A 115,343-nucleotide genomic window follows, 5' to 3' on the forward strand; every position below is an offset into this window, starting at 1 on the left:
AGTAAAAAATGGACCATGCCCATTCGAAACTGGCGTACTGCGATGAGCCGATTTATTATTGAGTTCGAAGACAGAATTGTGAAGCATATTAACTAAATTGCAGTTACACAGAATCTGTTACACCCTCTGAAAGTCATGAACAAAGTGATAGCTTGTCCCCACTGCGGGCACCATCAAGATATCAGTATCGATGCCAGCTGCGGAGATCAAGATTATTACGATGATTGCCGAATTTGTTGTAATCCCATTCACTTACGCTTACATATCGACGAATTGAGACGTACCGTTGAGCTGTATATCGACTCAGACGACGAGCAAATTTATTAAATGAAATTGCACTAAAGGCTGCGATGTCACGAAACTAACGGGCTTGTTCGTTAAAACGCCTAGCCAGCACACGCTCGACTGTGTCGACGATAACTTGCGTTTGGCTGTCGATCTCAATATTGAGTTCATCACCCACTTTATACTGACTTAAATTGGTCAGCTTTAGGGTTTCAGGAATTAAGTGCAACTTAAAGCCGGAGTCACTCACCTCGCCTACCGTTAAGCTGCAGCCGTTAACGCCAACAAAACCTTTATAGAAAATGTAATCCATCCATTTAGGCTCAATGCCCAGTGTCAGATCATAATGCTGTTCTGTATGGCTAATATCGACGACATTAGCCTTGGTATGAATATGGCCAGAGAGAATGTGACCACCAATCTCACTACCGAAAGTTAACGAACGCTCAACATTAACGCTTTGACCTATAGATACATTAGCCAGATTCGTCAGTCGCAAGGTCTCTTCCACTACGTCGAAAAATACCCTATCATCAACGACCTGAGTCACAGTAAGACATACCCCGTTATTTGCCACACTTGCACCAATCGCAAGTCCCTCATGCAAATCAGGTTCGAACGCTACCTCAAGGGTATTTAGGCCATCTTTCTTATGTATTGCAACCACCTCGCAGGTGGCTTGTACTATACCTGTAAACATTTTTTTGCTCGCTTAATCGTTAAAGGCTGTATTTATGAATCATTCAGGCTATCAAGCCAAACGTTTAATCCAACTGGCACTCCCAGTGCTAATAGCTCAAGTCACTCAGACTATGATGGGCTTTATTGATACCGTGATGGCGGGCCGTGTAAGTGCAGTGGATATGGCCGCAGTGGCAGTCGGCACTAGCCTGTGGTTGCCCGCTATTTTGTTTGTCCAAGGTTTGCTGATGGCTTTTACACCTTTATTTGCCCACTATAATGGGGCGAATAATCAAAAAGCGATTCAACCGCTGGCCTTTCAAGGTGCTTATCTTGCCATCATCGGCGGTATTGGTGTGATGATTTTTCTCGCATCTGCGCCCTTTGTGCTTGGACACATGGACTTAGAACCTGAATTATACCGTTTAACCATAGGATATCTCGACGGTATTTTATGGGGCGCCCCCGCTTTTGTGCTCTATCAAGTGCTGCGTGGCTGTAGTGAAGGGATTTCTTATACCTTACCCACCATGGTAATAGGTTTTGTCGGCTTAGCCGTAAACATTCCCGCTAACTATATTTTTATTTATGGCCACTTTGGCGTACCTGCTATGGGCGGTGCGGGTTGTGGCATTGCCACCGCCTTAGTTTTTTGGGCGATGCTGATTACCATGATCATTTATATGCAGTTACATAAGAAGTTTGCCGCTTTAGCTCCTTTCAGTAAATTTCATCGTCCTGATTTCAAAACGATGAAAAAAATGACTAAACTCGGCATGCCAATCGCTATGGCGCTATTTTTTGAAGTAAGTTTATTTGCCATCATTGCACTATTTCTTGCGCCATTAGGCGCAACAGTCGTCGCAAGTCACCAAATAGCACTGAATTTTTCTTCAATCGTATTTATGGTGCCGTTATCCATTGGCATCGCAGTATCGATTCGAATTGGTTATTACTTAGGCCAAGATCGCGCTGATATTTCAGCAGTAGTGGCAAAAGTAGGCTTGATACTTGCTCTGTTACTCGCGCTGACAACGGCTATTTTAACGGTGATATTCAGGTTTCAAATTGCCGAACTTTATAATGGCGATGCCGAAGTTGTCGCTTTAGCTGGCAGCTTAATGCTTATGGCAGCACTGTATCAATTATCGGACTCTGTACAAGTTGTCGCAGCCGGTGCCCTTCGTGGTTATAAGGATACGCGCAGTGCCTTTTATATCACCCTGTTCTCTTATTGGGCTATTGGTATGACACTCGGTTATACCTTGGCATATACAAATCATATCGTACCCGCTATGGGCGCTCACGGATTCTGGACGGGACTTATTGCAGGCTTAACCTCGGCTGCCCTCTTATTTTTTATTCGCTTACGTTATATTCAAAAACATAGCGTGCATTTAAGCCTTATCGAAGGTGATACAACGCACCATTGATGAAGATATTGATTTAATAGGCGACAAGATTTTAGCTTTGTCGCCTATTTGATGAATAAAATAGACGACGCAACATAGCTAAACCGCTAAGGCCAGAAAGATAAACTACGGTTTTATCAGTAAATTTGTAGAAAGACTGGACAAGTTGCACAGCAATTCACCATTTGACGATAAATTTACTTTTTTTGCTTGCCAGCCCAGTCCTATCCCCCTAATATAGCGCTCGTTCCAACGCGCAATGCTTTGGAATAAAGATGAAATGTAACGATACACCCGTAGCTCAGTTGGTTAGAGCACTACCTTGACATGGTAGGGGTCGGTGGTTCGAGTCCACTCGGGTGTACCACTCTCTTCACAGAGTCTAAAACGTGAGAATAATACAATACACCCGTAGCTCAGTTGGTTAGAGCACTACCTTGACATGGTAGGGGTCGGTGGTTCGAGTCCACTCGGGTGTACCATTTCTGCAATATTCCTGTATAAAATCTAAATTCCCATATAAAAAAATCTTTAAATTTAAATATCTATGACAAATTTCTTATAGCGATTCAGTTCCTTAATGTTGGCACAAGACTAATTTTTATATCTGAACGCGAAATCTAATCAGCTTAAGCTGGGTTATTAGAGAATTGATTTAGCAATAAAAAAACCAGCCGAAGCTGGTTTTTTATATTAGAAGCTGTGTTAATGACCAAGTTTACGCTATGACGATAAAGCCGATAAATGCCAGTAGAGCAGCGATGAGCGCATACGGTAATTGAGTCACAGCATGACTCACTAAATTGCAACCTGAGCCTTGGGCGGCCAATACGGTTGAATCAGAGTAGAAACATGCTTGGCTACCAAATGATGACGCTGACAATAAAGCCCCAATCACTAATGGGATATCCGCCCCAACCGATTGCGCTAATGGCATCACAATGGGAATGGTCACCGCAAATATACCCCAGCTAGAACCAGTGGCAAATGCCAGAATAGCCATCGATAAAAATACTACCGCTGGCAGTAATTTAGGCGTCATAAACGGACTAAGCGATTCAATTACGTATTGCGGCAGTAATAGCTGATCGCACACATCCTTAAACACAAACGCCGCAATAACGGTACTAATGGCCGGTAACATGCTTTTAAAACCATCAATCATCTGATCCATCATCTCGGATAACGGCATCAAACGCTGCACCGCATAATAAGGGATGGTAATGACCAGTGTTGCAAGAAGCCCTTTCCACACGTCGATATCAAAGTACACGGTAAAAGCCACTAACAAACCAATCGGCACTAAAAAGTTATGCAGCTTGCCATGGTTATCGGCGTGCTTAAATTCCTCTTCGATAGCTTTAACCGCATATTCATCCGAGGTTTGTACTTGGTCGAAATCCACTTGAGCTTCTGCTGGCTCGCCTTGTGCGGCGCGCAGCTGCGCAGTTTTCATCGGGCCAATGGCAGGCACTATGCCGAGTACAACAAGCAACACCATCGCCACTGCTAGCCAAGCGTACAGCATATAAGGAATCGCTTGCATATAAACTGCAATGCCTTGACCTTCGGCGGCAACACCGTTGTCTACCAATAATCCACCGAAAAATACCGCCCAAGTCGATAACGGTACTAATACGCACACGGGTGCGGCAGTAGAATCAACCACGTAGGCAAGCATTTCACGGGATACTTTAAACTTATCGGTCACACGCTTCATGGTTTCACCCACGGTGAGCGCATTGAGATAGTCATCGATAAAAATCACAATCCCGAGAATAAACGTCATCAACAGAGATGATTTAGGTCCCTTGGCAAATTTAAGTGCATTACGACCAAACGCTAATGCGCCGCCAGTTCGTACTAAAAGTGCAATGAGCGCACCAAAACCGCCACACACCAGAATCAACCAACCTATGGTTTCATCGGTCATGACCTGTAATGACACTTTGGCAAAATTGTTTAATACTTGACTGGGATCGAGTAACAGAAAACCGGTTACCGCACCTATGATCAGAGATAAAATGGGACGGCGTAACCAAATAGCTAACACCAATACCACCAAAGGTGGGATGAGACTTAACGCTGTCGGTTCTGACATGCACTTAGGTCCTCTAAATAAATCGCCAAAAAGGCAAATGGTTTTAGAATAACGCTCAGAATCAACACGATTCAAAACGCTAACATAGCTGCTTCATGTTGACTAACCCTGCAGATAAAACCCGCTAATTGCTTGCTATCTAAGGTGCCTTGCCAAAAACATCGCGCAGAAAATAAAGCGCATCGAATACTGAGTCAACTATAAATTTAATTTAGTCGAAAATAAATTTATAGTTCATGACGAAAAACACGTTACTCAATTGATTTTAAATGGTTTTAACTCAAACGTAACTTAAGTGTTTATGTTCAATTTAATTTAATAAGCATTCAGTAAATATGCCTATTTATCACTAGGAAGTATTTAATGCATACAAGGTTACAGAAGTGTAACTTATCAAAAATGTGTGGTTGAAAATCAACCATTAAGAATTTGCTAAAATACACTTTTATAGATATCCAACACCACCACACTATGATGGATAAAAAATGATGGATAAAAATCTAAGTTCTTACATTTAACGTTTCACCTCAGCTATAAAAATAAAGAGTGATGCATCAAGCTAACAATCACATTAGGTTCATCGGATCATTCACTATTTGACTTCGTTAAGCCCTTAAATGCCTGCAGCTTATTTATTTCGCCGCACTCAATAGCTGATTAAACCTAAATAAACAATAAAATCAGAGGATAAAACTTGTTCTTATTTCATTAACTGACTGTTAAAGCATATTTAACTAACAGACTTTTATAAATAAAGTCTGATTCTGTGCATATCTCCTCTTTCATCTAAACTGAAATTTCGTTATGGTGCGCTAACTTAAGCTAATTTTTTTGCATGTTCCGAGGTGTAAATGCGCCCTATCATTAAATCCAACAAGCTGGATAGCGTTTGCTATGACATACGCGGCCCAGTGCACAAGGAAGCCAGACGTTTAGAAGACGAAGGCCACAGAATACTCAAGCTCAACATTGGTAATCCCGCGCCTTTTGGTTTCGAAGCGCCTGAAGAAATTGTCCGTGATGTAATACTTAATTTGCCCAGTGCCCAAGGCTACTGTGAGTCAAAAGGATTATTCTCTGCCCGTAAGGCCATAGTGCAACATTATCAAGCACAAGGAATTTTTGGGGTCGATATTGAAGATATCTATATCGGTAATGGCGTCTCTGAACTCATTATGATGGCGATGCAAGGTCTGCTTAACACCGATGATGAAATTTTAATCCCTTCACCAGACTACCCATTGTGGACGGCTGCGGCCAATCTCGCTGGCGGCAAAGCAGTACATTACCGTTGCGATGAAGAAGCAGACTGGTTTCCCGATCTCAATGACATAAAAAGCAAAATTTCATCACGTACCCGCGGTATTGTATTAATTAACCCCAATAATCCAACTGGGGCGGTTTACAGCAAAGAATTACTGCTGCAAGTCGTCGAGCTTTGCCGTGAACACAGCCTGATTTTATTTGCCGATGAAATTTACGATAAAATTTTATATGACGAAGCTAAGCATGTTCCTGCGGCTGGCCTGTCTGACGATATTTTGACAGTGACCTTTAATGGCCTATCAAAGGCTTACCGCGCGGCAGGCTTTCGGGTAGGTTGGATGATGTTGTCAGGTAATCTTAAGGCAGCGAAGAGCTATATAGAAGGCTTAGAGATGCTTTCCTCAATGCGCCTGTGCGCAAACGTACCCAATCAGCATGCCATTCAAACGGCGCTCGGTGGCTATCAAAGCATTAATGAACTGATTTTACCTAATGGCCGCTTAACCGTGCAGCGTGATGCTTGTTATGAGCTATTAAACCAAATTCCCGGTGTCAGCGTGAAAAAGCCTAAAGGCGCGTTGTATGCTTTTCCAAAATTGGATATGAAAAAATTTAATCTACGGGATGATGAACGCTTAGTGCTGGATTTACTTAGAGAGAAAAAAATCCTACTGGTGCATGGCACAGCCTTTAATTGGCCAGAGCCAGATCATTTGCGAGTGGTTTTTTTACCCTACAAAGAAGATCTAAAGAAAGCATTTACCGAGTTTGGCACTTTTCTTGAGACCTATCGACAATAGATAGACTCGGTATTAATACTGAACAATCATGAGTCTCATAAAGCGATCCTACGGATCGCTTTATTTTTTAACCCTTTTCATTAAATCCTGTGCCTATCCGCTCACTTGTCATCCAAGGCTGTGATAATCTAATCATTCACTTGGGTACACCTGCCATTTTATGTGAACTGTTTTCAATTGAAGGTCACTGCCCCACTTTACTCATTAGAAGGAAAACTATGAGTCACTTATTTGCCCATTTAGCTCGAATGAAACTTATCCAACGCTGGCCTTTGATGTACAACGTCCGCACCGAAAACGTCCAAGAACACTCGCTACAAGTTGCCATGGTGGCCCATGCGTTAGTTATTATCAGTAATAAAAAATTTGGCACCGCGCTCGACCCACATCAAGCGACAAGTCTGGCAATTTTCCACGATGCCAGTGAAATCCTCACAGGTGACTTACCGACGCCAGTCAAATACTTCAATAAAGAAATCGAAGCCGAGTATAAAAAGATTGAGGCGATTGCCGAGCAGCGCATGTTAGATATGGTACCTGAGGAATTTAAAGAAGATTATCGCAGTCTGTTCATCAGCGATTACGCCGATCCCGTTTACAAGACCATAGTGAAATCCGCCGATACTCTGTGCGCCTATCTTAAATGCCTTGAAGAAAACCGTGCAGGCAATAGTGAATTCAATACCGCCCGCAAGCGACTTGAAGACATGCTGGCGACGAATCCCGATCCTGCGGTACAGTATTTTATGAACTGCTTTGTACCCAGTTTCACTTTGAATTTAGACGAAATTAACAAGATGCTTTGATTTTCCACTCTCGCTAGGAATGCATATGACTTCAAGTGTTTGGCAAGAACGCCGCCATGGTGAAGATAAACAAAGGCGCTTTGATCACCGCAGCCCCTACCAAAGAGACAGGGCACGTATTCTCCACTCGGCCGCCTTTCGCCGCCTGCAGGCCAAAACGCAAGTGCTCGGCGTTGGCATGAATGACTTCTATCGAACCCGATTAACCCACTCCCTTGAAGTCTCACAAATTGGTACGGGTATCGCCGCCCAGCTCAGACGTAAATATCCACAGCATAAACAACTACTGTGCTCGATGAGCTTATTAGAGTCGCTGTGCTTGGCCCACGATATTGGTCATCCGCCTTTTGGTCACGGCGGCGAAGTGGCGTTGAATTACATGATGCGCGACCACGGCGGCTTTGAGGGCAATGGCCAAACCTTTCGCATTTTATCGAAACTTGAGCCCTACACCTTAGATTTTGGGATGAACTTATGTCGGCGTACCATGCTCGGGATTTTGAAATACCCCGCGCCGCACTCGCAGCTGTTTGTAGCGGGTGAATATAATGACATCACCAACCATAGACAGCTCAAGCCGTCACAATGGCCGCCGGTTAAGGGCATTTTCGACGATGATAACGACATCTTCGCATGGGTGCTTGAGCCTTTGTCTGAGGCAGATAGCCGTCGTTTTACATCTACTCAGCAAGGTTCACACCCCGCCCTGCACCACTATCCGCATCTGCGAACCCAGTTTAAATCCTTCGATTGCTCAATTATGGAACTGGCAGATGATATCGCCTATGCGGTGCACGATCTTGAAGATGCGATTGTGATGGGCATAGTCACAGCGTCCCAGTGGCATCAAGATGTGGCGCCGACACTCACAAACAGCGGCGATGCGTGGATAAAACAAGAGCTGGCAGATATTGGCAATAAGCTGTTTTCCCATGAACATCACCTTCGTAAAGATGCCATAGGCACACTCGTTAATGGCTTTGTCACCGCTATTGTTATCTCAGAAGATGACGTGTTCGAAGAGCCATTATTACGCTTTAATGCGACCTTAGAGCCGGAATTTGCCATTGCGCTCAATGTGCTCAAGCAACTGGTTTATAAATACGTGATCCGTAAACCTGAGATCCAAATGCTCGAATATAAGGGCCAGCAGATTGTGATGGGATTATTCGAAGCCTTCGCCTCCGATCCCGAGCGTTTACTGCCACTGAACACTCAAGAGCGCTGGCGCGAAAGTGAGCAACAGGGTTTAAACAGTCACAGAGTGTTGGCGGACTATATTTCGGGGATGACAGATGAGTTTGCAGGAAGACTGTATCAGCAATTATTTAGCCCAAGAGCAGGCTCGAATGTTGAGCTAAGCAAGGAAATGTAAGCCAATATTTGTACTAATGGACTTTATCTATTACTGCAGAAATGCTTTAAAAAAGCATAATCATAAAATTAAATGCAAAAGATGAAACAAAAAACCACCTTGCGGTGGTTTTTTATTTTTGTCGCTATTTCAAGCTCGACTTATAAAGCGCCGATGGCGTCTTTACAAAGTTGAGTGATACGATCCCAATCGCCGTGTTCCATTGCATCCGTTGGCGCAATCCAGCTGCCACCAATACAATCGACGTTTTTCAGCGCTAAATAATCTTTATAGCTGCTTGGCGTAATGCCACCTGTTGGGCAGAAGCGAATATCCGCTAGCGGACCCGAAAAGGCTTTCAGTGCATCCACACCACCCGAAGCTTCGGCTGGGAAAAATTTAAAGTGGGTGTAACCAAGCGCCATACCCGTCATCACTTCTGAAATGCTCGCAACGCCTGGAATTAAAGGGATTGGACCATGCATACCGGCTTTGAGCAGTTCAACCGTCGCGCCTGGGGTAATAATAAACTGCGCACCCGCGGCAATCGCAAGCTCAAGCTGAGCTTCGTTTAAGATAGTCCCTGCGCCCACTAAGGCCTCTGGCACTTCTTTGGCGATTTTAGTGATAGCTTCGAGTGCACAAGGCGTACGCAAAGTCACTTCTAACACGCTAATGCCGCCTGCAACCAGTGCTCGCGCTAATGGCACCGCATGTTCAATCTTGTTAATCACCATAACAGGAACAATAGGGCTGCGTTTAAAAATATCTTGTGGCTGTAGTGACCAGTTATTCTCAAGCATTGCGTTATTCTTCCTTTGTATTAATAAAGTTCATCGATGGCATTAGTACAACGCGCACCAGTTTCTGGACTACTTAGATTTGAACGTAGCGCACTAAATAACTCGCGGCCCATGCCATAACGTGAGCGATGTAAATCGACGATTCCCGCGGCTCTGGTGGCAAGTTCAGCTTCAGATACAAGCAGGCTCAGTTCGCCTGTTAACGCATCGACACGGATCAAGTCGCCATCTTGGACTTTGGCAATTAAACCGCCATCTAAGGCTTCTGGCGTCAAGTGAATGGCCGCAGGGACTTTACCCGACGCGCCAGACATACGACCGTCGGTCAGCAGCGCGACTTTAAAGCCTTTATCCTGAAGCGTGCCCAATAATGGGGTTAACTTGTGCAGTTCTGGCATACCGTTAGCTTTCGGGCCTTGACCTTTAACCACCACAACACAATCTCTATCCAAAGCACCGGCTTGGAACAAGGCATCGAGTTTATTTTGATCGTCAATCACCACAGCGGGCGCTTCAACGACACGATGTTGTTCTTGTACTGCTGACACTTTGATCACAGCGCGGCCTAAGTTACCTTTGAGTAATTTTAAGCCACCGTTGCCTTGGAAAGGTGATGCGACTGACGTTAACACTTCAGTATCTAAGCTAGTCGTTGGACCATCGACCCAGCGCAGTTCACCGTCGAGCAGTTTTGGTTCTTGGGTATAACGGCGTAAACCAAAGCCCGCAACGGTATTCACATCTTCATGCAATAGACCCGCATCGAGCAATTCTTTGATTAAGTACGCCATGCCACCGGCAGCGTGGAAATGATTAATATCGGCATGACCGTTTGGATACACGCGCGCCACTAATGGTACAGCATCGGATAATTCAGAAAAATCATCCCAGTTCACAATAATACCGGCAGCACGAGCTGCGGCGACAATGTGCATCGTCAAGTTAGTAGAACCGCCAGTAGCCAAAAGTGCCACAATGCCGTTAACCACAGACTTTTCGCTGACCACTTCACCGATTGGGGTATATTGGGTACCCATTTCAGTTAAACGGCACACTTGCTTAGCCGCCATCTTATTTAACGCTTCGCGCAGTGGATCATCAGGATTCACAAAAGATGATCCCGGTAACTGTAGACCCATCACTTCAAGCATCAACTGATTCGAGTTTGCCGTGCCGTAGAAGGTACAGGTTCCTGCACTGTGGTAAGACTGGGCTTCGGCTTCAAGCAGTTGCGCGCGGTCCACTTTACCTTGGGCAAATTGTTGACGAATACGGGCTTTTTCTTTGTTCGGGATACCTGATTTCATCGGCCCAGCAGGCACGAATAACATAGGTAAGTGACCAAAGCTTAAGGCGCCGATAAGTAAACCTGGAACGATTTTATCGCAAATGCCGAGCAGTAAAGCACCATCAAACATGTTGTGAGACAAGCCCACAGCCGTTGCCATGGCAATCACTTCACGACTCAGTAAGCTCAATTCCATACCGGGTTGACCTTGAGTCACGCCATCGCACATTGCTGGCACACCGGCCGCAACTTGAGCAACACTACCGACTTCCTGACACGCTTTTTTCAGTAATTCAGGATAATGCTCATAGGGTTGATGTGCTGATAACATATCGTTGAAAGCGGTAACAATTCCGATATTGGCTTTGGTCAGTTGGCGTAAGGCATTTTTGTCGTCTGGATTACAGGCGGCAAAACCATGGGCTAAATTGCCACAGCTCAATGAGCTACGGTGTACGCCATTATTGCGGGCATCATGTAATGCGGCTAAATAACCTTCACGTGATGCTTTGCTACGGGCAATAATTCTGTCGGTAACAGCTTGAACTACTGAGTGTATTCCTACTGAATGCATAGTCGCTCCTTAAGCGCTCCAGAACACATCAACGGGCGTTTTGCGCTGCGCTAATATGGCTCTAATGGGCATAGCATGGACATCGTCACTTTCTAATGCTTGACGATATACGGATAGTTTCTGTTCGCCGACCAAGTGCAGATAAATTTGTCTGCTGTTCAAAATCGCGCTCTTAGAAAGCGTGATCCTGCCATGGGGCGCTGTAGTCGGGTTAGTCGCCACGCACAGAGCTTGGGTAGTGAGCGCATTATCAAGCTCGGTGCTACAGGGGAACCACGAACAAGTATGACCATCGTTACCCATGCCCAACACCACCACATCAAAAGGACGTGGGAAATTAGACAAAGATTCAGCAGCCATATCGGCGCCGGCTTCTGCGGTCGAGAACATATTTTTCAAGCCGCGAAATTTGGCATTCGCCGCTCGGTTTTGTAATAAATGCTCACGCACCAAACGTTCATTAGAAGCATCGGCGTCGACGTCAACCCAGCGCTCATCGGCGAGCGTGATATAAACATCACTCCAATCGATGGACTTCATACTCAATAGTTGAAATAAATTAAGCGGTGTTGAACCACCGGAAACCACTAAGCTCGCTTTTCCGCGGGCATCGACGGCTTCCTGCAACTGGCTCGCAATTCTATTCGCAAGCTGTTGTTCTAACGCACTTGGCGTATCGAAAGATTTGAATACGGTTTCTTTAATCATCAAAGTCTCCTACTCGTCCCACGAACGGCCATCTTTGGTGATCAAAGCAACTGACGCAACCGGACCCCAAGTACCCGCAGGATAAGGTTTTGGTTTTTCGTTACTTTGTTCCCACGATTGGATAATGCCATCCACCCAAGTCCATGCCTGCTCGACTTCATCGCGGCGCACGAACAGCGCTTGATTACCCAGCATAGCTTCGAGTAATAGACGCTCGTAGGCATCGGCGATACGTTCATTTTTGAAGGTATCGGAGAAGCTCAAATCGAGTTTAGTGGTTTGTAAACGTTGTTTCTGCTCCAAACCTGGCACTTTGTTCATCATTTGGATTTCAACCCCTTCATGGGGCTGCAGACGAATAGTCAGCTTGTTGGGTGGCAGATTACGGTAGCTTGAGCGATACAAGTTATGTGGTGGGTTTTTGAAATACACCACAATTTCAGAGCTCTTAAACGGCATACGTTTACCGCTACGCAAATAGAAAGGCACGCCAGCCCAACGCCAGTTGTCGATATCAACACGAATTGCCACAAAGGTTTCAGTGTTCGACTGAACGTTAGCCCCTTCTTCTTCGAGATAACCCGGTACCGGGCTGCCCTTTAAAAAGCCAGCACTGTACTGACCGCGCACGGTATTTTCATACACATTGTCAGAATTAATCGGCCGCAGTGATTTAAGCACTTTGACTTTTTCATCACGGATACTGTCGGCATCTAAGTTAACGGGCGGATCCATGGCAACCAGTGTCAGCACTTGCAGCAAATGGTTTTGGATCATATCGCGCATCTGACCCGCTTTATCAAAATATCCCCAACGGCCTTCGATACCCACTTCTTCTGCTACTGTGATCTGGACGTGGTCAATCGTGCGGTTGTCCCACTTAGAGGCAAATAAAGAGTTAGCAAAACGCAGTGCAATCAAGTTCTGTACGGTTTCTTTACCTAAGTAATGGTCAATACGGTAAACCTGACGTTCTTTGAAGTAAGCGGAAACTTGATCATTGATGACGCGAGAAGAGTCTAAATCGGAGCCGATGGGCTTTTCGAGCACTACGCGAGAATCTGGATGGATAAGATCTTGTTCATGTAAACAACGGCAGATGTCACCAAATATCGATGGCGGCGTAGCAAAGTAGCTGACCATGACGCGCTCTTCTGGTTTGAGCAAATCATGAAACGCACTGTAGCCAGCAGAATCAGTAAAATTGGTGCCGATATAATGGCAGCGAGAGAGGAAACGTTGCAGAGTCTCGTCACACAAAGGCTCTTTCACGAAGGTGTTTAATGCAAGCGTGACTAATTCGATAAACTCATCTTGAGTAAACTCATCTTTTGCGACACCGATCACTTTCGTATCTTTATCGAGAAGTTCAGCTTTATCTAGCTGGTATAAAGAAGGTAACAACTTGCGTCGTGCCAAATCGCCTTTAGTACCAAAGAGTACGAAGTCACAAGCTTTGGCGCCTGATGTTGTTTTGCCCATTGCGTTACGATCTCCTTTGTATGCCGTGTTCCTTCATGTCGATGAAGAAATCCACACTTTTGTTGTAATATAACAACAGAATTTGTTAAATGCATCAAATTTTATAAATATTAACATTCTAGCTAACTAGGCACTTAGCCTATAAATCTGATATGATTTTTGTGCTTAAATTACTGAAGGTAATAAAGTCTTATTGTAAAATTGTAATAAAAATTACTACATAAAACTAATCAGTGGGGTTTTCACGTTTGATCTGCCCTACTAAACAAAAAAATAAAATTACATTCTCCATTTAGCGGACATACGCGTATGAATACCCTAGAAAAGGTTCAAAAAAGCCTCACCCATTTTAGTAAATCAGAACGCAAGGTTGCAGAGGTGATCTTAGCATCGCCACAAACAGCTATACACTCTAGCATTGCCACATTGGCTAAGATGGCAGATGTCAGTGAACCTACTGTGAATCGTTTCTGCCGCCGTTTAGATACTAAAGGCTTCCCTGATTTTAAGTTACATCTAGCACAAAGTCTTGCAAACGGTACACCTTATGTGAGCCGCCATGTTGAAGAGGATGATTCGACAGAGTCATATACAACAAAAATATTCGAATCATCAATGGCTTCACTCGATACCGCCCGCCAAAGTTTAGATATTTCAGCTATCAATAAAGCGGTTGATATTCTCACTCAAGCTAAGACAATTTCCTTTTTTGGCCTAGGAGCCTCCGCTTCTGTCGCCCATGATGCACAAAATAAATTCTTCCGTTTTAATGTGCCTGTCATCTGTTTTGACGATGTTCTAATGCAACGCATGAGCTGCATCAACAGTAATGAAGGCGATGTCGTGGTATTAATCTCACACACTGGCCGTACTAAGTCATTGATTGAAATAGCGCGTTTAGCGAGAGAAAACGGCGCAGCTGTGATTGGTATCACCGCACGCAACTCACCTTTGTCGATGGAATGTACGCTGCCTGTAACGATGGAAGTACCAGAAGATACCGACATGTATTTACCTATGGCCTCGCGTTTAGCCCAATTGGTGACTATAGATGTATTGGCTACGGGCTTTACCTTACGTCGAGGCCCACGGTTCCGCGATAATTTGAAACGTGTGAAGGAAGTGTTAAAAGAGTCTCGCATCAATAAAGATCCGATACTGTAATTCTCTTTCCTTTCTAAATCTGGCTAGTGTTACCCGTTAACCTAGCCATTAATCGTGCAAATATCGGCGATACCTCACAATTTTCATACATAACTTTAGATCAATTTGATTGTAACTTTACTACAAAATCTGCAATTGCATGGTAATATAGCCCCAAGATTTTTTAACTTTAACGGAGTATCTTATGTTCCGCAGAACCAAAATCGTCACCACTCTAGGTCCCGCCACAGATCGTGATGATAATCTACGTCGCATTATCGCGGCAGGCGCAAACGTTGTACGTCTTAACTTTTCCCACGGCTCCCCAGAAGATCATCTAAAACGAGCAACTCAAGCACGCGAAATCGCAAAAGAGTTGGGCGTTCATGTCGCTATTCTTGGTGATTTACAAGGTCCTAAAATTCGCGTTTCTACTTTCAAAGATAATAAGAAAGTACAACTCGTATTAGGGCAAGCCTACGTACTTGATGCAGAGCTTGCAAAAGGCGAAGGCGACGAAACACAAGTGGGTATCGATTACAAGCAGTTACCTGACGATGTTAAAATCGGCGATATCTTGATGCTAGATGACGGCCGTGTTCAATTACGCGTTGAGCGTGTTGAAGGCCGTAAAGTGCATACCACAGTCACAGTGGCGGGTCCTTTATCTAACAACAAAGGTATTAACAAGCAAGGCGGTGGACTTTCTGCTGCGGCGCTGACCGAAAAAGACAAAGCAGACATTCTGACTGCTGCACTGATTCAAGTGGATTACCTAGCAGTGTCTTTCCCGCGCAGTGGTGCTGATTTAGATTACGCCCGTGATTTAGCTCGCCAAGCCGGTTGTAATGCGTTAATTGTCGCTAAAGTTGAGCGTGCAGAAGCCGTTGCAACCGATGCAGCCATGGATGATGTAATTTTAGCCTCTGATGTTGTCATGGTTGCCCGTGGTGACTTAGGTGTTGAGATTGGTGATGCCGCGCTCGTTGCTGTACAAAAGAAACTCATCGCCCGCTCACGCCAGCTGAATAAAGTCGTCATCACTGCAACGCAGATGATGGAATCAATGATTTCAAGCCCAATGCCAACCCGCGCCGAAGTGATGGACGTGGCAAACGCAGTACTTGATGGCACCGATGCGGTGATGTTATCTGCCGAAACTGCAGCCGGTGACTTCCCAGAAGAAACCGTTAAAGCGATGGCAAGTGTTTGTATTGGTGCTGAAGCTCACCCAAGTGTGATTGTGTCTAAGCATAGACTTGATGTGCGTTTCACTTCAGTTGAAGAAACCATTGCATTATCAACTATGTATGCGGCTAACCATCTTGAAGGCGTTAAGGCGATTATTGCTCTGACTGAATCTGGGGCAACGCCACAGTTAATGTCACGCATTAGTTCTGCACTGCCTATTCTTGGTTTATCACGTCACGCAACAACACTGGCTAAAATGGCGTTGTATCGCGGCGTATTACCTATCTATTTCGATTCAACTATCTACCCAGCTGATGAGCTAGCGCAAAAAGCGTTAGAAGCATTAACTGCTGCAGGTTATTTGAATAGTGGTGATATGGTACTGATGACCAAAGGCGACTCTATGGAAACGATTGGCGGCACTAACACCAGTAAAGTGTTGATCGTTGCTTAGTTGCATGAACCGCTTACCTTGTTTCTAACGACTAAAGCTCGTTAGAAACCCAAAGCCAATAAAAAACCACCTTATTAAAGGTGGTTTTTTTGTATCTACTATTTATTCTGTAATCTCTTGTTCTAAAGAGAAGTCCAAACGGTTCAATCAAACCGCTTGGAGTAAAGCGCAAAAATGATGACTATAACACTTCGAAATCATTCACATTAATGGCTGCTAAGCGCAGTTTATCAGCATGTTGCAGCTTTTGTTCTTCATCAGCAGTAATCAGGCCTTTTTCTGATGCTGCTGCAAACAACACTGTATTAGGCACTTTTACTGGCAACTCTCGGGCACGCTGAGCTTGTTTGAGTTTTTTATAGATGTCTTTACAAGCATATTGAGCGATAAATGCTTGCTCCACTTCAGCAATACCCCCCTTATCCCCTTCAAACTCAGGACACAGAAAGGTAATACGATCACGGGCAGGCCCAGGTTTTAGCATGCCGCCGACTAAGTCAGTTGCCATTTTATCCGTCGGTGCATTGAAGTGATTACCTAACGGAAAGATTAAACCACGCAATAACCAAGACACCGGACGGCTTGGGAAGTTACGTATTGTATCTTCGAGCGCTTTAGCCGCTAAGTGTAAACGGTTCGCCATTACATAACGTACCGCAGGTAAGTCGTCCTGTTGACGGCCATTATCCTCAAATAACTTTAAGGTTGCCGAGCCTAAATATAACTGGCTAAGCACATCACCCATACGAGCGGAGATCATTTCTTTACGCTTTAAATCACCGCCCATGATCAACATGGACAAATCTGTCATTACCGCTAAGGCAGATGAAATACGCGTCATATCTTTATAATACTGCTTCGTTTCACCACTCACTGGCGCACTACCAAAACGACTCCCTGTAAGGGCATTAAATAGTGCACTAAAGGCGTTACGAGTCGCATAACCCATGTGACCCATCAATAGGGCGTCAAAGCGTTCTAATGCTTCATGTTGGTTTTCCATCGCTGCAGCTTCCATTTCGGCAAGCACATAAGGATGACAGCGCGTTGCGCCTTGACCAAAAATCATCAAGGAGCGAGTTAAGATGTTTGCGCCCTCAACAGTAATCGAAATCGGGTTGGACATATAAGGGTGGCCTAAATAGTTTTTAGGCCCTAATTGGATACCCTTACCCGATTGAATATCCATGGCATCATTCATCACTGAACGGCCCAGTTCTGTCATATGGTACTTGGCAATCGCGGTGACAACTGAAGGCTTAACTTTAAGATCAATACCTGTGGTAGTTAAACAACGCGCCGCTTCCAATTGATAGGTGTTGGCAATAATGCGCGCCAGCGCTTCTTGCACCCCTTCAAACTGGCCAATGGCCATACCAAACTGATGACGCACATAGCTATAGGCTGTGGTTGTTTTCGTTGCCATGTGACCAGAGGCTGTTGCCAATGCAGGTAATGAAATCCCGCGACCAGCTGATAGACACTCAACCAGCATACGCCAGCCTTTACCTGCAAATTCAGGGCCACCGATAATCCAATCCAGCGGGATAAACACTTCTTTGCCTTGAGTCGTACCGTTCATAAACGCCATACCCAGCGGATTATGGCGACGACCAATAACCACACCAGGATGATCCGTTGGGATCAACGCACAGGTAATGCCTAAATTTTTCTTATCGCCAAGTAGACCTTCAGGATCGCGCATTTGGAACGCTAAACCCAGAACCGTCGCCACTGGAGCAAGCGTGATATAACGCTTATCCCAGGTAAGTTTAAGCCCAAGCATTTCTTCGCCGTTGAAAGTATCACGACACACAATACCTACATCGGGTATAGCACCTGCGTCACTGCCCGCTTCTGGACCTGTTAATGCAAAACAAGGAATTTCATCGCCTTTAGCTAAAGCCGGTAACCAACGTTCTTTCTGCTCGCTCGTACCATAGTGAGTCAGTAACTCACCAGGGCCTAAGGAGTTTGGCACCATTACTGTGACCGCTGCGCTAACGCTACGGCTACCTAATTTACTGACAATGGTTGAGTTAGCGTATGCAGAGAAGCCTTTACCACCAAATTTTTTCGGAATAATCAGTGCAAAGAAACCTTCTTTCTTAAAGTATTCCCACAGCTCTGGCGGTAAATCTTTACGGTTATGCACTATGTCGAAATCATCAATCATTGTCAGTGCTGTCATGACTTGATTATCGATAAAGTCTTTTTCTTCTGCGCTTAAGGTCGGTTTACCGTAGCTGTGCAGCGTATTCCAGTTTGGATTGCCACGAAATAACTCCCCTTCCCACCATACATCACCTGCTTCCATCGCTTCACGCTCGGTATCAGATAAGGGCGGCAAGACTTTTTTGAAAAAACTAAACACTGGGCGCGTAATAAACTGCATCCGGATATTTTTTACCGCAAACAACACGATAATGGCAACCAGGGCAATAATTATAATCGTCAACATAATCAATACCTTTTATTAATTGTTAACCGGGACTGATATACCAGCCGCCATGTAGGGGATGACTTTACGGATCACTGCTTCAATATCGTTATGTTCACCAAATTCAGCCGCTGCAATATCGTTTAAAGCATCGGCTGACGCCATAGTGAATACAATCGTGCCTAGGGTAAAGTGTAAACGCCAAAACATTTCAGCCGATGGAATATGCGGCGCACTGGCGGAAACAGCTTTAACAAATGCATTTAAATGCTGGCCGTAATGCGTGGTGATAAACCAACGTAAATGTCCCTGGCTTTCGATATAACCGCGACCCAAAAGCTGCAGGAAGATCGTAGTGCCTTCAGCACGTAATGCGTTTAAATCCAACAGCGGATCAACCAACGAAGAGAGAATTTCTTCCAGCGTTGATTGTACTGGGGCGGAATGTAAATGGTTCATTTGGTTTGAAGCCGCCGGCATAAACACATCTAAATAACGCGCTAATACGGCACGGATCAACTCTTTTTTAGAACCAAAGTGATAATTAACCGATGCTAAATTCACCTCAGCCTTGCTGGTAATCAGTCGCAAGGAAGTTTCAGAAAAGCCCCGTTCGGCGAACAATTTCTCTGCGGCATCAAGTATTCTAGTTTTTGTATCAGATCGACTTGCCATTCCGTGACCTTGAAATAATTTAAACACTCGTTTAAATTAAACATTGCCACTACGGATGTCAAACTAAAATTAGTTAAAACTACCGTTTTATAACCTGCGTTCTCTCTGGGCGAAATAAGTGTAACCAACAACTTAATTAACCCTTTCACAAAAATACTCTGGTTTAGGTAAACCACGAACCATAAAAGTAATAAGCATAAGTGAATTGGGTTATTTTATTAAATAGTCGCAGTAAAATTGCCTTCGCCGAACATTCGCGCTGGGATTAAGTGCTAGTGATAATGCTGAAGCAATAATTGCTGAATTAGCAATAGAATCAAACTGTGGATAATGAATTTACAGTCATCTTGGACTATCAAACTTGATTGCATAATCACCTCATCATGCAAAATGACTCGAAGCATGCAAAGACTCACTTGAAATAGCCAAACCTATCCAAGCTCTTCGTTCCAACGCGAAGTTGTAGGTAAAAGCTCCTTGTAATTTTTTATGCCGAACACACTTTGTAAACATTCAAGGCTTTAGTTCAGAGGACGGCTCCATTATAGTAACGCCATGATTGCTAGAATTAGAATAACGTGATGAAATTGTTGCCACTCTTGCTAATGTGTCTATTGTCGCTGCCAAGCGACGCTAATCAAGCTACAACACAAACCACCTCTTCTGTCGAACAGTTGATTAATGCTAATTATCCCTTGTTTATTGGTGCATTTAATCAATTATCGTCTGAAGTCACCCGCGAGATTTACACTGATGATGCGAGTTATCTTTCAGAAAGTCAGAATAAGGAAATTTATTATGGCAGGGACAACATTGCGGCAATTTATCAAAAGTTTTTCGATAAAATCCGCAAAAAGAAAGCAAGTATTGACATAGATTTTCGTGTTACCAAACGTAAAATATGGGGTAATGGGGCTATCGATACTGGCTATTACTTAGTGAGATTCTATCCTGCACAAGAAACAGGCGAACCTGTGAGTGAATTTGCAGGTAAATTTGCTATTGGCACTGAAAAAGTCTCAGCAACACAATGGAAAGTGACTTTAGATACAAGTAATCGAGCAGAACCGAGCTATTATCTGAATGCGAAACCTGTGCCTAACTTATATTATGGACGTCAGTTCCCTCCTTTACCCTCTGTCAAAAAATTGCCCTAGGATTTAGCATCGCTATATTCTAACTCATTAGAATCAAATGAAATCTTACCGTAGTATGCCAATATGAATAAAACACCAAATACTTGCCCTTGTGGTAGTGGTCTAAACTATCAGAACTGTTGTGAGCCTCTACATAGACATGTGGATGACGGGCAAATCATTGCCAATACTCCTTTGCAACTTATGCGCTCACGTTACAGCGCATTTGCATTGAAAAATTTTGATTACATTTTAAAAACACATCACCCTGACTACTTAAATGGCCTGACGCTCGCGAGCCTCAATACTGGCCCTCAGCCATATTGGCTTGGACTAGAAGTGCTCGATAATCATCAAAATACAGCCCACAGGACTCAAGCTGAAAGTCCGTCAATCACTCAACAAACACATGGCACAGTGACGTTTAAAGCTTGGTATAAGCTCGGAGGTGAAATTGATGCGATTTATGAGCGCTCAGAATTTATCTACCAAGCTGGCCGCTGGTATTACAGCCAAGGCCAACAAATGACGGCTAAATTACCCGGTAGAAATGATCCTTGCGTTTGCCATAGCGGTAAAAAATTTAAACAATGCTGTTTGAAAGCAGACTTATGATTAGATGTCAGATAATCCGTGTTTGATGAGAAATCACTACCGTGCTTAGGACTCACACCAGTCACATTGGCTATGCCGCATTATTAATAATATCTGTGTAACGAACACTATCGGCATGTGCTTAGCGTATAGGTAGGAATAAGTAGCCTCAGTAGGGTTTAGACTTTGATAAGTAAGCAATACATAACGTAAAAAGCAATTCTAATGCGCTATTAATACTGGATTTTGGGCCAACAATAAAAACTGTGCGAATTCAGGTTCTCGCAATGCAGGGCTATATAAATACCCCTGCGCCTGATGACAACCCTTTTTCGCTAAAAACGCTTCTTGTTCAACCGTTTCAACCCCTTCTGCCGTCAATGAAATATTCAATGCATTCGCCATCGCAATAATCGCTGAAACGATTTCACGACTTTCGCGGCTAACGGTTAAATCTGAAACAAATGAGCGATCTATTTTAAGTTTACTGATGGGAAACTGTTTAAGATAACGCATAGAGCTATAACCCGTACCAAAATCGTCAATGGCTAACCCTACGCCCAATTCTGCCAGTTCTTGGCATAACAGTGTGGCATGGCGCACATCCCCCATTAATTCTGTTTCAGTAATCTCCAAAATCAACGTTTTAGGCTTTAATCGATATCGGATCAATAGCTGCCACACCTGTTCAAATAGATTGCCACTAAAGAACTGACGAGCTGACACATTCACATGCATTGTCATATCGGCATTATGATGTTGCCACAGATTTAATTGCCGACATGCCGCTTCCAAAACCCAACTGCCAATCGCATTAATCACGCCCGATTGTTCTGCAATATTGATAAATGAGGCGGGAAATAACACACCTCTTTTAGGATGATGCCAACGGATTAATGCTTCAGCGCCAATATAGGTATTCTGTTCTAAGTCCCTTAAAGGTTGATAATACAGCTCAAATTGTCGACCACTGATTGCACTGTGCAAATCACGTTCTATTTGTGCATCTTCTTTAAATTCGTTCAACAAAGCATTATTGAATACTTGAATTGCATTGCCTTTTTTCTTTTTAGCATACTGCACTGCAATATCGGCACAGGTTAACGGTGAAAATGTGCCCACAACCGAAGCAATATCAACGATAGCAAGTGCAGGCTTGGGTTCTATTTGCTCTCGACCAATTAAAATAGGCATAGATAGATGCTGGTATAGGCGATGGCTAAAATAGTCTAAATCATTACTTTCAGTGAGCAGCACAGCAAATTCATCGCTACCCACTCGGGCAATTTCAATAGCCTTATTAAACTCAGGAAAATGCCTTATACGGTGGGCAATTTCAATCAATAGACTATCGCCATTATCATGACCATAGGTATCGTTAAAACGTTTAAAGCCCAGCAGATCGACGAATAGCAACACGCCCTGTGTGGTTCGCTCAAGCACGCGATTAAAATGAGTGCGGTTATACAAACCGGTTAATCCACAGCGCCACGCGAGTCGTTCAAGCTCAGAACGATAGTTATGCTCGCCAGTATTTTCGACACTTGACACCAAAGCATAATGATTACCCCGCTCAGTAATAAACTGGCTTAACACATATTGGATCCAATAATGACTGCCATCGGCACGCTGAAATTGCACCTCACCGTTGACGATTTCGCCCTTAAAAATCTGTGCTAGGGACTGTTCAGCTAATTCACCGTGTTGCTTGAAAAAGGATAATTCACGCAGATTCGCGCCGATAATTTGTTCACGGGGAATACCTGTAATATCACTGTGAGCCTGATTAACATACTCGACTTTTTCAGTATGCAAATTTACTAACATACTGATTTGCTTTGATTGCTCGGCCGCACAGCGAAATAAGCTCAAGCTTTCTTCTTTCTCGTAGCTGTGTTTTATGGCTAATGTCAGTGCTAATTGATCGGCCATCTGACAAGCGAGATGAATTTCACTATCGTGCCAATGGGGAGTCACTTGTGCGCGCTCTAAACAAAGCACACCTTCGAGGTGACCGTTGATTCGAATGCCGACCTCAAGACTGGAGTGAATTTGCCGAGGGATAAAATAATCATTCGCCAGCTCGCTTAAACGTGGATCGATAACAGTATTACCTGCATCAATATAGCGATGGGTTTGCAGCTCATGCAGATAGCGGGGACAATCTTGTAGTCGTTTAGGTCGATGAATATCTTGCAACATCATAGAACCAAATTGTGCTTCAAGTGACTGAGTTTGTTGATCCGATGAAAACGTCCACACTGACACCAAAGAAACCGTTACATTCTGACATAACAACTCTGTGGTTAACTCTGCCGTCTTAGTAAAATCGCCCTGCTGTTTTGCAGTTGACTGTACCAAAGACTCCAATAGATGCTGATGCTGACGTCGCTTCACGCTGGATCCCTACAAAACTTCGTGTTGGGCTAAAGATCTGTGCCTTAGCAAATTGATCTGTAATTTAAAAATGGCTATGAGAATAATTTTTATTTGGAGCAGATTACACCATCCATAACAAGTACAGCAATATGCAGCACAATTGATTATTATTAATTTACAACTGCAGTATTTTTAAATAATTAACTGTCATGTAGTACTATTAAAAATATTGTGTAACCGACTAAAAATTAACTACAAATATTACAGACCATTCTCTAATTGAAAAATCATTTTCTCGGCGCTAACGCCAAAAGTCAGTAGTAGATCCACCCCTGTTGTCTTAATCACGTATTGCGTTTGCACCTCAGCAAAACGTGCTTGCGCACGCGCAGCCATCTCATTTGCATCGGCTTGCGCACTATCACCTGTAAATTTTAAGGTTAATAACGTATCGTGCTCATCAATCACTGCACCGATATCAACAAAACTACCACAATCGGTACAAGTATCATTCACTGCAGGATTCTGCGCTTCTATTATGCCTTTCATCTTTAATTCCTTATCAATATAGCGACTCAATAACGGCATAACTGAAATATGTCCGTTAGTGTTTAACTCTTTAGGAACCGATTATAGGCAATTTAGTAGGATAAGAGTTTGCTTTAGCTCACGCTTATCTACTGAAATAAAACACAATAATAAGTTGAATGCTTAAATAGGCACACAAGTTAGTGCTAGAGCATTGAGCTAAGATTGTTATGCCAAAGCCTGTAAGGGAATCAGATTACGCTGTATCGCCAATTGATCAGCAAAATGCATGATGTCGACTTTAGGTGACATCAATTGGCCCCTTTGCCTTAGTTGGGTGATAGGGTCGCAATTACTAAGCGCTTCGGCCATAGCCACAGACTCACCGCCACGGATCACTAAGGCTTCAGGGCGCAATGCTTGCTGTAATTGAAAAGCGCGCGGGCCCTGCGCCATAAAAATACTGCTATTATCAACCACAGGTTCAACGGAGGATAAATCCGCCATTAAGGCTTGCTGCGGTGGTAATTCAAATTGACGCTGTAATTTTTGCGCCATATCGAGTTCATTTTGCCATTGGAATTGCGCCATGTCCCGAGCGTCAACCGACAGTAACGACAGCAACAAGGCGAATTCGCCCCGTCTGTCGTTTTCTATCGCCGCGTTTAAGCGGGTGCCAATTTGGGCTTCGTTGACTAAAGGAACATCAATTTGCATAAAAAAACATCGTCAAAACAATTCGTTGTTAGTTAATCGACCATTTGGCACATAACTTTAGGGAAATTTTTACATTGGCTATTTACATACAAAAGGTTTCTGACTACTATGGCGGCCGCAATTGAGGAGGGGTTCCCGAGTGGCCAAAGGGATCAGACTGTAAATCTGACGGCTCAGCCTTCGAAGGTTCGAATCCTTCTCCCTCCACCATTTGCACTGTAGTATGTATAATGTTGTTATTTTTTAAAATAATGTAGAGTTTTACAAAAGCGTTAAAGGTATTTGTGGAGGGGTTCCCGAGTGGCCAAAGGGATCAGACTGTAAATCTGACGGCTCAGCCTTCGAAGGTTCGAATCCTTCTCCCTCCACCATCTTTATCTCTAACGCGATAATTGTTTTCAAGCTTCTAAACTAGGCCAATGTTTAGAATAATGCGGATATTGATATAAATAACGTCATGTAATTGATGCGGTTTATATCAATTCGTAATTAGTAAGTTAAAAGAACGTATGTGGAGGGGTTCCCGAGTGGCCAAAGGGATCAGACTGTAAATCTGACGGCTCAGCCTTCGAAGGTTCGAATCCTTCTCCCTCCACCATTTCTTGCACTTCTAATATTTATCCTTCTGTATTGCCTCTTTATTAGTCTTCCTTCTCTTTTATAAATCTCCTTTATGTTTCCGTTTTAATACCCTAATTCAAGAAAACCGCTTTGCCAGTCGCTGTGATATGCTCTAAACATGATTCCTTTCGATGTGACAGAGATAATCAACACGATGCCACTACAACCACACATACGCTCACACAGTGCTCATGTTCTATGCCCAACATGGGAAGCCCATGCAATAGGTAAAATTGAAGCAGATTTTCAGCGCAGCGCCGATACCCACTTGATTAAGCTTGAATTGCCTATGCTCGATGGTATTGATATTTACCTGAAAGATGAAAGTACACATCCTACTGGTAGTTTAAAACACCGCCTCGCCCGCTCACTCTTCCTTTATGCCCTGTGCAACGGCTGGATTAAGCAAGGCACGCCGATTATTGAATCTTCATCGGGCAGCACTGCAATCTCTGAAGCCTATTTTGCCCGCTTACTCGGATTACCCTTTATTGCGGTAATGCCCAAAAGTACCGCTAAAAAGAAGATTGAGCAGATCACTTTCTATGGCGGACAATGTCATTTTGTCGACCATTCCAGTGAGATTTATGCCGAATCTGCACGCCTCGCCGCAGAGCTGGGCGGCCATTACATGGATCAATTCACCTACGCCGAGCGCGCAACCGACTGGCGCGGTAATAACAACATAGCCAATTCCATTTTTAATCAAATGGAGCGTGAGCCTCACACTATTCCACGTTGGATTGTGATGAGCCCCGGCACTGGCGGCACATCGGCGACTATAGGCCGCTATATTCGCTATCAACGTTTAGCGACGCAGCTCTGCGTGGTCGATCCACAAAACTCAGTATTCTTTGATTTTTATCATAACGGCGATGCCAACCTGACCTGTTGTAATGGCAGTAAGATTGAGGGTATTGGTAGACCAAGAGTCGAACCATCGTTTATCCCTGGCGTGGTCGATACTATGCTGCAAATCCCCGACGCAGCGTCGGTAGCGACGATTCACTGGTTAGCGCAACTGATTGGCCGCAAAACGGGCGCATCGACCGGAACTAACCTCTACGGCGCATTACAACTTGCCGTGCAAATGCAAGCGCGTGGAGAACAAGGCTCAATCGTGACCTTGATTTGCGACTCTGGCGAGCGTTACCTTGATACCTATTACGATACAGATTGGATTGCAGCTAATATCGGTGATATCGCGCCTTACGAGCGCCAACTTACAGCATTCAATCATTTAGGACAGTTAGGTGAGCTTGATTAAATGTGTTCGATTTTTCGCCTTGTCTTAGTGCTATTGGACTAAAAGCTCATCGCTAAATATCAACCATAAAAAATGCCCCACGTTGAGTGAGGCATTTTTTATGACTGATATATTAACCTATTGGCATTAATCAATATTCAAATATTTATGAGTTTGAATTGATAAACGCCAATTACGGGCAATACACACCTTCATCGCCAGTTCGGTCGCTCTGGGCTTTTGGCTTATCGGTTGCAGACAAATAGTTTTAGCTGAAATATCGATGTCTTGCAGTAAATTATCCAGTTCAACAATATGATTCTCAGTGGCAATAGGATGCTTAATCTCATTGGCACGGTTCAATGCATGCGTTAATACTTTATAACCGCCCTTCATATTCACCTTGGGTGACACAGTTACCCAAGTGTCATCGGCGCACAACACCTCGAAAGTGCCACTGGTTTCAATTTGAGTAGCAAAACCTTGGCTATGGAGGGTTTGGGTTAAATCACGTAAATCGTACATGCAAGGCTCGCCGCCAGTGATCACGACATGGCGCGCAGTAAAACCCTTGGCATTAAAAGCGGCAATCAGGCTTTGGGCGGTATGTTCAGCCCAGCGACCAATAGTGCCATCTACGGTAATGACTTGCGCTGGTTCAACTTTATTGGCTTCAAGTACATCCCATGTCTGTTTAGTATCGCACCAAGCACATCCCACGGGACAACCTTGTAGGCGAACAAATATAGCGGGCACTCCGGTAAAGACACCTTCACCTTGAATGGTTTCAAATACTTCGTTGACAGGATAATTCATACGGGCATTCCACTTTTATGGGGCGGCATTTATAGTGGATTTTAACTTGTGCTGCAAGTTTTTACGCCTAATAAATCTATTTCGGGTTAACTCACAGAGTGGGCAAGCTCTATGGCCTGAGTTACACTAACGGCCTATTTATGTGTGCTCTACGGTCAAGTGAAATTCTTTATGTCAATAAATTCAGAGTCAAAAAAGTTAATGTCAAAAGCAGTGGTAGTCTTCAGTGGCGGGCAAGATTCGACAACCTGCCTTATTCAAGCCCTAACTCAGTACGATGAAGTACACGGCATCACCTTTGACTATGGCCAACGTCACCGCGAAGAAATTGAAGTCGCTAAATCCTTAGCGGAACATTTGAAAATCACCAGTCACAAAGTCATGGATGTTACCGTGTTGAATGAGTTGGCGATTTCGGCCCTCACCCGTGATGCGATAACTGTTTCACACGAGTTAATGGACAATGGGCTGCCCAATACTTTTGTACCCGGCCGTAATATTTTGTTTTTAACGCTTGCGGGCATTTATGCTTATCAATTGGGGGCTGAGGCGATAATCACAGGTGTGTGTGAAACCGATTTTTCTGGCTACCCAGATTGTCGCAATGATTTTGTCAAAGCGATGGAAAGTGCTTTAGTTCAAGGCATGGATAAACAACTTAAGATCATCACACCATTAATGTGGCTCAACAAAGCGCAAACCTGGGCGATGGCGGATAAGTATCAGCAACTTGATTTAGTGCGTCATCACACGCTCACTTGCTATAACGGCATCATTGGCGATGGTTGTGGTGATTGCCCGGCTTGTCATCTACGTAAACGTGGATTAGAGGACTATCTGCAAAATAAAACCGCAGTGATGGCTGAGCTTAACGCTTTTGAGCCCCAAGCATGACACGTAGTCCCTATTGGCTCGCTCTGGTTATAAGTCTAATTTGCGCTGGCTTATACCTCGTAGGTTTAACAAGCTCTGCTATCGACAATGTACTCGCCTATCAACGCAGTGCTATTAATGACGGTGAATGGTGGCGCTTAGCCAGTGGTAATTTGCTGCACACGAATCAATGGCATCTTTTGATGAATCTAGCTGGGTTATGGGTAGTGCTGTTTTTGCACCATTTTCACTATCACCTCAAAGGTTTAAGTGCGCTATTTTTTATTCTCTGTTTATTTGAAGGCATAGGCTTATATGTGGGTTATCCACAATTGCTCGGCTATGTCGGCTTAAGCGGCATGTTGCATGGCTTATTCGCCTATGGCGCTGTGCAGGATATTGTACGCAAGCTGCGTTCTGGGTATGTGCTACTAGTTGGCGTTATTCTTAAAGTCGGCCACGAACAGCTTTATGGTGCGAGCAGTGACGTCACCGCCATGATAGGCGCGCGCGTGGCAACCGAAGCACATTTAGTCGGCTTAATCTGTGGGTTGATTTGCGCTTTAGTTGTGTTTATTACTCTTAAACTTAATCGTTCAAAAGTCGCGACTTAACCCTATTCAACCGATAACTGATATTTAAAAGCCGTCGTAGCATTAAATGCTAGACGGCTTTTTTAATGGCCAACGTCTTAAATAGTTAACGTAAAAATAAATCTACGCTCTAATCAACAGATCCCGCAGATGTTTTACTTCATCACGCATCGCCGCCGCTTGTTCAAACTCTAAATTACGCGCGTGATCGTGCATTTTCTTTTCGAGCACATCGATTTGATGGCTCAATTCCGTCGCATCGGCTTTGTGGTATTGGGATGTAGACTCTGCCACTTTGCCATAGACCGCCTTACTGTTGCGGCCATCATCCACGTCCATCACATCAGTAATACGTTTAACCACGCCCTTAGGCGTGATGCCAAGTTTTAGATTGTGCGCGCGCTGACGTTCTCGACGTCGGTTCGTTTCACCAATCGCTTTTTCCATTGAATTAGTGATGCGATCGGCATAGAGGATTGCTTTACCGTTGACGTTACGTGCCGCGCGGCCAATGGTTTGAATAAGCGAGCGTTCTGAGCGTAAAAAGCCTTCTTTATCGGCGTCTAAAATACACACCAGAGAGACTTCTGGCATGTCTAAGCCTTCACGCAATAAGTTGATGCCGACCAGCACATCAAACTTGCCAAGCCGTAAATCACGGATAATTTCAACTCGCTCAACGGTGTCGATATCCGAATGCAGATAACGCACTTTAACGCCGTGCTCATCTAAGTATTCGGTTAAATCTTCCGACATACGTTTGGTCAATGTTGTCACTAGCACCCGCTCATTGACGGCAACTCGCTTAGCAATTTCAGATAGTAAATCATCTACTTGTGTGCCAACCGGACGCACTTCTAGTTCTGGATCGAGTAAACCCGTTGGCCGTACCACTTGCTCAGCAATCTCGCCTTGACTCTTTTCAAGCTCATAGACACTGGGCGTTGCCGACACATAAATGGTTTGCGGCATCAATTGCTCGAACTCTTCGAACTTGAGCGGACGATTATCTAATGCTGACGGCAACCTGAAACCGTATTCCACAAGCGTGGTTTTACGTGATCGGTCACCTTTGTACATAGCGCCAATTTGCGGCACAGTGACATGGGACTCATCGATGATAAGCAAACCATCAGCGGGTAAATAATCGAGTAACGTTGGCGGCCCTTCGCCCGGAGCACGGCCAGATAAATAACGTGAGTAGTTTTCAATGCCTGAGCAGTAACCCAACTCCACCATCATTTCTACATCGTATTGCACTCGCTCATGGATACGCTGCGCTTCAATCAACTTATTATTATCAAGTAGATACTGCTTACGCTCACGCAGTTCTTCTTTAATAAACTCAGTAGCTGCGATGATTTTTTCCCGCGGCGTCACATAGTGAGTTTTAGGGTAAACCGTGGTACGAGCAATACGTTTAATAATATGGCCGGTAAGTGGATCAAATTCACTTAAGCGCTCAATCTCATCGTCAAATAGCTCAATACGAATGGCATTACGCTCAGAATCGGCGGGAAAAATATCAATCACTTCACCGCGTACTCGATAAGTACCGCGCTGCAACTCAATATCATTACGTTTATATTGCAACTCACTGAGGCGGATTAAAATATCCCGTTGGCCCATCACATCGCCTTGGCGTAGATGCAGTAACATTTTCAAATAGGAGTCGGGATCGCCCAAGCCATAAATAGCCGACACAGAGGCAATCAATACCACATCTTTACGCTCTAACAGGGCTTTAGTGGCGGATAAGCGCATCTGCTCAATGTGAGCATTAACCGAAGCGTCCTTTTCGATAAAGGTATTTGACGCAGGCACATAGGCTTCTGGTTGATAGTAATCGTAGTAAGAAACAAAATACTCGACCGCATTATGGGGAAAGAACTCTTTCATCTCGCCATAGAGCTGTGCTGCCAAGGTTTTATTGGGCGCCATGATAATCGTGGGGCGGCCTAACTGTTGGATCACATTGGCAATCGTGAAGGTTTTACCTGAGCCGGTTACGCCGAGTAACGTTTGGCAAGCCAGACCCGCCTCGAGGCCGTCGACTAATTTGGCGATAGCGGTAGGTTGGTCGCCTGCGGGGGCGAATTCCGATTCAAGCTGAAAAACAGATTTTGACACGCGCACATATCCTTTTAATGAGTCGCCCTATTCTAATCAAGTCACTCACTAAGCTCCAGTCATTATATGACTTGATGAGAATAGAGTGTTGACGACGAAAGACGCACCACAATACTGTAAAATAATAAATAAGCGGAGAAAATCTGAAAGTTTGTGTCGAAGTAATTTTCTGCTGACTTTGCCCATAAAACACGCATAAACTGAGCAAAAATACCAATTTAATACACAAGAAAGGTATTTTGTTTGATTACAAAACTGCAACCTTATTTAGACCGACAATTAAAAGCGCTTGCTTTTACTATTTAATTGAAAAATAAGAGGTTTAATTTAAAACCCCAAAATAGTGCATTTTAAGTCCGTAGCCCATCCCCCAAGGCTTTGCCGCCCGTTTATTAAGACAACTCACAGGGTTATCCACAGATTTTGTTGATAAGTCGAAATAACCTATAAACCACGCGGGATTGGAGGCTATCATGCTCACCAATCACAGCGGTTCAACATTTGGTAATTTAATTACATTTGATAAACGTGCTTACTTTTATCGATTTCATTTTCGACACATTGGCTGGTCAGTCGCAAGAATGATTAACGGGGATTAATGGCGTGGTAATCATAAAAGCGAGCGAGAATTAACTGCGATAGCAGGGTCGTACTAAAGAATGACATCGTCATGTGCGGATTTTAAGTGTTAAGAGAAGTCCTTAAATTATGTTCGATCGCTAACGTCAATCTGCTAGCGGGCTATTCTTAGAGTATTGATAGTAATAATCCAAAACACCTTTAGCCAAACACCCTTGCCCTGATATGAGTTGCCTCACTCTCAATATGTAAACTCTTGCTAACCCTGTCTAATTAACGGGCTTAAATGATTATTCAACTTATGCTGCTACCGAGCTTACTTTTTAGCTAGCTATTTAAATTTTATAGAAAAAGAAAAGCAAAACTTTAAAATCACTTAGGCTATATCCCGAATTGTTAAGCATTTTTTACACCGAAACGTCGAATTCTGCGCCATGATGCACATTAGATGAGCACTTAACAGCATAATTACACTTTTTTTGGTAACTCGAGTTGACTCGTACAACGGGTCGTTTTACTATGCGCTCCGTTCTCAACGAGTCATTATGACTTTGTGAAACGATTCCCCTGTAGTTCAGTTGGTAGAACGGCGGACTGTTAATCCGTATGTCACTGGTTCGAGTCCAGTCAGGGGAGCCAATTTATATATCGTTGGGTACAACAATTACAATTTGATTTAAGCACAATTCCCCTGTAGTTCAGTTGGTAGAACGGCGGACTGTTAATCCGTATGTCACTGGTTCGAGTCCAGTCAGGGGAGCCACTTAAATAAAATTGTCATTAATACTTTAAAGTCATTCCCCTGTAGTTCAGTTGGTAGAACGGCGGACTGTTAATCCGTATGTCACTGGTTCGAGTCCAGTCAGGGGAGCCATTTTAAAGTAAGATGAAATAGTAAGGAACGATAGTAATATCGCATTTTCGATTCCCCAGTAGTTCAGTCGGTAGAACGGCGGACTGTTAATCCGTATGTCACTGGTTCAAGTCCAGTCTGGGGAGCCATTTTAAAGATGTGTGTCTATAGATAAAAAGTCGATAACGATATCGCACTCAATTCCCCTGTAGTTCAGTTGGTAGAACGGCGGACTGTTAATCCGTATGTCACTGGTTCGAGTCCAGTCAGGGGAGCCATTTATAGCTCCATACCATTCCCCCGCTTTCGCGTATTTTAAATATCTAAACCTTACCTACATTACCTATCATTTTGTTTTTGTTTAAATACAGTTACACTCATTACTGAAAATTAAACAAATCGATGATTTTTTGCTCACGGTTTTTCATACAGATAGCGACTTAAGCACTCTTAGCTTAAACTTGCTCGGTTCAAAATCATCTAAATCTACAACGGATTATTATGACCATATCAAAATCATATCCCATTCTTTTACTAATTATCTTTTTAGGTCTCTTTGCTTGGGTGTACCAGAGCGAAAATAACCAATTGCAGCTTCAGCAGCAGCAACAGCTTGCTAGCTTTAAAACCAGTTTAACCCAATATCAACAATGGCAAGGTAATGGCGCAGAACTGTTTAAAAAACTCGCAGAACATTACCCGTTCCAGTTTTTTCAGTATGTGGATGACACCGATGGCTCACAAAATTACACTGAAGGCAGTTTAGACAACCAAGATGCCCCCCCTTTTTCGAACCTATTTTTAATTGACCTCAGCCATACACAAAAATTAGCGACGGGTCGTTTACAGGTCAAACTCAGTACCAATCAAGCCATAGAGATTGCGATAAGCAATACGTCATCATTCGGTATCATACTGATAGCCAGTTACCTACTGTTGCTCGCTGCGTTTATTATTTTAATGTCCAAGCAGAAGGTTGCGATACGTTATGCTGCTGATTATATTTCAAAAATACCCGACCTAAGTTTTTCGGCAGTCGCATCATCCAAACTCTCTGGTGAACTAAAACCCATTGCAGTATCACTTGAAGAGTGCAGAACTCAACTCAAAACACAAATAGATAAACTCAATCAAGAAAACGAAAAGCTACATAAAACGGCTTATCAAGACACTGTTACAGGTTTTGCTACTCGCCAACGCTTTACCCAAAAGCTAGAAACCATTAGCAATCCCGATATGCCCCAATTGGGCGTAATGGCAATGGTTAAGGCAACAGAGCTTGCGCAAATTAATCAAAAAAAGGGGCGTACAGCAGGTGACGATTATTTGGTAAAAGTCGCAGCCTGCATCCGTAAAGCCTGCAGTAAATATCCTGATGCCGAGTGTTTTCGAGTATCAAGTGCTGATTTTACAGTATTTATTCCTGACGTCATGCTTAAAGATGCGCCTAAGTTTTTAGAGCTATTAAAAAGTTATCTCGATGAATATGTGCAAGTAACTGAGTCAGAATCGGTCGCTCATATCGGTCTAGTCCCTTATCAACAAGGCACCGATGCGGTCAATTTATTAACCATCGCGGATACTGCTGTCAGCATCGCCCAGACATTGGGGCCAAATAGTTTTCATATTCTAGAAAAACTTAATAGTAATGAGCAGTTTGGCGATGACCGCTGGAAAATGACCATCAATGATTTAATCACTCGACGGGCATTGAAATTCTACCAGCAACCGATTCAACCCTGTCGTACCAATGTTGAAGTTTATCGAGAGCTACTGGCACGCTTTTACAACAGTGAAGGTAAGTTTTTACCCACCACTACCGTCATTGCAATGGCCGAACGCCATGGTATGAGTACTGAATTAGATAAATTAGTGGTGATCAGCGCATTAAAAATGCTTAACGATAACCCGGCTATTTCGGGTAATTTCGGCATTAATATCAGTGCGTTTTCAGCCCACCAAGATCTGTTTATCGCTTGGCTAAAAGATATGTTAAATCAACAAAAGCACATAGCATCACGCTTAGTATTTGAGATTAATGAGTCCGGCATGCAATCAAACTTAGGGGCGAGTTATAAATTTGTCCGCGAGGTACACAGTGTTGGTTCACGGGTGTCGATTGAACGCTTTGGCATGAGCTTTACCTCTTTCAAATTCTTCAGTGAAGTGCGCCCTGACTACATTAAACTTGATGGCAGCTACACCTCGAATATTGATGAGGATAGCAATAATAAGTTCTTTGTTCGTATGATGGTAGACGTCGCAAGGCGCATAGGTATTCGCGTTATCGCCACCAGTGTTGAGCGCCAAGAAGAAAAGCTGACGCTCGAGAAAATGCTCGTCGATGGATTGCAAGGCTATTACATCGCCCAGCCACAAGCCATCACAACCACAGATCAGATTTAATACTTCAATGGGTTAATTCATCGCCAAGATTTACAGTAAAGATGTTTAACCCTGCATTCTATATGTTGTTTATACAAACGGAAAAGTCGATAATACCGCTAAGATCCGTTTAGAAAAGTATTGAGATGACTGAATATCTCCTCCTGTTAATCAGTACAGTGCTGGTTAACAATTTCGTTTTAGTGAAATTCTTAGGCCTATGTCCTTTCATGGGGGTCTCCAGTAAATTGGAGTCCGCTATTGGCATGTGTATGGCAACCACATTTGTGCTGACCTTAGCCTCTATTTTGAGTTATCTCGTTAATCAATATTTATTATTACCCTTTGATTTAAGTTACTTACGTACGATGAGCTTTATTTTAGTGATTGCCGTTGTAGTGCAATTTACTGAAATGGTTGTGCAAAAAACCAGTGCGACGCTGCACCGCGCCTTAGGGATTTACCTGCCGCTTATCACCACCAACTGTGCAGTCCTCGGTGTGGCCTTGCTTAACGTCAACGAGAAGCATGATTTTATTCAATCGGCGGTTTATGGTTTTGGTGCTGCGGTGGGTTTCTCCTTAGTGTTAATTCTGTTCTCGGCAATGCGTGAGCGTTTAGCTGCTGCCGATGTGCCCTTACCCTTCAAAGGCGGCGCGATTGCGATGATTACCGCAGGCCTTATGTCCCTCGCTTTTATGGGATTCACAGGATTGGTTAAGTAAGATGTCCGGAATTTTAATTGCAGTTATATTATTAACGCTATTAGCGTTAGTCTTTGGGATCATACTCGGATTTGCCGCCCTTAAATTTAAGGTTGAAGGCAATCCGATTGTCGATGTTCTCGAAGCTATTTTACCGCAAACCCAGTGTGGCCAATGTGGTTATCCGGGTTGTCGCCCTTACGCTGAAGCCATAGCTAACGGTGAAAAAATCAACAAATGCCCTCCGGGTGGCACTGCCACCATGGAAAAACTCGCCAGTTTAATGGGGGTTGATCCCGAGCCACTCAATGCAGAAGCGCAATCTCAAGTTAAAAAGGTCGCCTATATTCGTGAAGACGAATGCATTGGCTGCACTAAATGCATTCAAGCCTGTCCTGTAGATGCCATTATCGGTGCAGGTAAACTCATGCACACCGTACTGACAACCGACTGCACTGGGTGTGATTTATGTGTTGAGCCTTGCCCTGTCGATTGTATTGATATGATCCCAGTGACCCAGAATATTAAAAATTGGGATTGGCGCTTAAATGCGATCCCAGTGACGATGATTCAAGAAGGCACTGCTCAAGATGCTATTGCTAAAGATACGATGGCCCCAAAAGCCCAGTTAGAAGAGGATAAGCGGTGTTAACTTTATTAGATCAATTAGATAAAGGAAACCTTTGGCGCTCACCCGGTGGAATACATCCTCCTGAAGTCAAATTCCTCTCCAATACCACGCCAATTGGGCGACTGCCATTGGCCTCGACGTTTTTAGTGCCCGTCCCTCAAGTGGGCGAAAACTGCACTTTAATCGTCAAGGTTGGCGATAAAGTCTTAAAGGGCGCGCCGTTAACTCAAGGCTCCTCTATTTGGCACTTACCTGTGCACGCGCCAACATCAGGCACGATTGTTACGATTGAGCCAAGAGTGAGTAATCATGCCTCAGCTTTACCCGTTAACACTTGCGTTATTAAAGCCGACGGCAATGATACTTGGTGCGAGCTAGCCCAAAGCGCGCTTGAAAACCTCAACAATCCACAAATGATCGATAAAATTCGCACTGCAGGGATTGCCGGAATGGGCGGCGCGGCGTTTCCAAGCCACATTAAACTCAATCCGGTTAGCGAAATCGATTTGGTCATTATCAATGGCGTTGAATGCGAGCCTTACATCAGCGCCGATGACAGATTAATGCGTGAATACAGCCACGACATTCTCGCCGGAATTGGCATTATCCACCGTTTATTAACGCCAAAACGCATTATTATCGCGATTGAAGACAATAAACCCGAAGCAATAAACGCCATGCAAACCGCGGTGATGCAAAGCACGCTCCCTGCCGGTTGCATACGCGTCACCGTTATTCCGACTAAATATCCTTCTGGCGGCGAAAAACAACTTATACAAATTATCACTGGCCGAGAAGTGCCCTCGGGCGCAATCCCAGCCAAACTCGGCATAGTAGTGCATAACGTGGGTACTGCATTTGCTATTTATCAAGCGGTCACCCAAGGTAAACCCTTGATTGAACGAGTCGTTACTGTAACGGGCAACAATGTAGGTAAACCTGGCAATTACTGGTTACCCATAGGTACACCGGTTGAGCACGTACTCGCCACGACAGCATTTACCCCCGAGCCCGAACAAAAAGTGATTATTGGCGGGCCTATGATGGGTCACGCATTGGCGAATATCCAAGTGCCTATTTTAAAAGGCACCAATTGTATTTTGGTGCCAAGTAGCCAAGAAATTGGGACTACGCCAGAGGAAAAAGCCTGTATTCGTTGCGGCGAATGCGCTATTGCCTGCCCTGCACTCTTATTGCCACAGCAACTCTTTTGGCATGCCAAGTCAGGAGAATACGACAAAGCCGCCAGTTTCAATCTAAAGGATTGTATTGAATGTGGTTGCTGTAGTTACGTCTGCCCAAGTGATATTCCCTTAGTCGAATATTATCGTATTGCAAAATCGGCCCTAAAGCACAGCGCTGATGAAAAACAACAGGCAGAGCGCGCTAAACAACGTTTTGATGCCCGTTTAATGCGCCTTGAAGAAGAAAAAATCGCCCGCGAAACTAAGGCAAAAGAAGCCGCTGAGCGTCGACAAGCGACCATGACTGGCACAGATAAAAATGCTGTCGCTGAAGCGATGGCGCGTATTGCAGCGAAAAAAGCCGCAGCGGCACAATCAGCAACTGAAGATTTGTCGAATGAAGAATCATCGAATCATCAATCAAACGTCACAAGCACTGATACGACAGACGCGCCCAAGGGTAAAGCTGCTGTTGCCGCAGCCATCGCCCGCGCTAAGGCGAAGAAAGCCGCCCAAGTGAATGCAGATGGTGTAGATACAAATAGTGCAGATACAAACAATGTGGTGAATGTTGATGCAAGTGATGAATCCTTCTTAGCAACAGATGCAATCGCGCAAGGAGCACCGTTATCTCAGAAGGACAAAGTCGCCGCGGCCATTGCTCGCGCCAAAGCTAAAAAAGCGGCCCAGCAAGCCAATACCGCGCCGCTTGAAACGACTGACAGTACACCAGAAGCCAGCGCTGCCGATGATAAAAAGGCCAAAGTGGCTGCCGCAGTAGCGCGGGCAAAGGCCAAGAAAGCAGCGCAGCAAGCAGACTCTGAAAACGGTGTAAACCTGACTACAACCTCAGAAACTGAATCCACTGCCAGCGTTCAAACCGCTTTAAATGCCGATGTTGAAACCGTAGTTAATGCAGCAGCTACTGATACTGACGCTAACGATGCTGAAGCGATTAAAAAGGCGAAAGTGGCTGCCGCAGTTGCTCGTGCCAAAGCAAAGAAAGCAGCGGCGTCAGTTGCGGAGCCTAAGTCTGGCTTAGAGGCCGAGTCCACGTCAGTTGACGACATTCAAACTAAAGCTAACGTGGCATCGCCGTCGATAGCAGCAGTTGACGCCGTTGCAGCTAAACCCGAAGCCGTTTTACCATCCGCAGAACAAATTGAAACGGCAGCCTTATCAGGCGATGAGCTTAAAAAAGCACGGATTGCTGCGACTATCGCCAAGGCGAAAGCCAAAAAAGCGGCACTCGCCCAAGAAGCCAACGCTTCGAGCGATTCAAGTGTTGCTAATGATTAAGAATAGAATGATAAAAAGGAATCACGATGGCGTTTAAAATTGCCTCATCACCCCATGTAACGCACAACTTGCATACCTCAACCGTTATGCAACGGGTGATTTTATGTTTACTGCCTGGACTTGTGCTGCAATGTGCCTTTTTTGGCTGGGGCACACTCATCCAAGTGTTACTGGCGATTCTTGTCGCCTTAAGCTGCGAAGCTGCCGTAATGAAACTTCGCCAGCGCAACATCAAAGCAAGCTTAAGCGATAACAGCGCCATGCTCACCGCCATCTTAATTGGTGTCGCTATTCCCCCTCTTGCGCCTTGGTGGATGATAGTGATGGGCGCAGCTTTTGCGATTGTCATTGTGAAGCACCTTTACGGTGGCTTAGGGCATAATCTGTTTAATCCCGCGATGGCGGCTTACGTATTACTTTTAGTGTCTTTCCCACTGCAAATGACGACTTGGGTCGCCCCCAGTAGTGTTGCGCTAAACTCACCAAGTTTTATTGATAGCCTGCAGATTATTTTCAATCTAGGTGCTCACATTGATATTAATCAATTCCGTTTAGGCATTGACGGTACCACCATGGCCACGCCACTTGATACCCTCAAAACCGATTTATCGATGGGATTAACCAGCACTGAAAGCATGACTAAAGCGATTTTTGATGGCAGCACAGGTGTAGGTTGGTTTTGGGTGAATTTAGCCTATCTTGCTGGCGGTTTAGTGCTACTCAAGCTTAAAGCTATCCGTTGGCACATCAGCACTGGCGTGTTATTAGGGCTCTTTGTGGCATCCAGTATCGGCTTTTTACTGTCGCCTGATACCCAAGCCAGCCCACTGATGCATTTATTTTCTGGCGCGACCATGTTAGCGGCGTTTTTTATCGCCACCGATCCTGTCACTGCAGCAACCAGCCCTCGCGGCCGTATTATCTTTGGGGTCTTGATTGGTGTATTGGTGTATATCATTCGTACTAAAGGCGGTTACCCTGACGCCTTTGCTTTTGCCGTATTACTGGCAAACCTGTGTGCGCCCTTTATTGACTATTATGTGCGGCCACGGGCCTATGGCCACTCTGCGGGCTAACGTCATTATCGAAAATGCATGACGGCGTGAGTAACAAGAGTTTAAGGAAATCGTTTTGAATAATCCGATGATTAAAAATGGGTTTTTGTTGGCACTGTTTGCCCTGATTTGCACAGGTTTAGTCGCTGTGGTGAATCAACAGACTGCTGACAAAATAACGCAACAAGAACAACAAGAATTAATGCGAGTCTTACATCAATTAATTCCCGATGAGATACACGATAACGATCTCACGGCGCAATGTACTTTATTGTTAGATAAAGATGCCTTAGGCACTGATAACCCCATGCCAGCCTACATTGCAACAATGGCGGGTAAGCCGGTTGCTATCGCCATTGAGGCCATCGCGCCTGATGGCTATAACGGTAATATTAAGCTGATTGTTGGGGTTAACACCCAAGGCGAAGTATTAGGTGTTCGCACTTTAACCCACCAAGAAACACCCGGGTTAGGTGATAAAATCGAGTTACGTAAATCCAATTGGGTCAACCAATTTGTCGGTAAAGTATTAGATTCACAAGATGACAAACAATGGTTAGTTAAAAAAGATGGTGGGGATTTTGATCAATTCACCGGTGCAACCATCACCCCACGCGCTTATGTTAAAGCGGTAAAAAATGTCGTCTGGTATTTCAATAATAACCAAACGCAAATCTTCAGCCAACCATTGAATTGTGAGGCCAAACATGACTAATTATCGCGAAATAGCTTGGCAAGGCCTGTGGAAAAATAACCCTGGCCTAGTGCAGCTTTTAGGTCTGTGTCCGTTGCTTGCGGTGACCGCCACGATAACCAATGCCCTAGGGCTCGGTATCGCCACCATGTTGGTGCTGATAGGTTCTAACATATTGGTGTCTTTGGTGCGTGATTATGTACCAAAAGAAATCCGTATTCCCGTGTTTGTGATGATCATTGCGGCGCTTGTCACCACAGTGCAATTACTCATTAACGCCTACGCCTACGGTTTGTATGTATCACTGGGGATATTTCTGCCTTTGATTGTAACAAACTGCATTATCATTGGCCGCGCCGAAGCCTTTGCTTCACGCAATAATGCCTTTAGTGCTGCCTTTGATGGCTTAATGATGGGGCTGGGGTTTACCTTAGTGCTAACAGTACTTGGCGCTACGCGGGAAATATTAAGTCAAGGTACACTGTTTGAAGGCGCCGATTTATTACTTGGTCCTTGGGCAACATCATTAACGGTCCACCTATGGCAAGTGGACACGCCTTTCTTATTGGCGATGCTGCCACCGGGCGCTTTTATCATTATGGGATTACTTATTGCCCTCAAAAATGTGATTGATAAAAAACTCAAGGAACGCCAACCAGAAGTCGCCACTGAACCGAGTGTTACCCGTGCACGGATCACTAAGGTTAGCTAATATGAACCAAGTAAAACGCATCCAGATCCTCACTCGTCTTCGCGATAACAATCCGAAACCTGAAACCGAACTCAATTTTTCTAGCCCCTTCGAGCTTTTGGTCGCAGTGACCTTATCGGCACAGGCAACGGATGTGAGTGTGAATAAGGCAACTGATAAGCTCTTTCCCGTTGCTAATACTCCCTGCAGTATTTATGCCCTAGGGGTGGATGGTTTAAAACAATATATAAAAACCATCGGCTTATATAACAACAAAGCTGTCAATGTCATCAAAGCGTGTGAGATCTTAATTGAGAAATATCATGGTGAAGTTCCTGAAGATAGAGAAGCGCTAGAGTCTCTGCCCGGCGTTGGCCGCAAAACGGCAAACGTGGTGCTCAATACTGCGTTTGGTTGGCCCACTATTGCGGTAGATACGCATATTTTCCGCCTCGCCAATCGCACTAAATTTGCCCTGGGCAAGAACGTGGTCGAAGTGGAAGAGAAAATGCTGAAAGTCGTGCCTGCGGAATTTAAAGTCGATGTGCACCACTGGTTTATCCTGCACGGGCGCTACACTTGCCTCGCCCGTAAACCGCGCTGCGGCAGCTGTATCATCGAAGATTTATGCGAGTTTAAAGATAAAATTTATCCTGATGAATAAGCCTCAAGCGATGTAGTCTAGTTATTCGCAGTGTTTGTGGCATTACACCTCGCATTAGGATCAGCAATGAAGTTCATTTCAGTTCCGCTAAACCAGATATTAAATTCATTTTTAACTCTTACGCGCATTAAATCACAGACAAACAAAAAGTCGCATTAGCGACTTTTTTTGCTTAATGAGGTACAAGCTTAATTAAAACTTATATGTTCGTCAAAAAATGGAAACGAAGAACGCGCTGAAAAATAACGCTATAACAACAGTCGTGCCTAAGGCCATTTTTAGTTCGATGTTCATTATTCAATCTCCTAGTGGGTACAACGACATTATCAACAAGCCCATGACAAAAACCCATATTTGGATCTGTGTTTTGTGAGCAACAGCCAATTTATCGGCTATTTCTTTATCACAAGACATAAAAGTTAATCGGATGGAGCCCTTGTACTCGATTGACTTAAGCACAACAAAGTCCACTAAGAACTACATTTATCCTCATCCCTAGACGCATTTTTGATATACTCGACGGGTAATTTATTTATCAAGAGAACCCTATGTCACAACTATTACACACTATGATCCGTGTCGGTAACTTAGAACGCAGTATTACTTTTTATACTGACGTGCTTGGCATGAAACTCCTTCGTACCTCAGAAAATCCAGAGTACAAATATTCTTTAGCTTTCGTAGGGTTCGGTGAAGAGTCTACCGGCCAAGCCGTAGTCGAACTGACCTACAACTGGGGCACAGACAAGTACGATTTAGGTACTGGTTTCGGCCATTTAGCCATAGGCGATGAAGATATTTACGCCCGTTGTGCTGCTATTGCTGCAGCCGGTGGCAAAGTCACTCGCGCCCCAGGTCCAGTCGCAGGCGGCACCACTGAGATTGCTTTTGTTGAAGACCCAGACGGTTATAAAATTGAGTTCATTCAAATGAAATCAATGACACAAGGTTTAGGTTAAATCGCGGCCTATTCACTAGGTTAAAACTGAACAATAAAAATGCCGAAGGTTAAGTTCGGCATTTTTTATGCTGCATATTTAGCATAGGCATTTAAACTCGTAAAACCACTTGTAAAACCACCTCAAGATTAACAACTCGCGTTGTGCTGACGTTGGATTGTCGCTATTTAACTTGCTGCACTTGTCACCTTTTGTGCCGTTTTGTTTACCCCTTTTCGGCTAAACCTGCGTTTAAACCAAGGCATACGCCACAGCAATAACACACTAAAACCTAAGATATACAAACTCGGCTCAATGATTTCTGATTTTACCGACCAGTAAAAATGGATTGGCGCCAATATCGCGACTAAATACACCCCATAGTGCAAGGTTTGCCAACGACGTCCCATCTTACGCATCAAGGCTTTAAACGAAGTTATCGCCAAAGCGGTGACGATAAGATAAGCCACTGCGCCAACTAAAATATACGGCCGTTTTACGACCTCACTAAACAATAACCCCCAAGCAAACAGCAGATCTAAGCTGAAAAATGCCAGAATATGCAAAGTGGCATAGGCAAACACATATAAGCCCACCAAACGGCGAGTTTGCATTAATAGCCCTTGCTTTGTCAGCTTAGCAATAGGTGAAATCAGTAAGGTGGCGGCTAAAGCATTTAACGCACCTATGCCTGTGTAGTGAATAATGTGCTGCACGGGATCGCCACCCGCGCGGCCCAATATCACAGTTAACACTAAATAGGCGATAGGCAGTAACCCTAACAAATGAAACAATGCTTTTAGCCAAAACAAGTGCTTAGGGGTTAGCCTGAACATAGATTATGCCCGCCTTGCTGCAAACGAGACAACAAACAAACCATTAATAGTTTTTCCTCAAGTCCATACCGTCATAAAGTGAAGCAACAAATTCGCCATAACCATTAAATGGTTGGGTATCGATACGGGTGGCTGAAAATAATCCACCCTCGCCAATGCGGCGCTCTGTGGCCTGTGACCAGCGCGGATGATCTACCGCCGGATTGACGTTGGCATAAAATCCATATTCGTGTGAAGCAAGCTGGTTCCAACTGGTTGGCGGTTGTTTATCCATTACCCGAATTCGCACAATTGATTTAATACTCTTAAAACCGTATTTCCATGGCACCACCAAGCGAATGGGAGCACCGTTCTGCGGTGGCAGGGTTTTACCGTACAAACCGACCGACATTAAGGTTAAATCGTTCATGGCTTCGGCTATCGTGAGGCCTTCAACATAGGGATAATGAATGCCACCGCCCATTAATCGACTCTTTTGGCCCGGCATTTGTTCGGGATCAAAGGCCGTTTCAAAAGCAACATATTTGCCTTTATTCGTGACGCCAACTTTTTTCAATAATGCCGCCAAGGGAAAGCCCACCCAAGGAACGACCATAGACCAAGCTTCAACGCAGCGTAGACGATAGTTGCGCTCTTCAAGCGGGAACATAGTTGTCAGATCATTAAAATCTAAGGTCATTGGCCGTTCAACTTCACCTTCAATACGCAGTTGCCAAGGATCGACTTTATAGTCTTGGGCATTATTGGAAGGATCTTGCTTGTCCGTACCAAACTCAAAAAAGTTATTGTGCTGGGTAACTTTATCAAACGGCGTTAACACATCGGTGTCGCCGTAGTATTTATTGGTTTGAAAGGTCAGTGGCGTAGTGATAAAGGATGATTTAGGCTGTTCGCCAAATAAATCGAATAATCCGGCTTGCACATAACCTGGCACACTGGCGCCGATAGCACCGAGGCCCATTACTTTTACAATCTGTCTACGCGAGCGAAATACCGCTTCGGGAGTCACTTGATTATCTTGCATGTGCCACTGCGCTTTTTTGAGAATACCTGGGGTAAAACGAGAATTTTTAGCCAATTGACACCTCTGCAATCTGATAATTTAAGCTATCGAGTCGCGATAAAACCTTATCTGGCGCTCGTCTGTATCGCACACTGTTATATAGACAGGTAAAAGCCAAAAAAACTTTCTACCCGTGAATAAATTCACCTTAAACGTATAAGACTTGCTCATTCAGGCATTAAGCGCAGATATAGTTGCTTAAAGGGCTTGAAGCCTGTTATTGAGCATGCGAACCTAGACGTCAATGCTAAAGGAGTGCTATTGAACATGCCATTTTTTCAATCTTTTTCTGTCGCCGAAATCATCGGCCTTCTCGCGATTGCTTTTTTGGGCTTGTTGATAGGTGCACTGCTCAATCAAAGGCTCACACGCCAACGCTGGCAAGAACACAAAGACCAACTTGAACAAGAAATGCGTCAAGTGAACGAAGATGCCGAATTATCCTTGGCACAACAGCAAGTTTTGGTCGATGACAAAGAAGCACAGTTACGCCAATACCAACAGCGTCTTGAACTTAAAATTGAGCAATTAGGTAAAGCCGAAGCCTTAGCGGAACGCGTTCCCACTTTAGAGCAGCAATTAACTGATAGCCAGCGCCGCCAACTAGAAATTCAATTAGCGCTGTCAAAATCCAATGCTATGCAGCAAACCATTCAAGCCAAGGCCGATGCCCAGCAAGAGTCACTGCAGGATAAAATCGCCAGTCTCGAATCGGCTGAGGTACGCCTTCAAACCCAATTTGAAAACCTCGCGAATCGTATTTTTGAAGAGCGTAGTGAAAACTTTAAGCACCAAAATGCCAGTCAACTTGAAGGTGTACTTGGGCCATTAAAACAACAGCTTGAAGGATTCAGGCAGCAAATTCGTGAGTCCTACACCCACGAACAATCCGAGCGCAGTGCTCTTAAACATCAACTTGAGCACCTAAGGGATCTCAATCTTAAGATGAGTCAAGACGCCATCAACCTGACTAAAGCGCTTAAGGGTGATAACAAGCAGCAAGGCAACTGGGGTGAAGTGATCCTCGATCGCGTATTGCAGGAAAGTGGCCTACGTGAAGGCCACGAGTACCATACTCAACAAGATTTAAAGGACGATAACGGCAAACGCTTTAAGCCGGATGTCATTGTCCATCTGCCAGAAAATAAAGATGTGGTCATCGATGCTAAAATGTCGTTGGTCAGTTATGAGCGTTACTTTAACAGTGAAGATCCTGCCCTGCGCCAACAGGCGATTAATGAGCATGTGATCTCGATTCGCAGCCACATTAAGGGATTGAGTCAAAAGGATTATCAAAATCTGCACGGGCTTAAGAGCCTCGATTATGTGTTGATGTTTATTCCTATTGAACCGGCATTTTTACTGGCGTTAGAACATGATCCTAGCCTAGTCAATTTTGCCCTTGAGCAAAATATTATGTTAGTCAGCCCAACCAATTTATTGGTGGCCCTGCGCACAATTAATAATATTTGGCGCTATGAATACCAAAATCAACACGCGCAAACGATTGCCAAGCAAGCGGGCCGCATTTACGACAAGTTATGTGGTTATATTGAAGATATGGAAAAACTCGGCCGCGCCTTAGATAACGCCGAAAAAACCTATCACAGTGCGATGAACAAATTGTCATCGGGTAAAGGTAACCTTGTACGCCAAGCTCATTTAATGCAACAACTTGGTGTCGATACCAGTAAACAACTGGATAAAATGCTGCTCGAAAAAGCGCTCAATGAAGCTCAAGATGATAATGACACACAGGACGATGAGCTTGATGCCAATTTGCAGCCAGAGCGCAGCAATACCGAACTCGAACCCGCTTAATGCGGTGCTGAATAAACAACGAAATACTCACTAATTACCTTGAATCGATGCAAAAATGTCGATTGAAACCTGAATGCCCGGAGGCAAATGCGCCATGTGCAAAGCCGTTATGAATGTGGTTATCTCTAGTGCAATATTGCTTGCAGGTGCACTCAATGCCCCTGCTGCACTTGCGCTAACATCGACGCAAAAAATCTTTATAGAAGCTGAACAAGCATTAAAAAAGCAAGACTATGCAGTTTACAAACCTCTGCGAGCAAAACTCGGTGATTATCCGCTGGCAATCTACTTAGATCACGATATTGATATTGGTAATCTCAATGGCTTATCTGGTTTTGCGGCTAAATCATTAATTGAAAAGTATGAGACCACGCCTATGTACAACAGGTTAAGGTCTAAATACTTATACAATGCTGGCAGCCAAAATCGTTGGAATGATTACCTGACTATCGCCCAAGCAGCCCCCGCCGATATCCGCCTGCAATGTTACTTCTTTGAAGCAAAACTGGCACAAGGTGACATTAAAACCGCCTATGCTGCCGCGCAATCTCTGTGGGTTTATGGTGGTTCACGGCCAAAGGAATGTGATCCACTATTTAATACTTGGACCAAAGCCGGTAAACGTACACAAGATGTCGTATGGGCACGGATGATGCTGAGTTTTGAGGCCGGTGAAACAAGTCTACTGAGTTATTTATCCCAAAAAATCACCACCCACAATAACGAAGCAAAACGCTTAGTCGCCGTATTTAAAGATCCTAATAGTTTGCGCCATACCGAAAAATTTAATGATAAAAATCCCATTGTCGGTGACATTGTTGCCGCGGGGCTAAAACGCCTTGCTCGCAAGGACCTCGATCAAGCCATTAATTTATATACTCGGTATCAAAATGCCCATCGTTTCACGCCAGCTCAGGCAGAACAATTAAATAAATACTTGGTTCGCCGCGTATTAATTGAACAAGATGATGACCATAAAGACTATGCCGACGCCGAAATAGCTACGTTAAAAAATGACGACTTGTTTGAGCGCCGTTTAAGATGGGCAATTCGCGATCATGACATGCGCAGCATTGCGCGATATTTGAACCTGCTACAACCCGAAACCTTAGCTAAAGAACGTTGGCAATATTGGCTCTATCGTACCAATGCCAAAGATGCGCCAGAGAGTGCCACCAAGGCACTTGCCACTATCAGTAATGAACGCAATTTTTACGGTTTTGCCGCGGCGCAGTACTTAAACAAACCGGTGTCGCTTAATCAAAGCCCCGAGCCCGTTGTCGATACCAGCAGTCAAAAGTTAACCGATGATGTAGGCTTTGTTAGGGTGCAAGAATTAATGGCTCTGGACCGCTATTTTGATGCGCGCTACGAATGGATATCGCTGCTCAAACGCAGTGATAACACTATGCGTGCCCGTTATGGTCGTTATGCCCACGAACAGGGCTGGTACGATTTTGGCGTTGAAGCCAGTATTCAAGGTAAATTGTGGGATGATATACCGCTACGCTTCCCTATGGCGCACCAAGAAGGCTTTGAGCATGCTAGTAACAAGCATAAAGTAAACATCGATGAAATTCGTGCTATTAGCCGCCGTGAGAGCGCCTTCTATCTTTATGCAACCTCTGGTGTGGGTGCCCGCGGTTTAATGCAAATTATGCCTGCTACGGCTAAAGCAACCGCTAAAAAACAAGGTGCAAAATATAACGATCCGAAGGATCTCTACAACGCGGAGCTCAATCTCAACCTTGGAAGTGCTTACTATGCCCAGTTATTGAAAGAGTTTAATCAAAACCGTATCCTCGCCACCGCGGCCTATAATGCGGGGCCATCAAGAGTACGTCGCTGGTTAGCAAACTCAGATGGTAAACTCGATGCTATGGGCTTTATTGAAGCGATTCCTTTTACCGAAACCCGTGAATATGTTCAAGCCGTCCTCAGCTATAGATTGATTTATGAGGCGCAAAAACAAAAAGCGCAGCCATTATTCAGCGAAGCCGAACTTAACTTTGCTTATTAAATAGTATTTAAAATAGGACTCGATGCACATACTCGCAGCATCGAGTCCTTATTTCCAAACCCAAACCTTATTATCGACTAGCACCCAACGCATTGATTTACAATTAGTAGCCTCTAAAATCAAACCCTAGAACATCTCTCCTAATGCTCATATTATTTCAATTTGTAAAACCACTTTCATTCCCATTACCCATGTTTTTCTAAATTCAAAGAATAGGAGAGTAAATCATGATCCAGCGCCGCGAAATATGGGATCCACCTTAGCCTAAGTCTTTTGTTTAAATCGTGATTTATTCACCCCACCCGCAGTCATACGCTTTGCATTACACGGACCATGCTTCGCCCTTTGACTTGTGCCACCAGCAGACTCAAGTCAAAATCTAACTCAGTCGAGTAATTGATTTCGCAATAGAAATGCCACTGGATAAGCAGGCGATGATCCGCCATAGTGATAAAGCTTATCTGTTTTCACATGTATATTTAGTTAACTTGTAGAGACACAGAGCTTATCCCGAGTTCGGGTTAGCTACGCTTTCAACTGCATTAGGAGTCGCCCGTGGCACAATCTGGGATCAGCGAATTACTACAACAACTTGAACAAGTATTGCTGGGTAAACCTAGGCAAATTCGGCTTGCTTTGGCCTGTATTCTCGCCCGCGGCCATCTATTGATTGAAGACTTACCTGGCATGGGTAAAACCAGTATTTCCCATGGTATAGCCCAAAGCTTGGGCTTGAGTTACCAGCGGATCCAATTTACCAGTGACATGCTACCGGCAGACATTCTTGGCGTGTCGATTTTTGATCAACATCAGGCGCAATTTATCTTTCATCCCGGGCCGATTTTTAAGCAGATGATTTTGGCCGATGAAATTAATCGCGCCAGCCCTAAGACACAAAGCGCTTTACTCGAAGCGATGGCCGAACAACAAATTTCCGTCGATGGCATCACCCACAGATTGCCCAATCCTTTCTTTGTGATCGCGACTCAAAATCCCACCGATCAATCCGGTACATTTTCGCTACCAGAATCGCAGCTCGACCGGTTTATGATGCGTCTGTCTATTGGTTATCCAAGCCACGATGCTGAACTCGCTATGCTTAAAAGCAATCATAACCACTTAACCTTAGATCAATTGCCCCAATGCCTGACCCCCCTGGCCTTAATGCAACTGCAAGAGCAGTGCGACAAAGTCAGCGCTTCCGATGCCTTACTCAATTATATTCTGGCCTTAGTGAATTTTTCCCGTAGCCAAAGTGACAGCGTGGGGTTATCACCGCGTGCCACCAAAGCGCTATTACAAGCGGCTAAGGCATGGGCCTTTTTAGAAGGCCGACCTTATTTAGTCCCCGAAGATGTGCAAGCGGTATTTTGTTGTGTAGCGGAGCATAGACTCAGAACCAGTAGCCAATTACAGGGTGAGGCCCTATCTGAACGAATTCTCGCCAGTGTTAACCCTATTATGTAGCAAGATACTGTAATGAGAAGATATCGCTAAAGTATGCAGTTAACGTATTAAACCAAGGAAATGATACAGAAGTGAAACGACTGATACGCCCGACTTTCATTCCGACGTTAGTCCCGATTTGGCAACGTTGGTTAGCAAGACGCTTGCCACCGAGTCCCGAAATCACCTTAAGCCATCGCAGCATTTTTATTCTGCCGAGCGGTTTTGGGTTAGTTTGGCTCGGTCTGGTTTTACTTTTATATCTATTCGGCACTAACTATCAAAATAACTTAGTCATTGGCCTCAGCATCTTACTCCTAAGCCTCTTTAATACCTGCATTCTCTACAGTTACAAAAATCTGGCTGGCTTACATTTACGGGCCACGACGCCGCCCGAAGTCTATGCGGGCGAAACCTTAACCTTTCCCGTCCTCATCAGCACGCACCACAGTGGCCATAACATACAACTTAACTATCCGCATAATCGCACTTATACGGTGCAGAACCTGGGTACAGATGAACAACAAGCGCTCGTGCCCTTCGAATATCATCAGCGGGGTCAAGTGTCACCGGGTCGGCTCAAAATTGAATCCTTCTTTCCCTTAGGGCTTTGCCGCGCGTGGTCCCATGTGGATTTGGCCATTAGTCACTTAGTCTTTGCCCAACCAATTGAAGCACAGTTGCAGCTTGAGGCTGATCATACTCAGTCGGAGCAAGATCCCCTGTTACTCGCGGGTAAACATGTGTCGGGGATTGATGAGTTTAAAGGCCTTAAACCCCATGTGCTCGGCGAATCCCTCAAGCAAGTGGCATGGAAACAATGGGCACAGGGTCGCGGCATGTTGACTAAAGAATTCCAGCAGCCCCAAGGTGATCCCGTCTGGTTAAGGCTCAGACCCGATGCCAAACGCCTCGAAACCCAATTGGGTCAATTAAGCTGGCAAGTCAATAAACTCACGCAACTTGAGCAGTATTTTGGCTTACATCTGCAAAACCCAATGGGAGACGATGTGCTGATCGCGCCCGCGATAGGCAATCACCATAGGATCGCCTGTCAAAAAGCCATTGCCTTATATCCACAATTAGCGCCTTCAACGGCGAAGCCCCCATATCAGTCATCAGCCGCTAATCACCCACAAAAAACGAATCAAGCTCCCCGCAAGCAGCATCATATCCCTACCTCGAGGGAGCAAGTATGAAGTTAGCGGCCAATAGCACAGCACCGCAAATCGGCGACAATATTAGCCGCCAGACACTTTTTTGGTTATTGATCACCAATATTGCCGTACTGAGCCCACTATTTGATAAAACCACGCCTTGGACTTTGGGCATTTGCGCTATCTGTTTACTGTGGCGTGTGGGGATTTATGTCGGCAAAGTGGCAAAACCACCGCGTTTTTTGGTGACGAGTCTTGCAATCGGCTCTGCGGTCACATTAGCACTCGTTTCAAAGGAAATTGGTTTACTCAATGCGCTAGTGAATCTGCTGCTGTTAGGTTATGCCTTAAAATACATTGAAATGCGTAATCAAAGGGATGTGCGCGTTGTCGTCCTCGCTGGCTATTTTATTATCGCGCTGACCTTTATCGACCATCAATCCCTGCTTAATACCGCTCATTTACTCGTGGTAACGCTGATCAATACCTGCGTACTCGTGACTTTGTATCAAGATAAGCAATCCTTAAAACACACGGCTTGGATCGGTGGCAAATTTTTATTGCAGAGTGTGCCCCTCGCGCTACTGCTGTTTTTAGTATTACCGCGTCTTGCGCCGCTCTGGTTAGTGCCCAACATGAAAGAAGCCCAAACGGGCTTGTCCGATAGTCTGGCGATTGGTGATATAGGTAAGCTCACCCGTTCGACTGAACTTGCCTTTAGGGCGAGTTTTACCAATGCAAAGCCCATTAATGCCGAGTTATATTGGCGCGCCCTCGTGATGGAGAACTATGATGGTGTCACTTGGCGCCAAGACGTGGGGATTAAACAGTTGCAAAAAGATGCCCTGCTGTTTCCGCCCTCTAGGCCCAGCCCAGCATTGATGGTCAATAATCCTAATCCCATGAGTGATCCAATGAGTGATCCCATAAGTAATAGTCCTGCTCCGATAAGCAGCGAAGATCAAGAGACAGCATCAGGTGTGCAAGATAAGCCTAGTCTTCGTTATCAAGTGATTGCTGAGCCGAGCCACCAGCCGTGGTTATTTGGTCTCGATGTTGCCTACAGCCAAGATGATAGCGTGGTCAATATGCCCGACTATCGACTGTTAGCGCTGCGCAATGTCGATCAGCGAATGAGTTATCAAGTGGAGTCTTGGCCCAAGGCGAAGATGGATCTCAAGCTCTCGGCGCGGCAAAGGCAGATTAACCTCGAACTGCCGAGCCAAAGTAATCCACGCACTTTGGCGTTAGCTGAGCAGTTTAAGACTCAGTATCCCGCGCCTAAGCCACGGCTATGGGCCATGATGGGCCACTTTAATAGTGAACCTTTCTTCTACACACTCACACCGCCTCCCCTTGGGCCGCAGCAAGTGGATGATTTTCTATTTGAAAACAAAGCCGGTTTTTGTGTTCATTATGCCGCAGCCTTCATTTTTATGGCGCGGGCCACAGGCTTACCCGCGCGTATGGTCACAGGCTATCAGGGCGGTGAATTTAATCCGCAAGCGGGTTACTACAGTGTGTATCAATATATGGCCCACGCATGGGCTGAGGTTTGGCTTGAAGATGAAGGTTGGGTGCGTTTCGACCCCACCGCTATGGTGGCGCCCAATCGTATCGAACAGGGATTCGACGCCCAATTTGATCCCGAGCAGAGTTACCTGCAGGAAAGCCCTTTTAGTAGCTTACGATTTAAATCAATGCCTTGGCTCAATGAGTTAAGACAACGTTTTGCCAGCATAGATTATTACTGGAGCGTGTGGGTACTGGGTTTTAACCAAGAGAAGCAAAATCAAGTGCTCAGTGGCATTTTAGGCGATGTGACTCACACTAAAATCGCGGTCTTTATGGGGCTCTGTATCAGCCTTATCGTGCTCTATATCGCCTACAGCGCGGGCTTATTACATTTTAGAGTTCAAGGCGATCCCATTAGTACTCATTATCAACAGCTCTGTAATCGTCTTGCACACCTCGGCATTAAGCGCAAAGACAGTGATGGACCCAATCAATTTGCGCAGCAGATTATCGAGCAATACCAACACAGTGCACCAAAGCTTTGCACGCTGTTCCAAACCTTGACACAAAGTTATGTAGCGCTGAAGTACCAATATTTACCGGCTAAAGACTATCAAGCGCATTTAACCGCATTTAACGCGGCGGCAAAGCAACTCAACTGGTTATTGCTCAGAGCCAAAGTGAAAGATAAGTTCAATCTAGCCTAGCATTCGTAAACTGAGCTGTAACTGACGATACCTCATCGGAGCAAGCACCAATAAACACCTAAAATTGCGGGTTAATTCCACAGAAGCAGCAATAGTGTTGAATCTTATAAATCAAACACATAGAATTGTTTTATTGTCACCATGCCGAGTTGCACATGCTAAAGTTAATCCAGTCCAATCAGATGGAAGTGCTCTGCGCCCATTTAGCCGCTTACCTGACCCAACCCCTTGCTTTTGCACGTCTACTGAGTAACGAGCATATTCTGGTGCAGAGTCCTGGCATGTCGACTTGGCTGCGCCTCGAAATCGCCAAACAAAATGGGATTGCCGCCGCATTGGAATTCCCGCTGCCATCGAGCTTTACTTGGCAGTTGTGCCATGACTTATTGCCCGATGTGCCTAAGGACAACGCCTTCACTAAGGCGGCGATGACGTGGAAGCTGATGCAACTCTTGCCGCGCATGTTACAAGATGACGCCTTTGGGCCATTGAGACACTATCTAGGTAATACCCTAGAAAATACGCCTACCACAAATACCGCCGACACAAGTGAACATTTCAACACCAGTGATATGACGGCTGACGACATTAAGCTGTACCAACTCTGTGGCCGGATCGCCGATATCTTCGACCAATACTTAGTGTATCGCCCCGATTGGATTTTAGCGTGGGAGCAAAACGAGCATCCCGAATCACTTACCAAATCGCTGAATGAAGACCAACGCTGGCAACCTATTTTATGGCGCGCACTGATTGCCTTTAACCGTGATGAGCTTAATCAAAGCCATTACCACAGAGCCAATCTGCACAGCGACTTGATTGCCGCGCTGAATAATCCCGACACGTCACTCGCCCAATTGCCACAACGCTTATTTGTGTTTGGCATTTCCTCAATGGCGCCGCAAACCCTCGAAGTGCTTTACCATCTGGCAGGACGTATCGATGTGATCGTGCTGGGTTTAAGCCCGTGTCAACACTATTGGGGCGACATTGTTGATCCCCGTAATCGTGCCCGCATGGCGGTGCAATATGCGGGTAAACGTCAATTAGCAGAACTATGGGAAGATAAACTCGAAGTAGGCAATCCGCTGCTTGCCAATAACGGCAAGATGGGCCGTGAATTACTCGATATGCTGCTTGAGCTCCCCGCCGAACACTGCGACTTTGGCGACGATGTGTATTGTGAGCCCTGCGACGATCCCAACTCGCCACACAGTCATGCCAGCATGCTCCACGGGGTGCAATACGATATTTTAGAGATGCAAACCTTAGACAGAGTACTAGGGCCAGATGCCGAGCTGTATCAGAATGTCAAGAACAGACGCCTGCTTAAGCGCGACGATGAATCCATTCGAGTCAAGAGTTGTCACAGCCCACTGCGGGAAGTCGAAACCCTGCACGATCACTTGCTTGAGTTACTCAGCAATGATGTCGACCTGACACCCAAAGACATAGTGGTGATGATGCCCGATGTCGCCGCTTACGCGCCCTACATCGATGCTGTCTTCTCGGCGAAGCAAGGTCTGCATTACATTCCCTACGCCATTGCCGACCGCGGCGCAGCGCAGGAATCACCGCTCATCAATAGCTTTTTGAATTTACTCGGGATTAATCAGAGTCGTTTTGGTCTGACCGACATTTTGAGCATACTCGAAGTGCCCGCCATTTTGCGCCGTTTCCAGCTCGATGACGATGAATTGCAACTCATACGCCGCTGGTTAGATGAAGCGGGCGTGCGTTGGGGCCGCGATGAACAAAGCCGCCTTAAACAAGGTGTGCCAGCGTTTGAGCAAAACTCCTGGGCCTTTGGTATTAAAAGGCTGATTTTAGGCTACGCCTTGAGTGACGATGCGCCGCTGTACCAAGACCATTTGATCGTGACTGGCATCGAAGGCCAATCGGCGCAGGCGTTAGGTAAGTTACTCAATTTTATTGAAGTACTCGATGAAACGGCGCAAATACTCGCCCTGCCGCAAGTGGGCGCCCTGCGCTTAGCGGAATTAACTGAGCTACTGGATGCCTTCTACGACACAGATGAAGACGAGCGCGAACAATTGCAGGAAATCCGCGATGCCATTGCCGCCCTAGAGCAAGAGTTACTATCGGCGGGCAAGCCCTTGGATTCAAACTCGTTAGATACAAGTATGTTCGAGACGCTAGCCCAACAGAGCATAAGCGGACTGAGCCTCAGTATCGAAGTGCTGCAGCAATGGTTTAATCAACGCTTAACCGAATCTCGGGTCGGCCAGCGTTATCTTGCGGGAAGCGTGAACTTTTGTACTTTGATGCCGATGCGCTCGATCCCCTTTAAGGTCGTGTGTTTACTCGGCATGAACGATGGGGTTTATCCTAGGGTTCAGCATCCCGTCGGCTTTGATTTAATGGCACACTTTGGTGCCCGTAAAGGCGATCGCTCCCGACGCCTCGATGACAGATATTTGTTTTTAGAAGCCTTATTGTCGGCGCGTGAGCAACTGTATATCAGCTATATCGGTCGTAGCGAACGAGATAACTCTGAGCGTATCGCCTCTATGCTCGTCTCTGAACTGATTGAATATTGTCAGCTGTGCTATTTGCCTGAAACGCTATTGGCTCAATCGCAGAAAGCTTCAAGCCCCATAGACCCAGAGGATGCTGAAAAGGCCCTCTATAACGCGATTGTCAGCCACCAGCCACTGCAACCCTTTGATCCCAAGTTGTATCAAGCCACAATAAAAAGTGATGACAAAAATGGCTCAAGCATAGGCCAAAGTTACAGCCAGCAATGGTGTCCACCCAATGCCGACGCAGCGGGCACACATGCGGGCCGCTTTATCGGCGCGCAAACTCGCATCATGCTCGAAGCGGATGAGCAAGACTCAATGCTACAGGCCGATGCACAGCCCGCTCCTCTGCACGCAACGCAAAGCAAGCAAGTGGATGTGTCCGCCCTGATCCGTTTCTTTCGAAATCCGGCGCAGTTCTTTTTCAACCGAACGCTTAAAGTCGATCTTAGCCTCAATATTCAGGCCGATGATAATGACGAGCCCTTTAGCCTAAATGCCCTAGAGCGCTATATGTTGCAGGCCCAGTTACTCGACGATGCCATAGGCCAAGGTCTGACTGAGCCCGATATCGAGCTGATTAAACGCCTCAAAGCCAGCGGCAGTTTACCGATGCAGCCCTTCGATGATTTACTGCTACGCCAATATCAGCACGATATTAAGCCTTTGATTGGCAGAACCTTGTTCCTCAAGGGAGAACAAACAAGTAGTCATGCGGATATTAAACTCCTGTTTGACTTACCCATCACGGCGGATAAATCCCAGCAAGTGTTACTGCAAGGCCGTATTGATGACATCAGCCCTAAGGGATTAGTGAATTACCGTCCCGGTAGCGCCCACGGCCGCGATGTGCTGAGGTTATACCTTCGCCACCTGTGTTTAATGGCAATGGGCCACACACATGCAAGCTATCTACTCGACATGGGGCATTTCCACGCCTTAGCGCCAATCACAGCTGAGCGCGCCCATGCGTTACTGGTCGATTTGCTGGTACTGTTTTATCAAGGTCAGCAATACCCACTGTGTTTTATGCCGCGCACCTCACTGGCCTACGTCAGCAGCGAGGGTGAGCATGATGAACGTTTGCAGCAAGCGTTACCTGAATGGCTGGATGAGCAGAGTCAATTAGGCGAAGGGAACGAGCCCCATTACCAACGCTTATTCAGTTTTCCGCGGGATTTCTCTGAGGAAAGCTTTGGTGGATTAGCCGAGCGCATCTATCGCCCTATGGTGAGTTTATATCTCAAAGATACGCTGGCTCAGCTTGAAGAATTTGCGCTGAACGATGGCATGAGCCAAGGCCAAACTCCCGATGTAAAAACAACTGAAACACAAGCGACTGCAGCACATTTAAACCACCATAGCACACAGGGAGAGCAAGCATGAGTGAACAGATGCAGTTAAACACAGCAGCGTTACATTCAGCGGCGCAGGCGCTTGATCCACTCACATTGCCCTTTGGCGGTAGTCGTCTTATCGAGGCCAGCGCTGGCACAGGTAAAACCTACACGATTTCAGGTCTTTATTTACGCTTATTGCTTGGCGATGGCATAGCAGCGCCGCTGACCTGTGAGCAAATTCTCGTGGTCACTTTCACCAATGCGGCCACCGAAGAATTACGGGATCGTATTCGTCGCCGTATTCAAGTCGCCTTTAAGTGCTTCTTAGGGCTAACGATTGCCGATCCCTTTGTGCAGGCGTTGTATGACAACACCCCAGAGAGTGAACGCGCCATTGCCCTGCGGCGGTTCGATCTCGCCCTTAAATCCCTCGACGAAGCGGCAATTTTTACCATCCACGGTTTCTGTCAGCGAATTTTATCGGATCTCGCCTTTGAGTCTTCCTTGCTGTTCGAATCGGACTTCACCTTAGACGACAGCGAGTTTTTGCACCATGCGGTGCGGGATTTTTGGCGTGAGGCCTGTTATCCGCTGCCCGATTACTTAGCGCAAATCATTGCTAAGGAATTTGGCGAGCCCGATGGTTTGGTCAAACAGTTGCGACCGCTCCTTGGCGCCAGTCAAGCAAAGCCCCTAAAACCCGCGCTTAAATTTGATGCCTTAGCCCTGTCACTGCGCCAAAGTTTAGAGCGCTTTAAATTAGCTTGGCCACGAGGACGCGATGGCTTATTGGCATTGCTGCACAGTTTGCCGCTGAATGGCACCCGCTTTGGCAAAGCAACGGATAAGTACCCCAAGCTCGCCGCCATGTTCGATGCACTGGATAACTGGCTCGCTTTCGGTCATGGGTTGCCGCCGCTGAAAGAGTTAGAAGCCTTGTCCTTGTCTGAGTTAAAGCTCAACAAGGGCGGCGTAATCCCAAGCGTGAGCGAAGCGCCGCTGATGGATCATATGGAGCAGCTCGCCACATTGATTACCGCCATTAAACCGGCATTTTTATATAGTGCGAAACTTGGCATAAGCGAGCGATTTGCCCTGCAAAAACAACAAAAAAATGTGCTGACCCCAGATGACTTACTCACGACATTAGCGAGCGCGTTAAACGCTAATAATGAAACCTTGCCCAAAGCCGTGGCGACACGTTTCCCCGTTGCGCTTATTGATGAATTCCAAGATACCGATCCGCTGCAATTTGCGATCTTCTCTGGCATCTACCAAGACCGCTACTCGTTTAAGCAGCAAGGTGTAGATACTACAGAGAACAAGCTCAGCCTGTTGATGATTGGCGATCCTAAACAGGCCATTTATGCCTTTCGCGGCGCCGATATCCATACCTATATTGAGGCCCGTCATCATACGCAGGCCCACTATCATCTAGATACTAACTACCGCTCAAGCGCAAACATGGTCGCTGGGGTTAACCATCTCTTTAGCCAGCATCACGATCCGTTTATCAGTCAGTCGATCCCCTTTGATAGCGTGAAAACGCCCAGCAGTGCCAAGGGGAAAACCCTCACTGAAAAAACCGCCAATCCAGCCGCCTTAAGATTAAGACTCTTAAGCGAAAGCGCAGAAAACGGCCTCAACAAAACCACCGCCAGACACTTGCTCGCCGAAGATGCAGCGGCGGAGATCACCCGTTTACTGACAGATGCGGCCAATGGCGCGTGCCACAGCCCGAAAGGGCCTTTGATCGCTAAAGACATCGCTATCTTAGTGCGGGATCGCAACGAAGCCGCGGTGATGAAAACCGCACTGAGTAAACGCCACATAGGCGCGGTGTTTTTAAGTCGCGACAGTGTATTCGATACCCTTGAAGCGCGGGAAATGGCGTTAATTTTGCGATCTCTGGCGAATCCTAAGGATGAGCGAGCACTGCGCAGCGCCCTAGCCACGGTATTATTGGGCTACAGCGCTGAGCAAATTCATGCCTTTAACCAAGATGAAGAGCACAGACAACTGTTATTAGAGCAGTTTTTTAACTTGCACCAAGTGTGGCAAAAACGCGGCATCATGCCCGCGCTATTAAGCCTTGCCAATAGCACTAAGCTGATTGACCGTTTACTGCACACCGCCAGTACGCAAACCGATGCACAGGAGCAAGATGCCACCAACGGCGAGCGCCGCCTGACGGATTTTCGCCACCTTGCCGAGCTATTACAGCAAAAGGCCACCGAGCTTGATGGTATTAGCGCCCTACTCAATTGGTATGAACAGCAACTGATTGATAACACGGGAACCGATGAACAGCAGCTGCGCCTTGAAAGCGAGCAGAATCTGGTGCAGATCGTTACTATCCATAAGAGTAAGGGCCTTGAGTACCCCGTGTGTTTTGTGCCCTTTGTCAGCCTAGCCCGCGACAATCGCCGTCGCCCGACGCCTATGCTGTACCACAGAACCAACGATGCAGGTGAGCAAGAGCTAGTATGGGATATCGAAGGCACGGATGAGGGTTGGGATCGCGCCAAACAAGAAACCTTGGCCGAAGACTTACGCTTGCTATATGTGGCGCTCACTCGCCCTGTGTATTTGTGTTACTTGTATATCGCCAACCACAGTCGTCAGCTTAAAAATGGCCTTAAAAGTCAGCTGCATGAAACCGCCATCGGCTATCTGCTCGGCATAAGCGACTCAGAATGTGACTTTGCCCGTATCTGCAATGCAGCACAGCAGCTCGCTCAAGATGTGGAAGCCATAAGTATTGATAAGGTGCCCGATGACATAGACGAGCGGCCATTGCCCTCAAGCCAAGACATAGCACAAATACTGAGCGCGAAAACCTTAACCCGCCAATACTGCACGCCGTGGCGAGTCGGCAGTTATTCAGGCCTAGTTAAAAATACCAGCCATGGTAAAGCCGCGCCGGGTGCCGACGATGAAATATTAGGTACGCTTGAATATACGGCTGTGCAAACACTCTCTATTCCTGATGAGCCAAGTCATGATGTGCAGGATGACATGCTCAATCGCTTTAACTTTGAGCGCGGCGCCAATGCCGGTAGCTTTATGCATTTAGTATTAGAAGAGATTGATTTTACGCAGGCAGAAATCGACTTACCGTTGCAATTGCCTAAAGCTATGCTGCAATACGGTATCGCGCCCGAATGGCAAACAGTATTGCACACTTGGTATTTGGATGTGCTGCATGCGCCGCTTGGGCTCATGCCATCAACAGTGTCATCAACAACAGTGCCAACGACAATGCCTTCAACATCGGCCTTCGAGAATAATTCCAAGACGGCCAAACCTGAACATCCAGAGCTGTGCTTAGCCAAGTTATCGCCGCAGGATACCTTAGTCGAAATGGAATTTTATTTACCCTTAAGCGAGCTTAAGGATACTGAGCTCAATGCGCTACTGCAGCAATTTGGCTATGAGTCGACACTTAAGTTTGATGAACTCAAGGGCATGCTCAAAGGCTTTATCGATTTAACCTTTGAATACCAAGGTCAATATTATATCGCCGACTATAAGTCGAATCATTTAGGCGACAACATCAATGCCTATCATCAGAGCGCGCTGCAAAGTGCAATAACCGATCACAGGTATGATTTGCAGTACATTCTCTATTCATTGGCGCTGCACAGGTATTTGAGTTTACGCCTGCCAAGTTATGACTACGACAGCCACATCGGCGGTTGTTATTACTTGTTCTTACGGGGAATGTCGGCTCAGTATCCCGGCTACGGTATTTACTACGACAAGCCGCCGAAAGCACTTATTCTCGCGCTGGATTCACTTTTTAATGACAATTTATTTCACAGCAGATTAGCTGATGCAATAGATACAGGAGTCACGGCATGATGCGCTCAACCCAAGGGCTAAATGCACATTCACTCACAGCGGCAAAATGGATAGATCACGGCTCAATCCAGCTTACCGCAAATCTAACAGAGCTTTTAAAGCTGTGGGAGCAAGAACGACTGCTCACACCGCTCGATCGACATTTCGCACTCGAGATGAGCCACTTACATCCGAGTGATAACCAACAACCCTTGTTTATGTTGCTATGTGCGCTGTTGAGCCAGCAATTATCTTCACAGCACAGCTGCCTAGTGCTCGCCCATATCGTGCCGCTTAATCCTATGGCCGAGCAAAATAGCCATTGTAAAATCATCTTAAGTCTCGAAGCGCTCACAGAGACTTTGCAAACCTTTGATGCCGTTGGCCAAGCGGGCAGTAACAAACCACTTATTTTTGATAATGGCAGACTCTATTTGCAACGTTATCATCAATTTGAAACCTCAGTGGCCGCTTCGTTAATCCGCCTATCAGGCAGCGTATCTAAACACTCTGAAGAGGTAAGCCACCAAGAGCAAACTCAAACCGCTAAGTTGAGATCGCTGTTAGATCAACTGTTCCCTGCCACTGAGCTCGCGCCCCATTCACTCACTCGCAATGCAATCACTACCAATGTAATCACTAAAAGTGAAGGCACACAAAGCGCAGCAACCATTGATTGGCAAAAGGTCGCCACGGCCACAGCGCTGGGTAAAAAACTGTCGGTGATCACTGGCGGCCCAGGGACGGGCAAAACCACCACTGTGACTAAGCTTTTGTTATTACTACAAATGGAATCACAGCAGGAAATCCGTTTAGTCGCGCCAACGGGAAAAGCGGCGGCTCGCTTAAGCGAATCAATCAAAGCCTCAAAAGCGCGTCTGGCGAAGGAACTCAGCGCCCATGCTAATGTTATTGATGAAGCTCGCAATAGAAATAACCAAGACTTTTTAACGGCTCTGGGCCGCATTCCAGAGGAGGCATCAACCTTACACAGGCTGCTCGGGGTGATCCCCAATTCGCCGCACTTTCGCCACCACCAAGGTAATCCGCTTAGGCTCGACTTATTAATCGTCGACGAAGCCTCTATGGTCGATTTGCCCATGATGTATAAATTGCTCAGCGCATTGCCTGAGCACGCCAGTTTGATTTTACTCGGCGATCAGGATCAACTCGCCTCGGTTGAGGCGGGCGCTGTGCTCGCCGATATTTGTGCGGGCCTTAAAATACCAGTAGATCCCAATAACCTTGCTCAGAACAACATAGCGTCAAGCAGCCCTGCTCTGTGGCAAATGCGCTATTCCAAGGAGCAAGCCCTGCGCCTGAGTGCATTAACGGGTTTTGAGTTAACGCCCTATATCAACGACGCCCCTAAACTTGGCGATAGCTTATGTATGCTAATGCACAGCCACAGATTTAAAGGCGATGCAGGGATTGGACTGCTCGCCAGTGCCGTTAATCGCGCAGATCTTCAAAGTATTTTGCAGGTATGGCAACAGGGACCTGCAGAATTGAGCTGGTTAGAACACAGTATGGTCGTAAGCCAAACCCAAGCCAAAGTGAGCGAGCCTGCTAATAATATGGGACTCAATTCACTTCTGGAGCAAGCCTGCCAGCAATATGGCACTTATCTCAGCGCCTTGAATAGCGATACGAGTAATAGTGATTTAAGCAAGCGTCCAAGCACGGCTGACATCATTGAACGCTTTAACCAGTACCGTATTCTATGTGCTATGCGCTCGGGCGATTATGGGGTCGAAGGCATTAATCAGTATGTGACTCAAGCACTGGCCAATGCCAAGCTGATTAAACCGCTACAGGAGTTTTATCTGGGTCGGCCCATTATCATCCAAAGTAATGACTATAACTTAGGCCTGTTTAACGGTGATATCGGATTGATTTTGCAGGATGAAGATAAACCCGAACGTTTAATGGCGCACTTCATCAAGGCCGATGGCAGCCTATTAAAAGTCTTGCCAGCCCGTTTGCCCAGCCATGAAACCTGTTATGCCATGACAGTACACAAAAGCCAAGGCAGCGAATTTAGCCGTGTGGCCTTAGTATTGCCGCCGAGCCCCAGCCTGGCCCAGTGGCAACTGCTAACCAAAGAGTTGGTCTATACCGCCATCACCCGCGCTAAAGTGCATTTTACCTGCTTAGGCACCCAGCAAGTGTTCGAACGCGCTAGCAGCCAAGCGACTCAACGGGCATCGGGCCTTGCAGATAGACTCTGGTTGAATTCGCAAGCCAACTCACCTACGGGCTAAATAAAACGGGAATGCGCTAAAATTCGCCACTTAATAGCACCAAGGCACCAAAGCCTTGCACTCATAGGGGCAAGAAAACTAAGATGTCAGCGGCTGTACTATTGGATGATATTCGTATTGCCACTGGCAGATATCATCCGACTTTGCTCACTTGAGGAATCATAATGTCTAAGATCAATCTACTTTTGCTGTGCGGTGGCGGAAGTGCCGAACACGATATTTCATTAATGTCGGCCAATTATTTTGAAACCTCATTGGCAAAGTCCGAGAAGTTTTGCGTATTACGCGTCGAACTGGATAACTTAGGCCAATACCGCACCATCGCAGGTGATGACTGTGAACTAACTAATAGCCGTGAAATTCGCTTCCGTGATCAAAGTAAAGCGCCGTGGCCAGTCGATTACGTTATTCCTTGCATTCATGGTTACCCTGGCGAAACCGGCGATATTCAATCTTATTTTAACCTGATCCAACTGCCCTATTTTGGCTGCGAATCCGAAGCCAGTAGCAACTGCTTCAATAAGATCACCGCTAAAATGTGGTTCTCGGCCTTAGGTATTCCTAATACGCCGTATATTTTCCTGAATCAGTTCGATGATGCGGCGATTGAGCAAACCCAAGCAGCATTGGCGCAATGGGGATCGATCTTCGTTAAAGCGGCCTCACAGGGGTCCTCTGTCGGTTGTTACAAAGTGGATGACAGCGATAAAGTCGCAGGTGTGCTTAAGGATGCTTTTGGTTATGCACCCTATGTGATCGTTGAAAAAACCATAAAAGCCCGTGAGTTAGAGGTGGCAGTCTACGAGTACAATGGTGAAGTGGTGGCGACAGTGCCAGGTGAAATCATTTGTGATACCAATAACTTTTACACCTTCGATGAAAAGTACGCCAAAAACAGCAAAGCACGTACCGACATTGTGGCACAAAACGTTTCAACTGAAATCAGCGAACAAATTCGTGCCTATGCGATTAAGGCATTTAAGGGCATGAAACTGCGTCACCTGTCGCGTATCGACTTTTTCTTAACCGCGGATAACGAGATTCTGCTAAATGAAATCAATACCTTCCCAGGTTCTACGCCGATTTCGATGTTCCCCAAAATGCTACAGAATCACGGGCATGACTTTACTGAATACTTGAGCCTAGTGATTAACGGCCAACTAAAAGCTAAAGCTTAATTCAAATTTAATAACCGCTAGAACAAATAAGAGCGCCCTAGGCGCTCTTATTGTTTGTATGACTAACTCAGTAAGTGCTAAGCATTTAAATTTACTCAGGCGACTTACCTTAACGGTAAAGCTTTATTCTTGAATGCGTTCCAATTTTGCAATGTAAAACCCATCAAAGCCGCTATCGGCTGGACTAATACTTTCATCTTCAATTAAACGGAAATTAGGGTTTTCAGCTAAAAAGGCATCCACTTGACCACGGTTCTCGCAGGGAAAGATAGAACAGGTAGCATACACAACAATACCGCCAACTTTAACCATGCGGCTGTAGCTGCTCAAAATATGTTGTTGCAGCTCCATTAATACTGGTAAACGTTCAACAGTATCGCGCCATTTTGCATCGGGGTTACGCTTTAATACACCTAAACCCGAACACGGCACATCGAGTAATACTCGATCGGCACTGAGTTTTAAGCGTTTAATGGTTTTACTGCTAGCGATAACGCGGGTTTCAACATTATGCGCGCCATTACGTCGAGCACGCTCTTTGAGTTTATCGAGTTTCCATTGCTCCACATCCATCGCCAACAGGCGACCTTTACCTTGCATTTGCGCCGCAATATGCAAGGTTTTACCACCCGCACCCGCGCAAGCATCAATCACTTTCATACCAGGTTTGGCATCGAGCGCCGCCGCTACGCGCTGCGAGCCTGCATCTTGCTGCTCAAACAAACCGTCTTTAAAGCTTTGTGTACGAAACAAAGCAGAATCTGAGGTCACTTCAAGGGCAGAATCCACCCCATCAACGTTAAGCGTGCTGACAAACTCAGCGGCAAGTTTTGCGGCCAATTCATCACGCGTCACTTTAAGACCATTCGCGCGTAAAAAACGCTTCGGCGCTGTGCTTAAGGCTGCACGCTCTTTTTCCCAAGCATCGCCTAACTGCTCACGGCCCATAGTATCAAGCCATTCGGGACAACCGTCCCATAATACCGGTTTAGTTTTCGCTTGCTCGATACGTTCGCTCAAACGAGCCTCATCGACCTGCAAAGAATATTGCATCTTCGGCAGTGCAAGCCTATAGAATAAATGCCATGCATTAAGCAATTTAGAACCAAAACGTTCCATTTCATCTGGGCTAATTTCCGCCAGATAGCAGTAAAGATTTAAGCGACGAAGGATATCTCCTGTCGTCAATGCAATACGCGCCTGCTCGGCGGGTACCAATTGCAATCCAGAAAAATGCTGAGAATAGGCCCGATCTAAGGGTTTCCCTTGGCTCAGCACCATAGTTAAGATACTGATCACTAATTCGTTCGAGCTGGCAGAAAGCGGAGAGTTCAACATTTAAAAGGTCACCATGGATTATAAAACCGGAGGATCATAGGAGGTCAGGCTTGAATACGCAAGCACACTGGCACAGTGTGAGGGTTAAAGTGGTAAAAAGTAATCCAAGCGGATAGCTTTTAACACCGCGAATTTTATAGATGACATCTTTGAACCTTTACCAGTGTAAAAAAAGATAAGAGAAACGAACCTGTAGATACAAAAAAGCCGCATCGTAAAATGCGGCTAATCAAGAGATACACTTTATACAACAAACTTAGGCGTATTTACGTACTTTTTTTAGCGCGATTTGTTGTTTTAGCATAGATAAATGTTCGATAAACACTTTGCCATGCAAATGATCAATTTCATGTTGCAATACAATGGCTAAAAACTCATCGGTTTCGATTTCAATGGCCTTGCCCGTTCTGTCTAAGGCGGTCACTTTGATCTTCTCAAAACGAGTCACCTTAGCGCGATAACCTGGGATAGATAAACAACCTTCTTCACCGATAAACTCACCAGACTTTTCGACGATTTCCGGGTTGATTAGCACTTGAGGTTGGTCACGCTCATCAGATAAATCGATCACGATAATCGCATCGGTACTGCCAACTTGTGTTGCCGCTAAACCGATACCATCTTCGGTGTGATACATGGTTTCGATTAAGTCATCGATAAATTCCTGAACAGATTCAATATCTTTTACAGGTTGCGCTTTACGTTTAAGGCGTTCATCGGGGATTGTTAGAATATCGAGTACAGCCATGCCAGTTATCTTCTCTCATCGAGTCAAAAAAATTGGCGCTATTATGGACTATTTGACCATTTACACAATATTTAAGCCAATAATAGGTTAAATACTTCATCGGTAATCGGAATTAACGATAAAACCTTAAGGATTTTGTACCATTAACAGGCTGATGAATCCGTTACTTTACGTAATATTTCCTTATTACCGGTAAACTACTGCCACCTCTCTGGAGTAAAATTCATTGAGTGCCACATATTATTTAACTTGAGGCTGCTATTTGATGGGATCGTTTCCAAAAGACAAATCACCACTGTATGCATATCTTCAGCAAGATGAAAAAGATATTGCGAGTGAACAGACCAAAATAACCACGCTATCACCCATGGCGAAAATATGGCATATCGTGGCGATGATCCCACAGGGTAACGTCAGCAGTTATGGCAAAATTGCCGATTATGCAGGTTTACCAGGACGAGCACGTTATGTGTCTACGGCGTTAAAATCGGCTCCAGAGCATTTATCACTTCCGTGGCATAGAGTGCTTAATAGCCAAGGTAAAATTTCCTTTGAAAAAAACTCACATGCCTTCCAACAACAAATGGAATTATTAAGAATGGATGGGGTAGCAGTGAACTGTGGCAAAATTAGCTTGTCCGAATATGAATGGCGTCCCGATCTGGTGACGTTGGTCATGGCAATGCCATTTTAGTTTACTATGCTGCTTTTAATATTGATTTAGATAGCTATTTACAGGAACGTCAGTCTCGGCTATAACCTGCTGTCTGTCGATGCCATTATCGAGCAACCTTAAACAGTGTAAGTCAGCATGCTACTGGACACTTTTTTATCAACCACTACCTATGATTGTTTGTAGTGATACAAGGTGAAAACCTGCGAACCAAGGAGCATTCTTTGCGTACCCTTCCCCTATTATTCGTCAGCCTTACCGCACTCACCCAAAGTATGTCAGCCATGGCAGCACCAACGCCATTAACGCCGCATACCGCCGAATATCAAGTCAACTATGGTGATATAGAATTAGGTAAAGCCAAATATACACTCCCTAATGCCGAAGGAGGAATATTTAAGTATCGGTTTGATAGCAGTCTTAGTCTGTTATTGTTAACCGACGAACGTCATCTTTTAAGTGAGTTTACGCAAAATGAGACTCTGCTAAGCCCTTTACGTTACTCACAGCAACGTCTAGGTGTCGGACCTAATTTCACCGAGCAAACCGCATTTGCTAAAGATCAAGGCTTTATTCATACCCGTTATAAAGATAAAAAAAGCAAGTTCCCCTATGACGGAGCAATCTTCGATCCGTTAATGGTACAACTGCAATTTAGGCTAGATATCAGCGCAGGCAAAGAAGAACTTGACTACAAAATGGTCAAGGACAATGAACTGGATGAATACAAATTTCGCGTTGTCGGTAAAGAACGTATGACGATTGAGAGTGGCAGTTATAACACGGTCAAAATTGAAGTCGTGCGTGAAAATAACAAGAAACGCCAAACCTTCTTTTGGATGGCGCCAGAGCTAGCCTATCTGCCCGTGCGCTTAACCCACTTTGAAAAAGGCAGTAAACAGCTTGATATTAAGCTATTGAAATATCACTTTGATGAAACAGCAAGGCAAGCAGTGATACCGGCTGAGATAGTCGAAAAGCCGAAGGTACCTAAACTTCTCGGTACGGCTGAAGATTAACCCGTAAAACAATCTATAACCCATCCATAAAATAATCCCGTTTAACCACAACAATACCCAACTGAGCCATATATAGTTAAAGTAGGTATTGTTGATGGTTTATTACATAACGGCAGTCAGTTTAAGTTCGGTTTATGCTTACATGTGGTTTAAAGAGCGGTTAAAAATACAGACAGTATCCACTGAAACACAATATAAATAACATCACATATCGATTAATAATTCCCCTAATCTAAATAATGTCCAGTTACCGGGCTGCATAATATGCCACTGCTCATTATCCGTTAATGGACGAGTAGCAATCACAGTCACCACATCATGGGCTGTGGTTTCTTTATCAAAATCAATCACTACATCGGTATCAATCAATTTTGCTTTACCAAACGGTGCACGGCGAGTGATGTAACATAAATTGTTACTGCAATAGCTCATCAGGTGCTCGCCATCGCTCAATATCATGTTGAACACACCTAATGCACGGATTTGCTCGGCCAACGTTGCGACGTAATGGAAAACTGCCAACATATCTTCAGGTTTAGCATCGCCAAACTTCTGGGCGACTTGTTCTAAAATCCAGCAGAAAGCAAGTTCGCTATCAGTATCGCCAACGGGTTGATAGCGCGAGACGTTAAACTTGGGCAGATAGTCCGTCAATTGGCCATTATGGGCATAGGTCCAATAACGTCCCCATAATTCGCGGGTAAAAGGATGGGTGTTCTCTAAAGACACACAGCCGCGATTCGCCTGACGAATATGGCTTATCACCACTTCACTTTTAATCGGGTAGGATTTGATCAATTTTGCAATATGCGATTCGCTACTCGGGCTTGCATCCTTAAATGTCCGGCTACCTTTGCCCTCATAAAAAGTAATCCCCCAGCCGTCGACGTGCGGGCCCGTTACCCCACCGCGTTGTGCTAATCCGGTAAAACTAAACACAATATCGGTTGGCACGTTGGCGCTCATCGCCAGTAATTCACACATATTTATCGCCTATCTTCAATCAAACATCCGCTGGTTGGTATTGTAACTAGTTGATGACATTTGTGGAACGATCAAAGCAGACAAATAATTTAAACAATTGTTTGAAAAATGCTTGTATTAAAATCTGCTAAGGTTTAACTTTTATGCGACACAGGTCTGACCACAAACTATAATTGTGATCACAATCAATAAAACACTCTATGACCTGTGGTTGGCACTCGGTCATATTTAAGGAGAATTACAGTGACTACCCTACTTTGGATCATCGCCATGATCTTAGTGTTAGGAACGCTAGCTTACCTTCGGGTATCTTTGCTCACTACCACTATTGCAGCCGCTGTTGTCATGACGGCAGGCTGGGCACTCGATATTGTTGGCCCTATCTCTTGGATCGTATTTCTGGTGATCGCGCTGCCGTTTAATATCAGTGCATTTAGACAAAATATGATCAGCCGTCCGCTGATGAAAGTTTATCGCGGCATCATGCCAGAAATGTCGACAACAGAAAAAGAAGCCATTGAAGCCGGCACCACATGGTGGGAAGCAGACTTATTTGCGGGTAATCCTAACTGGAAAAAACTGCATAATTACCCTGTTGCTCGTTTAAGTGCCGATGAACAAGCCTTCCTCGATGGCCCTGTTGAAGAAGTGTGCCGCATGGTGAATCAACACCAAGTGTCACATCAACTTGCCGATCTGCCTGCTGACGTATGGCAATATCTGAAAGATCACGGTTTCTTCGCCATGATCATTAAGAAAAAATACGGCGGTTTAGAATATTCAGCTTATGCCCAATCGCGCGTGTTACAAAAACTGGCGGGGTTAAGCAGTGAATTGGCTTCAACTGTCGGTGTACCTAACTCTTTAGGTCCTGGAGAATTACTGCAACATTACGGCACTCCAGAGCAACAAAACCATTATTTACCGCGTTTAGCCAAAGGGTTAGAAGTCCCCTGTTTTGCACTGACCAGCCCTGAAGCCGGTAGCGATGCAGGCTCGATTCCTGACTTTGGAATCGTGTGTAAAGGCCAATGGCAAGGTGAAGAAATTCTGGGGATGAAGCTGACTTGGAACAAACGTTACATCACGTTGGCCCCTGTCGCGACAGTATTAGGCTTAGCCTTTAAACTGCGCGATCCAGAGCATCTACTTGGTGATAAAGAAGAACTCGGCATTACTTGTGCTTTGATCCCTACCGATGTGGAAGGAGTAGAAACGGGTCGTCGTCACTTCCCACTCAACTGCATGTTCCAAAACGGTCCTACTCGCGGCAACGAAGTGTTCGTACCATTAAGCTTCATCATTGGCGGCCCTAAAATGGCTGGTCAAGGTTGGCGCATGCTGGTGGAATGTTTATCAGTGGGTCGTGGTATCACTCTGCCATCAAACTCAGCTGGCGGCGTGAAAACCGCAGCGCTGGCAACAGGGGCTTATGCTCGCATTCGTCGTCAGTTCAAATTGCCTATCGGCAAGCTTGAAGGTATCGAAGAGCCAATGGCACGCATCGGCGGTAACGCCTATCTGATGGATGCGGTCACTACTTTGACCACTACAGGTATCGACCTAGGTGAAAAACCGTCGGTTATCTCTGCGATTGTGAAATATCATCTGACCGACAGAATGCAGAAATGCGTTATCGATGCCATGGATATTCACGGCGGTAAAGGCGTGTGTCTTGGCCCCAATAACTATTTAGGCCGTGGCTACCAAGCTGCGCCTATCGCAATTACTGTTGAAGGTGCAAACATCCTCACCCGTTCTATGATCATCTACGGCCAAGGCGCGATTCGCTGCCATCCGTACGTGCTTGCAGAAATGGAGTCAGCGTTTGATACCCAATCGGGTCAAGGTTTAGCTAACTTCGATGCGGCTATCTTTGGTCACATTGGTTTCGCGACCAGTAACTTCATCCGTAGCTTCTGGTTAGGTCTGACATCAAGCCGTTTCTCTAACGCGCCTTATTCAGATAAAACCAAACGTTATTATCAGCAGATGAACCGTTTCAGTGCCAACCTTGCCCTGCTTTCTGACTTAGCCATGGCAACCTTGGGCGGCAACCTTAAACGTAAAGAACGTATCTCTGCCCGTTTAGGTGACATACTGAGCCAACTGTATCTGGCATCAGCCACACTGAAACGCTATGAAGATGAAGGCCGTCAAACCGACGACTTGCCATTAGTACAATGGGCAGTTGAAGATGCGCTGTACAAGCTGCAAGCTTCTTTAGACGATTTACTGGATAACTTCCCTATGGGCCTTGGCGGCGCATTACGTGTGGTGATGTTCCCATTCGGTCGTCCACTGAAACGCCCAAGCGATGTGTTAGATCATAAAGTCGCGAAGATCATGCAAACACCGTGTGAAAGCCGTAACCGTTTAGGTAAAGGCCAGTTCTGGACTAACTCTGAGCACAATGCTGTGGGTATCCAAGAACAAACACTACTTGACATCATCGCGTCTGAACCGCTGCATGACAAAGTCTGTAAAGCGAGTGGTAAACGTCTACCATTTATGTGGTTAGATAAAGTTGCCGCAGAAGGTAAAGCCTTAGGTGTGTTAAGCGATACCGAAGTGCAATTACTGGAAAGAGCGGAAATTGGTCGAATGAAATCAATCAACGTTGATGACTTTGATCCAGCAGAACTGCGCCCAGAAGTGGTTTCAACCACTTCACAGGAACGCGCAGCGTAATCCACTCAGTAAGATTTAAACCAACAAAAAGGAGGCTAATTAGCCTCCTTTTTTATTGCCATAATCTGTGCTAGATAGCGTTATCAATAAGTTAGGATTTCGCGGGCGTCGCTTCTTCTACCGCTTTATCTTGGACTGCTTGCGCTTCTTGCTCTGCAATAGCTTGCTGTATTTTGGCTTCTTCTAAGGCTTCAATGGGTAATAAACTAATCAGCTCAATACCATTCGGAAACGCGGTATCGTTGCCTGAAACAACCATAACTTTCCCGTCCTTAGTGAGATAAACCAATGGCATTGCGGTTTCACCGTAACGCTTACGGAAATGCTCGAAGCTGAAGTTTTCGGTAATATTAGTCACCTTAAGTACTGCGCCCTTTGCCATCAAACTCGCCATTTTTGCGTAGGACACTGAATCACCAAATAAACATAACCGCTGTTTATAGGATTCAGATAACTGATGTCGAGCACTCCCCGCCTCAGTATTATTGAGTTCAAACACCTTTTTCCCACCAAACAAATCTTGAAAATAAAAACTGACGAGCGGATTGAGTTGACGATAAGGTGACATGATTAGCACTCGGCCAATACCGGTTAAATCCATATAAGTTTCAGCATGTTCAGATGCTGGATTGCCAAAGTACACCGGAATATTATCCATCCGAGCAAGACGAATATTATCCCAGTTACTATCAGCCAATAGCACTTTGACATCTTTAGATTTTAAGATTTTAGCTAACTCTCTAGAAAATTTAGAGGCGCCAAAAATCAACAATCCTTGGGCAGAATCGGCTTTAACCCCAAGGAAACGTGCCCAGCGCCCAGCAGTTAAACTTTGAATAACGACAGTGCCGATAATGATTAAAAACACTAAAGGTACAATAGCGTCGGCGCCCTGCACATTGTTAGCTTCTAACTTTATCGCAAATAGAGACGACACAGCTGCAGCAACAATGCCCCGCGGCGCAATCCAACATAAAAACCACTTGTCAGCCCGTGACAGTGATGTTCCAACACCAGAAACCCAAATACTCAGTGGCCGCGCCACTAACATAGTCACCACCAATACACCCACGCCACCCCAACCTAAATCGAGCATGGCGGTCGAATCGAGTCGCGCCGCCAGTAGAATAAACAATGCCGAAATAAGTAATACGGTTAAGGTTTCTTTAAACTCAAGGATTTCAGCGATATCAACACCACGCATATTGGCTAACCAAATCCCCATCACAGTGACAGTCAGTAAACCAGACTCTTCTTGTAATAGATTCGAGCCAACAAATACCCCCAACATCAGTGTTAACACGGCGGTATTACGCAAATAATGTGGTAATAGGTTACGCCTTAATATCTGTCCGGTGAGGTACCCCGCAGCGGCGCCTAGCCCAAGCCCTAAAGAGAGCATAGAACCAAGGGCGTACAGCACATGAGTCGTTGGATCGCCAGAAACTGTGATGTATTCAAAAACGAGCACAGCTAATAATGCGCCTATTGGGTCGATAACAATCCCTTCCCAACGTAAAATACTCGCAAGCTGAGATTTAGGCCGAACGCTTCTGAGCATAGGTACAATAACCGTCGGCCCAGTAACGACCACCAGCGCCCCAAAGAGCAACGCAATTTCCCAACTAAAATCGAGTAAATAAAAGGTCGCCGTCGTAATGCAAGCCCAGGTGATTGCAGTACCAATGGTCACCAGATGCGTCACCATTCGACCATGATCTTTGATTTCTTTAAAATTAAGGGTCAAAGCGCCCTCAAATAAAATCACCGCAACCCCGAGGGAAATGATTGGAAAGAGTAAATTGCCAAAAATCGCATCAGGATTAAGGAACCCAAGTCCTGGGCCCAAGGTTAGGCCACAAAGTAGCAACGGCAAAATAGCAGGTAAGCGTAATTTCCAACCTAGCCACTGACAAAAAAGTGATAACACTCCGATCAATGCCAACATACCGGTGATTTTTTCAACCATAAAAAGTCCTAAAAGTGAGAAATCCATTCGTTCGAATTATCGTTAATAGAATAGATGATATGAGCACGATAATAGCCATAAATTATCTATTTACCTGAACTCGGGATAGAGGCTGTGGTAACTAATTAATCTTATTACCTTATCCAAAAAATTAACTCTACAGAGATAGTTTTTTCGTTATCAAGGCAAGTTTGCATACCTAATAGCGGCTATTAGTTAGTAGCAAACTTAACGCAGATAAAGGGAAAAATAACCTGTAGAGACACAGAGCTTATCCAGAGTTCAGGTTATTTAGCTTAACAATAGCAGTAAATACTCAAACACTATGAAGTTTATTAAAGACCAAAAGTAAAACTAAGCCACAACGACAGTACCGAACAAATCACTGTGGTTAACATGATGTGATTAATTGATAAAACGATAAATAAAAAGGCCTTACATTGCTGTAAGGCCTTTTTATTTATTTGGCGGAGCGGACGGGACTCGAACCCGCGACCCCCGGCGTGACAGGCCGGTATTCTAACCAACTGAACTACCGCTCCAAATCTATCTATCGTCAATATCTTACAAGTTTTAAACCCCAAACCTCAGCGTGATAGACCGCTAAAGTTAAAACAGAATAATAGAACTAACTTATCAATGCTCCTGTTCAAGACGTGTGAATAATACGGATGAGCACCCAAATCGTCAACTACTTTTTATTTATATTTATCATTTGGTTAAAAAACAAACCAGCCTTAACGTCGACTTTGGTTCATATCTCAAAGGTTCTATTCTGCAACAAATAAAACATTGTGGTTCAACACCTAAACAGACACTTAGCTAACGATTGTTATCGGCCTCATCAGGCAGCGTGAGATCGATATCATCTAGCGAGGGTGCAGGTGCTTGCTTGGCTGGCTTTTGCTGCTGTACACGTAACTCCGCAGCCGCTAAGGCCTGTGTTAGGCTTTGGCGCTTACGCCATACAATTAAGCCTAAAATACCGAATACTAGTAAGATGATATTAATGGTAATAATCCAGAATATGGCATCTTTTTTAGCAAGTAATTCTTCGTCGGCCGCTTTTTGTGCAGCAATGGCAGCAACTTCAGCCAACTCTTTAGCTGTAGGTAATGGAGCTGGTGGTGGATTAAAACTAAAGAAAAGTTCTGGTAAATCGAGTAAAATTTCACGACCAGTAATCGTTGTTGTAGCAACTGAGCCCTTAAGTTTGTAACGACCAAACTCAATCAATGTGGGTAATATTAACTCACTATCGGGCTGTGTTACGCCATTCACAACCAAGGGAACTTGCATGCCTGCAGGACCCGTTAACTCAAATGAAAAATGCGTTTCGGCCAATTGCAGCGCACTATTATCAACGTGCAACATGACTTTCCATTCAGCCATTGACGAGTCTTCTGGCGTAACAACTTCTATATTGATTGGTCGTGGTGATAACCGAAATGGAGACGAAACTTGTCTATCAAAAACATTATTGCGCGCCTGAACCACAAAGCGATAATCACCCCAAGGTTGCTTAATATTGATATCACTGGTGAATAGACCGTCGTCGGGTTTCTCATCGTAATCTTCGCCATTATCTTTATAAGAGCCAACGATAATATCGCCCGCGGCGAAGTTTTCATCACCCGCTTTATGCCTACTGACAAAATGAGCATTCCATTCAACAAGATAATCTAACCCTGGCAAGCGCATACGCTGAGCATCACCCATTAATTGGGCCACTAGCTTAATTTGCTCACCTTGAAAAAGAGGTTGTGGCAATGGCTGAACTTCAATTTCTAACTTAGACACTTTTTTAATCGTTGAGGTCGGAACCACTTTACCAATTAATTGCCACGGCCCTGCCATGGGTGACTCAATGTAAATAATGTCGCCGGTAATACCTGAAGCCCATTTTACCGTTTTAGGATGACGCTCTGAGTACATTTTACTGCCATCAGGCAATACAACGATAACGGGCCCAGAATCGTAATCTCGCTCCACAAATAGCGTCATGTTATCGACCATATGATCAATACGAAAACGGTTTTTGAGCTCAGATGCGGTATCCACCGCAACAATCGGCGCAGCTTTGGGCGGCTGGGCACTTGCTTGAGCTGTATCAGACCCAACGGCAAACACGGCAGTGACGCTAAGCAGCGAGGTTGTGGTAAGCAGGTAAACAGTTAACAGAGTATTACGCGATATCGGCATAGTGATTATTCTATCCTCTCCAGAGGCATTTACCTGATTTTGCGACGAGATCAAGGCGTTGCTCATGCATAGTCAGTTCATCGGCAGATGCAGCAATCACTTTAAGATTAAGTGATTGCGGATCAAAACGTTGGATCCCGCCCCCTTCCTGGCCCGCTTCTTCGTTGGACAAATTAAACTTTGTTTGCCCGCCTGTCATGATCAGATAAACATCAGCGAGGATCTCGGCATCGAGTAAAGCGCCGTGATATTCGCGCCGAGAAGTATCTACGCCATAACGCTTACACAAAGCATCGAGGTTATTTTTTTGCCCAGGGTGCAGGTATTTAGCGATAACTAAGGTATCGAGAATACTACAAATATCGGCAGTTTTCGGCCCGCGTGGCTGTAATAGCGAGAACTCATGATCCATGAAGTTCACATCAAAGCTCGCGTTATGGGCGACAATTTCAGCACCGTCGATAAAATCAATAAATGCTTGAGAAATTTGTTGAAAACGAGGTTCATTAGCCACCCGCTCATCGGTAATACCGTGAACAGCAATGGCTTCAGGGTCAATCGCCTGACCTGGGTTGATATATTGGTGATAATAACGCCCCGTCAATCGACGGTTCACCACTTCCACACAACCAATCTCGATGATCCTATGGCCTAAATAGATGGCGCCGCTGCCCTGGTTCATACCTGTGGTTTCGGTATCCAAAATAACCTGACGGCTAGCGTTAGAGATAATATTCATTTTTTTATGCGCTTCTTATGACAATTTTTGGTTATACTCGGCCGAAATTCCCGGCTATGGTAACAATTTGATGACTGAACTAAAACTGATCCACATCTTCACCGACGGCTCTTGCTTAGGCAATCCCGGTCCTGGCGGCTATGGCATTGTAATGAATTATAAGGACCATACAAAGGAGATGTCCGACGGTTTTGCGCTCACGACCAACAATCGCATGGAATTATTAGCGCCTATCATTGCATTAGAAAGCTTAAAAGAGCCTTGCCAAGTCGTGCTCACCAGCGATAGTCAGTATATGCGCCAAGGTATAATGACCTGGATCCATGGCTGGAAGAAAAAAGGCTGGATGACCTCAAACCGTACTCCTGTTAAAAACGTTGACCTGTGGAAACGTTTAGATAAAGCGGCTCAAATGCACACAATCGATTGGCAATGGGTTAAAGGCCACGCAGGTCACGCTGAAAACGAACGCTGCGATGTATTAGCTCGTACTGCCGCAGAATCTAAGCCGACTCAACCGGACTTGGGCTACCAACCTTAACTCCAATGTTATCCAACTCAAACTTACTACGTTCGATTGTCGCTGCATTAGATGATTGTGGCTACGATAGATTGTGCCTGCAAAAATGAGATTGGCTCAAGCAGATACATGCTATTGAGTCACGCCCAAGTTAACAACTTGGGCGTATGGATGGTCCTCATCAAGATAACATTTTAAAGGGTTCATTCCGCTTCAGCGGTAATATTGAAAAAGTTCTCACAAAATTCAACAAATGCTTGGCCAAGAGAAGTTGCCTGACGGCTTTTATGGGTAATACGATAAAACTGCCGCTCCAGCACTAATCCCTCGATTGTCACTAATGCCAACTCTTTACGACTGACATCTTTATCCAGTGCAAGCTCTGATAATACCCCAAGCCCAGCGCCTTGTTTTACCGCTAATTTAATCGCATCGGGCGTACTGAAACAGAACTTAGCCTCGGGTCGCATATCCAACTCATTGGCAGCATTGACAAAATACTCACGAGTACCAGAACCCTCCTCACGCAGTACCCAAGATTGTCCTTTAACAGCCGCAGAGGTAACCACTTTGCCTGCCAGCGGGTGCGCTGGATGACAAAACACCAACAGTCTATCCTTGTGCCACGCCTCAACATGTAAACGATTGTCGGTGCAATGTCCCTCAATAAAGCCCATTTCAGACCTAAACTGCGCAACCGCTTGGATCACATCTTGAGTATTGGTTATCGCAACATCCACATGGGTTTGCGTGTGTTGCTGGCAAAATGCCACCGCGGCTTTCGCCAACAAATAATTACCAATCGTTGAACTAGCGCTAACACTTAAACGCCCAACGAGATCGCCACCATGGTAGGTAAACGCCTGCTCAATTTGCTCGACTCGATGCAATAAATCCGTCGCCAGCGGTAACAGCAAATTACCCTGTGAGTTTAATTGCAATCGATTACCAATCCGCTCAAATAAACGAGCATTAAGCTGTTTCTCTAATTCAGCCAATGCCATTGACGTTGCTGGTGGCGATAAATTTACTTGTTCTGCGGCCTTTGCGACTTGACCGCTGCGTGCCACTGCCTCAAATACAGCCAATTGCCTTAGGGTGATACGCATATAAAAACCTGTATTTTAAAAAGAGAAATAGCCTGTCCGTTATTCACTATGTTCAGATAATGGCTTTGATAAATGATCTGATAAATGCTCTGAGCATCCAGCCGTTGGCGCTGTACTCCAATTCGTTTGTCGCACTTTGCGTTTATCACGGATAGGTGTAAGTGGCGATTCCAGTTTACGTGCCACAATCAAATACAAACTGCCCGCGCTAGGTAACCACGAGGCTAAGCTTTGTTGAAAAAATCGCCCTTGGGTAAACTCACCTATCAATGGGTGATACACCAAGCGTTCATCTGCGACAACTTGATAACCTAATAATCCTAGCCAATCTCGCACTCGTGATGGCATAAAAAAGCGACCGTTCCAAGGAAGACAATCCTGGTATTTAGGCCATAACTTACCCAAAAATAGTGGACTTAAGGGATTAAATCCAACAATAAAAAGATAGCCTCCAGCTATGAGTACTCGGTCCGTTTCACGTAGGATACGGTAAGGATCGGGTTCAAACTCCAGTAACAGGCTCATGACAACCGCATCAATGACCCCATTTTGCAGTGGTAAATGACAAAAATCGCCCGAAATTGAAGCGTCTTGGGATGAGGATAGCGAAAAATGATGTGCAACCGGTGATGCCATACTCGACAATGCAGCACTCAAAGGGCCTAGCTTTAATAAATGATAACCAAACACTCTTGGCCACCAGTTTTCAAGATGTTCGGCTACAGCTTGCTGCAGCGCGGCGCCATTGGGTAAGTCATCCCACTGCTTTGGCTTAAGATCAGAACAGAAATGCGACACAGAGTTCCTCCGTTAGCTTGGGACCATTATCCAATTCACTACCGATGCTAACATACTGCCACAACACTCGGCCGCAAACATCGCCAAGAGCCATACACTCATGGATAATATCCTTATCTTTTAAACTCAAATACAGACATAGGTATTTCTATGCTCACTATAACAGCAGTCAAAGCCTTTAATGACAATTATATCTGGGTGTTACAACAACAACCTCACACACAAGTTTATGTTGTCGACCCCGGTGATGCTAAGGTCGTGATTAACTACCTTAGCGCGAATCAACTCACGCTAGCAGGAATTTTACTGACGCATCACCATAGAGACCACACTGGAGGAGTCGCAGAACTTCAAGCCTATAGTAGCAATCAACTTACGGTTTATGGCCCAAACAATGAAGCCATTGCAGACATAACTCATCCACTTGATGCTAAAACGCAACCCACGCTTACCCTCGACTATCTTGACGCACCACTGCAAGTGCTCAGTGTGCCAGGCCATACCGCAGGACATATCGCCTACGTTATTGAAGATGCGTTATTTTGTGGTGATACCTTATTTAACGGTGGCTGCGGCCGTTTATTTGAAGGCACGCCAGCGCAAATGCTTACGTCACTCAAACTACTCAGCCAGTTACCTGAAAAAACTCGGGTTTATTGTGCCCATGAATATACCCTTTCTAATCTTAAATTCGCACTCGCGGTTAATCCGAACAATATCGAGTTACAAGCCTACAACGAACAAGCTAAAAAATTACGCAATCAAGATGAGCCCACGATCCCATCAACCATTGCATTAGAACGTGCTATTAACCCATTTTTACGCGCAGCCGATCCTGACATTGTAGGGAGTATTAAGCAGCATTTTAACGTAATAAAACAGACAAGCTTGGACGAACTGAGCTGTTTTACTCAGCTCAGACAGTGGAAAGATATTTTTTGATCACAAAAGCAATATTATTGATTGAAATTTAAACTGTTTTTTGCACTTTTGATGATGTAAGTCAAAAATGGCCTTACATTATGTACGATAATTAAGGGACAAGATCGCAAAGATCCCATAGAATGGCTCGTTTTGCGTGAATACTTTGCGCGCTGCGTTGTCTTTATCTTTATAAAAAACATACTGTTACCTTAAAGAAAGCAATGCACTAACAGAGGACTACCGTTTTCAATGAGAGTATCACTTTATATTATTGCAGGGGGATTTGCCCTACTCGCAGGCTGTCAAACCTTAGACAACAATGACACTAACCAAACAAAAATTGAAGCCGTCAACACTCAAACTATAGTCCCAGAATATTACCTCACTACAGAGGCTCCGTCGGCGCAAATTACCGATGTATGGGAGCGCATTCGTCAAGGAATGCAATTACCGATTCCTGATCAAAAGTTGGTAAATCAATACCGCGATTGGTATATCAAAAATCCGCAGCATCTGGCGATTATCTCCGAGCGTGCGGCACCTTATATGTACCTGATTGTGGAAGAGCTTGAAAAACGTCATCTTCCTATTGAAATAGCCCTTTTACCTATAATAGAGAGTGCCTTTGATCCTTCCGCCTCTTCAACGGGCGCGGCATCAGGGTTGTGGCAATTTACCACACCTATGGCCAGCCATTTTGGTTTAGAGATGAACTGGTGGTACGACGGCCGCCGCGATGTGCCCGCTTCAACAACTGCGGCATTGGACATGCTCGAATATCTTTATAGTAAAACCAATAATAATTGGCTTTATGCCATTGCGGCCTATAACTCGGGCGAATCACGGGTACTCAATGCGATTAAGCATAATGAGAAAAAAGGACTTCAAACCGATTTTTGGTCGTTAGATTTACCCCGTGAAACTGAACAATACGTACCGCGATTATTGGCATTAGCCGAAGTTATTAAACATGCCGATGAATATGGGATTAGTTTAGCGCCGATTGGTAATAATCCCTCCATTGAAGTGGTGGATATCGATAGCCAAATTGATTTAGCTATGGCGGCAGGTTTCGCCAATATGACGACGCTAGAACTGCAAAAACTCAATCCGGGTTATAACCGCTGGGCAACATCGCCATTAGGGCCACACACCTTAGTGCTGCCGATTGATAAATCGGAAGAATTTAAAAAGGCGCTCGCCGAAACAGAGAGCGAAGATAGAATTAGCTGGCTACGTTATACGATAAAATCCGGCGATAGCATTGGCAATATTGCTAAACAGCACCACACAACTATTGCTGCGATTCGCGCCGCTAACGGCATGAAAAGCAATACTATCGTGACTGGTAAGCATTTGATTATTCCTGTTGATGCTCAAGATAAGCAGCTCTATGCGCTATCGACTCAACAGCAATTGCCCAAAAAATCGCGCAACGCAACAACATCAACCTCAATAACGTATCAAGTTAAATCGGGTGATACCCTGGGTGAAATCGCTGAGGCTCACAAGGTGACAGTGAAGCAACTTAGCACTTGGAACAAATTAGCTCAAAAAAACAAGTTACAAAATGGCCAAAAACTGATGATTTTTACGCCTTCAGATAGCCAGCAGACTGCACAAATTCGCACAGTGAGCTACAAGGTAAAAACAGGGGATTCCCTTGTTCGTATTGCTAACAAATTTAATGTCAGTGTCGCCGAGCTACTCGAATGGAATAGCCTCGCGCAATCACAATATTTACAACCTGGGCAAGTAATTAAGCTAGTTGTTGATGAGAGTAAATTAAGTGCATAAGCATTTAACAAATCATTAATACTAGATAATGCATTACAGTTAAACGTAAGTTTAACTCAGCTCTAAAGCATAAAAAAAGGCAGCGAACCGGTGGGAACGCTGCCTTTTTTATGATGTGTTATTCCATGTTTATTCCATGGTTAATAGTAAAACCACTGGTGCCATTAGTGTTGCATTTGACTCTACCGCTTTAGCTGCAAAATGCGCTTCTAAACGAGCGCCGTCTGCAGGAATGCCCGCAAACGCTTTCGGTGGAATACTAAAGGATGTGCTAATGACGTTGCCTGCACCTAATTGGCTATCGCGTAACGCTTGCGTGGACATCATATCTTCCGACCAAGCCCATAGACGTTTTCCCTTTTGAGTCACTAACCATAAATCCGCCACCATCCCTGAGTTATAACGTAAATCAACGGTATAGGTTTGTGGATTTGTTATGGTTAACGTTGCCTTAACCGAATGCTCAAAATCAACAAAAGGCGCTAAGGTTAATTCTCCGCGCAGTAATCCTTGTGCTGCGCCAGTAGTTACAGGCTCAACCTTTAATGTTGGAATGTTTTTATGGCTAGAAACATCGAGCGCTAAATCTGCCGCACGTACAATTTCAGGCTTAACTGCTGTAGCGGCTTTGGTCTCTGTCGGTTTACTGTTAGATGACGCTTTAGGCGCTATGCAGCCAACAAGTTGTCCACTCACAACCACACTAACTGACACAAGCAAAGCGTAACGCTTCAAACTTACCATTAAAAACCTCCTAATTTTTTCAACAAGGAATCCTTTAATTTTTCCTTCGCTTTTTCAGTTTCTTCCTTGAGCTGATTATTCAGTAAGGCTTTAGTATCCAAAGCGTATTCGGGCTTTTGGAAAGTCCCTGTAATCGCAAGCGGGATATCAATCCCCGCGAGGGCTTCTTTATCACCACCCTGACCTTTCAAACTATTCACTAAACTTGCCGTCAGCCTATAATCTAACGCTTCGGTTAATAAGTTTGCACTACCTTTACCCGCAAGGCGCAGTAGTGGTGACGACATTGCCAGATCAGGATTACTGGCAACCCCATTATCAAGGTCAAAACTGCCGGTTAAACTGGAGAAGTCAGTCTTATGTTCTTCCTTATTCTGTGAAGATAAGTCGCCCTTTAACTTAGCTTGTGCGCGACGGATCATCTGTGGAATATTAACGCCATACAAAGCACCATCATTAATATCAAAATGCCCATTCGCTAATAGATTTTGCTTTAGCTGCAAAGGAATAAGACTTTTTCCTTTACCTTTGACGTTAAAATTAGCCGTACCCGCTAATAAATCGACGTCTGCAGCATCTTTTAATAAAGGACGAATTTGTACGCCGGTTACACTGTTATCAAATTGGTAACTGGCCACGGCTTGACGCGCATCGACCTGCGCATTGAGGAGCAATTTACCTTGATATAGGTCAGCGTTCAGCTTAGTTAAATCAATAATACCGTTTTTGATGCTCACATCCATTAACCAATTCTGCGTCGATAAATTAGCGACTTTTATCGACTTAACCGTCAATTTAAGTGTTGCATCAAGGCCTTTCAGTGCAGAAAGATCAGGTTCGGCAGCAACCTGAACTTTCGCTGCCGCTACTTGTTGTGTGGTATCAACGGTTTCAGTTGTAGGCAATAAAGCATCTAAATCGAGGTCGCCAATTTGAAAATCAGCATTAATCTGTGGGATTTGAGTGCCGTAATTGACGCCGAGTTTCCCCACTGCGCTAATATTCGCAGCGGTTAACTGGGTAATATCAACAGACAGTTGCTGTTTTTCGAGTGCAATTTGAGTCGCTAATTTAATCGATGTTTCGAGTTTCTTATTCGGAAAACTCTCCCCTTCCATCACAGTGTCAATGTTGAGATCATTGATAACCAATTGCTTAACGTCACGGCTAAGTTTGAGCTCACCTTTACCTTTACTGCTCAACGTCATATCCGGCATTGTCGCACTAAATTCAAAAGCAATAGGAGCAAATTTATCTAAGGCAAACTCACCCAAGGTGAAGCTATCTAGCGTAAAAGTTTGAGTTTGCTTGGTAACCTCATCAATCATATTAATTTGGGTGTTAGTAATAGAGACACCGCCAATATTAATGTCTGAAAGCTGGCGCTTAGTAGAGAGTTGGGTAGATGCAGGGGCTTTTTGCCCACTCTCCTCACCCACTAAACCGTCAAGACTCGTACTCCCATTTTTACGAGTGACTAAATTGATTATTGCACCATCAAGACTCAATTCTGCAATTTCAATTTTTTGGCTAAATAATGGCATCAGCGCCACTTCAGCCACCGCTTTGTGCACTTCTAACATCGCTTTAGGGGTAAAACCTGCAGGATTCGATAGGGAAACGCCACCTAAGTTAATGCCAATCACAGGGAAAAAAGTCCAAGACAAATCATCGGTAATGACAAATTCACGGCCGGTTTGCTTTTTCACAGCATCGACAATTTCAGGTTTAAAGTCATTAGGGTCGAAAAATACGCTGAGATAAACAGCAACCAAAAGAATCAGTGTTACCACTAAGGCCAAAAGCCACTTAATGAATTTCATATAAATATCCTTATCAACAAAATGGGGATTTATTGCAACGACTTAGCTTAAAAATGCAAAGTTCAACAGCTCATCACTCACTGCAATACCATTTTCATCGGCATACAGTTGCATGCCCGGTTTAACCATTACACCGCCCAAATCTACTGGGACATTAATTTCCCCTTGATCTCGCTTTTCAGTTTTTATGGGGACGGCACCTAAAGCATAAACACCTAAATTAAATGTCTTTATTCGCATAACGTCACGCACAAAACCGTTAATCACCACGCCTTGCCAGCCATTATCTAACGCACTTTGGGCAATTAAGTCCCCGAGTAATGCTTGCCTACAGGAGCCACCACCATCCACGACAAGCACTTTACCTTGTCCATTTTGTGCTAGTACTTCCTTTACTTTGGAATTATCTTCAAAGCACTTTACTGTGACTATCTCCCCCCAAAAAAGTGGTTTTCCACCAAATGGCTTAAAAGCCAATGGTAACAATTGAAGTTTAGATGGATAGTGGTCAAACAAATCAGGTAATAGATCAAGCATTTGTTTCTCCGTGAGTGCTTAAAACTTTAGACTACGCATAATTATGGACCTCGACAAGTTCAAAGCGAAAACCAATCATAATTTTATTCTATTTTAAGCGGTAAAGACTTGGTGTATATTGATGTTGGTATTATAATCTGCAGCTGTTAATGTCCAGCGCTACCTGTCTGTGCCGTCTCATACATTTATTCCTTTTCCTTTTTATTAAATAGCGAACACCAAATGACGACTGATTTTGATTTACAAAGCGCGATCGCGGCTCTTGATGAATATGGATATGATAAGAAAGTTTCAACGGATCTTGAGCAAGCACGTAACAAGCAACAAATGACAAAATATATTAAATCTCTCGACTACAGTTTACGTCGACTATTAATATTACAAGAAACGGTTAACGATTTAGTTGAAGAAAAGAAACATCAATTAGCAATGCAAGAGAACATCCAAACTTACAAAACAAAAGTGATTAACTTATCGAGGGAGTTTAACATCTCCTATGATGAAGTATTGGCATTGATGGCATCTTCTAAGTCGAAAAAATAACATTAACACTGCGGTTACCTTGACAACCTAATCTCGATCCAGAGATTACGTGTTTTATCTATGCTATATAACAAAAAAAAAACCGTTATATGGCAATGTAATACATCTACTTTTCACTATTCGAATGTAGATAGCATCTTATTCAGCTTAATCTTCAAATCATAATTAATATGACCCATAAAAAAGCAGAGCCTAAGCTCTGCTGCTAGATTTATAATGAAATCATTTGGCCTGCATTAATTGACGTATATATTTCACGGGCGCACTACCGTAACTTAAAAATTGCTCGTGGAAAGTTTTAAGATCAAACGCTTCACCTTGGGCTTTTTTGTATTCTTCACGGAAATCATAAATTTCTCGATATCCCGAATAATAGCTGGTTAGCTGCACTTGGCTCAGCGTTGCACGACGCCACTTACCTTCCGCTTCTGCTTGCTGCTGAAAGGCCTCATTCATCATCAGGGCAATGGCTTGCTCTTTAGTCATGCCTTTAACATGAATACTGTAATCTAAAATAGTGTTACTGATAACGCGCAAATTCCACTTGTAATACATTAACCACATTTCAGGCTCAAAATCCCCATAGCCTTCTTCGAGCATCATACGTTCGGTATAAACTGCCCATCCCTCTACCATAGCGCCATTACCGAATAAGCTTTTTATTAAACTAGGAGATTCGTTTGAATAAACTAATTGAGTGTAATGCCCAGGAATAGCCTCATGGATATTAAGGATTTGTAATATCCAGTGGTTATACTCACGTAAGTAACTTTCGGCAGAATCATCACTCATACCATCCAGCGGAGTAACGTTATAATAAGTATTACCTGACTTTTCATAGGGACCAGGAGCACTGATTGAGGCGCCAGCATACCCTCGCATATATTCTGGAGTTTCCCGCACTACAAGCGGTTTTTTCGGATCCAATGTGACTAAGTCTTTTTTATTCACAAACTCAATTAATTCAGGGATTTGTTTACGTACTTCATTTACAAACTCACCGCGTTGTACATGCTTAGTCGATAACTTATCAATTAATTGACGAATTGCAATTTTACTGTCTGTAGGCTGCGGCGTATTAAAATACTTAGGCCATAACGTGTCGGTAATTTTTGCCATTTCAGCTTGAACACGATCTTTATCAGCAACGGCTTTTTGATAAAGTTGTTTTGCTGTCATGCCAGCTTGGATATCAAAAGCAAATTTTTGCTCGTATAACTCTTCACCAATTCTAAAGCTACGAGCGCCGTCTTGTTTTAATTGAACCACTAACTTATCTAACCAAGCGATATGACCCTTAATGGCAGCCGTTGCAGCGTTAAACCGAGTGTTAAATAGTAATTTTTCAGCATCGGTTAGGCCTGAATCTGCCAATTGTTTTAATAACTCATCGGAAAATACTGAAAATGCGCCTTGATTTTGCAGAACGGCTAATTCGGTATGCTCTAACGTTGGGTTATTAATGTTTGCTTGTGCCGCAATATAATAAGCAGGTACATTTTCTAATCTGGCTAATACAGAACGTAACCTATCATCCAAGGGCGCAAAATTTTCATTAATGATTTGGGCAAAACCACCTGAAACGTTATAACTTGAAGGATCCCACTGCCAAGACTTAAAGCTATTAATTTCCCACGCCATACTGCCAAGTAAGTTATCAATAAGATGATAATCAATCAGTTCATTCGGTGTCAGTGACTTCTGCTCGAACTGCGTCAGTTGCGCTTGCTGTGCTTTAACAAAAGCGAGGGTTTTTATACGACCTAGCGCATCAGGGATTTCAAGATAACCGTCATTGACATGCTTGCCACTGTATAAAGCCCAAGTGGGTGATAATTCCCACAGAGAATCAATAAAATTCGCTGAAAATTGGGCAAATGAAGCTGCTTTGACGTCAGCTGCGACCACTGGAGTTGATTGATTGAGTTGTGATTGACAACCAGCAAGGCCGGTTAACGATAATATTATCGCAAGGGAAATAGCCGTTTTCTTCATTATTATTAATCCTATTGATGTTGAGTAGGCAGGGTAAATTATCTAAGTTAACCATATTGTCCCAACAATTGCAGCAGTGTTACCTATTAAAACACGCGTGGTTACAAATTTGTGATATTTAATATACGCAATATCTATCTTCCAGATATTGCGCCTCAAAACTCGTCAATATCCTAATAAGATCAGACTAGAATCTGGAAATAATGATAATCGCCTATTTTCTTGCACCTCCTGCTATAATATTGCCCTGCTCCGCTGTTAACGCCTTAGCGTACAGTTTGTTTAACAATGATTGACCTGACCCTTTACCTGAGACATTCAATGCCATTTTCAAAACTTGGATTAAGCGATCCGATTTTAAGAGCCATCACTGAGCTCGGCTATACAACACCGACTCCTATTCAAGAAAAAGCCATTCCGGTGATCTTGAAAGGTAAAAACCTGCTTGCTGGCGCGCAAACCGGTACCGGTAAAACAGCTAGCTTTGTATTGCCGCTACTGCAAATGTTCGCCGATGAGCCAAAAATCCGCACTAAACGAGTGCGTGCACTGATCCTGACGCCGACCCGTGAATTGGCCGTTCAGGTAGAAGACAATATTGCCAAATATGCTAAATACCTGCCGCTGACGTCAATGGCCATGTATGGGGGTGTTGATGCCGCACCACAAAAACAGCGGCTTATTGAAGGTGTGGATATTTTAGTGGCAACTCCGGGCCGATTGCTCGACATGTACACCCAAAGAGCGATTCATTTCGATGAAATCTCAGTCTTAGTGTTAGACGAAGCCGATAGAATGCTCGACATGGGCTTCATCGAAGATATCAATAAGATCATCGAGCGCCTGCCAGCTGAGCGACAAAATCTATTGTTTTCGGCAACCTTGTCTAAGCAAGTGCGCTTTTTAGCGAAAACTGCCGTTGAAAACCCTGTAGAAATTGAAATTGCCCGCGATAGTGCTAACGCGCCGCAGATTGATCAATGGTTGATCACTGTTGATAAAGATAAAAAGTCAGCATTGCTGAGCAAACTCATTACAGATCAAGCTTGGGAACAGGCATTGATTTTTATCCAGACCAAACAAGGTGCTGCCAAACTCGTCAGCCAACTCGAAAAACGCGGCATTGCGGCCGAAGCGATTCACAGTGGTCGTAGCCAAGCGGTGCGCGAGCAGTTATTAGTCGATTTTAAATCTGGGAAATTACGCTTTTTAGTTGCCACCGGCGTTGCCTCACGCGGTATCGATATTGACGCCCTTACTCGCGTAGTTAACTACGACTTGCCCGATGAAGCCGATGATTATATTCACCGTATTGGCCGAACCGGTCGTGCTGGCGCCTGTGGTGAAGCGATATCTTTTGTATCTAAAGATGACTTTAGAAACCTGTGTGCTATTGAGCGCCGGTTAGGTCACATTATTGTGCGTAAAGAAATAGAAGGCTTTGTACCCAGTAAAGAGGTGCCAATTTCAATCCTCGATTTTGTGCCGAAAAATACTACACCAAAAACATTTAAGCCACGCGCACCTGAAGTCAAACCGCAGCGTCCAGCTAAAGAAGGCTCCTTTGAAACCGCCCATGCGAAAAAGCATCGTAGTGCTAAAGCCAAGCCTGAAGCCAAAGCCACACTCAGCCGCGCAGCATCAGTGCCAACAAGTGCTAGTGAAACAGGTCGCAGTGCGCCGTTCAATCCTTGGACTAATGGCCCTAAAACAAAGTAATGACTCTATAACAGTCGTAACTTATAAAACGTGATAACTCACTAAGACAGAAGATATTTGTATGATTACATTCAGCACCAATTTAGGCGACATCACTATAGAACTTGATTTTGAGCATGCGCCTGTAAGTTCAAAAAACTTTGTGCGTTATTGCGAAGAAGGTTTTTTTGAACACACGATTTTTCATCGTGTGATCAAAGGCTTTATGATCCAAGGTGGCGGCTTTACTGCAAAAATGAAAGAAAAGCCGACCCATGAGCCTATCGTCAACGAAGCCAATAAAGGCTTAAGCAACACCTTAGGCACAATCGCCATGGCGCGTACCGATGCACCTCACTCTGCTACCGCTCAATTTTTTATTAACACTGCCAATAACGACTTTTTAGATCACACCGCCACCACCAATAATGGTTGGGGTTATGCGGTATTTGGTAAGGTCACGGCGGGAATGGACATTATCCAGCAGATTGAGAAAGTCAAAACCACCACAGTGGCAGGTCACGAAGACGTACCTCGCGAGCCCATTGTGATTGAAAAGGTGACGATTAACCTCTAATAGCAGGTTCAATCACCTAAACTCTGGATAAGCTCTGCAGCTGTACAGGTTATTTCTCCCCGATCTAGATTAAGTTTGCGACTAATTAGCCCACTATTAGCCGCAAACTTGCTTTGACAATAAAATTAATCCGTTACCACAGCCACGACCCTGAGTTCAGGTTAGCGCAATCATGTCCCCCAAAATTGACAACCGAATAATACCAATCGTATTAACTATCTGTTCATTCAGCGGGAGTTCAACGCGCTTTAGACAAGGCGAAGGCTTGAAGGCATAGTGGTGCTCTGTCAAAAGCCTTAAACGCAGTATAAAGGCTTTGCCTGCAGTTAAACCAGCCGCCCTTTGGGAGCCTCACAGGTATCTCACTCTCGTGTTACATTGCTTAACATGGAATAACCATTTCTGCGTCAATGTGCCTAGGATTGAAATACCTGTGAGGCTCTGAACTGTTAAGATATTTAATGTGATTCATATAAGAGCTAAGCTGGCAGCCAACAACCCACAGATAGCCAACATGACTCGATAATATTTAAGATAGAATTTGAGCTAGTATTCGAGAGAGTATTTAGTGATAAGAAATTAGCTGGAGTTTGCAGTGAGATTTTAAAATCAAAGGGGAATAAATCGTTCATCGTTTACAATGGGTATAAGACCTATCACTTTGTAGTGACATAATAAATTGGGTCATCACAATGAATTACAAATAACGGGTATTTCTTTATTTGATAATTGGTTAAACGCTGTACTTACAATGCGCGCCCAAGAAAGTATAGATAAGCTTTTAGTCGCTGAATATTTTAATCGCTATAAGTTAATGGCTCTAGGTTAAGAGCGGTAACAAAGCGTAATGATTTATGCTGCAACCACATGACGCTGAGCGCGTAGTGGATGTAAACGATTATGCATCACTTTAATCGTTTCAAACTGCACCATGGTTTTAGCGCCCGATAAAACGCACTCAGGTGACAATAACATCACTAACGCTGACTGTAGGGTATTTTCAATGACTAACGCGAGCACTCTTTGCTTTTGGCATTTAAGCTCAAATACTTTACCGACATCGCTATAAACACACACGTCACTGTTATCAAAAAACCAAGATTTAGGCATTTGTGGCGTCAACATAAAATGTGCCGCAGTAGCATTGAGTGCAATTTGGACAATCGCAGCATCTGTCAAAGATAAGGCTTTAGGTAATTTATCAATCAAACTCATATAAAATTTGGCGTGTGCAATACTAAATTCCATGCCAGATAATGCATCTGGAATGAGTAATTTCGCTTTATAAGCCGTCAGAAACTCTATTTCGGAACCTAACGATACGCCTAATAAACCATAGGAATCGTTATATTTCCATTGCCAATCCTTTTGCGGCATTAATAACATAACATTGACCCAATATTTGAACACTGGAACATATTAGTAGATATTTTATCCAATATCAAAATAAAAATAATAAAATAGAAATTATTTAACAGCGAGTTAGCTTTAATGCAGTATGATCTTAACAGCGATCTAAGGATCTTCTTAGATCGCTGTGATTAAAAAGATCTTATTAAGATCGTTATATTGATCATCAGATGATTATTTCAGGCGATAAGCATCAACGATTTCTTTAATGAGTTTCGGACCTTGATAAATAAAACCTGAATAAATCTGTACCATAGTGGCACCCGCATCAAATTTTGCCAGCGCATCTTCTGCGTTATTAATTCCGCCGACACCAATAATCGGGATCCGGCCTTTTAAACATACCGCTAATTGTTTGATCACCTTAGTAGACAGTTCTGTCAAGGGTTTACCACTTAAGCCACCACTTTCATTCGCATTAACCAAGCCGCTAACACCATCACGCGTTAACGTTGTGTTTGTCGCAATGGCACCATCAAATTTATTATTAATCAAAGCTTGTGCAATATTTTCTATTTCTTCGCTGGTTAAATCCGGTGCAATTTTAAGCGCTATGGGTACGTACTTTTTATGTTTTTCAGCCAGCTCAAGTTGCTTAGTTTTAATCGCACTCAACAGTTCATCTAATAGATCGCCATATTGTAGCGATCGTAATCCTGGGGTATTAGGTGATGAAATATTCACCGCAATATAGGCGGCATGCAGATACACCTTGTCCATACAGATCAAATAATCATCTTTGCCCTGTTCAACGGGCGTGTCTTTATTTTTGCCAATATTAACGCCAACCATAATATCGGTCTTCTTCGCGAGCAAATTTTTGACTAAGTTATCGACACCTTTATTATTAAATCCCATACGATTAATAATACCTTTAGCAGGCTTTAACCTAAATAAACGGGGTAAATCATTGCCTGGTTGTGGCCTTGGTGTCACGGTCCCTACTTCGATATGGCCAAAGCCCATCGCATGAAAAGCATCAATCGATTCACCGTCTTTGTCCATACCCGCTGCAAGCCCCACAGGATTAGGAAACGTTAATCCCATAAAGGTAACTGGCGCCGGTGTAATGTGTTGGCTATAAAAACAAGTTAATGGGCTATTGCTGGTCATGTGCAAACCACCAATGGCGAGATTATGCGCTCGCTCAGGATCCATCTGAAACATGATTTTCTGCGCGATTTTATAGAACATAGATTTTCCTCAGCCTAAAAAAAGCCCCGGCTATCGCCAGGGCTTTTTATAATAATAAAAGTTTACTTTTGACCTTCACACTGAAGGATCATCAGATTAAGTTCACGTAGGGCGACGGAGAACTTAGCAAACTCATGGTTTTGCGATGTTTTGAAATCAGCGAGCATATGCAACCATCTCTCAAGCAGCGTTTGGTTGGTTTCAACCCACTGTGAAATCACGGTTTGCGCATCACAGCTTTCGCTACAGGTTCTTAATACCACTGAACTTAGTGCGCGTTGCTGCCAATCTAACTCTTCTCTAAAGGCTGCACGAGCAAGTGCCTGCCAATGGTTAGCGACAGGTTGGGCACTAATCTGCTCTAGGAACCAATGTAGCTCAATACGCGCACCCAGTTTAAAGTAGGTTTCAGCAACAAGAGCAACACTGCGGCTTTCTGCTTGCGCAATTTGTGCAATATCAAGCGCAGAGAACAACGTGCTCATGTTAGCAACAACCGTAGCAAGATCTTGCGGTACATTCTCTTTGACCAAAGCATTGATCTCAGTTTGAATACCCGCAACTTCATCTTCTGCTAGATATAAATGCACATTGGCTTTTAGTTGTTCAAATACCGGCTTGAAGAAAGCAACGGTTTGTTCAATGCTCGATGCGCGGTTACGATGACGTAAGAACCAGCGACATGCACGGCGCATATTACGACGTAACTGGTGCAACATCTCACCTTGAACAACGGCTGGAACGATACCATTTAAATGGGTAATCGATTCAGTTAACTCAGCTAAACCAAACACTTCGCGAGCCATAGTGTAACAAATTGCCGCATCAGCAACTGAGGCCCCCGTCTCATCTTGCATACGCTGAACAAAGTTAAGCCCCATATCATTAACAATTTCATTGGCTAATGAAGTTGCAATAATTTCACCGCGTAATGGGTGTGTGGCCATTCTGTCGCTGTATTTTTCCTGAAGTTTTTTCGGGAAGTAAGCAATTAATAATTGGCTTAACAAGCTATCTTCGGTGATTTCAGGAGTCACTAATTGCTCTTTTAGCACCATTTTAGAATAAGCGCCTAGTACCGCCAGCTCAGGACGCGTTAATGAGCGACCATTGGCTAAACGTTCAGCGAGTTCATCATCAGATGGTAAGAACTCTAATGCCCTATCTAACTTACCTTCTTTTTCAAGGTATTGAATAAAGCGTATTTGTTCTTTTAACTGCTCAGCACCACGTACTTGGGTAACAGAAAGCGTGCGGGTTTGATCCTGACAATCCTGTAACACGATTTGACGTACTTCTTCCGTCATTTCTTCCAGCAAACGGTTACGCTGCTTCAGCGTCATTTCGCCATCGTGCACTAACGCATTTAATAGAATTTTGATGTTGACTTCATTATCTGAACAGTCAACGCCACCGACGTTATCCACAAAATCTGTGTTAATTCGGCCACCGTTCATCGCGTATTCAATACGGCCTAATTGAGTGCAACCTAAGTTACCACCCTCGCCGACTATCTTAGCGCGCAGTTCACCGCCGTTAACACGCAGTGCATCGTTAGCACGATCGCCCACTTCTGCATGTGTTTCGCGAGACGATTTAATATAAGTACCAATGCCGCCGTTCCAAATAAGATCAACAGGCATTTTCAGCAGTTCTTTCATCAGCTCAGTGGGAGTCATAGAGGTTTTCTCTGTGGCTAACATCTGCTGTATTTCTGCTGATAGCGGAATTGATTTAGATGAGCGTAGGAAAATCCCGCCACCTTTTGAAATCAACTTAAGGTTGTAATCTTCCCAGCTTGAACGGGGTAGTGCGAATAAACGCGCTCGTTCAGCGTGGCTTAGCGCCGTATCTGGATTAGGATCAATAAAGATATGCATGTGGTTAAATGCAGCCACTAACTTAGTGTGCTCAGACAACAACATACCGTTACCGAATACGTCGCCCGCCATGTCACCAATACCGATACAGGTAAAGTCTGTGGTTTGACAATCAATGCCCACTTCGCGGAAGTGGCGCTTAACCGATTCCCATCCACCTCTGGCGGTGATGCCCATTTTCTTATGGTCGTAACCGTTACTGCCACCCGATGCAAATGCATCACCTAACCAAAAACCGTATTCAATGGCGATTGAGTTAGCAATATCAGAGAAGGTCGCGGTGCCTTTATCGGCTGCCACCACTAAATATGGGTCATCTTCATCGTGACGAATGACATCAAGCGGATGGACAATTTCACCATTAACGATGTTATCGGTAATATCCAGTAATGCACGAATGAATAAGCGATAACAATCTTGACCTTCAGTGAAGAAGGCTTCACGACCACCTTCTGTAGGCAATTGTTTACAAACGAAACCACCTTTTGCACCCACAGGTACAATAACGGTGTTTTTCACTTGCTGCGCTTTAACCAAACCTAATACTTCGGTACGGAAATCTTCACGACGGTCTGACCAACGCAAACCGCCACGAGCCACTTTGCCGTAACGTAAATGCACACCTTCAACCCGTGGCGAATAAACGAATATTTCGAATTTCGGCAATGGACGTGGCATTTCAGGGATCATCGAAGGCATAAATTTAAACGAGATATAACTCTTCGCTTCGCCTTTCGCATCCTGTTGATAAAAGTTAGTGCGTACGGTGGCATTAATCAGGTCTAAATAACGACGAATAATACGGTCATCATCTAAGCTAGACACTTCGTCTAAACGAAGATTAATTTGTTCCATAAACTTGCCCAGTGTGCGGGTTTTTAGTTTAGGATTAAATTTACGGACAAACATTTTAACCAGCAAATCAGCGATTTGTGGATAACGTCCGAAGGTTTCTTCAATATAGGCTTGGCTAAATGTGGCGTCGATTTGGCGCATATATTTAGCATAAGCACGTAATACTGAAACTTCACGACCCGTTAAACCTGACGCCAGAATAATACGGTTGAAACCGTCATCTTCTAATTTCTTTTGCCACACTTGTGACAATGCAGTTTGGAATCTGTCTTGGCTATCGGCGATATTGTCTGTGTTGACAACTTTAACTGTCATCAAGAAGTCTAAAATCCAGAAGGTAGAACCGTCTGAGGTTTTCACTTCATATGGACGCTCGTTAATCACGCGCAGACCAAAATTTTCCAACATAGGTAACACGTCAGACAGATGAATTGGCTCATCTTTATGGAATAGTTTCAAGCGTACTTTGTTGTCATTCAACGCAGCTTCCTGCGGTTGATAGAACAACATGCCCAGTTTGTGCTCGTCATCCAGCGCTTCAAGCTGCTGCATGTCAACGACAGCAGAGCTTGGCAATACGTCTTCTTTATAGCTTTGCTCAAACGCATTAAAATAACGTTTAGTCAGATGCGTACCGGCTTCTTCGCCCAGTGCACTGTTAAGCGCAGTGCTTAACTTATCTTCCCATGAACGCGCCGCTTCGATTAAATTGTTTTCTATGGCAGCCACATCTACATCCATATTATTGTTATCAACTTTAACGATGTAGTGAGTACGGGCAAGCGTTGACTCGGAAAAATAAGTCGTAAACTCTACATCTTCTTTGCTGTTAAAATGCTGAGCCAAAATACGTTGAGTATCTTGGCGAAGTTTAGTGTTGTAACGATCTTTGGCAACATACACTAAACAAGATAAGAAACGGCCGAAACCATCTTTGCGCACAAAGAGTTTCAACTTGTCTCTGTCTTGCATTTCTAGCACGCCGTGCGCCATATGTGCTAAATCATCCACATTGGCTTGAATTAGCTCGTCACGAGGCAAATTCTCCAGGATGTTTAGCAAGGCTTTATAGTCGTGTGAACGTGGGGTTAAGCCTGAATGATCTAATACGCGCTGCACTTTCTCATTCAGTAATGGGATTTCACGTGGACTACGATTATAGAGGTTTGATGCATATAAGCCGATAAATCTATCCTCACCGACCACATTGCCTTGCTTATCAAAACGCTTGATGCCGATATAATCAACATAGGCTGGACGATGTACGCGGCTCTTGGCACTGCTCTTAGTGAGGATCAGCAAACTATGATCTAACGCTTCTTTACGAGCACTATCAGAGAAGCTAGATAGCAACAAACCTTGTTCTGGCTGAGCTTTAGTGTGCTTGTTCATCAAACCTAAACTAGAGGCGATATTTGGCACTAACTCTACGTCACCTTCGACACGCTTTAAATCGTATTGACGGTAACCTAATAAGGTAAAATGATGATTATTCAAGTAAGTTAAGAAGTTAATCGCTTCTTCTAACTCTTGCTTCTCACCTGGGAATGGACGTTTAGGTAAGTCCTTGATTGTCTCACTTAGCTTAGCCGACATGGCTTCCCAGTCGTTGACTGATGCGGCAACATCGGTAAGTACTGATTGAATTTCGCGCTCTAATGCTTTGATATCAACGGTACTGCTTTGACGGTCGATTTCAATCAAGAAAACGGCAACTTGTTCAGTGCTTTCAGGACTCTGATTAAGATAAGTTACACTTCTTACACCGCTTTCTGAACGCTCAATAGCCAGTGGTGTATGTAACATCATATGAGCCGTAATACCCATACGATTCAATGCCATACCAACTGAATCTACCAAGAATGGCATGTCAGGTTGGATAACTTCAATGATCGAGTGGGTAGATTGCCAGCCGTGTTTGGCTTGGCTAGGGTTGAACACTCGTAGGTGAGTGTTACCTTTGGGCGTTTTGTTCAGTGCGTTCCATAAACTGAGAACCGCACCGTATAAATCACTGTCATTACGCGCATTCAGATCGTCTTTTGACATGTGGGCATAAAGGCAGGTGGCGAACTGTTCAACTTGCTTGGCTTGTGAATTAGGGACTTTAGCGTGAATTAAACTGACTACCTTTTCAAGTAGTACTGAAGGCATTGCATCTTTCAAGGCCATGTTGCTGTTTCCTTAAGCGTCTATGGCAGCGCTTTTTTCATTATTTGGATGCTTCGGCTTAATAATCTCAGATTAATTTAGTGTGATCTGGATCATCGGGCAAAGTCTATTACTAAACTCACTGTAATTCGAGGAAAATTTTAGTGGTACATCCTGTTGAAACCCAGTATTGACGTAAACCCACAATAAGATATGACCAAATAATCGATAAAGCAGACTAAGTATTCAAAAGCAAATGGGGAGCTCATGCTCCCCATTGATAGACCCTACTTAGGTTGGCGCCAGAAAACAGCGGCCAATGCCGGCAAGATAATGATTGCACCGAGCATATTTACCACAAACATAAATGTTAACAATATCCCCATATCCATTTGGAATTTAAGTGCGGAGAAGAACCAAGTACTCACACCAATCGCTAACGTTAAGCCCGTAAAAATCACTGCACTGCCTCGCTCGACCAATGCCTCATAGTAAGCTTGCTGCACTGGCATCCCCTCTGACAGTTTAGGCGACATGGTCGAAAGGATATAAATACCATAGTCCACACCGATACCTACGCCAAGAGCAATAACAGGTAATGTACTGACAGCTAAGCCAATATCGAGTTGAGTCATCAAGGCTTGTGCCAATGTCGACACCACATAAAGTGGAATAATGACCGCAATCGTCGCTTTAAGAGATTTAAAGCTGATTAAGCAGAGTACAAACACGGCTCCATAGACGTACAACATCATAGGTAACTGCGCCTGCGCCACCGCTTCGTTGGTTGCGGCCATTACGCCCACAGGTCCGGATGCCAATTTGAACTGCAACTTATCGTTATCCATTTTAGCGGCAACAGCTTTGACTTTAGCAATGACAGTTTCAATAGTTTCAGCCTTATGATCTTTCATAAATAGATACACAGGCATCACAGAGCAATCACTATTTAACAAACCCGAGGTAGTCGGAATTTGGCCAATGGCCTGTACTAAGCTTGCGGTTGTGCGTGGCAGCACTTCCCACCTTGGATTACCTTCGTTAAAACCTGCGTTCACTTTTTTAGCCACTGAGGCCAAGCTCACTGTCGATTCAACTCCGGGAGTATTACGCACTAACCATTCAAACTCATCAATTTGCGTCAGTACATCATGATAAGTACAAGCCTCAGGCGCCGCCTCAACAATCACAGTCATGACATCTGTGGTAATAGAAAAATGGTCTGTAATAAAGAAGGTGTCTAAGTTATAACGTGAATCTTGATGTAACGCTGGTGCCCCGCCCTGTAAGTCACCAATCTTCATCTGATTTGCTTGTTGTAAGCCGATAAAATACAGCACCACAGTCGCAATGATCACTACCACAGCATATTTAGGTGTCGCAAACCGCGCTAAGAAACGCCAAATGGCCTCACTGCGAACTTCTTCTGTCGTCCGTACAGCATGTTTGCTAACTTTAATATCAGTAAAAGAAATCACTAAGGGTAATAGGATAAGGTTAGTGAAAATAATCACGCCGACACCCAATGATGCCGAAATTGCCAGCTCGCGAATAATACCAATATCAATAGATAAAAGAGTAATAAAGCCAACAGTATCAGACAGTAATGCCACGCCACCCGGTACTAATAAACTGCGAAATGCTGATGCTGCCGCCGCTTTTGTGGTTTGCCCGTCGATAACCCGGCGTCTCACCGCATTAATAATCTGCACTCCATGGCTCACCCCTATGGCGAACACCAAAAAAGGCACTAGAATCGACATAGGATCGAGACCAAACCCTATCACAGTCAATAAACCGAGCTGCCATACCACGGCCGTTAAGCTACAGACGAGGGGTAAAATAGTCAGAATAAGCGATTTAGAAAAGAGGTAGACCATAATGGCCGTGATCAAAATCGCGATCACAAAGAACAGCAATACGCCCTTAGCGCCATCGGCCACATCGCCAGCCATTTTGGCAAAACCGATAATATGAATTTTGACTTTGTCGGTTTCAAACTTGCCCCTCAGCTCTTTTTCGAGCTGCGCCGCAAAGGCGATGGTATCGAGCGGTTTTCCCGTTTGTGGATCAAAATCCATTAACTGCGCCGACACCATGGCTGCACTGTAATCGTTGGCAATTAACCGGCCGACAATCCCTGCTTTTTCAATATTATCGCGAACCGTTTCTAACCCAGACACTGAAGTTGAAAAATCCGCTGGAATAACAGGCCCGCCAGCAAAACCATCCTCAACGACTTCAGTAAAACGAGTCGAAGGCGAAAAAATTGATTTCACCTGCGCACGATCAACCCCTGGAATAAAAAACAGCTGATCATGCACATTTTTTAAGGTATCAAAATAGTTAGCATTAAAAATATTACCGCTAGTATCCTCCACCGCCACCATAATGCTGTTGGCACCACCAAAATCTTTTTGGTGTTTCAGGTAGGTCTGCATATAACTGTGATGCAGTGGAATATTCTTAATAAAAGCGGCATCCATTTTGAGCTGACTGGCTTGATAGCCTAAAAACAACGTCAAAAATACAAAAATACCGACAACCCACGCGCGGTTGCGAAATAAAAATGACTCAAATCCGTTGACCAGTTTCTCTAACATCTTCTCGGCCCTGTTATTGTTGTTTTAAAATTTTATGGCTTAAGAATAAACAATCCTTGGCTGCCAGATAACCATATATCACCTTGATTATCCTTCGCAATTGAGACTAAGTTTTCCCCTTGGCGACGAGTGACAATACTGCTGCTATCGTCTTTATTCAGTTTTATGACAATCCCCGCATTGCCAACTAAATACAGTGTATCGTCAGCGGCTGACATAGCCCCATTGATTGATGATTGCACTGGTAATGTGATTTCAGTCCATTGGCTTAAGCTCATGTCAGCCTTAAATAAATGTCCTCTGAGGCCCATGACATACACAGCATCTTGGGTTTCTATGGCGTTGAACATAGAACCATCGTAATCAAAGCTGGTACGGGTAAATGTTTTACCTTGATCGCTAGACATGGCCACTAACCCCAACTCACCAACCAGTAATAAACGCCCGTCGGTTAAGGTTAATAAACGATTAAAGTGCGGTAATAAAGACGTACGCGCACTCAAATAAGCAGCTGAGTCGCTATCTTTTAATTCCGCTAAATAGGCCACATCTTCCTCAGCTAAAAGTTCTGCATGAAACTCATCGCTCCAATGTGCGCCGCCATCACTAGTGCGATAAAACAAACCATAAGCACCAATGGCAATGCCATGGTTTTCACTTAAAAACACCACATCGAGGAAAGGTTTTTCAATCTCGGGCGAGTGCATCTGCTGCAGCCAAGTTTGGCCACCATCTTGAGTATGCAAAATGGTCGCGTCATGACCTACGGCCCAACCCCGTTTTTGATCAATAAAAAATACTTTTGTCAGCTGCGAGCTAACAGGTGTTGCGACTTGTTGCCAACTGCCGTCATATACTAATACATGACCGCGTTCACCCACAGCGACTAAACCTTTACCAACATTGGCAATATCTAAAATTAAAGATGATGCGGCAAGTGGTTGAATTTGAGAAAAAAGCGGATCTGAGGGAGAAGCAGATAGCGTAGAAGGAAAAAAAGCGCTACCCAAACTGAATACAGCAACACACTGAAGGATGCGAAACGACATACAAACTTCCTTAAAAAAATGAGGGGCGCAAAGCGCCCCTTAATACATGGCTTATTAACGAATCCCTTCACGACGCAATGCATCGGGGGTAAAGTTAGCTTCAGTCAATTTGGCATCGAAGTTATACATACCACTTTGATTGTCTAAGCCCATAGCGAGATAGCGACGAGATTGCAAATCATGGAACACTTCTAACGTATCCCATTGAGTCGGCACTTCGTAGTAATTCAAGCCATGTGCAACAGCCACACGATACAATTGATCACGGTTATCGTAGAGATCAGCAATCGATACTTGCCATGAGTCTTCATCAAGGTACATGTCGCGTACTTTGTAAATGTGGCGCATACCGTCTTTCAACGTCGCCTTCACTTGCCATACACGGTGTTTTTCCCAACGCACATATTCAGGATTCACGTGACCCGGTTTTAATATTTGGTCATATTTCAGCTTGTCTGAGTGCAATTTATAATCGTTATACGGAATATAAATTTCTTTTTTTCCAACAAGCTCCCAGTTATAACGCGATGGAGAGCCGTTAAACATATCTAAGTCATCGGTAGTACGTAGACCATCAGACACTGTACCTGGGGTATCAAACGCGACGTTAGGCGCTTTACGTACACGACGTTGACCTGTGTTATAGGTCCAGGCTTGACGAGGCAAAGCCTCCTGATCCATGGTTTCTTTGACTAACAACGCGGTTCCAGCTAGACGCGCAGGCTGGGTGACCACTTGCTTAAAGTAAAACAAAGTATTGCTAGCTTTAAGTTGTTCGAGGGTAATTTCAGGACGTGAGTATTCAAATCGAATTTCTTCGGCTGTTTCTACTAAGCTGTAGCTACCATCAGCTGTCGGGGCAGCTTGGCTACGTGAAGTCTCGATTTCAACGCCACGAAAACGTAAAATATGGTTCCAAATTGCCTCTAAGCCATTTGCAGGGATCGGAAATGGAATACCAATCATAGCACCTGAAATTCCATTACCCTGTGAAATCAGTTCAGCCCGAGTCGCATTGGCCTTAGTTGCATCGTAAACATATTGCGGCACAGATGCACTACGACGAGTTTGATAGACATTCATCTTGTAGGTTTCAGGATAAAGTTCGAATAACTTCATCTGACCAGGCGTTAAAAAGTCTTTATATTGCGCTTTATTGGCATTGGTAATAGTAAATTCAATCTTATCTTCAGGGAAAGGATCGGGATGATGCATTCCCTTGGTATAACCCGCAACAGGTTTGGTAATACCCCCATCCCATGCCGGAATGGAACCATCAGCATTACCAGCTTTTTCAGCACCCAAAGGTGTTAATTCATTGCCAAGTTTAGCTGCATCGGTTTCAGAAATTTTCGCCGTAGCCACTGGCACAACAAGTGCCATCATCACAGCGCTCGCCAATATCGTCAGTTTCTTCATTGTTTGAGTCCTTTTAGATCGAATACTTGATATTGAATGAAACATAATCACGATCTGCCATCGCATTTGTCGTACCGACACCGCCAAAGAAATTGTTATAGGAGATATCTGCCCCCCAACGGTTTTGATAATCGAAGTTAACACCTAGTGCGACGGACTTACGTCCTTCAGTGAACAGGAACATAGGATCAGGAGTGATACCGTCAACGTCATGGGAGAAAATCATGCGTGGTGACATATTGACCCCAGCGAATACGTTGTTGAAATCAGCTTTAGCGACTAAACGGTAACCCCATGCAAAATCAGTTGGGAAAGGGTTAGTTTCAGGGCCGTTATGCAGTGCTTGAATAATCCCCGGCATATCTGGATTACCACCAGAACGAGATGTACCAGGACCATTGAGACGCAGTTCATCAAAACCTGGCATATCGTGGATCCATACACCACCGACTTCGGCCAGCATAGTCAAATTATCTAACCCTAAGGTTGGGCCGAATAAATGAGTAAACGTCATCTGTGCCTGAGTGGTATCAAGACGAATAAAGCCATCCACGGTTTCACCCGGTTGAACATCTTTAATCTGTGAAATACCATCAAGATCAGGACGAAGCCCCGCATTGGCTAACTGCTGTGGCATACCGGCAAACAATAATTCAACGTCATCGATTTGCAACGGTTCATCTTGACGATGGGAAATTTCGCCCGCGACAGAGGTATCACCAATCAGCGTGTTGAAACTCAAACCATATAGTTTAATATCTTCTGGATAGACGACTTGCGCCTTAGAAAAACTCTTCAAACTCAATAGTAATTCGCGGTTAATATCTCCAGCGCTTTGTCCTAGTACGGCCAAATCAGATAACAATGCGCCCGTACTAAAATCAGCAGCCGTACCACTAATAAGCGGACGACGGCTATGGTAATTCATAAAATAGAGACCAAATTCAGTTTCACCCAGTTCTGGCGCATAATAGCCGAGCTTGATACCGTATTGTCCATCATCGCTGGGTTTTTCTTCATCCTGCACCAGTGTCACTTTAGTGGGATAAGCTAAAGCCATAGACACTAACTGCTGCGTTGAAATCGATTGACCGCTGGCGATCATACCCGCTAGAAGCTCATATTCCTGAGTCATGAAATCTAAATTAATATCGGGGTTAGCATTAAATCCAAGCTGGGCATTCTGTGCATAACCGCCATAACCCACAAAATCATTTGTAGCAAAGATAGAACCCGCTGTTGGCACCCAAATAGGTTGCCAATCATACTGATAGAAAGCTTCTACCGTGAGTGATTCAGTCAGGCCCAGAGATGCCCATACCATGCCTTGGGGTCTGAATGCTTCTTTTAGCTCAGCACCCGGCGCGTTAAGTATGTTCAAATCCACCGCGTTGATTTCACTAATCCCGTGGGCAATTAAGGTACTCTCACCCCAAGACACCACTTGATTACCAACACGGATTGATAATGGATTAGCACCATCATTCAAATCAAAGTTGCCATACACAAACGCATCTAATAAACGAATATCTTTACATTGAACTTCTGAAGCACGGTTGTCTTCACAAGGGTCAAACTCTTTGCCCGTTAGCGGATCATTGTAATCATAATTACCATCATTGAGTTTACGATCATAGAAATACATGCCACGGGCAAATAAACCGTAGTTTTTGTATTTCAACGATAATTCATGCAAACCTTTAACGATTTCAGAGGTAGTGTCACCTTGAGAATAGAGTAAATTACTTAAATCATTGTTGCTTGAATATGAACCAGGTTGGGCCCAAATATCAGCTGAAGTATATTTTGTATTATTAAATGCACTGTAGTTAGACCAGTCAAACTGAGGTTGATTCACCTTACCAATTTGGCCTTCCCAATCACGCTCACCCACACGCCAACTCGCACCTGCCGTCCAAGTTGAGTCAAATGTGCCTTCAACCTCTCCCCAATTAAACGATATTGCATTAACACTTGGGATCATTAACAAACTCAATGCCGACGCCACCCCCAAAGCAAGCGCCGATTTGTTAAAACTATTTTTAACAATTTTCATTTTAGCTCTCCGTACCCTGCTGGATTTTTGTTTTAGGAATTACAGCCAACATCTTGTTATCTCACAGGCAACAATATTGTTACAGCAATTATTCTCCTTGAGCAAGACACAGTTAGAGATAATTTTCTAAAGAATTAAGCATGTAGGTACATTTGTACTGCAGATTTTTAAGAAGTGATTTAAATTAGGGAAAGGAAGGATAGAATTAGAACCGCAAAAAACATAAAAAAGACTTTAAATTCAACGGTATTATTTTAAATTAGATATCAAAAAATGAGTGTAATAATCAATCGTCCGTTTAAAGTAATTGCTCTAAGTTAAAATCAATAAATTATTGCTAAACTCGATTTAATGAAACAAATTGTCCTTTGTTATCTAAAACTAATTTGAAATAACCCTGAATGCCATTTTCAGTCAAAAAACGCCTAAAATGCCGTGCATTAATCCACAGGATCTTCCCTTGGATTTCACGGACCTCGACTTTATCAGCCCCCCCCTGATAATACGGTAAAAAATCTCGATAACTGATCGATAGTTTAAAATATAATTCCATAACACTAGGGCGGCACTCCTGCCGCCCTCCTCCCACAAACGGTTAGCTTGCCAACGCCTTCGAAACTTTCTCGTACATATCCTTAGATAAATCAGGCAGAGCTAAAAGTTGTCCCAAACAGGCTTTAATCAAGGTTTGACGACCTGAATCAAACTTACGGAACTGGATCAATGGCGTCACCATACGAGCGGCAACCTGTGGATTAAGGTGATTCAGTGCGATTAAACATTCTGTTAAAAACGCATAACCCTTGCCATCCTTACGATGGAACTGATAGATATTACCTGCAGCAAAACTGCCAATCAACGCGCGCACCCGGTTTGGATTGTTCATGCTAAAGCTCTTGTGTTGTTGCAATTGACGGAGGCACTCAATCACCGAATCTGAATCACGGCTAGCCTGCAGCATAAACCATTTATCCATTACCAGAGGCGTATCTTGCCAACGTAATTCGAATACCGACATCAGCTCATCACGACAAGGTAAATCGCCGGTGTTCGCCGCAGTCAGTGCGCCGAGCGAATCCGTCATGTTACTCGCGTTCTCGAACTGAGATATGACTAAATTATTCGCCTCATCCGATACCTTAGCTAACCAAGTTAGGCATTGATTTTTAAGCGATCTTGCCTGAGTTGTATCGACAGCAATCAATGAACGATATAAGCTGATTAATTCATCTTCACAATAGGAAGCCAGCTCTGTTAACACAAATTCACGGGCTAAGGCTAAAGCATCTAAATCAACACTCTCAGTTTGCTCAATCAGAGCAGATGCTGTCGGTATCGCTAATATTTCAGCGATTAACGCAGGATCGAGCTTGGTATCTAGCAATACACCTTTAAAGCTATCGCGCACTCGAGGATCGAGTGTCATGGCTTGTTGCTGTTGTAAGCTAGCCACATTTTGCCAGATAGCTTGGCTTACTAAGGTAACAGAGGCTTCCCAGCGCGCGATTTCACTACTAGCAAAACGCATTAAGTTAACCAGTTGATCAATATCAAAGTCATAGTGTAATTTGACTGGCGCTGAGAAATCTTGCAGTAATGAAGCCACAGGTTTATGGGTTAATCCCTCAAAACTAAACACTTGTTCAGCCTGGGTAAAGTTAAGCACTTCATTCACTAAAGAGTGGCCATTGGCATCTAAGAGTTCAATGCTGAACGGAATATGCAAGGGTGATGGACAGTTTGCGAGACTTTGTTTAAGGGTCAACTGATAAATGCCCGTTTGTGTATCAAAACTGTCCATTGCAATCACAATCGGCGTGCCAGCTTGGCTATACCATAAACGGAATTGAGTTAAATCGACTCCACTAGCATCTTCCATTGCTGCCACGAAATCATCGCAGGTGACAGCTTGGCCATCATGGCGTTTAAAATATAGTTTCATCCCCGCCTGAAACTTTTCTTCACCGAGCAAAGTGTGCATCATACGGATCACTTCGGCGCCCTTATTATACACAGTCACTGTGTAGAAATTATTCATCTCAATCACTGATTCTGGACGAATGGGATGTGACATAGGACCAGAATCTTCGGCAAACTGCTGATTTTTTATGACTTTGATTGCGTGAATGCGATTCACCGCGCGTGAACCTAAATCAGAGCTAAATTCTTGATCGCGAAAAACGGTTAAGCCTTCTTTTAAACTTAACTGGAACCAATCGCGACACGTTACGCGATTTCCAGTCCAATTATGAAAATACTCATGGCCAACTACAGATTCAATACCGTGATAATCATCGTCAGTAGCCGTTAAGGTATCTGCCAGCACATATTTAGTGTTGAAGATATTTAAGCCTTTATTTTCCATGGCGCCCATATTGAAAAAATCAACCGCGACTATCATGTAAATATCTAAATCGTACTCAAGATCAAAACGGCTCTCATCCCATGCCATAGATTTTTTCAGTGACGCCATCGCATGGTGCGCTTTATGTAAATTCCCTCTATCGACAAACACTTGCAAAATCACTTTACGGCGACTGCGAGTGATGAATTCATCTTGCAATAGATCAAAATCGCCAGCGACTAAGGCAAATAAATACGCTGGTTTTGGAAATGGATCTTGCCAGCAAACATAATGGCGCCCGCCATCTAACTCACCTTGATCAATCAAATTACCGTTACTCAGTAAAAACGGAAATACGGCTCTATCGGCTTCGATACGCACTGTGTATTTGGCTAATACATCGGGACGGTCGAGAAAATAAGTAATACGTCTAAAGCCCTCAGCCTCGCATTGTGTGCAATAGGCACCATCAGACATATACAACCCTTCAAGACTCGAATTAGCCTCAGGATCGAGCTTAGTGATGATCTTGAGCTCAAACTCATCAAGCACCGTTTCTAGGACTAACTGACCCGCACTCACATGATACGGTGCAGCCTCGCCATTAACCGTCAGCGAGACGACCGTTAAGTCTTCGCCATCTAACACTAACGCTTGTTGATGTTGAGAAGTGCGTTTTACTCGGCTTATAGCCTGTACTTGAGTTTCTTTGCCAGCCAGATTAAAGGCTAAATCAATGGTTTCTATCGTAAAGAGAGGGGCTTGATAATCTTTTAAGTATTTTGCTTGAGCTTGAGTCATTTTGATCCCTTTAACGCTGATCTAAATAAGAAAAAACGCGCCATAAGCGCGTTTTGATATTGGATAAATCGATTCGACTAATGCCTATTTAGCGGCACTGGTTTGAGCCAGTTTTTGCACATCAGCCATATCTAAAGTGATATAGGCTGTTTCATCTAAAAATGCGTCAGGTAATTCGGCGTCGTCTTTAATGTCGTCCATTGATTTAACCGGAGCTAAACCGTTGGCGACTAGGCGCTCATTCGTTCTATCGAGGACTTTCTTCTCATCGGCTTCACGGGAAGCAATACGCTCACTTTCAACCAGAGAAACCGTTTTCTCTTTGTGATGCTTTTTAAAGTCGGCAATATCTTGATTAATATAAGCAAATTCTACATTGTCTTTTATACGGTTTAGATGCTTAGTCTCAAGGCTCGTTACTAGGTTAGGTGTAATATGATTGAGGGTGCCATATTGTGCCATAGGTACTTTATCCCAAGGCAAAGCATTTTTCTCTTCCGCTTCACCATATTCACCTGGCTCTAACGCACTGGGGAACGCGATATTAGGCGTAACGCCTTTAATCTGAGTGCTGCCACCATTTATACGATAGAACTTTTGAATCGTGTATTGCACATGACCCAATGGTTTTTCGTACATATCGTAAATACGGCCAAGGCTCTTATGTTGTTGCACAGTACCTTTACCAAAACTCGATTCACCTACAATCAATGCGCGATCATAATCTTGCAGCGCGGCAGCAAAAATTTCAGAGGCAGAAGCGCTGTAACGGTCAACCATCACAGTCAATGGCCCAGCATAACTGGTTTTACCATCGTTATCGCGGTGTGCAGATACTCGGCCATCCGCATCACGAATTTGTACCACGGGTCCCATATCAATAAAGAGGCCCGTCAGTAACACGGCTTCGGTTAATGCGCCGCCGCCATTGCCGCGTAAATCAATCACGATACCTTCAACTTTGGCTTCGTTTAATTTCACCAGCTCTTTTTCAACGTCCTGCGACAAATTCATGTAAAAACCAGGAATATGGATCACACCAACCTTACGATTAGCGTATTCACCATCTTTAGGCTCAATCACCTTAGAGGTTGCTGCTCGGTCTTCTAAACGAATTTTATCGCGTACTAAGGTGACATTGAATGGCTTAGCATTCGAGCCGCCTTTTTTAGGTAAAATTTGCAGGACAACTTTACTGCCCTTTGGACCTTTAATGAGTTCGACGACGTCGTCTAAACGCCAGCCGATAACATCAACTATCTCTGCGCCCTCTTGACCAACGCCGACAATTTTATCTTCTGGTGACAACTTTTCGCTACCCGCCGCAGGGCCGCCAGCAATTAAGCTTTTTATAACGGTGTAATCGTCTTCAAGTTGCAGCTGCGCACCAATACCCTCTAGGCTTAAATTCATTTCCATTTGGAAACGTTCAGCATTGCGTGGTGAAAGGTAACTGGTATGCGGCTCAATGCTACGTGAAAACGCGTTCATCACACCTTGGAATACGTCTTCACTGTTAGTTTGAGTCAAACGTTTAATGGCATTGTTATAACGCTTTTGCAAGATATCAACAATTTCAGGCCATTCTTTACCTGTGAGTTTTAGATTTAACGCATCGTATTTTACACGTTGACGCCATAACTCATTAATTTCAGACTGATCTTTTGGCCATGCCGCGTCATCGCGGTCATACTCATAGACATCACCAGGTACGGTGAAACTAATCTCTTTATCCAATAGGGATAAAGCATAAACAAAGCCTTCGTAGCGACGTTTTTGGACGATATCAAACATCTTATAGGCAGGCTCAAGTTCACCAGAACTGAGTATGTCATCAAATTGAGTCGCGTAAGGCTTAAAACTATCGACATCAGCTTGCGTTAATACATTGCGACGGAAATCGAGTTGCTGCAGATAACGATCAAAAATTTGTGCAGAAAAGGCATCATCAAGATTAAAACGATGATAGTGCGAACGAGTATATAAATCCGTTACCCTTTTGCTCGCAACCTTATGTTGCGCTTCCTGCTTGAGAGTGGGTAACTCGCTGATTTGAATAGTAGGTGGTACGGCCCAAGCCGAAAATCCGACAAAAACTGTGGCGATAGAGGTAGCCAAAGTGAGGTTTCGCATCAACAAGTTACTCCGTTTTAATAAATGATTACAGCAGGATATGTTCTGCTCTAACTTTAATCGTTAGGCCACTATCAAGCTGAACATGAATATCTTCCTTGTTAATATCAGTAATGACACCGGCTACAGGAGTCATACCTAATTTAACATTGACGCGTTGTTTTTTCGTTAAATCAGTCAATTGTGCTTGGACATAATTCACGACTGGCGCAGCAGCTTTAGGTGCAGGCTTAGCTGGACGTTCAGTTTTAGGACGCTGAGGAGCCGCCACCTTTTTAGGTGCTTTCTTTGCCACAGGCTTTGGTGCAAGTGCTGCACGTTTCGCTTTGGCCTTCTCTTGACTCTCTTTCAACATCGCTTGAGCATGGTCAATATGCTCTTGCTCTAACTCACCGCAAGGTTCGCCATCCAGATTAACGCGTTGTGCGCCTGCTTTAACAGACTTCAAATAGCGCCAACTGCTGGTGTAACGTCTTAAGGCAACTCTGAGCTGAGTTTTACTGACTTTAGAATCATCAGCCAACCTTTCAGCCAAATCTTGAAACAACCCGATTTTTAATGGCTTAGTTTCACCTTCAGCAATAAAGCACAAAGGAAATGTTTCATACAAATACGCCAAAATTGCATTGGTGTCGGTCAACTTTTCTGTTGATTCCATCATTACTTCCACAGTCAAAAAAGAGACATCGATTCGAGGTGATATTGATCAACTTCTTACGAGTCATTTATCTTCGTTAAACTCAATAGTGAGTCAACGTACAAATTAGCATCCTAGCCGCGTTTACTAAAGTTAAAAAATAGACCTTAACAAATTTTTACAGCTCAAAACACTAAGCTTATTTATTGCATGCTAATCAAACCAGCTTAATGCGTGCAGGCACATATTATAAGGCGCACGCCACCGATTGCGACCATGAATTATGCATTATTGTACGTAAATTAATCAAATAGGCAGCTTTCAAAACTTTTAACCAATAATTCTAGCCCTTTTTGGTCTTCTTCATCGAAACGATCCAAGATAGGGCTATCAATATCGAGTACAGCAATCACTTTACCCTGTGCACGAACTGGCACAACGATTTCTGAATTACTGGCAGAATCACAAGCAATATGACCATCAAATTGATTAACATCGGCCACTCGCTGAGTTTGATTGCTTAACGCTGCCGTACCGCATACGCCTTTTCCTAACGGGATACGTGTACAAGCTACTTTCCCTTGAAACGGGCCAAGTACCAGTTGTTCACCACGCATCACGTAGAATCCCACCCAATTAAGCTCTGTCAAGTTATCATTAAGTAAGGCTGAAAAATTTGCCATACCCGCGACAAGATCATCCTCGCCAGCCATCAGAGCTAATACCTGACGGTTCAGTGACTCATAAAATTTCGATTTCATTACATTTCCTAACAATTTTATTCTGCTGCTTCGGTCTTTTTAGCCGCTTTTTTCGCAGTAGGTGGATTCGTTGGCGTACTATTAACCTGAACGACGCCTTTAAGCAAGTTTGCTAGCTCATCTTTATTATTAGCGAAGTAGAATGCGAGTTTTTCGCTCACACTTTCATCTATACCCAAATCGGCTTGTTGAATAAAAGGGATCAGGTTGTCAGCGATATCGAGCATCTTATCGTAGGCATCAGCCTCCTTCTTAGATGTGAATGTCATCTTTTCAACCCCTTCTCTGACCACGACAAACTGTGTTATTACTGCCATGACTGCCTCGCACTGTTTTTATATACAGTAACTAGAGTGACATAGATTGAACTTGTGATGCAAGTGTTCTGATTAATCTGATATTATTAGCCTACTTTCGTTGCCAAGATAATATGAACGTTAGAGAGTATTTAACGATTATTAACATCATATGACGCACGGATCTCGCTGTTATTACTCAAAATTAGGCTAGTAATATTTTTATATGCATGAAAATACAGCAGAAAACTCAATAATCTTATGCCGTTCCTGCGATTTAGCAATCCGCAAACGAGCTTTGCCTAGCGGTGTAAGAGCAATTTGCCCGCGTTGCAGCACCGCACTTTATGACACCCCCTATTACTCTATAAATGGCATGTTAGCACTGTGTATTTCGGCATTAGTGTTTTATTTCCCGGCCAATTTTTTACCAGTACTTGAGATCCATTTTTTTGGTAGCATTCGTACCACCACTGTGTTTCAAGGTGCATTTGCCGTATTTGATCAAGGTTATTGGTTAGTAGGTTTAGCCGTGCTAGCCGCCGCAGTAATTGGCCCGGGCTTATTACTGTTATCCATCTTAGTGCAGATCTTAATTGTCAAATGGGGCTTAAATAATGTTTTGTGGCGAAAATCATTAAAGCAATTATTGAAATGTCATGGCGTATTGTCGCAACTCACTATGTTAGAGATTTATGTGATCAGTTTTTTAGTTTCTTCATTTCAGCTTTCTGATTTTTCAGATATTTACTTTGGAATGGGCACATTTTGCTTCACTATGCTATTTCTCGTGACCTTGTTTCTACAAAGAGAATACGACTTAGAACATATGTGGACGTTATTGGAAGGTCATCGCTGATATGAAACAACAAGGTAAAGATATCGGCCTATGTCTCTGCAAAGTGTGTCGCCAACTCAACAGCAGTGAACTCACGCACTGTCAGCGCTGTGAAACTGAGTTGCAAGTCAGGGACTACTCCAGCCTGCAAAAAAGTTGGGCTTTGTTGATTACCGCTGCCATCTTGCTGGTGCCAGCCAACATTTACCCTATCACTATGCTGACCAATCAAGGGCAAGTGCGGCACGACACGATTTTTTCGGGCATTTTGCATTTAGTGCATTCAGATATGCTGCCTATTGCCATCATAGTGTTTACCGCCAGTATTTTAGTACCATGGATTAAAATCATCGGCTTATCTATTTATCTGTGCGCGATCAGCTTTGATATCCCGATTTCAAAAAAGAAATTGATGGTGGGTTTTCACATCATCGAATGGATTGGCCGCTGGTCAATGCTCGATTTATTTGTCATCTCAATCACAGTGGCATTAGTGAACATGGGACAATTACTCGACGCGAAACCCGCGCCTGCGGCTACCGCATTTGCCTTGGTTATTCTGTTAACTCAGCTAGCCGCAAAAATTTTAGACACTCGTTTACTCTGGGATCGATTGGAACCTCAAGATGACACAAATTGAATCGCCGAAAGTTGTAAAGAAAAAACTCTTTTCGCCCATTTGGCTGCTTCCTATTGTCGCGTTGGCATTGGGTGCTTGGCTGGGTATTAAGAGCATTAAAGAATCGGGTGTTGAAATTCAAATACATTTTCCGAGTGCGACAGGGATTGACGTCGGTAAAACCTTAGTCAAATACCAAGGCTTAACTGTCGGTAAAGTCAAAGACATCGGTATCGATGACGATTTGAAAGGCGTGAACGTCAAAGTCATGATGGACTATCGCGCCAAACCTTTCTTAAATAGAGAAACCTTATTCTGGCTCGTCACCCCCAAAGCCAGCATTACTGGCGTTGAAGGCTTAGATGCACTGTTTTCAGGCAACTATATTGCTATTCAGCCAGGGAAAGGTAATGACGCCACTTTCTTCGAGGCCGAGCGCCAACCGCCACCAATGCAAATTGGTTCTGAAGGTGTCATGGTTGAACTGACCTCAGATAAACTCGGTTCATTAGATGTGGGATCGCCGATATTCTTTCGCCAAATACCTGTGGGTAGTGTAGCGAGCTATCGTTTAGACGGTAATCAAAGAGTGTTGATCAGCGCCTTTATTCAAGAACAATACGCTCGGTTAGTGAAGAAAAACTCGCATTTTTGGAATGTTTCTGGCGTGAAAATTGATGCTTCACTTACGGGTATTCAAGTCAGCTCTGAAAGCTTGGCGTCAATACTTGCGGGCGGCGTAACTTTCAGCTCTGACGATGATGCTCCTATCGCCCAAAATGGTGATACGTTTGCTCTTTTTGACTCAGAGATCACCGCCCTTGGCGGCATTGAAGTCAACCTAACAATGGCCGACGGTAGCGGAGTCGATAAAGGGACTCGCATTGTTTATCGCGGTATCAATATTGGCAGTGTGTTAAGTAAGCAACTTACCCAAGATGGCATTACAGCCGTAGCTAAATTTGAACCTCAATATGGTTCACTGTTAACTAACGACGGCGTGTTTTGGCTTGAAGGTGCAGATATTTCCCTTTCAGGCATTAAAAATCCAGAACGCTTACTGACAGGTAGCGTGATCAACTTCCTGCCGGGTATTAATACTAAAACGGCTATGCCAAGCAATTTTACCTTACAAGCAAAAGCGCCTGATTTACTGCAATCGAAGAAGCGTTTCTTGACCTTAACCTCAGCCGAAAACATGGGCATTTCAGCGGGCGCTCAAGTTCGCTTCAAGCAAATCCCCATTGGTTCAGTGCTTGCGGTTAAGTTAACCAAAGATTTATCGGCGGTGGAATACCAACTCGAGCTACAACCTGAGTTTGCCAGTCTAATACGCAGCGACAGCTATTTTGTGCCTGAGTCAGCATTAACGGTAAACGCATCGTTAAACGGTGTCTCAGTCAAAGCAAGGGATTTTACCACGCTCACTCAAGGTGCTGTTAGCTTGATCCAAGGTCACAGCGACACACCTTTAGCTGCTAGTGGCGCTCTGACCCTCTTTAGCTCTGTGGATACTGCGACAGCTTTTTATGATCGTCAGCAGCAAGTACATTTAACGTTAATCAGTCAAGATGGCGCCGATGTCAGCCAAGGCTCACCGATTTACTATAAAAAAATGCAAATTGGCACCGTTGACTCAGTGAACTGGCAAAGCAAAACCGAAGACTTTGCTATCAAGCTCGCTATCGACAAACAGTTTCAACCCTTGCTGAAAAAGCCAAAAGTATTCTGGCGTAACAGCGCCGTGGATATCAGTGCCAGTCTTGCCGGTATTGATGTCGCCGTTGCCCCGCTACAAGGGGCATTAAAGGGCAGCATCAGTATGGGACTGCTTGATATCAATGACAAAGTGAGCAATACAATCCCGTTAAAACTCTATGAGAGCAAGCAGCTGGCATTAACTCAGGCGCAGGCGATTCGCCTCACATTACCCGCCTCCAGCAAGCTTACGCCCAAGGCCGCGATTCGCTATCAAGGTCATCAAGTGGGTGAAGTGTCGCAGGTAAAACTCAATGCGGATCTCGATACACTCACAGCTAGCGCATATCTCTACGGGGAATATGCCGAACATTTCAGCCGCAGTGACTGTGAATATCATTTAGTGGATGCGCAAATTTCTCTAGCAGGAATTAAAGCGCCAGAAACCTTGATCACTGGCCCTTATATCGGTGTACTGCCGGGTACAAGCAGTCAAAAAGCGACCCAGTTTGTTGCCAACCTCGCTGCCAGCAGTTATGCCAATGTTGCCGAAGATGCGCTTAAATTCGTCTTAGAAGATAACACCTTAGGCTCGATGAAAGTCGGCACACCAATCTTCTTCCGTGGTATCAAAGTCGGCCAAATCGACGGTTATAGCCTATCGA

82 protein-coding genes and 11 tRNA genes (1 of these 93 running past the window's edge) are annotated in these 115,343 nt (G+C 44.4%); 52 read left to right on the forward strand and 41 right to left on the reverse strand.

From position 1 onward, the window contains the following. Positions 1 to 126: 126 nt before the first annotated feature. Positions 127 to 327 carry a CPXCG motif-containing cysteine-rich protein gene (locus ACRN9H_RS00005; RefSeq protein ID WP_432312121.1) on the forward strand — a complete coding sequence of 67 codons (201 nt, stop codon included), beginning with the start codon at positions 127 to 129 and terminating at the stop codon, positions 325 to 327. A gap of 34 nt (positions 328 to 361) precedes the next feature. On the opposite strand, the gene ACRN9H_RS00010 is transcribed toward ACRN9H_RS00005, so the two are convergent. After that, on the reverse strand, positions 362 to 985 hold the full coding sequence (locus ACRN9H_RS00010; RefSeq protein WP_432311924.1) for a riboflavin synthase subunit alpha: 624 nt from the start codon (positions 983 to 985) through the stop codon (positions 362 to 364). Positions 986 to 1,019: 34 nt separating this feature from the next. On the opposite strand from ACRN9H_RS00010, the gene ACRN9H_RS00015 reads away from it, so the two are divergent. The 3 genes from ACRN9H_RS00015 (at position 1,020) to ACRN9H_RS00025 (ending at position 2,860) form a co-directional block, all read left to right on the forward strand. Next, on the forward strand, positions 1,020 to 2,399 hold the full coding sequence (locus ACRN9H_RS00015) for an MATE family efflux transporter (protein ID WP_432311925.1): 1,380 nt from the start codon (positions 1,020 to 1,022) through the stop codon (positions 2,397 to 2,399). Between the two features lie 269 nt (positions 2,400 to 2,668). Beyond that, positions 2,669 to 2,745: transfer RNA gene (locus ACRN9H_RS00020), tRNA-Val, on the forward strand. Positions 2,746 to 2,783: 38 nt separating this feature from the next. Continuing rightward, a tRNA-Val gene (locus tag ACRN9H_RS00025) sits at positions 2,784 to 2,860 on the forward strand. A 236-nt stretch (positions 2,861 to 3,096) separates the two neighbouring features. On the opposite strand, the gene ACRN9H_RS00030 is transcribed toward ACRN9H_RS00025, so the two are convergent. Continuing rightward, positions 3,097 to 4,479 carry a Na+/H+ antiporter NhaC family protein gene (locus ACRN9H_RS00030; RefSeq protein ID WP_432311926.1) on the reverse strand — a complete coding sequence of 461 codons (1,383 nt, stop codon included), beginning with the start codon at positions 4,477 to 4,479 and terminating at the stop codon, positions 3,097 to 3,099. A gap of 851 nt (positions 4,480 to 5,330) precedes the next feature. On the opposite strand from ACRN9H_RS00030, the gene ACRN9H_RS00035 reads away from it, so the two are divergent. The 3 genes from ACRN9H_RS00035 (at position 5,331) to ACRN9H_RS00045 (ending at position 8,726) form a co-directional block, all read left to right on the forward strand. Continuing rightward, positions 5,331 to 6,545, forward strand: coding sequence for a pyridoxal phosphate-dependent aminotransferase (locus tag ACRN9H_RS00035; RefSeq protein ID WP_432311927.1), 1,215 nt, complete (start codon positions 5,331 to 5,333; stop codon positions 6,543 to 6,545). Positions 6,546 to 6,763: 218 nt separating this feature from the next. Next, on the forward strand, positions 6,764 to 7,351 hold the full coding sequence (yfbR, locus tag ACRN9H_RS00040) for a 5'-deoxynucleotidase (protein WP_415774825.1): 588 nt from the start codon (positions 6,764 to 6,766) through the stop codon (positions 7,349 to 7,351). A 25-nt stretch (positions 7,352 to 7,376) separates the two neighbouring features. Then, positions 7,377 to 8,726, forward strand: a complete 1,350-nt coding sequence (locus tag ACRN9H_RS00045) for an anti-phage deoxyguanosine triphosphatase (protein WP_432311928.1) — start codon at positions 7,377 to 7,379, stop codon at positions 8,724 to 8,726. Between the two features lie 140 nt (positions 8,727 to 8,866). Here the strand turns inward: ACRN9H_RS00045 and ACRN9H_RS00050 are convergent, their stop codons facing one another. From ACRN9H_RS00050 to zwf, 4 genes are read right to left on the reverse strand one after another with little or no spacing between them, the layout of a single operon-like run. Next, positions 8,867 to 9,508 (reverse strand): bifunctional 4-hydroxy-2-oxoglutarate aldolase/2-dehydro-3-deoxy-phosphogluconate aldolase, encoded by a 642-nt coding sequence (locus tag ACRN9H_RS00050; RefSeq protein WP_432311929.1) that lies wholly within the window; start codon positions 9,506 to 9,508, stop codon positions 8,867 to 8,869. A gap of 20 nt (positions 9,509 to 9,528) precedes the next feature. Further along, positions 9,529 to 11,355, reverse strand: coding sequence for a phosphogluconate dehydratase (gene edd / locus ACRN9H_RS00055; RefSeq protein WP_432312122.1), 1,827 nt, complete (start codon positions 11,353 to 11,355; stop codon positions 9,529 to 9,531). 24 nt (positions 11,356 to 11,379) lie between these two features. Further along, on the reverse strand, positions 11,380 to 12,078 hold the full coding sequence (pgl, locus tag ACRN9H_RS00060; RefSeq protein ID WP_432311930.1) for a 6-phosphogluconolactonase: 699 nt from the start codon (positions 12,076 to 12,078) through the stop codon (positions 11,380 to 11,382). A gap of 9 nt (positions 12,079 to 12,087) precedes the next feature. After that, a complete protein-coding gene (zwf, locus tag ACRN9H_RS00065; RefSeq protein WP_432311931.1) occupies positions 12,088 to 13,560 on the reverse strand; it encodes a glucose-6-phosphate dehydrogenase in 1,473 nt (490 codons plus the stop codon). Between the two features lie 309 nt (positions 13,561 to 13,869). On the opposite strand from zwf, the gene ACRN9H_RS00070 reads away from it, so the two are divergent. Both ACRN9H_RS00070 and pyk read left to right on the forward strand, forming a co-directional pair. Then, positions 13,870 to 14,724 (forward strand): MurR/RpiR family transcriptional regulator, encoded by an 855-nt coding sequence (locus tag ACRN9H_RS00070; RefSeq protein WP_006081563.1) that lies wholly within the window; start codon positions 13,870 to 13,872, stop codon positions 14,722 to 14,724. Between the two features lie 184 nt (positions 14,725 to 14,908). After that, a complete protein-coding gene (pyk, locus tag ACRN9H_RS00075) occupies positions 14,909 to 16,348 on the forward strand; it encodes a pyruvate kinase (protein WP_220774322.1) in 1,440 nt (479 codons plus the stop codon). A 181-nt stretch (positions 16,349 to 16,529) separates the two neighbouring features. Here pyk and ACRN9H_RS00080 read toward each other — a convergent pair whose 3' ends face one another. Further along, the gene (locus tag ACRN9H_RS00080; protein ID WP_432311932.1) at positions 16,530 to 18,809 is read right to left on the reverse strand and encodes an acyl-CoA dehydrogenase; all 2,280 of its coding nucleotides are present in this window, start codon (positions 18,807 to 18,809) and stop codon (positions 16,530 to 16,532) included. Between the two features lie 15 nt (positions 18,810 to 18,824). After that, complete coding sequence (locus ACRN9H_RS00085) at positions 18,825 to 19,463, reverse strand: TetR/AcrR family transcriptional regulator (RefSeq protein WP_263189908.1); 639 nt, start codon at positions 19,461 to 19,463, stop codon at positions 18,825 to 18,827. Positions 19,464 to 20,044: 581 nt separating this feature from the next. Between ACRN9H_RS00085 and ACRN9H_RS00090 the strand changes: the two genes are divergently transcribed. Further along, positions 20,045 to 20,620 carry a DUF4440 domain-containing protein gene (locus ACRN9H_RS00090; protein ID WP_432311933.1) on the forward strand — a complete coding sequence of 192 codons (576 nt, stop codon included), beginning with the start codon at positions 20,045 to 20,047 and terminating at the stop codon, positions 20,618 to 20,620. A gap of 63 nt (positions 20,621 to 20,683) precedes the next feature. Continuing rightward, on the forward strand, positions 20,684 to 21,214 hold the full coding sequence (locus ACRN9H_RS00095; protein WP_432311934.1) for a YchJ family protein: 531 nt from the start codon (positions 20,684 to 20,686) through the stop codon (positions 21,212 to 21,214). Positions 21,215 to 21,415: 201 nt separating this feature from the next. On the opposite strand, the gene ACRN9H_RS00100 is transcribed toward ACRN9H_RS00095, so the two are convergent. From ACRN9H_RS00100 to ACRN9H_RS00110, 3 genes are all read right to left on the reverse strand, one after another. Beyond that, positions 21,416 to 23,590, reverse strand: coding sequence for a sensor domain-containing phosphodiesterase (locus ACRN9H_RS00100; protein WP_432311935.1), 2,175 nt, complete (start codon positions 23,588 to 23,590; stop codon positions 21,416 to 21,418). A 243-nt stretch (positions 23,591 to 23,833) separates the two neighbouring features. Beyond that, a complete protein-coding gene (locus ACRN9H_RS00105; protein ID WP_432311936.1) occupies positions 23,834 to 24,121 on the reverse strand; it encodes a DUF406 family protein in 288 nt (95 codons plus the stop codon). A 207-nt stretch (positions 24,122 to 24,328) separates the two neighbouring features. Then, on the reverse strand, positions 24,329 to 24,817 hold the full coding sequence (locus tag ACRN9H_RS00110; protein WP_432311937.1) for a VC2046/SO_2500 family protein: 489 nt from the start codon (positions 24,815 to 24,817) through the stop codon (positions 24,329 to 24,331). A 125-nt stretch (positions 24,818 to 24,942) separates the two neighbouring features. Here ACRN9H_RS00110 and ACRN9H_RS00115 point away from each other — a divergent pair. The 4 genes from ACRN9H_RS00115 (at position 24,943) to ACRN9H_RS00130 (ending at position 26,705) form a co-directional block, all read left to right on the forward strand. Further along, positions 24,943 to 25,027: transfer RNA gene (locus ACRN9H_RS00115), tRNA-Tyr, on the forward strand. A gap of 76 nt (positions 25,028 to 25,103) precedes the next feature. Further along, a tRNA-Tyr gene (locus tag ACRN9H_RS00120) sits at positions 25,104 to 25,188 on the forward strand. 142 nt (positions 25,189 to 25,330) lie between these two features. After that, a tRNA-Tyr gene (locus tag ACRN9H_RS00125) sits at positions 25,331 to 25,415 on the forward strand. 141 nt (positions 25,416 to 25,556) lie between these two features. Continuing rightward, positions 25,557 to 26,705: a PLP-dependent cysteine synthase family protein gene (locus ACRN9H_RS00130; RefSeq protein ID WP_432311938.1), complete on the forward strand. Its 1,149-nt coding sequence runs from the start codon at positions 25,557 to 25,559 to the stop codon at positions 26,703 to 26,705. Between the two features lie 126 nt (positions 26,706 to 26,831). Here the strand turns inward: ACRN9H_RS00130 and queE are convergent, their stop codons facing one another. After that, entirely contained in the window at positions 26,832 to 27,500 is a 669-nt protein-coding gene (gene queE / locus ACRN9H_RS00135) for a 7-carboxy-7-deazaguanine synthase QueE (RefSeq protein ID WP_432311939.1), read from the reverse strand. A gap of 171 nt (positions 27,501 to 27,671) precedes the next feature. Here queE and queC point away from each other — a divergent pair, with 171 nt between their 5' ends. Beyond that, a complete protein-coding gene (gene queC, locus ACRN9H_RS00140; RefSeq protein ID WP_432311940.1) occupies positions 27,672 to 28,394 on the forward strand; it encodes a 7-cyano-7-deazaguanine synthase QueC in 723 nt (240 codons plus the stop codon). After that, positions 28,391 to 28,987: a rhombosortase gene (gene rrtA, locus ACRN9H_RS00145; protein WP_432311941.1), complete on the forward strand. Its 597-nt coding sequence runs from the start codon at positions 28,391 to 28,393 to the stop codon at positions 28,985 to 28,987. Before queC ends, rrtA begins: the two co-directional genes overlap by 4 nt. Positions 28,988 to 29,089: 102 nt before the next feature. Here the strand turns inward: rrtA and uvrB are convergent, their stop codons facing one another. Then, positions 29,090 to 31,096, reverse strand: a complete 2,007-nt coding sequence (gene uvrB / locus ACRN9H_RS00150) for an excinuclease ABC subunit UvrB (protein ID WP_432311942.1) — start codon at positions 31,094 to 31,096, stop codon at positions 29,090 to 29,092. Between the two features lie 1,142 nt (positions 31,097 to 32,238). Here uvrB and ACRN9H_RS00155 point away from each other — a divergent pair. From ACRN9H_RS00155 to gloA, 14 genes are all read left to right on the forward strand, one after another. Further along, positions 32,239 to 32,314 (forward strand) — tRNA-Asn (locus ACRN9H_RS00155). Between the two features lie 48 nt (positions 32,315 to 32,362). Continuing rightward, positions 32,363 to 32,438: transfer RNA gene (locus tag ACRN9H_RS00160), tRNA-Asn, on the forward strand. 35 nt (positions 32,439 to 32,473) lie between these two features. Then, positions 32,474 to 32,549 (forward strand) — tRNA-Asn (locus ACRN9H_RS00165). Positions 32,550 to 32,601: 52 nt separating this feature from the next. Next, positions 32,602 to 32,677, forward strand: a tRNA-Asn gene (locus tag ACRN9H_RS00170). A gap of 53 nt (positions 32,678 to 32,730) precedes the next feature. Continuing rightward, positions 32,731 to 32,806 (forward strand) — tRNA-Asn (locus tag ACRN9H_RS00175). Positions 32,807 to 33,029: 223 nt separating this feature from the next. Beyond that, positions 33,030 to 34,934 (forward strand): bifunctional diguanylate cyclase/phosphodiesterase, encoded by a 1,905-nt coding sequence (locus tag ACRN9H_RS00180; RefSeq protein ID WP_432311943.1) that lies wholly within the window; start codon positions 33,030 to 33,032, stop codon positions 34,932 to 34,934. A 125-nt stretch (positions 34,935 to 35,059) separates the two neighbouring features. Next, complete coding sequence (gene rsxA / locus ACRN9H_RS00185; RefSeq protein ID WP_076500575.1) at positions 35,060 to 35,638, forward strand: electron transport complex subunit RsxA; 579 nt, start codon at positions 35,060 to 35,062, stop codon at positions 35,636 to 35,638. Position 35,639: 1 nt separating this feature from the next. Then, on the forward strand, positions 35,640 to 36,269 hold the full coding sequence (rsxB, locus tag ACRN9H_RS00190) for an electron transport complex subunit RsxB (RefSeq protein WP_432311944.1): 630 nt from the start codon (positions 35,640 to 35,642) through the stop codon (positions 36,267 to 36,269). Beyond that, the gene (rsxC, locus tag ACRN9H_RS00195; protein WP_432311945.1) at positions 36,263 to 38,731 is read left to right on the forward strand and encodes an electron transport complex subunit RsxC; all 2,469 of its coding nucleotides are present in this window, start codon (positions 36,263 to 36,265) and stop codon (positions 38,729 to 38,731) included. Before rsxB ends, rsxC begins: the two co-directional genes overlap by 7 nt. A gap of 26 nt (positions 38,732 to 38,757) precedes the next feature. After that, on the forward strand, positions 38,758 to 39,807 hold the full coding sequence (rsxD, locus tag ACRN9H_RS00200; protein ID WP_432311946.1) for an electron transport complex subunit RsxD: 1,050 nt from the start codon (positions 38,758 to 38,760) through the stop codon (positions 39,805 to 39,807). 55 nt (positions 39,808 to 39,862) lie between these two features. Continuing rightward, positions 39,863 to 40,501, forward strand: a complete 639-nt coding sequence (gene rsxG / locus ACRN9H_RS00205; protein ID WP_432311947.1) for an electron transport complex subunit RsxG — start codon at positions 39,863 to 39,865, stop codon at positions 40,499 to 40,501. Further along, positions 40,494 to 41,192, forward strand: a complete 699-nt coding sequence (locus tag ACRN9H_RS00210) for an electron transport complex subunit E (RefSeq protein ID WP_220774354.1) — start codon at positions 40,494 to 40,496, stop codon at positions 41,190 to 41,192. Before rsxG ends, ACRN9H_RS00210 begins: the two co-directional genes overlap by 8 nt. Position 41,193: 1 nt before the next feature. Then, positions 41,194 to 41,835 carry an endonuclease III gene (nth, locus tag ACRN9H_RS00215; protein ID WP_432311948.1) on the forward strand — a complete coding sequence of 214 codons (642 nt, stop codon included), beginning with the start codon at positions 41,194 to 41,196 and terminating at the stop codon, positions 41,833 to 41,835. Positions 41,836 to 42,383: 548 nt separating this feature from the next. Then, entirely contained in the window at positions 42,384 to 42,794 is a 411-nt protein-coding gene (gene gloA, locus ACRN9H_RS00220) for a lactoylglutathione lyase (RefSeq protein ID WP_220774351.1), read from the forward strand. 167 nt (positions 42,795 to 42,961) lie between these two features. Here the strand turns inward: gloA and msrQ are convergent, their stop codons facing one another. Next, complete coding sequence (gene msrQ / locus ACRN9H_RS00225; protein WP_432311949.1) at positions 42,962 to 43,609, reverse strand: protein-methionine-sulfoxide reductase heme-binding subunit MsrQ; 648 nt, start codon at positions 43,607 to 43,609, stop codon at positions 42,962 to 42,964. Positions 43,610 to 43,652: 43 nt separating this feature from the next. After that, positions 43,653 to 44,687, reverse strand: coding sequence for a protein-methionine-sulfoxide reductase catalytic subunit MsrP (gene msrP, locus ACRN9H_RS00230; RefSeq protein ID WP_432311950.1), 1,035 nt, complete (start codon positions 44,685 to 44,687; stop codon positions 43,653 to 43,655). A gap of 252 nt (positions 44,688 to 44,939) precedes the next feature. Here msrP and rmuC point away from each other — a divergent pair, with 252 nt between their 5' ends. From rmuC to ACRN9H_RS00275, 9 genes are all read left to right on the forward strand, one after another. Next, entirely contained in the window at positions 44,940 to 46,493 is a 1,554-nt protein-coding gene (gene rmuC / locus ACRN9H_RS00235; protein WP_432311951.1) for a DNA recombination protein RmuC, read from the forward strand. 94 nt (positions 46,494 to 46,587) lie between these two features. Beyond that, positions 46,588 to 48,513 (forward strand): transglycosylase SLT domain-containing protein, encoded by a 1,926-nt coding sequence (locus tag ACRN9H_RS00240; RefSeq protein WP_432311952.1) that lies wholly within the window; start codon positions 46,588 to 46,590, stop codon positions 48,511 to 48,513. 555 nt (positions 48,514 to 49,068) lie between these two features. Then, the gene (locus ACRN9H_RS00245) at positions 49,069 to 49,980 is read left to right on the forward strand and encodes an AAA family ATPase (RefSeq protein ID WP_432311953.1); all 912 of its coding nucleotides are present in this window, start codon (positions 49,069 to 49,071) and stop codon (positions 49,978 to 49,980) included. A 71-nt stretch (positions 49,981 to 50,051) separates the two neighbouring features. Then, the gene (locus ACRN9H_RS00250; RefSeq protein WP_432311954.1) at positions 50,052 to 51,158 is read left to right on the forward strand and encodes a DUF58 domain-containing protein; all 1,107 of its coding nucleotides are present in this window, start codon (positions 50,052 to 50,054) and stop codon (positions 51,156 to 51,158) included. Beyond that, complete coding sequence (locus ACRN9H_RS00255) at positions 51,155 to 53,338, forward strand: transglutaminase TgpA family protein (RefSeq protein ID WP_432311955.1); 2,184 nt, start codon at positions 51,155 to 51,157, stop codon at positions 53,336 to 53,338. Before ACRN9H_RS00250 ends, ACRN9H_RS00255 begins: the two co-directional genes overlap by 4 nt. Before the next feature lie 155 nt (positions 53,339 to 53,493). After that, the gene (recC, locus tag ACRN9H_RS00260; RefSeq protein WP_432311956.1) at positions 53,494 to 57,267 is read left to right on the forward strand and encodes an exodeoxyribonuclease V subunit gamma; all 3,774 of its coding nucleotides are present in this window, start codon (positions 53,494 to 53,496) and stop codon (positions 57,265 to 57,267) included. Next, positions 57,264 to 61,085 (forward strand): exodeoxyribonuclease V subunit beta, encoded by a 3,822-nt coding sequence (recB, locus tag ACRN9H_RS00265; RefSeq protein WP_432311957.1) that lies wholly within the window; start codon positions 57,264 to 57,266, stop codon positions 61,083 to 61,085. The genes recC and recB overlap by 4 nt, the downstream gene beginning before the upstream one ends. Next, on the forward strand, positions 61,082 to 63,328 hold the full coding sequence (recD, locus tag ACRN9H_RS00270; protein WP_432311958.1) for an exodeoxyribonuclease V subunit alpha: 2,247 nt from the start codon (positions 61,082 to 61,084) through the stop codon (positions 63,326 to 63,328). Before recB ends, recD begins: the two co-directional genes overlap by 4 nt. Positions 63,329 to 63,492: 164 nt before the next feature. Beyond that, positions 63,493 to 64,506 carry a D-alanine--D-alanine ligase gene (locus ACRN9H_RS00275; RefSeq protein ID WP_432311959.1) on the forward strand — a complete coding sequence of 338 codons (1,014 nt, stop codon included), beginning with the start codon at positions 63,493 to 63,495 and terminating at the stop codon, positions 64,504 to 64,506. Positions 64,507 to 64,629: 123 nt separating this feature from the next. Here ACRN9H_RS00275 and ACRN9H_RS00280 read toward each other — a convergent pair whose 3' ends face one another. Continuing rightward, positions 64,630 to 65,844, reverse strand: coding sequence for an RsmB/NOP family class I SAM-dependent RNA methyltransferase (locus ACRN9H_RS00280; protein ID WP_432311960.1), 1,215 nt, complete (start codon positions 65,842 to 65,844; stop codon positions 64,630 to 64,632). A gap of 256 nt (positions 65,845 to 66,100) precedes the next feature. After that, on the reverse strand, positions 66,101 to 66,592 hold the full coding sequence (gene def, locus ACRN9H_RS00285) for a peptide deformylase (RefSeq protein WP_432311961.1): 492 nt from the start codon (positions 66,590 to 66,592) through the stop codon (positions 66,101 to 66,103). 265 nt (positions 66,593 to 66,857) lie between these two features. On the opposite strand from def, the gene ACRN9H_RS00290 reads away from it, so the two are divergent. Both ACRN9H_RS00290 and ACRN9H_RS00295 read left to right on the forward strand, forming a co-directional pair. Then, positions 66,858 to 67,286 carry an MGMT family protein gene (locus ACRN9H_RS00290; protein WP_432311962.1) on the forward strand — a complete coding sequence of 143 codons (429 nt, stop codon included), beginning with the start codon at positions 66,858 to 66,860 and terminating at the stop codon, positions 67,284 to 67,286. Between the two features lie 203 nt (positions 67,287 to 67,489). Next, positions 67,490 to 68,284, forward strand: coding sequence for a DUF3108 domain-containing protein (locus tag ACRN9H_RS00295; RefSeq protein ID WP_432311963.1), 795 nt, complete (start codon positions 67,490 to 67,492; stop codon positions 68,282 to 68,284). A 204-nt stretch (positions 68,285 to 68,488) separates the two neighbouring features. Here the strand turns inward: ACRN9H_RS00295 and ACRN9H_RS00300 are convergent, their stop codons facing one another. Continuing rightward, entirely contained in the window at positions 68,489 to 69,268 is a 780-nt protein-coding gene (locus ACRN9H_RS00300) for a class II glutamine amidotransferase (protein WP_432311964.1), read from the reverse strand. A gap of 243 nt (positions 69,269 to 69,511) precedes the next feature. Here ACRN9H_RS00300 and fadE point away from each other — a divergent pair, with 243 nt between their 5' ends. After that, positions 69,512 to 71,959, forward strand: a complete 2,448-nt coding sequence (gene fadE, locus ACRN9H_RS00305; protein ID WP_432311965.1) for an acyl-CoA dehydrogenase FadE — start codon at positions 69,512 to 69,514, stop codon at positions 71,957 to 71,959. Positions 71,960 to 72,050: 91 nt separating this feature from the next. Here fadE and ACRN9H_RS00310 read toward each other — a convergent pair whose 3' ends face one another. From ACRN9H_RS00310 to dnaQ, 4 genes are all read right to left on the reverse strand, one after another. After that, the gene (locus ACRN9H_RS00310) at positions 72,051 to 73,928 is read right to left on the reverse strand and encodes a cation:proton antiporter (RefSeq protein ID WP_432311966.1); all 1,878 of its coding nucleotides are present in this window, start codon (positions 73,926 to 73,928) and stop codon (positions 72,051 to 72,053) included. Between the two features lie 465 nt (positions 73,929 to 74,393). Beyond that, positions 74,394 to 74,470, reverse strand: a tRNA-Asp gene (locus ACRN9H_RS00315). 280 nt (positions 74,471 to 74,750) lie between these two features. Beyond that, a complete protein-coding gene (locus ACRN9H_RS00320; protein WP_432312123.1) occupies positions 74,751 to 76,130 on the reverse strand; it encodes a TIGR03503 family protein in 1,380 nt (459 codons plus the stop codon). Between the two features lie 10 nt (positions 76,131 to 76,140). Continuing rightward, a complete protein-coding gene (gene dnaQ, locus ACRN9H_RS00325) occupies positions 76,141 to 76,869 on the reverse strand; it encodes a DNA polymerase III subunit epsilon (protein ID WP_076500644.1) in 729 nt (242 codons plus the stop codon). Between the two features lie 70 nt (positions 76,870 to 76,939). Here dnaQ and rnhA point away from each other — a divergent pair, with 70 nt between their 5' ends. After that, on the forward strand, positions 76,940 to 77,410 hold the full coding sequence (rnhA, locus tag ACRN9H_RS00330; RefSeq protein ID WP_076500646.1) for a ribonuclease HI: 471 nt from the start codon (positions 76,940 to 76,942) through the stop codon (positions 77,408 to 77,410). Between the two features lie 182 nt (positions 77,411 to 77,592). Here rnhA and ACRN9H_RS00335 read toward each other — a convergent pair whose 3' ends face one another. After that, a complete protein-coding gene (locus ACRN9H_RS00335; RefSeq protein ID WP_432311967.1) occupies positions 77,593 to 78,498 on the reverse strand; it encodes a LysR substrate-binding domain-containing protein in 906 nt (301 codons plus the stop codon). A gap of 39 nt (positions 78,499 to 78,537) precedes the next feature. Next, positions 78,538 to 79,296, reverse strand: coding sequence for a methyltransferase domain-containing protein (locus tag ACRN9H_RS00340; RefSeq protein WP_432311968.1), 759 nt, complete (start codon positions 79,294 to 79,296; stop codon positions 78,538 to 78,540). A 150-nt stretch (positions 79,297 to 79,446) separates the two neighbouring features. Between ACRN9H_RS00340 and gloB the strand changes: the two genes are divergently transcribed. Beyond that, positions 79,447 to 80,238: a hydroxyacylglutathione hydrolase gene (gene gloB, locus ACRN9H_RS00345; RefSeq protein ID WP_432311969.1), complete on the forward strand. Its 792-nt coding sequence runs from the start codon at positions 79,447 to 79,449 to the stop codon at positions 80,236 to 80,238. A 231-nt stretch (positions 80,239 to 80,469) separates the two neighbouring features. Next, positions 80,470 to 82,017, forward strand: a complete 1,548-nt coding sequence (locus ACRN9H_RS00350) for a LysM peptidoglycan-binding domain-containing protein (RefSeq protein WP_432311970.1) — start codon at positions 80,470 to 80,472, stop codon at positions 82,015 to 82,017. Between the two features lie 129 nt (positions 82,018 to 82,146). Here the strand turns inward: ACRN9H_RS00350 and ACRN9H_RS00355 are convergent, their stop codons facing one another. Genes ACRN9H_RS00355 through ACRN9H_RS00365 form a run of 3 tightly spaced genes read right to left on the reverse strand, consistent with a single transcriptional unit; the run spans position 82,147 to position 85,121 of the window. Then, positions 82,147 to 82,761 (reverse strand): BsuPI-related putative proteinase inhibitor, encoded by a 615-nt coding sequence (locus ACRN9H_RS00355; RefSeq protein WP_432311971.1) that lies wholly within the window; start codon positions 82,759 to 82,761, stop codon positions 82,147 to 82,149. Next, entirely contained in the window at positions 82,761 to 84,584 is a 1,824-nt protein-coding gene (locus ACRN9H_RS00360) for an AsmA family protein (RefSeq protein ID WP_432311972.1), read from the reverse strand. Before ACRN9H_RS00360 ends, ACRN9H_RS00355 begins: the two co-directional genes overlap by 1 nt. 42 nt (positions 84,585 to 84,626) lie before the next feature. Beyond that, entirely contained in the window at positions 84,627 to 85,121 is a 495-nt protein-coding gene (locus ACRN9H_RS00365; RefSeq protein ID WP_432311973.1) for a putative 4-hydroxy-4-methyl-2-oxoglutarate aldolase, read from the reverse strand. Positions 85,122 to 85,343: 222 nt separating this feature from the next. On the opposite strand from ACRN9H_RS00365, the gene ACRN9H_RS00370 reads away from it, so the two are divergent. Further along, positions 85,344 to 85,664 (forward strand): hypothetical protein, encoded by a 321-nt coding sequence (locus tag ACRN9H_RS00370; RefSeq protein WP_220774667.1) that lies wholly within the window; start codon positions 85,344 to 85,346, stop codon positions 85,662 to 85,664. A 222-nt stretch (positions 85,665 to 85,886) separates the two neighbouring features. Here the strand turns inward: ACRN9H_RS00370 and ACRN9H_RS00375 are convergent, their stop codons facing one another. Then, positions 85,887 to 87,659, reverse strand: coding sequence for a DUF885 domain-containing protein (locus tag ACRN9H_RS00375; RefSeq protein ID WP_432311974.1), 1,773 nt, complete (start codon positions 87,657 to 87,659; stop codon positions 85,887 to 85,889). Positions 87,660 to 87,980: 321 nt separating this feature from the next. On the opposite strand from ACRN9H_RS00375, the gene ACRN9H_RS00380 reads away from it, so the two are divergent. Both ACRN9H_RS00380 and ACRN9H_RS00385 read left to right on the forward strand, forming a co-directional pair. Continuing rightward, a complete protein-coding gene (locus ACRN9H_RS00380; RefSeq protein WP_432311975.1) occupies positions 87,981 to 89,378 on the forward strand; it encodes a DEAD/DEAH box helicase in 1,398 nt (465 codons plus the stop codon). 61 nt (positions 89,379 to 89,439) lie between these two features. Then, positions 89,440 to 89,934, forward strand: coding sequence for a peptidylprolyl isomerase (locus ACRN9H_RS00385; RefSeq protein ID WP_220774664.1), 495 nt, complete (start codon positions 89,440 to 89,442; stop codon positions 89,932 to 89,934). A gap of 852 nt (positions 89,935 to 90,786) precedes the next feature. Here ACRN9H_RS00385 and ACRN9H_RS00390 read toward each other — a convergent pair. From ACRN9H_RS00390 to ACRN9H_RS00450, 13 genes are all read right to left on the reverse strand, one after another. After that, the gene (locus ACRN9H_RS00390) at positions 90,787 to 91,320 is read right to left on the reverse strand and encodes a cell division protein ZapC (protein ID WP_248937950.1); all 534 of its coding nucleotides are present in this window, start codon (positions 91,318 to 91,320) and stop codon (positions 90,787 to 90,789) included. Positions 91,321 to 91,518: 198 nt separating this feature from the next. Then, on the reverse strand, positions 91,519 to 92,538 hold the full coding sequence (gene pyrD, locus ACRN9H_RS00395; protein ID WP_432311976.1) for a quinone-dependent dihydroorotate dehydrogenase: 1,020 nt from the start codon (positions 92,536 to 92,538) through the stop codon (positions 91,519 to 91,521). A gap of 62 nt (positions 92,539 to 92,600) precedes the next feature. Next, positions 92,601 to 97,445 (reverse strand): NAD-glutamate dehydrogenase, encoded by a 4,845-nt coding sequence (locus ACRN9H_RS00400; RefSeq protein WP_432311977.1) that lies wholly within the window; start codon positions 97,443 to 97,445, stop codon positions 92,601 to 92,603. 266 nt (positions 97,446 to 97,711) lie between these two features. Then, on the reverse strand, positions 97,712 to 100,027 hold the full coding sequence (locus ACRN9H_RS00405; protein ID WP_432311978.1) for an efflux RND transporter permease subunit: 2,316 nt from the start codon (positions 100,025 to 100,027) through the stop codon (positions 97,712 to 97,714). Between the two features lie 32 nt (positions 100,028 to 100,059). Continuing rightward, entirely contained in the window at positions 100,060 to 101,076 is a 1,017-nt protein-coding gene (locus tag ACRN9H_RS00410; RefSeq protein ID WP_432311979.1) for a YCF48-related protein, read from the reverse strand. 54 nt (positions 101,077 to 101,130) lie between these two features. Continuing rightward, the gene (locus tag ACRN9H_RS00415; RefSeq protein ID WP_220774433.1) at positions 101,131 to 102,495 is read right to left on the reverse strand and encodes a DUF1329 domain-containing protein; all 1,365 of its coding nucleotides are present in this window, start codon (positions 102,493 to 102,495) and stop codon (positions 101,131 to 101,133) included. A gap of 13 nt (positions 102,496 to 102,508) precedes the next feature. After that, the gene (locus ACRN9H_RS00420; RefSeq protein WP_432311980.1) at positions 102,509 to 104,551 is read right to left on the reverse strand and encodes a DUF1302 domain-containing protein; all 2,043 of its coding nucleotides are present in this window, start codon (positions 104,549 to 104,551) and stop codon (positions 102,509 to 102,511) included. Positions 104,552 to 104,888: 337 nt separating this feature from the next. Next, a complete protein-coding gene (locus tag ACRN9H_RS00425) occupies positions 104,889 to 105,104 on the reverse strand; it encodes a DUF2835 domain-containing protein (protein ID WP_432311981.1) in 216 nt (71 codons plus the stop codon). Between the two features lie 42 nt (positions 105,105 to 105,146). Continuing rightward, the gene (gene pepN / locus ACRN9H_RS00430; RefSeq protein WP_432311982.1) at positions 105,147 to 107,696 is read right to left on the reverse strand and encodes an aminopeptidase N; all 2,550 of its coding nucleotides are present in this window, start codon (positions 107,694 to 107,696) and stop codon (positions 105,147 to 105,149) included. A gap of 84 nt (positions 107,697 to 107,780) precedes the next feature. Beyond that, positions 107,781 to 109,829 carry a carboxy terminal-processing peptidase gene (gene prc, locus ACRN9H_RS00435; RefSeq protein ID WP_432311983.1) on the reverse strand — a complete coding sequence of 683 codons (2,049 nt, stop codon included), beginning with the start codon at positions 109,827 to 109,829 and terminating at the stop codon, positions 107,781 to 107,783. Positions 109,830 to 109,857: 28 nt separating this feature from the next. Further along, positions 109,858 to 110,487, reverse strand: coding sequence for an RNA chaperone ProQ (gene proQ, locus ACRN9H_RS00440; RefSeq protein WP_432311984.1), 630 nt, complete (start codon positions 110,485 to 110,487; stop codon positions 109,858 to 109,860). 281 nt (positions 110,488 to 110,768) lie between these two features. Further along, positions 110,769 to 111,227 carry a GAF domain-containing protein gene (locus ACRN9H_RS00445; RefSeq protein WP_432311985.1) on the reverse strand — a complete coding sequence of 153 codons (459 nt, stop codon included), beginning with the start codon at positions 111,225 to 111,227 and terminating at the stop codon, positions 110,769 to 110,771. A 17-nt stretch (positions 111,228 to 111,244) separates the two neighbouring features. Then, on the reverse strand, positions 111,245 to 111,544 hold the full coding sequence (locus ACRN9H_RS00450) for a YebG family protein (protein WP_220774280.1): 300 nt from the start codon (positions 111,542 to 111,544) through the stop codon (positions 111,245 to 111,247). 205 nt (positions 111,545 to 111,749) lie between these two features. On the opposite strand from ACRN9H_RS00450, the gene ACRN9H_RS00455 reads away from it, so the two are divergent. The 3 genes in view from ACRN9H_RS00455 to ACRN9H_RS00465 are tightly spaced (at most 1 nt apart) and all read left to right on the forward strand, a layout consistent with a single transcriptional unit that may run on beyond the window. Further along, positions 111,750 to 112,382, forward strand: coding sequence for a paraquat-inducible protein A (locus tag ACRN9H_RS00455; protein WP_432311986.1), 633 nt, complete (start codon positions 111,750 to 111,752; stop codon positions 112,380 to 112,382). A gap of 1 nt (position 112,383) precedes the next feature. Next, positions 112,384 to 113,001 (forward strand): paraquat-inducible protein A, encoded by a 618-nt coding sequence (locus ACRN9H_RS00460; RefSeq protein ID WP_432311987.1) that lies wholly within the window; start codon positions 112,384 to 112,386, stop codon positions 112,999 to 113,001. Then, positions 112,988 to 115,343 carry the 5' portion of an MlaD family protein gene (locus ACRN9H_RS00465; protein WP_432311988.1) on the forward strand. 284 nt of this gene lie beyond the right edge of the window, so only the first 2,356 of its 2,640 coding nucleotides appear in the window; its start codon is at positions 112,988 to 112,990; the stop codon falls past the right edge of the window. The genes ACRN9H_RS00460 and ACRN9H_RS00465 overlap by 14 nt, the downstream gene beginning before the upstream one ends.

It is taken from the genome of Shewanella sp. MF08487, from assembly GCF_050848685.1.
In the GTDB taxonomy this organism is placed as follows: domain Bacteria; phylum Pseudomonadota; class Gammaproteobacteria; order Enterobacterales; family Shewanellaceae; genus Shewanella; species Shewanella glacialipiscicola.

Coding starts and splice junctions, on each gene's coding strand:
- ACRN9H_RS00010 (WP_432311924.1), bottom strand. CDS start 985: ATGTTTACAGGTATAGTACAAGCCACCTGCGAGGTGGTTGCAATACAT.
- ACRN9H_RS00015 (WP_432311925.1), top strand. CDS start 1,020: ATGAATCATTCAGGCTATCAAGCCAAACGTTTAATCCAACTGGCACTC.
- ACRN9H_RS00030 (WP_432311926.1), bottom strand. CDS start 4,479: ATGTCAGAACCGACAGCGTTAAGTCTCATCCCACCTTTGGTGGTATTG.
- ACRN9H_RS00035 (WP_432311927.1), top strand. CDS start 5,331: ATGCGCCCTATCATTAAATCCAACAAGCTGGATAGCGTTTGCTATGAC.
- yfbR (WP_415774825.1), top strand. CDS start 6,764: ATGAGTCACTTATTTGCCCATTTAGCTCGAATGAAACTTATCCAACGC.
- ACRN9H_RS00045 (WP_432311928.1), top strand. CDS start 7,377: ATGACTTCAAGTGTTTGGCAAGAACGCCGCCATGGTGAAGATAAACAA.
- ACRN9H_RS00050 (WP_432311929.1), bottom strand. CDS start 9,508: ATGCTTGAGAATAACTGGTCACTACAGCCACAAGATATTTTTAAACGC.
- pgl (WP_432311930.1), bottom strand. CDS start 12,078: ATGATTAAAGAAACCGTATTCAAATCTTTCGATACGCCAAGTGCGTTA.
- zwf (WP_432311931.1), bottom strand. CDS start 13,560: ATGGGCAAAACAACATCAGGCGCCAAAGCTTGTGACTTCGTACTCTTT.
- ACRN9H_RS00070 (WP_006081563.1), top strand. CDS start 13,870: ATGAATACCCTAGAAAAGGTTCAAAAAAGCCTCACCCATTTTAGTAAA.
- pyk (WP_220774322.1), top strand. CDS start 14,909: ATGTTCCGCAGAACCAAAATCGTCACCACTCTAGGTCCCGCCACAGAT.
- ACRN9H_RS00080 (WP_432311932.1), bottom strand. CDS start 18,809: ATGTTGACGATTATAATTATTGCCCTGGTTGCCATTATCGTGTTGTTT.
- ACRN9H_RS00085 (WP_263189908.1), bottom strand. CDS start 19,463: ATGGCAAGTCGATCTGATACAAAAACTAGAATACTTGATGCCGCAGAG.
- ACRN9H_RS00090 (WP_432311933.1), top strand. CDS start 20,045: ATGAAATTGTTGCCACTCTTGCTAATGTGTCTATTGTCGCTGCCAAGC.
- ACRN9H_RS00095 (WP_432311934.1), top strand. CDS start 20,684: ATGAATAAAACACCAAATACTTGCCCTTGTGGTAGTGGTCTAAACTAT.
- ACRN9H_RS00105 (WP_432311936.1), bottom strand. CDS start 24,121: ATGAAAGGCATAATAGAAGCGCAGAATCCTGCAGTGAATGATACTTGT.
- ACRN9H_RS00110 (WP_432311937.1), bottom strand. CDS start 24,817: ATGCAAATTGATGTTCCTTTAGTCAACGAAGCCCAAATTGGCACCCGC.
- ACRN9H_RS00130 (WP_432311938.1), top strand. CDS start 25,557: ATGATTCCTTTCGATGTGACAGAGATAATCAACACGATGCCACTACAA.
- queE (WP_432311939.1), bottom strand. CDS start 27,500: ATGAATTATCCTGTCAACGAAGTATTTGAAACCATTCAAGGTGAAGGT.
- queC (WP_432311940.1), top strand. CDS start 27,672: ATGTCAATAAATTCAGAGTCAAAAAAGTTAATGTCAAAAGCAGTGGTA.
- rrtA (WP_432311941.1), top strand. CDS start 28,391: ATGACACGTAGTCCCTATTGGCTCGCTCTGGTTATAAGTCTAATTTGC.
- ACRN9H_RS00180 (WP_432311943.1), top strand. CDS start 33,030: ATGACCATATCAAAATCATATCCCATTCTTTTACTAATTATCTTTTTA.
- rsxA (WP_076500575.1), top strand. CDS start 35,060: ATGACTGAATATCTCCTCCTGTTAATCAGTACAGTGCTGGTTAACAAT.
- rsxB (WP_432311944.1), top strand. CDS start 35,640: ATGTCCGGAATTTTAATTGCAGTTATATTATTAACGCTATTAGCGTTA.
- rsxD (WP_432311946.1), top strand. CDS start 38,758: ATGGCGTTTAAAATTGCCTCATCACCCCATGTAACGCACAACTTGCAT.
- ACRN9H_RS00210 (WP_220774354.1), top strand. CDS start 40,494: ATGACTAATTATCGCGAAATAGCTTGGCAAGGCCTGTGGAAAAATAAC.
- nth (WP_432311948.1), top strand. CDS start 41,194: ATGAACCAAGTAAAACGCATCCAGATCCTCACTCGTCTTCGCGATAAC.
- gloA (WP_220774351.1), top strand. CDS start 42,384: ATGTCACAACTATTACACACTATGATCCGTGTCGGTAACTTAGAACGC.
- msrQ (WP_432311949.1), bottom strand. CDS start 43,609: ATGTTCAGGCTAACCCCTAAGCACTTGTTTTGGCTAAAAGCATTGTTT.
- rmuC (WP_432311951.1), top strand. CDS start 44,940: ATGCCATTTTTTCAATCTTTTTCTGTCGCCGAAATCATCGGCCTTCTC.
- ACRN9H_RS00240 (WP_432311952.1), top strand. CDS start 46,588: ATGTGCAAAGCCGTTATGAATGTGGTTATCTCTAGTGCAATATTGCTT.
- ACRN9H_RS00255 (WP_432311955.1), top strand. CDS start 51,155: ATGAAGTTAGCGGCCAATAGCACAGCACCGCAAATCGGCGACAATATT.
- recC (WP_432311956.1), top strand. CDS start 53,494: ATGCTAAAGTTAATCCAGTCCAATCAGATGGAAGTGCTCTGCGCCCAT.
- recB (WP_432311957.1), top strand. CDS start 57,264: ATGAGTGAACAGATGCAGTTAAACACAGCAGCGTTACATTCAGCGGCG.
- recD (WP_432311958.1), top strand. CDS start 61,082: ATGATGCGCTCAACCCAAGGGCTAAATGCACATTCACTCACAGCGGCA.
- ACRN9H_RS00275 (WP_432311959.1), top strand. CDS start 63,493: ATGTCTAAGATCAATCTACTTTTGCTGTGCGGTGGCGGAAGTGCCGAA.
- ACRN9H_RS00280 (WP_432311960.1), bottom strand. CDS start 65,844: ATGTTGAACTCTCCGCTTTCTGCCAGCTCGAACGAATTAGTGATCAGT.
- def (WP_432311961.1), bottom strand. CDS start 66,592: ATGGCTGTACTCGATATTCTAACAATCCCCGATGAACGCCTTAAACGT.
- ACRN9H_RS00290 (WP_432311962.1), top strand. CDS start 66,858: ATGGGATCGTTTCCAAAAGACAAATCACCACTGTATGCATATCTTCAG.
- ACRN9H_RS00300 (WP_432311964.1), bottom strand. CDS start 69,268: ATGTGTGAATTACTGGCGATGAGCGCCAACGTGCCAACCGATATTGTG.
- ACRN9H_RS00310 (WP_432311966.1), bottom strand. CDS start 73,928: ATGGTTGAAAAAATCACCGGTATGTTGGCATTGATCGGAGTGTTATCA.
- ACRN9H_RS00320 (WP_432312123.1), bottom strand. CDS start 76,130: ATGCCGATATCGCGTAATACTCTGTTAACTGTTTACCTGCTTACCACA.
- dnaQ (WP_076500644.1), bottom strand. CDS start 76,869: ATGAATATTATCTCTAACGCTAGCCGTCAGGTTATTTTGGATACCGAA.
- rnhA (WP_076500646.1), top strand. CDS start 76,940: ATGACTGAACTAAAACTGATCCACATCTTCACCGACGGCTCTTGCTTA.
- ACRN9H_RS00335 (WP_432311967.1), bottom strand. CDS start 78,498: ATGCGTATCACCCTAAGGCAATTGGCTGTATTTGAGGCAGTGGCACGC.
- gloB (WP_432311969.1), top strand. CDS start 79,447: ATGCTCACTATAACAGCAGTCAAAGCCTTTAATGACAATTATATCTGG.
- ACRN9H_RS00350 (WP_432311970.1), top strand. CDS start 80,470: ATGAGAGTATCACTTTATATTATTGCAGGGGGATTTGCCCTACTCGCA.
- ACRN9H_RS00355 (WP_432311971.1), bottom strand. CDS start 82,761: ATGGTAAGTTTGAAGCGTTACGCTTTGCTTGTGTCAGTTAGTGTGGTT.
- ACRN9H_RS00360 (WP_432311972.1), bottom strand. CDS start 84,584: ATGAAATTCATTAAGTGGCTTTTGGCCTTAGTGGTAACACTGATTCTT.
- ACRN9H_RS00365 (WP_432311973.1), bottom strand. CDS start 85,121: ATGCTTGATCTATTACCTGATTTGTTTGACCACTATCCATCTAAACTT.
- ACRN9H_RS00370 (WP_220774667.1), top strand. CDS start 85,344: ATGACGACTGATTTTGATTTACAAAGCGCGATCGCGGCTCTTGATGAA.
- ACRN9H_RS00375 (WP_432311974.1), bottom strand. CDS start 87,659: ATGAAGAAAACGGCTATTTCCCTTGCGATAATATTATCGTTAACCGGC.
- ACRN9H_RS00380 (WP_432311975.1), top strand. CDS start 87,981: ATGCCATTTTCAAAACTTGGATTAAGCGATCCGATTTTAAGAGCCATC.
- ACRN9H_RS00385 (WP_220774664.1), top strand. CDS start 89,440: ATGATTACATTCAGCACCAATTTAGGCGACATCACTATAGAACTTGAT.
- ACRN9H_RS00390 (WP_248937950.1), bottom strand. CDS start 91,320: ATGTTATTAATGCCGCAAAAGGATTGGCAATGGAAATATAACGATTCC.
- pyrD (WP_432311976.1), bottom strand. CDS start 92,538: ATGTTCTATAAAATCGCGCAGAAAATCATGTTTCAGATGGATCCTGAG.
- ACRN9H_RS00400 (WP_432311977.1), bottom strand. CDS start 97,445: ATGGCCTTGAAAGATGCAATGCCTTCAGTACTACTTGAAAAGGTAGTC.
- ACRN9H_RS00405 (WP_432311978.1), bottom strand. CDS start 100,027: ATGTTAGAGAAACTGGTCAACGGATTTGAGTCATTTTTATTTCGCAAC.
- ACRN9H_RS00410 (WP_432311979.1), bottom strand. CDS start 101,076: ATGTCGTTTCGCATCCTTCAGTGTGTTGCTGTATTCAGTTTGGGTAGC.
- ACRN9H_RS00415 (WP_220774433.1), bottom strand. CDS start 102,495: ATGAAGAAACTGACGATATTGGCGAGCGCTGTGATGATGGCACTTGTT.
- ACRN9H_RS00420 (WP_432311980.1), bottom strand. CDS start 104,551: ATGAAAATTGTTAAAAATAGTTTTAACAAATCGGCGCTTGCTTTGGGG.
- ACRN9H_RS00425 (WP_432311981.1), bottom strand. CDS start 105,104: ATGGAATTATATTTTAAACTATCGATCAGTTATCGAGATTTTTTACCG.
- pepN (WP_432311982.1), bottom strand. CDS start 107,696: ATGACTCAAGCTCAAGCAAAATACTTAAAAGATTATCAAGCCCCTCTC.
- prc (WP_432311983.1), bottom strand. CDS start 109,829: ATGCGAAACCTCACTTTGGCTACCTCTATCGCCACAGTTTTTGTCGGA.
- proQ (WP_432311984.1), bottom strand. CDS start 110,487: ATGGAATCAACAGAAAAGTTGACCGACACCAATGCAATTTTGGCGTAT.
- ACRN9H_RS00445 (WP_432311985.1), bottom strand. CDS start 111,227: ATGAAATCGAAATTTTATGAGTCACTGAACCGTCAGGTATTAGCTCTG.
- ACRN9H_RS00450 (WP_220774280.1), bottom strand. CDS start 111,544: ATGGCAGTAATAACACAGTTTGTCGTGGTCAGAGAAGGGGTTGAAAAG.
- ACRN9H_RS00455 (WP_432311986.1), top strand. CDS start 111,750: ATGCATGAAAATACAGCAGAAAACTCAATAATCTTATGCCGTTCCTGC.
- ACRN9H_RS00460 (WP_432311987.1), top strand. CDS start 112,384: ATGAAACAACAAGGTAAAGATATCGGCCTATGTCTCTGCAAAGTGTGT.